The following is a 115,343-nucleotide window of genomic DNA, read 5'->3' on the forward strand; positions in this document are numbered from 1 at the left end:
CCTGAAGGTTCATCTTGAGCATTTCGGGCGAATCTGATTTTGCAAGACCTTCCTCAACAGTAATCTTTTTCGATTTTATCAAATCAAACAGCGACTGGTTGAAAGTCTGCATACCGTCATCGCGCCCTATCTCAATGGCATCCGGTATCTTATTAAGTTTATTCTGGATTACGAGTTTCTGAACCGTCTTATTATTCAATAATATCTCTACGGCGGGGATAACGCCTGTCCCGTCCGGAGTCTTTATCAACCTCTGGCAGACAACCGCCTTTAAATTAAAAGCAAGCTGCTGCCTTACCTGATCCCTTTCATTTGAAGGGAAAAGATCCATTATCCTGCCGAATGCCTGTGAGGCGTTCGCGGTGTGCAGTGTGCTAAGGACAAGGTGGCCCGTATCGGAAGCGCCCACCGCCGCGGTAAAGCTGTCGGCATCACGCATTTCCCCGATAAGTATCACATCCGGGTCCTGGCGAAGAACATTTTTCAACGCAGTGGAAAAGTTTTTGGTATCCAGTCCGACTTCCCTCTGGTTGATAACACTTTCCCTGTCGGCATGAAGATATTCTATAGGGTCTTCCAGCGTAACTATATGGCGGCGCTCATTGGAATTAATATAATTGACCACTGCCGCCAGAGTAGTTGACTTTCCGCTTGAACTTGCCCCGCAAACTAAAATGATGCCCCTCTGGAAAAGCGAAATCTGCTCAAGAACTTTCGGCAGCCCAAGCTGTTCAAAAGAAAGAATATCCGTCCGGACATGCCTCATTACAATACCTATACTTCCGCGCTGATAAAATATGTTTGTCCTGAACCTCCCGACCGCATTCTCACTGTAGGCAAAGTCAACTTCATGCTCCTCCATAAGTTTGTTCCATTGACCCTCTGTGGTAATAGACCTGGCGATATTCATGGTATCTTCAGGTTTCAAAACATCATAACCTGTTATCACTATCTGCCTGTTGATTCTCATTATGGGGGGCCTCTTGACCTTTATATGGACATCCGAAGCTCCCTTTGTTACAGCTTCTTTGAGAAGTTCTTTCACATCTATCATCAGCAATCTCCTTTTTACCGCAAAACCGCGACGCACCAATATTTTAAATCAATAGTCCGATTCTAACAACAAAAAAAGGGGCGGATCCAAAATAGACCCGCCCCTTGTATATATAAAAAGCCTTATTGCTTTGTAAAATCGGAAATCTTCTTTTTCGCGGCATCATCTATATCAAGAAAATACAAAGCCGTGACAAACCTTTTGCGGCCCCTGTCGGATTTGCGGCGCGCGGGCGTAGAACGGACCACCACACCCGAACAGCTGATAGAAGACTCATCCTCTCTCTCAGGAAGCAAAAACTCAATCTTCATTTCGCTAAGTTCGGGTAATTGTTTATTCAAAAGACAGCTCAAACCCGAAGTGGTAATATCTATCGCTTCAGCGACGACATCGGAGTCGCTCAACTGCAGCGAAAAATCTTTATCACTTCTTGGTTCGCGCCTTCTTTCACACTCATTTATATTAAAGTTCTCGTCCATAATAACTCGCTTATTAGATAACATACTACCACAACAATGTCAAGTTACCAAGAGAAAAAACTTGTAAAAAAAACCCTATAATTGTTTTTTTAACAATGATTGTTTCAACCTGTATGCAGGCAGTATATTTTTATTTCTGCGCGGCGGGCGCGCATGAATCACGTTCTATAAGCTCTGTCTGCAATATCTTTGAAACAGGCGCCGTTAATTTACCTTCCACGACGTATATCAGCATCTGGGCCGCGATTTTCCCTATCTCGTAAATAGGCTGCCTTACGGTCGTAAGCGGCGGGTTAACATATCTGGAAAGCCTTATATCGTCAAAACCGACAATGGAAATATCTTCAGGACAGCTCAGCCCTTTATCTTTCACCGCCTGAAGCGCGCCTACCGCCATTTCATCATCCGCGCAAAAAATAGCGGTAATACCATTGTGGTCCGAAAGAAGGTCATGAGCCGCAAGATATCCTTCTTTCTCGGTAAAATTCCCGGTTTTAATCAACAGTTTATCGGGTTTAATCCCGTTCTTCTTCAGCGCTTTTGTATATCCGGCAAACCTGTCATTCGCATTCCTTGAATCTTCTGGACCTTTGATAAACGCTATTTTCCTGTGCCCTTTTCCCAAAAGGTAATTTACCACGTTATAAGCGCCTTTTTCGTTATCACAATCGACAAAATTCGTTTTTGCTTTGTTTCCGGAATAATTATTTACAAGTATCCACGGAATATCACTATTCTCAAAAACAGCTATTAATTCATCGTGTATCCTTGTTCCCACAAGCAAGGCTCCGTCAATCGCGCTCGGCTTGCTTACTTCCGAAACATCAAGCCCTTTTGTCGTTTCGCTCAAAAGCACTATTTTAAGTTCATACCCGAGTTTGCGCGCGGATTCTATGGCCCCGATAATGATTCCGGTAAAATAATCACTGCTGAAAGCCGACGCTCTGGAAGGCATACACAAACCCAATACCTTGGTTCTTCTCGTACTGAGGCTTCTCGCGGTCTGATCAGGAGAGTAATTGCATTTCTTGATAATCTCGAATATCTTTCTTCTTGTCTCTTCCCTGACCTGATTACGCGTGGCGGAATTAATAGCCCTTGATATAGTAGCTACCGAAACCCCCGCCTGTTTTGCGATATCCCTTATTGTAACAGCCATAATCTGTCACTTAACCGCCAGTTTCTTCTCAAACTGGATTCTGTTAAGTCCCTCCCTGATATATTTGTTTTTCATAAAGCTTTCCCATATCAGCCGGCTTCTGTAATTCTCTATAGCAAGTATAAGCGGCCCCTGGTCTATCCCGATAACTTCCTGCGCGACATAACCGTTGTCAAGATTAAAACTGTCCCAGAAACCATATCCCCCTTCATATTCATCTTTCCAGGCCAGCCTTTCGCCATCCCCGCTTTTCAGCCCATAATAATACCTCAGGGCTTCCATAACCTCACCGGGCAGGAAAGGAAGAGAAGAACCGGCTCCATACGGCGGCATCGTGCCGTCGCCGGGATCATCCCATCCGTCTCCTTTGGGCATAGCGCCTACGACAAGGTAACCGCTTTTGCTGGCACAGGCAGAAAGGCCCCAGCTGTTTTCCCCGAATGATTTGAACTTATCTTTCTTGTCGATGCAGTAAAGACGGGCTGCTTTCGTCGCCTCAACCGTATTCTTATGCCAGTCAATAGCCGAATTCTGCAAGCCGAACTTAGCGGGATTGTCTTTTCCAAGCAGCGCAAAATCTATCCAGCAATGGGCAAACTGATAAGTGAACGTGCATCCGCTCCAGCTGTAAACGAAAAATCCCGTAGGCTCATAACCTTCTGTCTTGGGCTGATATCTTCCCATATATCTTTTCCATGAATAGAAAGCCGCGGGGTCTATCCTGTGCTCCTCCAGCGGAGCCGAAATTCCGAGGACAGTGCATATTATGCTTTCATCTGTATAGAAATCCCATGCCGAATGAAATGTCCCGCTTCCGCTGATATTGTTCGGATCCGACGGTTTCCACGCCATAAATATCATATTCCTGTTTTTGTCGAGAGCGGCCTTCCAGTTCGCCTCTTCTATCATCTTATCCGCTTCTTCCTTTATTTCTCCCCCGAAATATTCACCGGCTGTAATCACTCCCATTAAAAGCAGGCCCGAATCAATTGTGGACATTACTTTTTCGTAACCCTCTTTTGAAGGGCCTCCGTCAAAATCAAGATAATGGAAATAAAGGCCGAACTTTTTCGGGCCGCTGTTAAGTGTCCTGAGTATAGTCAATACCCTTTTCTCGATAACATCTCTCGGCAGGTATTCTCTCTCAGCCGCGACAACCATTGCCGAAAGCCCGAAACCGACTGAGGCCACACTGACAAAATTCGCGCCTGTCTTATCCTTTATCAGGCCCGTAACCTGGTCGGCCTCATCCCAGAAAAACCTGAAACCCGCGCGCTGGACCATATCCAGGAATTCGTCATCTGAAAATTTTTCAACTTTTACGGCAGCCGCGCCGGACTTTTCGCTCTCATTCAATGAAGCGTCAAGGACCGAAACATAATACGAGTAATTGTCTCCCGTTTTAACATCCCTGTCTTTGAAAAGCTCCACACCTACCGGTTTCTCATTCAATTTTTTCAGGGTTTTTCCGCTATCGGATGAGCGATAAACGTTATAACCTATCACATCATTCTCAGGCGCGGCGTCCCAGATTATAAAGACCCTGTCCTCCCTGTCATCCGCCTTCGATATATTAACTTCTTCAGGCGGGATGCCGTCGGTTTCAAAAGGTTCGATTTTCAGGAAAGAAATGACCGGCAGGCCGTATTTGACGCCCGATTTAATATTAAGCTGCCCGTCTTCAACCCTGGTAATAAATTCATCCGTAAACAATTTATATCTGCCCGCGCGGGCAAATATATCCAGATCGTTCAAAACCCTTCTGTTTTCGACATATACGCTGAAATTTCTCTTAAAAATCCTCTCGCAATCCGGTTCCACAAACCCAAAAGTCAGCTTGTAGATACCATTAGGAACATCATATATATATTCATCAAACCCTTCCCTGATCGTAAGGGCGGGCCCGGCCGGGCCGGTTTTGATTTCTCTCGGGACGCCTCCCGCATAACCTCTGCCGGAAGCTATATTATAACTTTCATCTTTCAGATATTTTTCACCGTTTTCATCCTCAACTTCCTCTCCTCCGCAATTAACCAGTATGATAAGATCCCCCGCTGTATATTCACGGGGAGAACCTTCAACAGGTTCGGAAGTTTCGCTCTCATTGCCAAAAACATCAACCGCTTTTAAGGAATAAAAATAAGTTTTCCCGTTTTCAACATTTTTATCGACATACGCGCCGGCGGAAATCAAATCTTCGCTTATTTTTTCAAACGGACCTTCCTGAACATCGGCCCTGAATATGCAGTACCCGTCAATATCAATCTCCTTATTAGGCGGCCACAGGAGTCCGACCGCCGAATCCCTGTTGAAAACCGCAGGCTGTTCAGGATGAACGGGCGGAACGGCATCCGGCGGGATGCTTTCAACATATAAAGCGGAAATCTTCGCGTTATCAACGGATGCCCTCGATGATATATTCAGCTGTCCGTCCATTACTTTAACGGCAAACTGAACCGTCACTGCTTTGTCTTTCCCGTAACCCGAAACAATATCCAGATCTTTTATCGCGTCCTTACCTTCCACTTCTATATCAAAAACCCTCTTTCCGGGTTCTTCGAAATAAAACTCGGTAAAATAAAAAGTTATAAGATAAACTCCTTTGGGAACATCAAACCTGTATTCGCTAAAACCCCATCTTTCGGATTGGAACAGGGGAAGGTCTTTGGTGCCTTCGATGAAATTCTGTGAAACCGCGTGATTTCCGCCGGAATACCCGAAGCCGAAATTCTCCTGGTAGGGTAAATCCATCTCGAATTTTCTACCGTCAACGGCTGTATAATCTTTTCCGCCGCAATTAATGCCTTTACGGTAAACATCATCAGAAAAAACAGATGAAGATAATATCATTACGGATAACAAACACATCAGTGCGATTCTGTAAACTCTGGTCATCTTTATCCTCCGCGCGTTATTTTTATATTAAACGATTCCACAGGTTCCGTTATTATTACTCTTGCCGTCCCCTCTCTTACGGATATTTCTGATTTAACGGAACAGGCCGCTTCATAATTCCCGGGTAAAGCCAATTCCACAACCGGATTTGTGTTGCCTTCACACGAAAAACACACCCGGACATCTGAGTTTTCTTTCTTAACTTCTGTCACCTCAGATGTGGAAAATCTTATCTTTATGCCGTTTTTTATATCTTTTTCCACCGGGCACATAATTCCCGAGTGGGCTTTAATATTAACCACGCCCATATCGTATTCTTCCGTATCTGATATCACTTTTAAATCCGATGATACATCCAGAGGCGAATAATTCAGTAAAAACAGGATCTTTTCCTTCCCGTTTTCCCGTAACACCGTTATAAGCTCGGGGTTGGAAGAAGAAACTTTCAGCAAATCCCGCTCATCTTCGCAAAACCTTTTCACAACATCAAGATGTTCCGAAGTCTGGTATCCGAAGAAAGCGCCTAACACCGACGCTTTTCCCGAACCGCATTTGACTTCAAGCCCGCAGCATCTGTCCGTTCCCGTAAGAACAGCTATTTTCTTATGTTCTTTTTCGGAATCAAGTTCAACAACGGCTCCTTCAACATTAATATCCGGGATACCAAGCACATCCATTCTCGGTATCTTATAATCTTTCGCCACTTTCTGTGTTATGCCCAGCCCATCCTGCAGAACAGTGCACTTCTCAAGATTTTCCCCAAGATAAGGCGCCATCGGGAAAATTACCGCGTTTCCGCCTTCATTAATATATTCCAGGATCTTTTTCTGCGCCTGTTCAGACATAAAATCAAGAGAAAATACCCATAGCTTTTTATATTTCAGGATATCCGCAGTTTCAGACCTGTCCGGCATGATTATCTCAAAGGGAATATTAAGTAATCTCAATATTTTTAAAAGTGTCTCAAAGTAGAATTTTTCCCTTACATATTTTAAGTCGTAAAGCAATCCGGCATCGGAAGGGTGAAACCGTTTTTCCCCTCCGAAAAGCGGATAGAAAAACTCAGTAGAGTAATACTGCGGATAAAAGACAATGCCTATTTTCGCGTCAATAGAGCTTTCAACCAGTGTTTTTCCGTTTTCCCCGAGCCAATTGCCCAGATATTTGCAATCCTGATACAGGGGGTTCTCTGCCGCGTTTATGTCCAGACAGTTCTCCCAGTAAAATAAACGGCTGTAAGCCCCTCTTCCGGGAGGGTTCTCACCCTGGCAGAACATATAATAGTTCATACCTTTCAGCCCGTTCGCAAAACACGCTTTATAGAAAAGTTTTAACTCATTATGGAATGTCCTGACGTTATGTTCCCTTGTTCCCGCCTGCAATTCGGCCCCGAACAACGGATATTGCCTTTTCTGCAGGGCTTCCACCATCTGATTGATAATATAATCGTCATGGAAATTAGTGAATGTAACACGCTCCGGTATGTGGTCAACGCCGAGTATTATATCTTCGGGCAGGCCGGTATAGGTCGATATACATACGGGAAACTCTATGGCCCTGCCGAAGACCCATCCGGGAACATTATGATATAAAGTCAAATCTATATCGTAATTCCTGATTTCATTATAAAGATGCGAGAGATACCTGTTATAGTAGGCTCTATGATATGAATGATAGTCAGTCCATCTGACAAAATCCAAACGGGATTTAACTTTTCCGGCCGGAGGCTCGACTTCATCGAAGCTTTTATAAGAGGAAGCATAATCCTCATTAAGTTTTCTGATATTCTTATACCTGTCTTTCAGGAAATCCCTGAAATACCTGATACTGACATCCGAATAATCCCCCTGCCCCGACAGCCATTGATGGATTCCCACCTCATTGCAGACCTGCAGCAGCCCGACAGGGCCTCCTCTGCCGACCTGGGCATTTTTTATAAGAGGCATAATTTTATCATACCATTTTTTCACATATTCAAGATAAACGGGATGCATAAGTGTTATATATCTGTTATTTATAACGTTTCCGGCTTCATTTCTGGCCAGCACTTCCTCATGGGAGTCTATAAACCAGTCAGGGATCCCCTGGTCAAGAAATTCCGCCATAATCACAGGGCCGGGTTTTAATGTCATATACAGGCCCGCGGCCTTGACTTCATCTATAAAACCCGCGATATCCCTTTCCGGAACAGTATTGCCGGTAAAATCGAATTTCCCTTCCTCATACTCATGCCACGACCAGGGTAAATAGGTCGATACGGCGTTTAATCCCGCGTCTTTCATCTTTTTCAAAAAGACCGGCCACCGGCTCCTCTTAAGCCGGAAATAATGCATTTCTCCGGAATTGAGGAACCCGCGCTTTCCGTCTATGACAAACTGGTCTTTTTTTATTTCTATTCCCATTAAACCTACCTCTTGAATATAACCAGAGATTCGATGCCGAGATACACAAAGAAAATACCGATAACAAATATCAGGAACCTGTTCAGGGGAAACTGGAAACTCCCGACCTTAAGGAAACTGCTTAATGCAATCACGATTCCAAGACCTGCAAGCAGTATCCCTTTCATAATTTTTAATTTCGGGTTTTTCCAATTCATATTTTTACTTCCTCTTTGATTTAATCCTTATTAACGCCATTATTATCACAACCGCTATCAGCAGTATAATCACCGCGTTTTTTATGCTGTCCGCGTCGGACAGGCATTTTGATTTCAGCGATGAAAACATCGAAGATATTTTTTTGCCGAGGGATAAAACTGTTTTACCCTCAGCGGGAACTCCAGTTTTTGTAATCTTATAAGAAATTTCTTCGACCGGCCGGGCTGAAACCCTGTTTTTGAAGCCTGCCCGCGCCAGACCGTTGACGATATAGGGGCTCCTCATAAAATATTTCCATATAAGGCCCGAACGGTAATTCTCTATAGCCAGCAGGGTAATGCCTTCACCTAAACCGTAATAGCGGTGCGACCACCATTCTTCGTCCAGATTAAAGGAATCCCCGAGGCCGTATACTCCCCATAACCTCGGATATTTTCTCTGGAAAAACCTTAAAGCCTGCAGGGAAAGTTTAGGCGTAAACGGGATTGAACCCGCGGGGCCTGAAGGGGAAATAGTCCCGTCATAAATAGGCAATCCGGAACCGCACGGAGGCGTTCCGTGTTCCATAGTATAATTTCCCCCGTTTTTAATCGAAAAAGACGTTACACCCCAGCTGTCAGGCCCGTAAGTGGAGAATTCGGACATGTGATCTACACAGAATTGCCTGTTGGTGATAGTGGCGTCAACGGAGTTTTGAAACCAATCTGTATCCTCTCTGTCGACAATACCCTTGAAATCAAACCATGCATGGGCATACTGATATGAGAAGAGCCCGCCATGCCATGAATATATGAATTCATTGCCGTCTTTATATCTTCCTTTCCTTCTTGTCCAGGAATAAAAACTTTCCGGAGGAACGCTGTGTTCTTTTGAACCCAACGCAAGGATATTCACAAGCATTATTTCATCTGAATAAAAATCCCAGTAATAATCGGTCAGCCGCCCGCCTTTGCCGCCTTCAGGCCGCCATCCGTGATAAAAATTAAGGTAATGCCCGTAGGCGTCTTCCTCATCGAGATTTATAAACCTGTCCCATTCGACTTTATCTACAATCAAATTTCCTTTTTCCATTACTTCCCCGCCGAAATACTCGCCGGCGGTGATGATACCGCACAAAAATATCGCCGTGTCTATCGTCGAAACTTCGCTTCTGCCGTCCCTTTTGCCGCTCCCGAGCTTAATAAAGTGATAATAAAAACCATATTCTCCTTCGACATCATTTAAGAATGTATCCAGTATTCTCAGACACCTTTTCTCCGCTTCTTCCCTTTCCACCCAGTCTCTCTCAACGCCGATGCAATAAGCGCTTAAACAGAAGCCCACATTCGCTATATTACAATAATCATGACCTGTCGCGTCTTTTACCAAACCGGAACTTTCATCTACCTCGTTCCAGAAATAATCAAACGATGCTTTGCTCACCGCATCCAGAAATTCGTCATCGGTAAGCTCCCTGACCCTGCAGTCAGGAACAGCCTGGGGCATATAAGTAAATTTACCCTCTATGCTTTCCGCAGCGGCCCTGAAAGAATACAGGTTACTGCCGCTCAATGTGATAGTATCTATTTTTACGCCATAGGCTTTATCTTCGGTATTATAATCGGTTCCGAAAACCTGCCACACTTTGCCGTCATCAGAAAATTCAAACTTTATGTTTTCAAGTATGGCATCCTTTAAGCTTGATTCCGCCGCAACCGTTATTATATCGCCGTTTTTTATGATATCGCCTTTTCTCATAAGCTGTCCGTTAACTCTCAGCGAACCGGCAAACGGAGCGCCGGGTTCCGATTTGGAATCATAGCTTTTGGCGCCTGAATTCACTTTACCGAATACAATATTATCAACGAATAATATTCCATTAGGATTTCCATTTTTACTTTCTATAACAAATACTATCTCGTTAATCCTGCTGAAATCCCTTATGTTGCCGAAATTACTCAATGGGATTATAACCTTTTTCCATTCCGTGGAAATTCCGCCCGGAACATAACCATGGATGTACACAGCGGACGTATAATCTTTATTCCATATAAATTTGCCGTCGCTGTCAGTATCCTCGTGAAGCTCAAGTTTGATCTTATCAAACCCGTAACGGCTCTTAATCCAGAAAGAGAGGTAATCATAACCTGTCAGGTCTGCGGAGAGAAAACATGTATTATCGTTAGGATAAGGCCTGCCCAGTTTCATCCAGAAATAACTATATGTATCGTAAGCGCTTACGTCATAGTCCAACTGCAAAGACGCCCCCCTGTTGCCGAAAACATCGGTTCCCTTAATATCAAGTTCCTTTTCTGCGGCCGAAAGTTCGTCCGGCAGATTGTATTTCAGAGTTACCCTGCAAGTGCCCGGCTCTTCAAGGTCTCCGCCATAGATCCCGCCCAGATTATTGACCATTATTCCCCTGTTAAAATCATCTACCAGGAGAACTTTATTCGCGGAATCAGCATCCGCAAAGCACAAGACGCCGCAGGCAACCAGGTTAAAAAGAAAACTAACAGAGAAAATTTTTATATATTTCAAAACCAATCTCACTTTCCCCCCCTTTTATTTGGAAAATCCAATCCTATTTAAGGCCGTTTTCTATATCGTTCAACAAGGTAACAGCGCCCTTTGATATATCATCTTCGGCAAACCTTTTTTGTATAACGCCGCCATTCAAATAATTATTTATCGCAAGCAATATCAAAGACTGCTCTTCCGCGGAATATATATAAGCTACCTTTTTGCCCGATACATCAACGGAGGAATAAAAGCCATATTCCCCGTACACCTCAAAATCCTTTGCGATTTTCCTGACATTCTTTACGGCCTTTTCAGGAATATACATAAGAGCCGAAACAGCCGCCAAAGGCGACAGGAGATCAGCATCATAATTATGAACCGCGAGTTTCCCAATCCCCTGTATTACCCTGCTGCCCGCGCAATCGTAACACCCGGAGACGCCCCAGTATCCGCCGTCAAAAGGAGATTTTTCCTGGCACAGCGCATACGCATAAGCGTTTTTCCAGAGTTTCCCTTCCAATATATTTTTCTCATTTATAAAAACAGCGGGCGTGGAAGCCTCACACATAGCTCCGCTCCATCCGGGCATAACATTTTCACATTTGTCCGATTTCCGGGGAAAACTTCTGAGTGTCGACAGCCAGCATTCTTTTCCGACATCATATTTTCCTGTGGCTATAAAATCAAGAAGCCTCGATTCGGTAAATAGGATCTCATATTCCTGCTCCGTGTATTTCTCTGTGTCAGAATAAAAACCGCCATAAAAACGGCCGGTATCTTCATTCAGGAAAAAAGAAAAATCCATTTTCAATATCATCTCCTGGCAATTGTCGTACAATTCGCGGGGGAATGTGTTTCTTATGACAATCAGCGCCGCGGCAAAAAAAGCGTTGTCAAGGCTGGATATGAGATCATCCGCTTTCTCGCCGCTTGTGTGGTCGTAATATTTGTACAGGAAACCGTAATAATGCTCGAAATATCCAACGCTTTTAAGTGTTGATTTAAGCCTCAGGACGGCATTCTCTTTTTTGATAAAACCAAGGTCATAGGCGCTGACAACCGAAACCAGATACAACGCTATATCTCTCGCTGAAGTATACCCGGCTATAAAACACCCTTCTCCTTTATTCCGCCCGGCGCCGAGCTTAATGAAACTGACCGGGCACTGGGTCCCTTTATTCACCAGATTATCAAAATAAAGCCATGTATCCCCGGCGAGAGACTTCAGAAACTGCTTGTCATCGTCAGGAAAAGTTTTTTTAACGACTTTACGGGAAGGAAACCCTCTCAGGTCTTTTATCCTGTCGAGGATTTCCTTCTCCGGTGGCAATTTGCCGAAACGCGGATCGCTTTTAAGACAGCCGGTTTCCGAGAATTCCAGCTTTTTTACAGCCGTCACATCCAGGACGTCGGCGCTCAATCGCTCATCCGCGCCGGAAATACCCGGATATAACAGAGCAAAGAGGGCAATCAACAAAGGAGTAGTTTTGGCTTTTCTGTAAACACATTTCATCCGGAAACCGTCCTTTTTTATATCCCCATTCTATGGTTACGATTAAAAAGACCGGTTATTCCGCGTTTACATCATCTAAGTAAATTATTCCCGATTTCGTATCCGCTATCCTGTCTTCAAACACAATCACTAACTCCTGACAATTTTCAAGGCTCGGCAGGTTAAATGCTTCCAGCGGAATTGTAAACATCTGCCATTTGTCGTTTATGCCGGTTAAGTAGTACGCTCCGACACCGTCCGGTGTTTTAAGCTCCACTTTAAACCTCGTTGTATAACCGGCGGCAGAATCGCCTTTAACCCATAGATTTAACGTTTTATAAGGCGACAGGTTAAGGCCGTTCAACTTCATCCAGAAACCGTTAAACGCGGGATTCGGCGAATCAACATCATATTTCAGTTTCATCGAAAAACCTTTTTCCCCGTGTTTAACAACATCGTCAAATGACTCTACGCATGTCTGTGTGTTGTCTACGGGGTCTTTATCCCACGCGCCAAAATCACCGCCTACATTGTTCGGTTTTGTTCCGCTGTTAAAATCCGCAAGGACTTTCTGCGCGGCATAGGCAGGAAGGCTTAGCGTCACCAACGCTATCACAACAGCAAATAATACTTTCTTCATCTCTTACTCCTTTCCTCTTTTTACCCCCACAATTTATTCTACAGAAATATCATCTATATATATAGTCCCGTCTTTATCGGTAGCAACCTGGTCTTCAAAAACAACTACGAACTCCGTGCAGCTGTCAAGGCTGGCAAGCCCGAAACTCGAAAGAGGTATGGAAATTTTCTGCCAGTCCGAATTAATTCCGGTTACATAGTATTTACCTACGCCATCCGGCGTTTTAAGTTCAATTTTAAATCTTTCAGTATACCCTCTGGAAGGATCGCCTTTCACCCAAAGGTTCAGCGTCTGATACTGTGAAAGGTTCATATTATTAAGCTTCATCCAGAAACCGTTAAACGCCGCATTGGGCGAATCAACATCATAATCGAGTTTTAAAGAGCATCCGCTGTTCCCGTTTTTCACCATATTGTCAAACGATTCCCGGCAGGTCTGTGTGCTGTCTTGAGGATCTTTGTCCCACGCGCCGAGGCCGCCGCCCACATTATTAGGCGAAGAACCGCTATTAAAATCGGCAAGTACAGTTTCCGCGGAAGCGCTTAAAGGCAGGATTACAACGGCAAGTAAAGCAATTACATAAACAATAAGATTTCTCATTTCCCCTCCTTTTCCCCCTCATTTTCCAAAAACCAACGCTACATCCAGTTTCACTATTGACAAATGTAACAATGTGTGTAAACGGTTACATTTTTGCGCAAAAAAAAACCAAACCTACTATAAATATAATACTATTTCAGGATTTGTCAAGGCGATTATTTCCTTTATTCTAATATCACCTCTATAAAAACTTTTTTATCTTTCAGAGGTTTTATGAAGCGCTCTCTATGCTCTTTGCCGTTTACCATAACCTTCTTAACTTTCCTAACAGCTTTCCCCGTAGGATTTTGCACATTTATTACATAGTCCGAGCCTTTAAATTCAGTATAAAATTTTACATCTTTCCAGCTCTCTCCCGCCGGAATTTTCGGATCTATGGTAATACCGTCAACATAAGCCCTGAAACCTATCACATACCTTTCAAAAATAATACGCGCCCATACGGCTGAACCGGTCAGGAGAGGATATTCGCCACGCCCGCTTATGCGCCCATTGTCCTCCGAAACCCAGTATTCCGGCAGAAAAGGCGGTATTTTAGCCTCGGTCTGCTCGTGGTTCAACGGGTTAATGCCGTCCCAGGTCCTGAATGCTTCTCCGGGTTTCCCCATCAGCATCATAGCGTATATCCAGAACAGGTTCGCGTGATTGAAAACAGCATTGTTTTCCTTTGTTCCGGGAGCAAAACCTGTCAAGCGCCCTATCATGGGGTCAAATTCCCTGTAAGGAGGATAATTTAACTTAAGGCCGCCGACGCTCCTGTCACTAAGGTATTTATTAACCGATTTAATTACTTTTTCGGCCCTTTGCCTGTCGGCTACACCGGAAATAATCGAAAAAGACTGGGGCATAAGGTTGATTTCGAATTTATTCCCGCCGAATTTTGTATCAACCGGCTTCCCGTCCCTGTAAAAATAACCTGTGTAATATTCTCCGTTCCATGCCTTTTTATTTATAATATTTTTTAATATCGTTTCTTTTTTCCCGAGATCTTCGATAAGCGTATCTACGGGAATCCTGATTTTTTTTCCTGTTACCCCGGAATCGACTTTTCCGACAAAATCATCAAGGATTTTTTTTCTCTCACCGGAGCTGGAAGTGTTTTTCCCTAAAAGAATCTTTATTTCCTCCATTAATTCCACTTCGGAAACTGATTTTTTATCTTTCAGCTTCTGAAGGTAACCTGCTATATCTTTGAGGTTCTGGACATTGCCCATGGTAAAAGTAACGCTTTCTCCCCAAAGCTGGTCCATGCCGTCATTCCAATCGGCGCGTTTAATGGACAGAAGCCCGTTTTTACCGCAATCATAAAACATAGTGAGGTTCTGGACCAGAATATGCTCGAGAACCGTGCCTAAAACTTTTCTCCGTTTTTTATCTTTCGCGAAACCCGCAACATTTTCGGCCCAATTCTTATCAACAGAACCGCCTCTGTTCAGATATAAATCTTTGAAATACGGAACCCTTTTTCTCAGGCAATAATCTATCTGCCCTATATAATCCACGAAAAGCAGCACTGTCTGGGCAGTCCAGTAGGGATGGTCGCACCAGAGCCCGTTAACCTTATCGGAGCCGAATTTCCCGGTCCTCGCGAAAAATCTTGTGGCATTTGTGCCGTCAAGCCTTATGCCGGAAAGAGTATCCAGCAGCTGGGTTTCAGCGCTTTCGGCATCCACCAGGATAGCTCCTATCATATCCTGCCAGATTTCTCTCCACCCGCTGAAGTCGGTGCCGTAATCGAACTCAGGGTGCCCTGTGTTTCCAAACCAGCGCCGCATAGAAAGCTGGTAATACCACCACTTATTCCAGGAAATATTGAAATCGCGGCTGCGCGTTTCAATCTTCTTCCGGTTTATATTCTCATCCCAGAATTTTTTTACCTTATTTAATTCTTCAACCGCGTTTTTATAAGTATTTTTCCTGATTGACACATCTGATTCTTTTTCCGTAATCCCGATACCGTTCTGCACGACAAAATATTTTTTCTCGCCGGGTTTCAGGGTTACGCGTGAAAACTGGACAGCGCCCACAGCCTCTTCGCCGATCATCTCATATTTCGGAGGAAGATCCGCCAGGATACTAAGAGGCTCGGCCCATCTTTGATGGGGGCCCAGAAAAGACTCCCTGTCCGTATAATAACGGTCGGGCCTTTTGCCCGTATCCGAGACAGCGCTCATAAAATATGTTATATCGCTTTTCTTCGAACGCCCTTCCACCCATTCTATGCCCGGCTTTATTTTAATCGAGCCTTTTTTGCCGTCGCACACCGCCTTATTATACAGGCGGACAACATCCCTGTGATATTCAACATAATGCCTGCTGCCTCCGAACACAGGAACGGCGCAGATAAGATCTATCTCTTTCTTTTTTCCGCCTGTGTTTTCAATCTCGACTATCCAGTATTCGGCCTTATCTTTCAACGGGATAAAAACTTCTATTTTTCCCTTCAATCCCAGTCTTTTCGATTCGTTCCCGATAGAAGCAAACCCCATTCCGAAAGTTGATGTGAAGGCATCGGGTTCTATCGTCCTCTGCGGGGCATAATTCACGCACCAGCAGGATTTATCATCTCTTGAGCGCACCCATACGAACCGGCCCTGGTCTTTAGGAAAATAATGCCCGTCAAATTCGCCGAACATGCGCGTGTAATCAATGCCGAAATAACCTCTCAGGAAATGGTCACAGATGCTGTAACACTGCGTTCCTGTGGCAAGCATATGCACAAAAGGCAAAGGCAGGTTATGCGACTGCTCCATAACACAATTACCCTGAGCGTCAAAAAACCAGAATTTTTTCCCTTTTCGTGTTTCCCCCAGCAAATTATCGGAAACATACCTTTCGGTGACCAGGTTGCCTGAACTGTCTATCCACGCTTTTTTAACCGAAGGGCCAAGAGGGATTTTATCCGTTATTTTCAAATCCGATGAGGACGGTTTTTTGCCGTCTGAATAAGACAATTTCCTGTTTTTCATTCTGCCCGGCATCTCCGATCAGGAATCTTTCATAAGAATACTTAAAATGCCCTTCTGGACGTGAAGCCTGTTTTCCGCCTGATCGAAAACTATCGAATTAGGACTGTCTATGACTTCGTCGGTTACTTCCTCGCCCCTGTGGGCAGGCAGGCAATGCATAAAAAAAGCCGTTTTTTTAGCGCGGGAAAAAAGTTTTTTATTCACCTGGAACGGCTTAAAAATTTTCATCCTTTTGGATTGTTCGCTTTCTTTTCCCATGCTTACCCATACATCCGTATAAACGACATCGGCATTTTTAACCGCCTCATAAGGGTTTGTCCCTATTTCTATTTTGGCGCCGCTTGTTTTTGCCAGAATTTCGGCCGATGTAAGAATTTTTTTACTGCAGAAATACCCATCCGGAGAGGCAATGCTTAAATCAAAGCCCAGTAACCCGGAAGCCTGAACAAGCGAATTCACAACATTATTGCCGTCGCCTACATATGCCACTTTTATACCTTTAAAATCCGGGGCGGCTGGATTAAGAGAAAATTTTTCAATAATCGTAAAAACATCCGTCAAAATCTGGCAGGGATGAAGCAAATCCGTAAGGCCGTTTATAACGGGCACTTCGGAATATTCGGCAAGCTCCTCGACTTTTTTGTGCGAGAAAGTCCTGACCATAATTCCGTTAACCCACCGCGAAAAATTTTTCGCGGCGTCGTAAATGCTTTCCCTTACTCCCAATTTAACCGTAGACGGGTCAAGGTTAATCGCAATTCCGCCCAACTGAAACATCCCCACCTCAAAAGTAACCCTTGTCCTGAGGGAAGGCTTCTCAAAAAGCATAATAAGCGTTTTACCTTTGAGAATGTCAACCGGGTTCTTTTCCTTGAGCTTCTTTTTCAGTTTTGCGGAAGCGGAAAATATCTCCAGGACATCATCCTTTGATAAATCCGCTAAATCAATTAAATCCTTTTTTGTCATATCCATCCCCTACTTAATGAAACAGTTATTATCCGTAAAAAAGTTTTTAATGTCAAGATTTGACTTATTCTTTTATTTGCAACTTGACAAATACAAGATTTGCGGTTATATTATGGAATAAGTTTATTTCATAAAGAAACTAAGTGTTTATAAGCTTTTATTTTTAGCCTTATATTGTTTCATAATGAAACTAAGTTAACCGTATGAAAGGAGGAAGGATGAAAAGAAGTTTATTTGTAATGGCGGTATTTACTGCGTCTGTATTGCTCTCATCGAACGCTCCCGCTCTGCTTGAGAATTTCGACGATGGAGTAGCCGACGGATGGACGCCTGAAAGCGGAACAACATGGATTGCTGAAGACGGAATCTACAAAAACAACGCGGGCGAAGGTTACTGGCAAAAATCAACCGTCGGATGGGACTTCCAGGGCGGAAATATTTCGGCTGATTTCAGTAAAGGCTATTATGCCGCCGAATCAGGCATAGGGATACTTTTCGGAGGAGATTATACAAGTTCGATGTTTGCCGCAGGATTATGGAAAGACGCCAGCGGCTGGATTATAGGCGTTAACGAGTATTCATGGGACGGAAGCCGTTGGCAAAACGTCGACGGATGGAACAACCAGGGGATAGCCGCTCTTAGCGCGGGAACACAATATACACTGTCTCTGGATGTCAGTGGCAGCGCCGCGACTCTTACACTCGGTTCTGATTCTGTCTCCAAGACTCTCTCAGGAATACCTTCCGGAAATATCGGGCTTTATAACAGCGTAAGCTGGGGCGAGTTCGATAATTTCAGCGCTGATGTAGTTCCGGAACCTTCAAGCATAGTCCTTTTGGGTATAGGACTGGCTGGAATAATAGGTTTTGCCTTTAAAAACAGGAAATAAAAAAAACCCATGGGAGGGCATGCAACACCGCCCTCCCCCCTATTTTTTCAATACCTCAAACATTATACGAAGTCATGAATTCAGACGCTTTTACCACAGGAATAGCAAAATTTTTCACCGAGTGAAAATGTTTATCCGAAGACACTATCCAGTCGGCTTTGCCGCTGAGCGCGCACGCGAAATATTTGTTATCGGAATAATCATCTTTCACGACTTCGATTTTTTCCGCAGGCCTGACTTTCCTGCTTAAGGCAAGTATATTTTTAACCCTCCCGAGGAATTCCCGGCGGGCTTTCATCTGTTTTAATACAAAGAATAACTCTTTTTCTATGCCTTTTGAATATAAGAGCCTTATTTCCCTCTTCTCTATTTTTTCCAATATGGCCGCCGACGCGCTGTTCTCATTCCAGTAAGCGCCGACAAATATATTCGTATCGACAACTATTTTAACGGGGAAAAACCATCTTTTAAGTTTTTGGATTAATTTGAGCATTGTTTAATGATAAGGGACTCAAAGATAAATTGCAAGGGGGTTGGAACCGTCAAAATTGAGCGGCGAGTTTCACAAGTCCTCTCTAATGTTTTGTTGGGAGTTTATTATTCCATATTTTCGATATCAGCTAAATCCTGGAGTCTTCCGCTGGCTTTCTTATTCTTCTTCAAATCTTGTAACGATATAAAATTTATTTCTACATCATTAATAGTCACTTTTTTTCTGTTTTTAAAGCATTCGTTAAATTCAACGCCATCTATAGAAGTTAATATTTCTATGCGCAGAGGTTCATTCCCCATTCTTATGTTTTTGCCTTTCTCTAAGAATATTTCATCTTTCAGGTTGGGGGTGTCAAACCCAAATTCTTTAAGGGCTTCGACAATTTTATGGGCGTTATCTTTTGACAGCGCTACCCATATATCAAGGTCACCCGTAGCGCGGGGGTGGCCATAAAACGCCACAGCATATCCGCCAATTACTAAATATTCAATTTTTTTTGAGTTCAGTAATTGTAAGAGTTCTTTGAAATCTTGTGGTAGCTGGATCATACCCGAATATAATTTGCCTTAATTGTTCCAGGGCTTCTAACCGTTCAACATAACTTTTTTTTCGCCAGTATGTTAACGAATCATTATCGCCATGGGAAGTTATTTTAAACACCCTCTTATCCATCTTTTAATTATATCATAAGTTGGGTTTTTGATTGTATCTATACTTTATAGAAAGGATGCTAACGCTCCGGTTCAGCGGCGGCGCGTCGCGGCGTCCGCTGGAACCGATTGTTATGCGCAATTGAATTACTGTGCAGTGTACCCGCCGTCTATAGAATGGACGCTCCCGGTCATGAAGGCCGCGCGCTCACTTAATAAATACGCGACCAGATCCGCAACTTCTTCCCGGGTGGCGAGACGCTTCATGGGATGTACGCTCGCCATCCAGTCCGTGACCTCTTTGCCGGATTCCATTATCCGTTGGGTTGCGACATAGCCCGGAGCTACTGCACATACGCGGATATTCGACTCTGCCAACTCTAGGGCGGCTGAGCGAGTCAACCCGATTACTCCGTGTTTCGCCGCAGTGTATGCTGACATGCCTGCCAAGCCGACTAAGCCATTAGCCGACGACATATTCACAATCGCACCAGAACCGTTGGCAAGCATTGCAGGTATCTCATATTTCATGGAGAAGAAGATACCGGTCAGGTCCGTGTCGATGACCTCACGCCATATCTCTGCTTCTACGTCCTGAACCGGTACACCGGCTGGACCAGTTACACCAGCGTTATTCACAGCCAAATCGAGTTTCTCAAATCGCTCAATGGTTCGCTTCACTGCATTTTCCATAGCTAAAGGATCACGTACATCTGCCTCAAGTGCTAAAGTACGCACACCCTTTGGGTCAATTCTCCTACAAACCAATTCCACCGGCTCAAGGCGACGACTAATCAGCACAACCGACGCACCACCAGCAAATAGGCGCTCTGATATTGCCTCTCCGTTTCCGGTGCCGGCACCCGTTACAAGAGCCACTTTTTCACTAAATTCCATACTTACCCTCCGAGGTTGAATGTTCTAAGCATAACATATAATATACGAATTCGTAATTTGTGGGTTTTTCTACCTATGGGAAGAAGTTAGGTAAGTATTTTGACTGGATTCGGGAGCTGAGCCATTATCTTAGCGACAGCCTCGGAGTTCCGCCAGAGGCGGGACGAGAATGAGTGAAAATACTTACTTAACTTCTCTGCTATGGATATTGCTCTGCCATTTTTGCGTAGCAAAAATCTTCAATGATCCATTAATCCGGATAGCATCTTGCAAATTTCATCCAGATTTTCTTTCAGGCATTTGCAAGTATTATCTTTGATCAACTTCTTGCGCCGACACAATTCTAATATCGGAACGCATTCAAATGCGGAGCCGCGGGATATTCTGAAAAAGTTAATCCTATCTGCCTTGTGATACCTGCCATTACCTTCGGCTATGTTCGTAGAGATAGACAAAGCTGCGCGGTTTATCTGATCTGTGAGGTAATAATTTCCTTTTGGAAAGGACTCTGTTAATTTACTAATTTCATCCGCAAAATCAACCGCTTTATTATACACATTGAGGTTTTCAAACATAAAAGGCATCTGGCGTCATTCCTCGAACAATAGAACAATCGAAAATAGACCACAATTGAGTTTTTGTTCGTCTATTGTTCTAATGATCTATTGCTCAATTGCTCTGCCATTTTTGCGTAGCAAAAATGGCGGGAGTGACGGGGCTCGAACCCGCGACCTCCTGCGTGACAGGCAGGCGCTCTAAACCAAACTGAGCTACACCCCCGGAAAGGGTAAGATGGTGGGCGGTACAAGGATCGAACTTGTGACCCCCTGCTTGTAAGGCAGGTGCTCTCCCAGCTGAGCTAACCGCCCATCATTTGACTACATCTAAAAACATAAAGAACCATAAAAACTGATTGTTACGCAAGACTGTGACTTATGAAGTATAACGAACATAAGTTACGTAGTCGAGCGTAATCCCGTGTCCTGCTTGCCCCGCCAAGGCGGGATCCACTTCGACTTTGCAATTTACGTTCACTTTCGTTCCGTAAACTGCAGTCTCACGGGATAAGGCAGGTGCTCTCCCAGCTGAGCTAACCGCCCATCATTTGACTACATCTAAAAACATAAAGAACTATAAAAACTGATTGTTGCGCAAGACTGTGACTTATGGAGTATAACGAACATAAGTTACGTAGTCGAGCGAAGCAAGTCTCGACGGGGCTTACAAACGTCCCCGGAAATCACTTCCCGAACTATTCCTGAATCAAACCACTTATAAAGATCGTCAACCGTCTTTCGGAAAAGCCGAATATTACAATATAACATATGCCGAGTCAATAAAAAAACGGGGGTTTGTAACTGTTTCAACCCCCGTTTGTTATATATTTATGCGACCTTAAAGCACGGCATCAGGCTTGATAACTTTCACATATTCGATAAAAAATTCAACTTCCGCATTCTGGTTGGGACTGCTTACAACCCTGATTTCCTTTATTTCCGACCAGTCGAGTTTCGCCGGATTCATCTGCGCGCCGTCCCAATATCCGCCGTCAACAGGAAATTCGGTGAGTCTTATCTTCAAAATCTCCCAATCGGCTTTCAGGGGGGAGAGCAGCTTGCTTACTTCCACCTTTTTGCCGTCTGAATCTTCCGCGTCAAGAACGGAAACCCTTACTTTTTCTCCGCCTTTACCGCCTTTTATCTTAATTTCAAGCATTGCGCTCCGGACATCTTTCGACACGTTAAGCAGAGGATACTTGCCTAAACTCAAACCGGACCATGTATTCGGGTCAAGGATAACTTTTAAAACATTTTTCCCGTCTTTTTCCATAACATCAAAACTCGCGCTGTTTTCGGGAAAAACGTAAACATACATACCCATTGCCGCATCTATATCGCCTTCAAAAAACACCGCAACATCTTTCGCCTGGCAGAAACCCGCGAAAACAAACATCAACACAAAAAACAGGATTTTTTTCATCTTTCCCCCTTATAAGTCTGCCCAGATGCAAACTCGCCTTTAAAATACTCCACACCCGTAAGTTCCCTGTATAATTTTATCTCAGCTTCAGAACTATATTTTATATCATGTTTTGTGTTTTCATCAACCGAATTATTGCCGACCCTGTAGTCGCACCACCCGTTGTTGAACCACTTGATTTTTTTCGGGCCATAACCAACCGCATCCGAAAATTCTCCTTCCATAAACTTGTTTATTTCGACGGGGACATCTTCCCTTTTAGCCTGGTTGAACCATATTATGGCCTTAAGCTTGGGAAATGCCGCATCTATATTGTAGTTGTGCTTACTGGTTTTTAACTGCGATGTGCCGTATACGCCCATAATCCAGCCGTATTCCCCGGGGTTCCACTTTCCGCCTTTCCATTCGTGGCTCAGTTCCCTTCTCTGTTCACCGGTCAAATCATCACGATAAGTCAGTGTTGCGCCTGTTTCGCATATCATCAGCGGTTTTTGCTTCTCTTCGCAATACACTTTATAAAAATTCACGCTTTCGTTTTCAGGCGTGGACATATCATCAAGAGAATCATGCGTAAGACCGTAAGCGAACAATCCTCCCCATATCTTCGATTCCATGCCGGGAAAAGACCATCCTCTCTCATAAAAATCAAGTCCGACCCAGTCAACATACTCGTCTCCCGGATAAAATCCTGTATAATTATCCTTCCTCTCACTGCCGAGCCAGCCGTGATTCGGGCACCAGATGACGGCGGCGTTCGACGCATACTTTTTAAACAGCCCGGAAACATTTTTAAAAGCCGTCCTGTAGTTCTCAGGAGTATGGCCGGTCTCTTCGCCCTTATCATAGACGGTATTTTTATTCTTATCCATCCACACGCACCACGGGTACCAGCTTCCGTTCATTTCGTGGGCAAACCTTATAAAAACAGGGCGACCCATTTTACCGCAGGAAACGGCAAACTCCTTTGTGCTGTCGTAAGCCGGGTTCCCGTCCTTCCAATCTTCATAAAAATTTCCGAAAACATAAGGTTCCAAAGTCAAAACAGGGACTCCCCCGCAATCAATTACGGCAGAGCAAAAATCTTTCGCTGTCGCCCAGCCGGCAGGGTCGTAATCCCATTTGGGATATTTGCCTTTCAACTCTTTTTCCTGCCAGTCAGCCCCGTGCGGAAAAAATATGAACTGCTCAAACAGTATATGCTTTCGGCCGTAAACAGATTTAAATGATTCTATTCCCCTCCTGAAAGCATCAACGGAGTCACCGGCATTTTTATCCTGCGAAATCTCAGCCCAATCAAGCACCGCCCCGACATAGCAACCCGATTCAGGCTCATATTTGGAAAGCGTGTTATTCAAAGGTATGTCTCCTGATTTTCTTTCGTCTTCCTCATCCTTGACAGGCCCCGTAAAACCCCTGAGATATTCCGCGGGATCACTTTTATAATACGGTTTTCCCGATATTTCCCTGAAAGCCAACAGGGCATCTTCCGAGGAATTGATTCTCCAGTCCCTTTCCTTCCTGACATTAAACCATATAAAACCTTTAACAGCGGGAAATTCGTTTTGCAGCGCGCTGTCCATATTCCTTATCCAATCGGCTTTGCTGCCTCCCGTTTCCGACGACGCGACTTCCAGTATGAGAATATCTTTCCCTGAAAAATTTGCGGTTAACTCTTTATAAGCGCCGGAAAATATTTCATTAAATTCAATCCATTCGCCGGCTTTTGCCTGATCTTCGCCCCCGTTGTAGCCGGTCATCCCGAGAAAATCCACATAATCGTCGCCGGGATAAGCAGCTTTAATATCATTCCAGCCATCTTTCCCGTGTTCAATCTTGTAACTTATCGTCCAGATCCATTTAACATTACCTGCTTTTTTCTCCCTGAAAATATCGATTATATGCCTGTAAGCCGCGGCGAATTTTTTCGCGTCTTTTTCATTTTCGGCAATGGACCACGGGTACCAGTAACCGTTAAATTCGTGTCCCCAGCAGATCCACACAGGGATATTAACTTCCCGGACATCTTCCGCAAACTTTTCAATATAAAGGTCATGTTTTCCGGAAATAATATCGTCGAGTTTTATGGCGTTCCTGTCATCCTGATACCAGCTTTCCCATATGATAAGAGGGATCATATTATTCTTAAAAACATTAAGCGCTTTATCTTTATTGAACGGGAGCGAATAATCGGAATACCATGATATGATCGCGGGTTTCCTTCCGGCAAATGACATATATTCGTTTATGCCGTCAAGCGAATCGGGAAGGCCTTCAATGAACACCCCATACAGGCATTGCGCCTGGGGGTCATCCTCATCAATAATTTTCCCGTTTATAAACGCAAACCGTTTTCCTCTCTTTACAAATTTAATGTTCCTGACAAATAACCTTACTTCCTGTTCATCCTTCCGGGGAGCTATGGAGAATTTAACTTCTTTTATCCCGTCCCAGCCAAAAGGCAGGTTCTCCATATAACTGCCGTTCCAGAACTTTCCTGTAAATGGAAAATCGGAAACAGGAACAGAAAAAGTATTCCAATCCTTACTTATAAGCCCGTAAACCGGCGCGGCAATAACCGTCGTCTCGGCTTTTTTCCCTTCCCGCTCTTCCGAAACCAGCGAAACAAAAAGGGCGCCGAGGCTCCCCGCATGTTTCGCCTCGAATTCCAGGTAATAATCATCCCTGTCGGGAACAAGGCAGAAATAATCCGACACTCCTACCGCGGCTCCCGAATAGCAACCCGGATCAAGGACGATTTCAGCTGCGTATCCGTTTTCATCCTCATCAACAATATTTATGGCCGATGTGATATCGGGATATGAATACTTATAATCCACAAGCCCTTCACCGTCACTCTTAAAAAAGAACATCTCTTCGGCAGAAACCATATTCAGGAACAAAAAAAGACTTACAAAGACAAAAACCGGTTTTCTCATAATACCATCTCCTATATACCGGTAATATACCTGTTTATTATTAATATGTCAAGGCCGGCTCATCACAATATATATAATACTGCCGTAACTAGTTGACTATATGCCGCTTAAAAAATATAATCAAATCATGAGCAAAACCCACATGTCGCCATATGAAATAATCCTGAAAAAGAGAAACGGCGGAAACCTGTCAGGACCTGAAATCGATTTTATGGTCCGGGGTTTTAATAAAGGCTCGATACCTTCTTATCAGTTTTCCGCGCTTCTGATGGCTATATTTTTCATGGGCATGTCCGAAAACGAAATCTTTTCCCTTACAAAATCCATGATGAACAGCGGCGATGTCCTGTCCCTTTCAAAAATAAGCAAATGTACAGTGGATAAACATTCAACCGGAGGCGTCGGGGACAAAGTGTCCATAATCCTCGCCCCGTTAGCCGCTGCGGGCGGAGTGACTGTTCCCATGATGTGCGGAAGGTCCCTCGGCCACACCGGCGGGACCCTCGACAAGCTGGAATCCATACCGGGATTCCGGACCAACCTTTCCAAAAATGATTTTTTCAGGTTCTTAAAAAAATCAAAGGTCGCAATGATAGGACAAACGGAAAAAATCGCGCCGGCAGACAAGAAAATATATGCCCTCAGGGATATAACGGCAACCGTCGACAGCATACCTCTTATTGCGGCCAGTATAATGAGCAAAAAACTTGCTGAAGGCGCAAATGCCCTGCTTTTAGACGTTAAAACCGGAAACGGCGCATTCATCAAAGATATCGAAGACTCGGAAAAACTGGCGCTGCTGCTGGTAAAAATAGCAAAAAACATGAAAAGAAAATGCGCGGCTATTATAACCGACATGAACCAGCCCCTCGGATACGCGATAGGCAATTCGCTTGAGATAAAAGAATGCATAGAAACACTGCATGACAGGGGCCCTGAAGACCTGAAATCATTATGCGTGGAATTCGCGGCGCATATGTTCCTTTTTGGGAAAAAAACAAAAAGCATCCAGGCGGGGAAAATCCTTGCGTTGCGGCTTATCGAAGACGGATCGGCCTTCAGGAAATTGTGTGAAATGGCGAAAAATCAGGGAGGCGACGTAAAATCGCTGGAAAATCCTTCTCTTCTTCCTTCTTCAAAATATGCCTGTCGCTTAAAATCACCCCGGAAAGGATATATCAAGGATATAAACACCCATGAGATAGGATTGACAGCCGTAATGACAGGCGCAGGCAGAAAAGACCTGTCTTCAAAAATCGACCCGGGAGCAGGCATTATTCTTCACAAAAAAATCGGCGATTTTACCGATAAGGGCGAGACCCTGGCAACCATATACACTTCAAGGCAAAATATTATGGTATATGCAAAAGAAAGGCTTCTCGATTCATTTTCTGTTTCAAAAACCAGGCCCGCAAAACAAAAATTAATCTATAAGATAATCCGTTAATCTGTTTTCTTATTTTCGGTGTTGTGTTCTGCGGCGAATATGTTAAATATAACCGGTTTATCAAATTTCATCCGAACCCACACGAGCGCCTTATTCCCGATGACCGCAGACCTGAAATCAACCCCTTCTTCCAGGAGTTTGCCGCCGGCTTTCACAGATATGCTATTCCCGCTCCAGCCATTAACGATAAAAACAGGGTTAACGACAACCGAATTCCTGCTTTCCGGATCAAGCCTAAAATCGCATTTCCGGTCTTTCTTTACATTGTTAAATATCAGCGCCCTTTGATAATAATCGTTTTCCACAAAAACGCTGCTATCGCTTTTCATCTCTATTTCCCCGGGGTAAAGCCACGATCTGGTCTTATCCAGCAAATCCTTATCGTCACCCTCTCCGCTCAAGCCTATAAGCATCGCCCATGTCGTGACTCCGGTGGCTCCCGGATGTCCCGCGACAGGAAGCAGGGACGTATGTGACGGCTCCCTCAAAAATTTACCGTTGGTCTTTACATCCTCATCATAAGGTATCTTGCTTATAGGCCAATGTGAAAAAGTCCAGAAATCATCTTTAAATTCATATCCGCCTCTCATCTCAAATGACCAGTCCTGCCCGTAGTGCCCCCACCAGTCTTTATACTGCATGGGAAAAGTTTTGGCGTGGGTTTCATCGCTCTGGGCAAAGACTTCGAACGCAGCCGGCCTGCCGGCAAGATTTACCCTGCAGATTGCCTCATTCCATGTGCGTGTATCCGGATCCATTTTAGCGGGAGGTTTTTCCTCGGATAAATCCCACAGAAAATCGATTTTCTTTCCCTCAAGGTTCAACATCGTCACCGCAGTCTGGCTGAGAAACTCCGACGGCCTGACGCCTGAACGGTTTATCGTCATAAGCTCCGAGATCTCATTCCAGCTCTTTTCATATTTGGTATTTAAAGAAGGCGTGTAAACCAATTTGCGCACCCCTGTCCCGTCAGGATAGAAATAGTACCATTCGTCGGCATGCGGTTTCTCGTCGGGGCTCATTCCCCACCATTTATATTCTGTATTAGCAAGCACATAACGCCAGTGGACAACGACACGCGCGTCATTCGATTCAACGATATCCGCTTTGGACCATCTTCTCATCCTATCGCTCATGGGTTCGCAGCAGCCGGAGACTCCCCCGTTCCAGATTTCGCAAAACTCATATGAAACCCCGCATTTGTCATCTATGTGCCACCACGGCTGATAATTCGCTTCCGACCAGAATACAAACTTCGAATCCTTATAGAAAGGGAAAACCTCATCAAAGGAAACAACAATCCCCCTGCCGGTAAAACCCGAGAAAGTATAGTCCCTCCATTTAGCCCCGAAACCCGTATCCTTATCGGATAAATCATCCGGCAAAGTCTGTTCTACAACTACATCCTTAAATAAACTCTTTGAATGTGTAACGCCGGTCGATGTGACATAGAGGTACAGGTTAAAATTCTCATCCGATATATCAGGCAGCGTCGAAAATTCCATCCATCCCTCTCGCCTTTTACCGTCAATAACCCTGTCATATCGGTAATAAAAATGCATGCATCCGGCTTTCTCATCCCTCGCGATGCGCAGAGCCGCGGCTTTTTTGCCGAAAACTTCACCGCCCAGTTCATATTCGAATTTAGCCCGCCATCTCTTATTAAGCCTCAAAAAGTCATTACCGTCTTTCCTGGAAACAACTCTCGCTTTTGTTTTTCCGCCGTCATCCCGGAATATTTCAACGCCGAAAAAGTTTGCTGTGTCGGGCGCGCCGTCCTTATTCTTGAAAAGTATAATACCGCAGGACTGCCCATACCCGTAATCAAGCCGGACCCTGACATCAAAATTCCCGTTGAATTCCCTTCCGTTATACAACCCGAACGCGCCGTTATTACACATCTCGATTTCAACACCCGGATTCTTAAGGTAATATTTACCGCCGGCAGGATTGCAATCCATATAAGATTCCCGCCACAGATCCGACACCCGCGTAAAGCGGTCGTGAAGCGCCGTATAAGGGGCGTCCTGCAGCCTTACATCATATGTCTCACAATTCCGCAGGTCAGCCAATATCATTTTTACGGCATTGCCTTCCGTTTCGGAAAGAGCGTTTAATATCGCTTTTTTAAGCGCCGGATCCTCACTTTGCCTGTAGAGGAAAATCAATTCATTTATCACTTCTTCGTCAGACCCGGCCAGAACCCCTGCGCTAACGGCGGCTTCGGCCCTGAGATTGGCGTCTGCATCTTTATCCACAAGAACATTCATCAGCGGCTTCACCGCTTTCTCATCCTGTTTATATTTAAGCAAATGCGCTGCCCTGGCTCTATCCGATACACTTTTGCCGGAATCATCAAGTTCACCTATCAATTTATCGGTTTTGTAAAATTTGCTCAGCGTATAATCGCCTACATCGCACGAAGAGCACAAAAAAGCCGATATAAACACAAGTATCAATTTGACCTTCATTATGATAATCCTTTCTGTCGTTGGAATAAGAGCTGCGCCAATAAACGGAATATTACCACGATACGCACCCTATTTGAACCCTTTAATTTTTTTCTTGATACGGGTTTAAGTCTGCTCTAATATTCATTTTATAAAAAAAGGAGTGCCGTATGCCACATAATAACCCGGAAGAATATAAAAAAATATCATTTTTGATAATCCTTTCATCGATAATTATCGGCATAGGGATTTCATTCTACGGGCTTGCTTCATTAAAAACAGAACAGATGCGCCGCAAAGATGAAAACACGCCGCGGTTCCCTTTAACCATAAAACCCGCCGAAAATGTCCCCCTGAACCGCATAACAGATTCCGCAGGGACAAAAAAAGAGGTATGTCAGGAATCGCCTTTTTCAGGTTTCGATATCAATAATGCGGATGAAAACGAGCTCGAACAGTTACCCGGCATAGGGCCCGTGACCGCATTAAAAATAATCAGGTACCGCGAGCAGAACGGACCTTTTTCATCTATTGAAGATATCCAAAAAGTCTCAGGCATAGGGCCCTGCACATTCAATGATATTCAAAATCTTATCTATGTCGAACAAAACGGGGAAATCGGCGCGGATACCGGCGGCTCCAAAATTAATATCAATACAGCGGGCGTAAAAGAACTTTCGGCGCTGCCCGGAATCGGAGAAAAAACAGCTTTGAATATCATATCCTACCGGGATAAAAACGGGCCTTTTCAATCCGATAAAGATATCCTGAATGTTACGGGAATCGGCGCAAAAAAACTCGGCAAGATCGCGCACATGATAACATTCAACGGGAATAAGCCGTCCTCCCCTGTTTTAACAGGACCGGAATCATCAAAAATAAACATCAACAGGGCAACCGCGGAAGAAATAGCCATGCTTCCCGGTTTCAGCAATAACCTTGCTGAAAGAATCATAAGATACAGAAAGCTTAACGGGCCGTTTCCCTCCGCGGAAAAAATAGCCGATGTTCCCGGCATAAGCTATATGACATTTTTCAAAATACAGGATTTCATCACTATTGAATGAAAAAAGATATTAAAATATTCCTGCTTTTTTGCTTTTCCTGTCTTCTGATATTTCTCTTCTCTTTATTAATTTCCCACACCCTGGGAAATATTATCCGCCCACGAACGGCTTTCAAGCCTTCGGGCATGCTGGAAATACATTTCCTGGACGTAAAACAGGGAAACGCGACTTTAATAATCCTGCCTAACGGAAACGCAATAGTTTATGACGGGGGGAAAAGCGGCAACCCTTTCTCCCCTTTTGCCGCCGGAGAAAAAAAAGTCGTCCCCTTCCTGAGACAAACAGGGATAAAAGAGATTTTTGCAGTCATATGCTCAAGCCCTGACGACGACCATTGCGGAGGGCTTGCGGACATATATAAGAATTTTACAGTTTTAAACACTTATGATATCGGCCTGCCGCACACAACCGAAAGCTACGCCTCTTTTCTTAAAGCCGTTGAAAGAAACCGCAGTAAATATAATCTTATAAGAGAAGGGATGCTGATTGAAGCCGATGAAAGTGTCCTGATCCAATGTTTATGGCCGCCGGATCCTCTCATTAAAGGCGGCAACGCGTCAAACAATAATTCGGCTGTCCTGAAAATTACATATGGCGACATTTCCATTCTTCTCCCGGGGGACATCGAAAAACCCGCGGAAAGAAGGCTTTTAAAATATGCCGGCAGCCTGAAATGCAATGTTTTCCTGGCGGCCCATCACGGGTCGAAAACATCAAATTCCGAAGCCTTCCTGAAATTCTGTTCCCCCGATATAGTAGTTATATCATGCGGCAAGAACAACCCGTTCGGGCATCCCGACGCCGGAGTATTAAAAAGGCTGGAATCAAACTCGAAAAAACTGTTCAGGACAGACATCAACGGCGACATATCAGTTTTCTCAAATGGAACTGAGGTTGAAATTTTTACCGAAAAATAGGACAATCTTATTGAATAATACCGTTCACTATTCCGGAGGCTGTATATGGAAAACACTGAATACATAAAAAAGGCGAAGGAAATCTCGAAAAATGCCTATGCCCCGTATTCCGGGGTAAAAGTCGGAGCAATTTTAATATCCGAAGACGGCAAGGCCTTCGAAGGACGCAATATAGAAAATGCGTCTTTCGGCCTTACCGTTTGCGCCGAAAGAGTCGCTCTTTTCAAAGCTGTGTCGGAAGGCAAAAGGAAATTTTCAAAAATAATAATCGCTTCCGAAGGGCAGGATGCATCCCCTTGCGGCGCCTGCCGCCAGGTATTGTCCGAATTTTCACCCGAAATGGAAGTGATATGGGAAGCAAAAGGCAGGATTATATCAAAGAAACTAAGCGAACTCCTGCCGGAGAGATTTAAAATAGGAAATAATTAGGTTGAGGTTGAGGTTAAATATAAGGTGAGGGCTGAGGATAAGTAAATATGTCTCACTCATTCTCGTCCCGCCAAAGGCGGGACTCCGAGGCAGTCGTTGATATAAAGATTCAACTCCCGAATCCGTTTGACACACTTACTTATCCTCCTTTAGCCGTACCCAAAAAATTTACTCCTTGACCAATATGTAAAAAAGTTCAAGGATAAGGATAAAGTAAAGGTTGAGCGTGAACACAGATAAAAAAAGAATAATTATCATTGTGCTGGACAGCGTCGGAATAGGCGCGCTTCCCGATGCCAAATCATACGGTGACGAAGGAGCCGACACACTGGGGCATATAGCAGAAAGAAACCCCGGGATTAAACTGCCTAACCTCGCCGCACTCGGCCTGGGCAACATAACACCGATAAAGAATATCCCGCCCGCATCACATCCTTCGGCATGTTTCGGAAAAATGGCGGAAAAATCTTCAGGAAAAGATACCATTATCGGCCACTGGGAAATCGCGGGTGTCGTCACGAAGAAAGGATTTCCGGTTTTCTGCAACGGTTTTCCGGAAGAACTCATAAAAAAATTTGAGCAGTCCACGGGTAAAAAAGTGTTAGGAAACAAACCCGCTTCAGGCACCGAAATAATCAAGGAACTCGGGAAAGAACACATGAAAACAGGCGCTCTCATAGTATATACTTCCGCCGACAGCGTTTTCCAGATAGCGGCTCATGAAGACATTGTCGCGCCCGAAGAACTCTATTCAATCTGTGAAAAAACAAGAAAAATCCTGTCAGGCAAGTATTCCGTGGCCAGAGTAATAGCAAGGCCTTTTACAGGAAAAGAAGGCGGTTTTTTACGGACAGACGGAAGAAAAGATTTCAGCCTGCCCTGCCCTGAGGAAACTCTTCTGGACAATGCTTCCCGAAACGGGCTTAAAGTCCTTTCAATCGGTAAAATATCGGATATTTTCAGTTCAAGAGGCATTACCGAAAGCATCAAAATACACGATAATAACGATTGCTGCAGACATATCATCAATTCGATTGCCGGGAAACATGATTTTTCCATAATATTCGCTAACTTAATTGATTTTGATATGAAATACGGGCACAGAAACGATGTTGAGGGATATAAGAACGCGCTCGAACAATTTGACATGAAAGTCCCCGAAATAACCGGTTCGCTTAAAGACAATGATCTGCTTATTTTTACCGCGGACCACGGGAACGATCCTACCGCTCCGGGAACCGACCACACAAGAGAGTATGTTCCTCTGTTGTGTTGCGGCAGAACACTGCGCAAAGGCATAAACATAGGAATTCGCGGCTGTTTCTGTGACATTGCCCGGACTTCCTCAGAATTTCTCGAATTGCCGGAAATGGAAAACGGCAAAAGCTTTTTAAAACAGATAAGGAGTTGATATGGAAGAACAAAAGGTACTGCGCGCCGCCGATAACATAAAACGACTGTTTAAACGCGTCCCCGAAACAGCGATAGTAACGGGAACAGGAATCAAGCTTGATTGCAGAGAGTTCAGAATCATGGCGGAAATACCTTTCAGAAAAATCCCTTTCGCAAAAACCCCGGCTGTCTCAGGGCATTCGGGCACGTTAAAATTATGCGCTTACGGCAAAAGAAAATTTCTTATTCAGGAAGGAAGAATCCACTTCTATGAATCCGGCAATATTTCCGATGCGGTGTATTTAACAGCTTTACTGTCAAAAGCCGGCGTTAAAAAATTCATTTTTATAAATTCCGCGGGGTCGCTTCAAAAAACGATGCGGCCGGGAAGCATCATGCTCATTTCGGACCATATAAACCTGATGGGGACAAATCCCCTGCTCGCGGAACCGAAGCTAAACCGCGATAAATCGATACAATTTGTGAATCCGGCAAACCTGTATTCAAAAAAAATATCGGGAAACCTGTTTTCCGCGGCGAAAAAAAACCAAATAAATTTACGCAAAGGCGTTTACCTTGCCGTAAGCGGTCCAGTTTATGAAACACCGGCCGAAGCAAAAGCTTTTAAAACAATAGGCGCCGACGCAGTCGGCATGTCCACTGTGCCCGAAGCGATAAAAGCTTTTTCCGGCGGATGTGAAGTCGCCGCATTATCATGCATAACCAATTATATTTTTGATAAAGAATCATCAAAGCACGCAGAAATAGTAAAAACCGCGGCGCTTATTTCGCCCCGGCTGGTAAAAATATTCAAAACCTATTTAAAGGAGATAAAATGAAATTTACCGCAATAATAGACCGGATTGAAGGCAATAACTGCGCAGTCCTGGAAATCGCCAAAAAGGGCAGCATTGTCCTGCCTCTCGGCATCCTTCCCAAAGGAAGCGCGCCGGGCACAGCTATTGATATCACAATAAACAAGAATGAGCGCTACGAAAATAAAAGAAAAAGCGCGATAATAAATCTCCAGCAAAAGCTTCTCCGCAATAACAGATAAAATAAACACATATGGAGATACGGAGTGTTTAGATACCTGATAAAATATTTTCTGATATCGGTCCTGCTTATATTTCTTCTGCTCTCGCTCTTGAGTATTTACATCAATCACCTGTACCTTTCCAAAGACGGGAAAATCCTGGCGCAAAAACAGCTCGAAGATATTACGGGAACCAGGGTTTTCTTCAAAAACATCTCATATGATTTATTTAACGGCATAGTCTTCAAGAACCTCATCATCACCGACCCTCTTGACGACAAAAAAATCATCTTCTTTGCCGAAAGGGCGGAAATGAGGATTATCCTGACTGATATCATAAAAGGAAAATATATTATACAAAGGTTAACCCTGTCTTCATGCGAACTTTTTATAAGAAGAGATGCAAAAGGCTCTGTCAATTTATCCGGCTTTAAAACAAACAGCGTACCGGGCATAATACCCAATATCCGTATCAAAGGCGGAAAAATTCACTATGAAGATATGTTTTACGGCACAAAAAGGAATTTCTCGCTTTATAACGTAAAAGGCGCTATAGCGCCCTCAATAAAAGGGTCTGTAAATTTTGAACTGTCGGGTTCCATCCAAAAAGGCAAATACAGAAACATTATGCTTGTCGGCAGCCATAATGTTTTTTCGGATAAGCTGCGGCTCAAAATACTCGGGAAAAAAATAGATGCCGCCGTTTTCAAGGATTATATAAGAGATTTCCTGGACATAGACCTTAAAAAAGGGACCGCAAAAATCAATTTCCGTGTGGAAACAGCCTCTTTCTCAAAAACACATATATTCGGGAAGTATGACCTTGAAGGGCTGGAATCGGAAAATGATAATTTTTCGTTATCCGGAAATTGCCATGGCATGTTGAAAACATCCGATAAAAGCAGCAGCGCCGGGAATTTTATCGGCAGGATATCTTTTGAGGATTGTACGGCAATCAACAGGAAAAATAACCTGAACATCAAAAATATCCGCGGAGATTTCTTCTTTAACGCAGGCGGTTTTTTGTCAAAAAACCTTTCTTTCGATTTTTTGCAACACCCTTTTAACGCTGAAATAACGGCAACCGGTTTTAAAAAGCCTTTCTATAACATAAACCTCAAAACGGCCCTTGAAGACGACTGGAATTCTACCTCTATATTCAAAAATTATGTTAAATACAATAACCTGAAAGTTTCCGGTCCGGCCGAATTATCGGCGGATTATAAAGGGTTCATCGAGGATATTTCCCCGGAAAACTTATCGGCCGCAATAGAATTAAACGGTATTAATATTAAATGCCCGTACATTACAGGGGAAATCCGGGATGTCAGGGGAAAAATATCTTATGATAAAAATATCTTTTTGAGCAATTCATTGACCGGAAACCTTACCTATAAATTTAATTTCAAAGGTTCTTTTAACACAAAAAACGAAAAGAAACTTACTTTCGAAGCCGGTTATTCCGACACAAAACTCGCGGGAAATATCGTATTAACAGAGGACGCTATTTCAATATCGCCGCTCGAGATACGGCGGATGAACTCGGATCTGACCCTGAAAGGAATTTTCACAGACCTGAAATCACCGTCATACAACCTGTCTCTTGAGGGGAACATCGATTTAAAGGATCTTTTTTCTCTGGATAAACTGAAAGAATACCCTTTGCCGGTATACAGCGGCAATAAGATATTTATTAAAGGCAGCGCCAAAGGAAAGAAATTAAAATCAGAAAACCTGACGCTCGAAGTTGATTTTTCATCGGACGCGATAACTTACAGGAAAATGGAATTGGAAGGAATTTCGGGCAGGCTTAAATACACGCCGGAAAATGCGGCGATTGAATTCGCGGCAAAAAATGTCTGTTCCGGCAGCCTGACAGGCAGCGTCAGCCTGTTATTTAAAAACGGGTCTCCGGGTTCCTTTTCCCTGGAAACCCGGATAAAAGATATGGACTTAGAGCGGTTTTCCGGCGCAATCCTCGATAAAAAACAAAATATCAGGGGGAAAACCGATTTCCATATTAAACTCGGAGGCATAACCGGTAAAACCGAAACGTTCAGCGGCAAAGGCGTATTGAAAATTTCGGACGGAAGATTGTGGAATATGCAGCTTTTTGACGGTATCTGGCAGATCCTGGTCATTAATAACCCAAACCTGAAAAAAGCGGTCTTCACGGAAGCCGAAACGGATTTCGAAATCAAAAATAAAAAAATATTCATTCCGAACGCGGTATTCTCCAGCGAACATTTTCTGTTAATGCCCAAAGGATATATAGGATTTGATAAAAAGATAGATTTCTGGATAGAAAGCGGTTTTTTTGAAGACTCCCGGGATTCGGGGCCGGAAGTCCTGGCAAAAAGAATAGGAAACTTTAAATGCAGGCTGACAACTATTCACGCGACAGGCAACATAGAAAAACCGGTTTTAAAAACAGAAATAAAACCTTTAGGTGAAATATTCCGTTAACTTCAGGATTCCCTGTTAATAAGCCTTTCGAGCATCAACCTTGATTTTTCGATTGCGTTTGCCCTGTGGCTTATGCGGTTTTTAACTTCCAAATCAAGTTCCGCAAAACTTTTACCGTATTCCAACTTCGCAAAAATGGGATCATATCCGAAACCTCCGCCGCCCCTGGGCTCATTTAACACAATGCCCTCACAGCTGCCGGTTACCGTCCCTATTAAGTCTTCTTTATCGGCAAGCGCTATTACACAGACAAACCTGGCTCCCCTTCTTTCCGGCGGAAACCCTTTCATCCTGTCCAGCAGTTTCATCATATTTTCCATATCGGTGGCATTCTCTCCCGCATATCTTGAAGATCTCACTCCGGGTTCATTGTCAAGGACATATACTTCTATACCCGAATCATCCGCAAGCGTAAGTTTCCCCGTATGTTTCGCGATTTCTTTCGCTTTCTTGACGGCGTTTTCCTCAAATGTATTGCCGTCTTCAATTACATTTTCAATGTTTTCGAAATCTTCAAGAGTGTAAAACTTTATCTGGAGCCCTTTCAGTATCTGCTTTATCTCTTTTATCTTATTCTTGTTGTTCGTCGCCAACACAAGCTCAAGCATATATCCTCCGATAATTTAAAAGCCGTTAATTTTCCAAAGCTTTTTTCTGCCTGTTTATGATTTTGCTGACTGAATTTGAAGCAAGCAAAAGCATTTCATCCAGCTGTTCCCTGGAAAAAACCGATTCTTCCCCGCTGCCCTGCACTTCAACGAATTTTCCTTTTCCCGTCATCACAACATTCATATCGACTTCAGCGGAAAAATCTTCCTGATAAGAAAGGTCAACCAGTATTTCGGATCCTACGACACCGACACTGACCGCGGCGATATAATCCCTGACAGGATTTGTTTTCAATGTTTTTTCCTCAAGCATCTTGCCGACGGCAAGGCTCAGCGCAATAAAAGCTCCGGTTATGGAAACTGTCCGCGTGCCTCCGTCGGCTTCGATAACATCGCAGTCAATCCATATGGTTTTTCTGCCGAGTTTTTCAAGGTCTGTCACAGACCTTAACGCCCTGCCTATAAGACGCTGTATCTCATGTGTCCTTCCTCCGATTTTTCCTCTCGAAGCCTCCCGCTGTGTTCTCGAAGGGGTGGACGCCGGAAGCATGGAATACTCCGCGGTTACCCATCCACAGTCGGGGGATTGTTCTTTGAGCCATCTCGGGATATCATTTTCCACCGTCGCGGAGCAGATTACCCTTGTATTCCCGAACTCAATAAGGACAGACGCGGGATTATGCCTTATGAATCCTTTGGTTATTTTTATTTCCCTGAGTTCATCTGTTTTTCTTCCATCGCTTCTCATTTAATAAAACTCCTTTAATATATCGTATTTTCAAAACAAACATCAGTCAAGAATAAATGGCGCGCCCGGCGCGATTCGAACGCACGGCCTGTCCGATCCATCGGACTGCTCTATCCGCACAACCCCCAGGTTGTGTTATAGAGCTGTTCGAGCTTAAATCTTAAATCCTGAACTGGTGCGCCCGGCGCGATTCGAACGCACGGCCTTCTGCTCCGGAGGCAGATGCTCTATCCGGACTGAGCTACGGGCGCAAAACGATTATCGCAACAAAAAGAGCTTAAAATAACTTTTCACCCTCATACTCAAGTACTCGCCCGCCGACGCTTTGTGGCGGGTCCGGACTGAGCTACGGGCGCAATCCAAAACATTAGTTATTGAGTTATTCAGTTAATAGTTATTAAGTCAGTAAGTTATTATGTTTTGATTTTCAGTTTTTTACTATTCAACAACCACAATAAACTCCAAAATTCAACCGGTGATTGTATAATAAAACGGAGTTAAATTGCAAGGCGATTAGATTTCTTCAAACACCGAATCCTAAAAGTTTGCCGGTTTGGAAGACGGCAAAAGCTACAACCCACGCTATAGATGTAGTATATAAAGCCGTAAACACCGGCCAAAACCATGAATGTGTCTCACGTTTTATCACAGCTATAGATGCTATACAAGGGACATAAAGAAGGATAAATATCATCAGAGAATACACATTTAAAGGGGAATATATCCTGCGTCCGTCAGACGATCGGGCCTGTTTTAAAGATTCCTGTAAAGATATATGTGATGAATCCCCGATAGAATATAATGTTGCCAATGTCCCTATTATTACCTCCTTTGCAACAACTCCCCCAATCAATGAAACCGAGACCTTCCAGTCATATATCCCCAAAGGACGCAATAAAGGGCTTATCTTCCTGCCAATAACCCCGGCATAGCTTTTTTCAAGGGATTCTTTCACTTTTTCCGCCCGCAGCTCTTCAGCTTTTGACTGATAACCTGTTTCCCGCGCCTCTTTTATCAGGCTGTTATAGTCTTTTGAATAATTTACATTTACCGGATAGTTACTTAAGAACCATATAAACATACAACCTATAAAAATAATGGTGCCCGCCTTATTTAAATACGAGTACACCTTTTCCCACATATGCATTAAAACAAGTTTAAGCGTGGGAATACGATAAGGAGGCAGTTCCATAACAAAAGATTCGGTTTTCCCTTTAAAAATATGCGCTCTGAACATTTTAGCCATAATAACCGCAACAATTATGCCAATCAAATAAATGGAAAATAAAACATTACCCGCCATCTTTTCCGGGAAAAAAGCTCCTATAAATAAAGCGTACACCGGCAATCTCGCGCCGCAGCTCATAAAAGGATTCACCAACATGGTAACCATTCTGTCATTATAATCTTCAATAGACCTTGCAGCCATGATAGCCGGGACATTACATCCAAAACCCAGCAGCATAGGAATAAAGGACCTTCCATGTAATCCAATCTTATGCATTAACCTGTCCATAATAAACGCAACCCTTGCCATATAACCTGAATATTCGAGAACAGCAATAGCAAAAAACAACAACAGTATGATAGGCACAAGCGATAAAACCCCGCCCACACCGCCAATTATTCCATCAACTATAAATGATCTTATCAAACTTTCTTCAGGCATAAGCCCGTTTACAAAAGAACCCAGGATATTCAGGCCGGAATATATAAGATTTACAAGGGGCTGACTGAGAAAAAAAGTAAGCCTGAAAATACACCACATTGACAACAGAAAAATCGGCATCCCGAACAATCTATGTATAAGAACCTTATCTATGACATCAGAAACCGTGTGCCTGTCTTCTTTTGTGATTTTTACCGCTTCGGAACATGCTCCGCTTATAAAACCGTAACGCCTGTCAGACATCAGAACAAAAACATCATCGGCATATATGCTTTTTAATTTTTTTATACTTTCTGACTGCTGTTTTTTCAGTTCTTCATATACGGGGCTGTCCTGGATTTTTTTTAAAACCTGGATGTCCTGTTCAATGATTTTAATCGCCAGCCATTTGACCGGATACCTCCCCGACAGAGATTTATCCCTGTCTATAATACTTTCCAGCTGTCTCAGTTCTTTCTCTATATCTTCACCGTAATTGACCGTAATATCCTTATTTTTTATTTTACCTTCATACAATAAAACACTTTTTTCCAGCAGTTCATTGATCCCGGATTTTTTGGTGGCCACTGTAAAAACAGACGGTATGCCCAGAAGTTCGCTGATAAGTTCCCTGTTTATGATTACTCCCGATTTCAACGCGGCATCGTACATATTGAACGCAAGCACAAGAGGGACTTTAAGCTGCATCAATTGCATTGTCAGATAAAGACTTCTTTCAAGATTTGAAGAATCAATGACATTTATCACCACATCGGGTTTTTCTTCTATAAGAAAATCACGCGCAATTATTTCGTCAATCGAATTCGCGGTAAGACTGTAGGTGCCGGGCAAGTCTACAAGAGAAACCGTATAATTCCGAAAATCGAAAATTCCTTCTTTTTTTTCGACCGTAACACCGGGATAATTCGCTACTTTCTGATTTGAGCCCGTCAACTCGTTAAATATAGTTGTTTTGCCCGAATTAGGATTTCCGGCAAGGGCGACTGTTATCTTCTTCCCCATCTTTATTCTTCCTCTGTTACATATATCTGTTGTGCCATACCCCGTCCGATAGCAAGCCTCGCGCTGTCCTTGGAAACTATAACAGGCCCTCCGGCATTATTGAGAACTTTTATCCTATCCCCTGTATAGATACCCATGGAATTCAGCCTTCCCAACAGTCCTGTACCCGCGCCAATTTTTACAACTTTCACGTTCTTCCCTTTATCAACAGTGCTAAGAGTTTTCATCTAATTTAAATCGCCTCCCTGTATCTTAAATCAATTTTTTACTTATTCTCAAAGGACTTGAAATAACTGTTAAAATCCCTGAACAGAACCGTGTCTTTATTTCTGCTCTGTTTTTCCTCTATAAACGACATAAAGCCCATCACCCGTTCAAGGGTTTCTTTGCTTAAATGATGTTCAATCCTGCAGGCATCGCTTTCCGCCGTTTTCTCATCCAGGCAAAGAACACAGGAAAGAAATTTTTTTAAGTTTCTGTGCCTCTGATAAATTTTTTGCGCCACTTTAACCCCTTCTTCCGTAAGTTCTATATATCCATATGGCTCGTGAACGACAAAGCTCTTCCTTTCAAGGGATTTTAAAGCCTCTATTACAGAAGGGGGTTTCACATCCATCCGCCTTGCCATATCTTTTACTCTTACATGCTTTTTTCTCTCGTTTAAGATATAAATGCTTTCAAGATAATCCTCCATTGACGCAGTCATCTCAGGCCTCACCATGCACCTCCTTTTTAGACGCCTCTAAATATATTAGGCTTGCCTAATTTTGTCAAGTGTTTTTCACTTTCCCGCGCGGCTGATTATATTTTCCTTTATATGGCAGGCAATTCTGGTATAATTTCTTCCCTATTATAAAACGAATACTCCGGGACGGCGTAAATAAATGAAATACGAACCTAAAAAAATAGAGAAAAAATGGCAGGATAACTGGGAAAAATCCGGTTTATACAAAACCGGAGAACAAAGCATAAAACCCAAATATTACTGCCTTGATATGTTCCCCTATCCTTCCGGCACAGGCCTTCATGTCGGGCACTGGAGAGGCTATGTGCTTTCCGACGTATGGTCCAGATACAAAACGCTGAAGGGGTTCAGGCTTCTTCACCCTATGGGCTGGGATTCTTTCGGGCTCCCGGCAGAAAATGACGCTATCAAAAAAGGCCTGCATCCAAAAGCAAACACCGAAAAAAATATAAATAATATACGCAGGCAACTTAAGGAAATCGGGGCAATGTACGATTGGTCGAGAGAAATAAACACAAGCGACCCCGGATATTACAAATGGACCCAATGGATATTCCTGCAAATGTTTAAAAGAGGCCTCGCCTACAGGAAAAAAATGCCGATTAACTGGTGCCCGGAATGCAAAACGGGACTCGCGAATGAAGAAGTTATAGGCAATAAATGCGAAAGATGCGGTTCGGAAATCGAGAAAAAAGATATGATGCAATGGATGCTCAAAATCACCGAATACGCGGAGCGCCTGCTGAGAGACCTTGAAAAACTCGACTGGCCTGAAAAAGTAAAAATAATGCAGGCAAACTGGATAGGAAGAAGCGAAGGCGCGGAAATATTATTTGCCGTCAAATCTCCCGATGGCAAAGATTATCACTTAAAAGTATTTACCACCAGGCCGGATACGCTTTTCGGCGCTACATATGTCGTCCTTGCGCCTGAACATGAACTCATACCGAAGATAACAGATAAAAAACATAAAAAAGACGTAACGGAATACATTGAAGCGGCAAAAAAAGAATCAGATATAGAAAGGACCTCGGAAAAAAAAGATAAAACCGGAGTTTTCACCGGCGCTTACGCCGTAAACCCGGTAAACAATAAAGAAATACCTGTATGGACCGGCGACTATGTGCTTGCCTCTTACGGAACCGGGGCGATAATGTGCGTGCCCGCGCATGACGACAGAGATTTTGCCTTCGCCAAGAAATTCGGCCTTCCTGTAACAGAAGTCATTACATCGGAAAAATCCGAAAAAGACTCCTCGGGAAATCTTTTAAAAGCCTATACGGAAGAAGGAACAATGGTTAATTCCGGCAAATTCGACCGGATGGATTCCGCCAAAGGCAGAAATGAAATCGTAAAATGGCTGGAAGAAAAATCTCTGGCAGAAAAAACCGTGAAATATAAATTAAGAGACTGGATATTTTCAAGACAGAGATACTGGGGAGAACCGATTCCGATTGTCTTCTGTGAAAAATGCGGCGAAGTTCCCGTCCCGGAGGCACAGCTTCCCGTGCTTCTTCCCGAAGTCGAAAAATACCAGCCAAGCGGGACCGGGGATTCCCCTCTCGCGAACATCACGGAATTTGTAAAAACAGATTGTCCAAAATGCGGAGGAAAAGCCCGCCGCGAGACAAATACAATGCCGCAATGGGCGGGTTCATCCTGGTATTTCCTGCGGTATCCCAGTCCGGAACTGAAAACAGCCCCGTTCGATAAAGAAAAGTTGTCCGGATGGATGCCTGTCGACTGCTATGTGGGAGGCATAGAACATGCCATATTGCATCTTTTATACGCCAGGTTTTTTACAAAGGTCCTGTTTGATTGCGGGTATCTTTCCTTCGATGAGCCGTTTACAAGGCTTTTTAACCAGGGTATGGTATGCAAATTCAGCGAAAAAACAAATAAACTTGAAAAAATGTCCAAATCAAAAGGCAATGTTGTCAGCCCCGACGACCTTGTAAACAGGTACGGCACGGATTCAGTAAGACTTTACGAACTTTTCATAGGGCCTCCTGAAGTCGATTCCGAATGGAACGATAACGGGATAGAGGGTGTTTATAAGTTTCTGAGGCGTTTGTGGGAATGGACGCTTAACGCATGGGATACATCTTCGGACGGACCGGAAGACGAATCATTCACGCGGCAGCTCCACATACTGATAAAAAATCTTACTGAGCGGCTTGAATCATTCAGGTTCAATACCGCGATAAGCGCTTTTATGGAATTTATAAATTTCGCGCTCGGCAAAGAAGCAAAGGATACACCTGTCAAAAAAGACTCTATAGAAAAAATAATTGTTTTGATATCGCCTTTTGCCCCTCATCTGGCCGAAGAACTCTGGAAAATAACATCCCACAATGATAGTGTTTTCACATCAAACTGGCCTTCATATGACGACAAACTTACAATATTCGATGAAATAGAGATACCTGTACAGATAAACGGGAAAGTCAGGTGTGTTTTAAAGGTTCCCGAATCCATATCGGAAGAAGAGATACTTGAGAAAGCTTTAAAAAATGAAAACATCAGGAAGTTCACGGAAGGGAAAGCACTGATCAAAAAAATCTACGTGCCTAAAAAAGTAGTAAACCTTGTAGCAAAATAACACTCAAAACCTGTCTTTATGTAATATTTGCTTTATCGCCCTTTTGGGAATTTTCAGTTCCCCGTCTTTCCCCTTATAATATCTGCAGTTTTCCCCCCATTTTACGGCATCAGGCTTTTCATCCTTAACACCAAGCGCTATAACCGTATCCACAAAATAAGCCGGCGGTATTTTGAGGATTTCAGAGATTTTTTTCCTGTCTATCGCGCCAAGCCAGCAGGAACCGATGTTCTTTTCCCATGCCGAAAGGATTATATTCTCCGCGGCGGCGCCGCTGTCCCTCTCGAAATGGCCCTGAGCGGCAATCTCCAGATTATTAATTATCACTATATAGGCTACGGGTTTCTGTCCTTCTGACGGATTCCAGTCAGGGGATATATACCCGGCCCATCTCAGGCACTTGAATATCTTCTCCCTTACTTTCGCGTTTGTAACTACAATAAACTTAAGAGGCTGAAGGTTGGCGGCGCTGGGAGCAAGCCTTCCGGCGTTTACCAACTCTTTCAAAACCCGAAAAGGAATATTCTTTTGCTTAAACTTTCTTATAGTCCTTCTTGAAACAACCGCATCATAAACTTTCATAGTATCCCCCGCAGCAAATTTATATCCTATAAAAAGCGGAACTGCCTTCCGTTTCCCAAACTTTTACTTCCCTCAAAATATTTTCCCTTTTTAATTTCAACCTGTCAATCATCCTGTCATATATGAATTTCGCTATATTTTCCGCAGTGGGAGCATTCTCCATAAAGAATTCAACTTCGTCCAGGTTTTTATGGTCAAGTATTTTAAGCGCCGAATCCAGGGCCTTTTTCAAATCCTTGAAATCGCACACCATCCCTGTTTTTCCGGGCAATTCACTTTCGACTGTAACAATAACTTTCCAATTATGCCCGTGAACAGCCTCTCTTCTCCCGTCCGCCAGCGTTATACTATGGGCAGAACTGAATTCATCTTCCACGCTTACTCCATACATAGGAAACTTCCTCCCTGACAACTTTTATTTCATCAAGACCGCGACCTAAAAACTTCCTGCCCAGATACCGGAAAGATTCGGGCGAATCGCTTACATAAAACCGGATTTTGCCCCTTTTCCCGGGAGCCTTTATCTTTTTACCGGCAAGAATATCCGCTAACCTGCGCGCCGAAGCCCGGGCAGAATCGATAACGTGGACTTTTTCTCCCATAAAACGCTTGATTCTCTTTTTAATAAGCGGATAGTGAGTACATCCAAGTATAAGAGCGTCTATCTTCTGCCGCTTAAAAGCGTCCAGGTACATCATTATCACACTATCCAATATTCTCCCCGTCAAAATATGCTCTTCAACAAAAGGAACAAACAAGGGGCATGCCTTTGATAAGATTTTCGCCGGCGGACATAATTCTTTTATGCGTTTTTCGTATGCGCCGCTCGAAATAGTGGCTTTCGTGCCTATGACACCGATTCTTTTAGTCTTTGATAAGGCCAACGCCGTTTCGACCGCCGGCTTCACGACGTCAATGACAGGAACATTTACCCTGCTTTCAATGTAAGGCAACGCAACTGATGAAACAGTGTTGCAGGCCGCTATTATAGCTTTAACATGGTTCTGCAGCAGAAAATCACAGTTTTCCACAGCAAACCGCCTTATCGCATCGGGAGATTTTGTGCCGTAAGGGACCCTTGCGGTATCTCCGAAGTAAATGATATCTTCTCCGGGCAGGATTTTTATTATTTCTTTAAGGACGGTCAACCCTCCGACCCCTGAGTCAAAAATTCCTACCGGTAAAACCTTTTTTTTCTTCATCGTCATTCCTGAAAATAATTTAATACACCCGAAGCGATTCCCCCGGCAATTTTATCCCTGTAATCTTCGTGTAAAAGAAGTACGCTTTCATCGGCATTGGATATAAAACCGACCTCCACAAGAACCGCGGGCATATCCGTATTCCTGAGGACATAAAACCTCGCTTCTTTAACGCCCCTGTTTTTAACCTGAGCGCTTTTGACAACTTCTTCATTTATAAAACATGCAAGACGCTTGCTTAAACGTTTTCTCCTGGCTGAATCTATGGGGCCCGATTGGCCGTTAGTGTATACAGAATCGCCCAAAGCAAGATCGCCGTCCTCTATCTCTTCTATAGATTTTATCACTTCCGATGCCGGAGTACCCAAAACAAATGTCTCAATTCCCGTAACACCTTTGGCGGGAGCGGAATTTGCGTGTATGCTTATAAACAGATCGGCTTGCTCGGACTGCGCGATATCACATCTCTTTGACAGCTTTAGAAACACATCTTTATCCCTTGTCATGACAACCTGCAAACCTTTTTTTTCAAGAACAGCCGCAACCTTCTTCGCTATATCAAGAACAATCGTTTTTTCATCTGCGCCGTTTTTATTCCTCGCCCCGATATTTTTCCCCCCGTGGCCGGGATCAATAACGACTTTAAACCCCCGAAGGCTGGTTATTTTTCTCCCGGCTGCCGGATCCCCGGGTTTGATGTATAAATCAAGCACATCTTCTTTAATATCCAGCGGAACATATAGAATGCCTTTATGGAATATCATCGGTCCGGGCATATCAAACGTCCTGCCGTTTACAGAAACATACCTGTTGTTTAAACTCATAAGAAGGGAAAACCCGGGAGACTCAAGTTTGACCTCTTTTAAAACCGGGTTCCAATACAGATCCATACCAAAGGATTTCACTACAGAGTTAAGCTCTATATATGCTATATCGTAAGATTTATATATAGTCGTCTCGATACTGCATACCGGCCCTTTCAGGGAAAAACCGTAAGCCGCCGATACTGAAAGAAACACCACAAGCAGTAAAAACACTTTTTTCATACTCAATTAATTTACTATATAAAGGCTTATTACTGAAATAAATATTTATTACACCGGCCGGCAGGGTTTTTTATTTGACATAAATTCACAATATTCGGATAATAGGCAACTGTATTATATTGCGGACATGGCGGAATTGGCAGACGCGCTAGATTCAGGTTCTAGTGGCCGAAAGGCTATGGAGGTTCAAGTCCTCTTGTCCGCACCAGTGAACCACGCAGGGTTCACTGTAAACTTAGAACTACATAGCGTTCTCTGCAAGATTAGAAACACACGGGGTTCACTGCCCTGCACCCAGTGTGGTACAGGGCATCAAAATAAAAGATAGAGGAAAAGATAATTAAGCCTGTCCTTACAATTTTGCTGTTGTTGACAATCCTACTTCCGGGGTGCGCTCCACAGACCGGCGTACTGAAGTTAAAAAAACCCGAGATTGAAACACCCGATGTCAGTTTTAACGGAACCTATCTTGTCGCAACAGGAAAAGGCAAAGCCCCTGATGATGTCGAACAATCCGGCAGAAAAAAACTTATGGCAAATCGAGCGGCAAAAATAAATGCCCTTTCCAATTTATCTAACAGTGTTTTTGCAATATTAAACAGAAAAGGCGCGATAAAAGGCAAAATCAATATTACTTCCTATGTCAAAAACGCCGAATTTGTTGATGAAGAGTTTTCAGAAGATCTGAATTCAGCTACTGTAAAAGCCCGCTTACCGCTTAACGGGAATAACAGTATTGCTGAATTAATCCAGGTTGAAAAAATTATTATTATCGAATGAAAAATAAAGGGATGTCAATAAATGGATAATGGAAATATACCATGCCTTTTTGTCAGGGGAAAATGCCTTCCCGAAGCATGGGAGAAAGCAATACTTGAAGTATGGGAGAACGGTGTCGATGTCAGGACAGAATATGACCGCAAAAACGCTTCCGGCGAATTTATCGACCCGCCCAGCAAAGACGCAACTGTAATAATTGAGGTCATAGAACCGTTTTCAGAACCAAGAATCCACAAAAACTTTCCGGGAGGGCCATCCGAGCTGGAGATATACAGGCAGGAAGTCGTGAAGGGCATTCACGACCACTGGGTAAACCCGCTGGACAAAGAGAAATGGACATATACATACCACGGCAGGTTGTTTGATTACACCGCAACGGAAGACCTCGAAAACCCCTCATCGAGGAAGCTTCAGCCTGTAAACCAGATGGAATACATAATAGACAAACTATGTGAAACACATTACAGCAGAAGAGCGCAGGCAATCACGTGGATGCCAAACGCAGATGTTAAATTGGAAGATCCCCCCTGTCTACAAAGGTTATGGTTCCGCCTGGTAAAAGACGGCGGCGGGACGCTTACGCTTAATCTTAATACACACTGGAGAAGCAGGGACGCGTATAAAGCGTGGTTTATGAATGCTTTTGCCATGACAGACCTCCAGAAAAAAATCGCGGAACAGATTTCCGAAAAAATCAACAAACCGGTAAAAACCGGCCGCTATGTGGATATATCGGATTCCCTTCACATTTACGGCTCTTATTTTAAAGAATTCAGGCCCGAATTTGAAAAAATAAAGTCAGACCCAGATTTTTCAAAAAGAGCTTTTAGTTCCGACCATCCGGCAATGAGAATGCTCTTCGAAGAAACAAGAGAAAAACTTAAAAACGACCCTGATTTCATGCTGAGCAAATAAAAGAAGAGATAGAATTAATTAAGTAGTTCAACAGATCGGCAGTTCAATAGTAAAAGATAAACAGATAAAAAACAATAGCAACCACAGAACACACACCTGCCTGCCGGCAGGCAGGGATTTACACAGATAAAGAGCAAAAGATTATAAGTATTTTAAAATTAGAATTTGTTTGTAATTTCGGTTATTTGAATTTAAATATTATTTTGGATTTTAATATTAGGATTTAGAATTTCAGCTTTAAAAATCTGTGATTATCTGAGCTATCTGTGGTTAATAGAATTTTGAAAAAATAAATCTATGACAATAATCATTACAAACAGAAAAGCCCGCAGAGATTATACTATACTGGACACGATAGAAGCCGGCATAGAATTAAAAGGCACCGAAGTAAAATCTCTCAGGAATAAAAAAGGCAATTTATCCGATTCCTTTGCCAAAATCGAAAACGGACAGGTTCTCATCTTCAACCTCCATATCAGCCCTTATGAGTTCGGAAACAGGAATAACCATGACCCCTTAAGGACAAGGAAACTGCTTCTTCATAAATCAGAAATAAGAAAATTGTTCGGGCAAACTTCCATAAAAGGCCATTCTCTGATACCGCTGAAACTCTATTTAAAAAAAGGCAGAGTAAAAGTCGAGCTTGCAATCGCGGAAGGCAAAACGAAATTTGACAAAAGAGAAGCTATCAGGAAAAAAGAAGACCTCCTTAAAATACAGCGCGCAAAAAAACGCGCCTATCAAACTAAAAACTGACCGCCCCCTCTTGACACATGCGCATAAAAGGGTTATATTAACTTGTTAGTCAACCATACATATATGAAAAACTCATACACATACGTAATTTTACTTATATTATATTTCTATTTTCCTGTCATCTCCTGCCAGGGTATCGGATCATCCGATAAAGTCCCTGTTATCACTGCGGTATCACTTTCAAAAGATACTATAGGATGGCGAGAAAAACTGGAAATAGACATCTCACTTGATTCAGAAATAGAAAACCCGTTTGATTATGATGAAATCACTGTTTTTGCCGAACTGATTTCACCCGAAAACAAAAAAATAAGGGCCGAAGGATTTTTATACGACATCCAAAAACCGGATACGGAAGAAAAGCTCATATGGAAAGTGAGATTTTCTCCGGATAAAAAAGGCCTCTGGAAAGGAATCATAAAAATCAAAACCAGATGGGGCGAAACAGCCGGCGACTTATTCTCCTTCCAATGCGCAGAATCAACGAATAAAGGCAATATAATCGTAAGCCCCGAAGACAATTCTTATTTTGAATTCGAAAACAGGGAATTTTTCTTTCCTGTCGGGCATAATTTAGGATGGGCTTCCGCTTCCGGCTATAAAAAATATTTCAGAAAAATGTCGGAAAACGGCGAAAACTGGGCCCGAATCTGGATGTGCCCCTGGAACTTAGCCCTGGAATGGACAGGCAAAGATTTCAAGGGGTTGAAAAAATATCATCTGAGAAGAGCTTCTTACCTGGATAAAATTATTGATTATGCACAAGAAAAAGGTATTTACATACAGCTGGTTTTAAATAACCACGGACAGTTCAGCAAAACCACAGACCCGGAATGGGATAAGAACCCTTATAATGCGGCAAACGGCGGGCCATGTCCGGAACCGAATGATTTTTTCTCAAATGAAACGGCAAAAAATATCTTTAAAAACCGCCTGCGGTACATAATCGCCCGGTGGGGATACTCAAAAAACCTGATGGCATGGGAACTTTTCAATGAAACATCCTATATCACCGGATTCGATGTTAAAACAGATACAAAATGGCATAAGGAAATATCAGCCTTTATAAAACAAAACGATATCCACAACCATCTTATTACAACAAGTTACGGGGCAAGAGTAAATTTCGACACATTTAAACTCGATGATATAGATTTTTCGCAGGTGCATACTTATACAAATAATATAACCACTATTATAGATACCGAATATGAACGGTTCTCCAAGCTTGACAAACCTTTTTTCTTCGGCGAATTCGGAAGTAAACTTATGAACAGGGAAAACGACCCCGAGGGCAGCATTCTTCACTCTGCATTATGGACAGGGCTGACTACACCTTCATCGGGAACCGTAATGGCATGGTGGTGGGATTCATATATCCAGCCGCTCGATTTGTATAAATACTTCAAATGCATATCGAATTTCATCAACGACACTGATTTCAGGGTGGAAAAATTTGAATCCAGAAAAGCCTTTATTAAAGATTCTTCCGGCAAAAACCTTAAAGTCAGGGCGCTGGCCAATGACAGGAAGTTCTATTGCTGGGTATATAATCCCGGCATAGAGATATTCGGCTCGGAGAATAGAATCGACACAAATGAATATAAGAATGTATCATTCGCCATAAAAGGCTTATGCAAAGGCTCATATAAGATCGAATACCGGAATACCTTTACCGGAGAGATAGTCGGGCAAAACGAAATGGACGCAGAAGAAGGCATGTTAACCGTCAATCCTCCCGATTTTAAGGGCGATATAGCAATAAAGATCTCCGCTTTCAAAATACTTTCCAAAAGTTTCGCATCACCTGAGATTATTTCCACAAGAGAACCCGATATAAAAGAAATTCCCAAGAAAAAATTTGTGTGCGAAGGAGTGAAGGGGCCCATAATCATAGACGGAAACATCATGGACTGGACAAAGGAAGGGTACAGAGAAGAATTGCTCGGAATCGTATCAAAGGAATCAGGCTGTTATCAGGCAGAGGGAACGATAAAGGACTCCATAGACTGCAGCGCCCGGTTTTTTGTTAAACACGATAAAGACAACCTGTATTTTCTGGTCGTTGTCACAGATAATGAAATCTATGGACGGTCTTCCAGGGCAAGCATATGGAAAAATGACTGTGTCGAAATATGGATTGACGCAAAAAACAACGCCTCACTAATCAACAATATGCCGAATAATCCGAACTGCTTCCAGATCAACATATCCCCTATATCAGACGGAAAAGAATACCCTTCGATATGGGTTTACAGAAATGACGATGCAAACGAGCTGAAAAAACAGATACAATTTTTCTCCAAAATCATAGCCTCCGACAGCGGCAGCGGTTACTTCGCGGAGGTAAAAATACCGGTTGCCGCCCTTGGTATCGGCCCCCTGGAAAAAAACCAGATCCTTGGTTTTAACATTTCCGTTTCGGATGTCGACACTTCAAAGAACTGGAGCCACATGCTATGGAACGGCACAAAAGAAGATGACGCGACCGAATGGGGACAGATTATAATCAAATAAAAAATATAAAAACTTGAAATACAAATTCAATCATAGACAACACAGATAATCACAGATTTTTAAAGCCGAAATTCTAAATCCTAATATCAAAATCCAAAATAATATTTAAATTCAAATAACCGAAATTACAAACAAATTCTAATTTTAAAGCACTTATAATCCTTTGCTCTTTATCTGTGTAAATCCCTGCCTGCCGGCAGGCAGGTGTGTGCATCTGTGGTAGTAAGTTTTTTGGTTTTTTTCTTGCGTCTTTTATCTGTCGTTTGGTCTCCTGCTTGACATATACGGAGTTCTGATATATATTCAATTGCCTTTGTTCTTTCTCGGGGGTGATTCGGTTTCGACTGGGATACTGAAACGGAAGCTGCATGTGGAGGTTGCAGGGAGGCCTCCTAAAACACCTTGCAAAATATAACTGCAGACGAACAGTTAGCTTTGGCTGCTTAGACAGCCACGTTCCTAAAGTTCAGCCTGCGGGGCTTTAGGAGCGACTACAGCAGGCTCGCCTCTTTTTAACCTGTCCTGTTAAAGAGCGGTTAAATTCGCCGGGGCTGGCATTTATGGTTTTTAGTCCGGTTTAAGCCATAAATGCAAGACCAATGAACCGGAAGAAACATGTGGTATGCTGCCGTGAATTTATTTCAGGACGCGGGTTCGACTCCCGCCACCTCCACCAGTCCCGCCAAAGGCGGGACAGAGTTCCGCAGCAGGCGGAACGGTCTAATGCTCAATTGTTCTATTGTTCAAAGAACAATCCACACCTAAAATATATGCGTTATAATAAAAAACAAGGATAGAGCTACTTTCGCCATTGACTTCAATAAATGGGACAGGTGTTCATGCTCACTAATTAGGTAACTCTTTTGGTAACATATTATAGCCGAAGGAGGCCTGAAAATGAAGTATCAAGATATAGTGGTAGTAAAACGATGGATACCGATATTAAAAGAATATGAAATAACAAAGTCAAAAGTAACTCCCCGCCGGTTTAAATTTGTCAAAGATCTCTGTGAAGCCCATCATATATCAAAGAAAGAGATAACCCGATATTACCACAAATGGATAGAGGGCGGCAAAACGGATGAAGCTCTGCTGCCTGAAAAGCGAGGGCCCAAACCCGGGACAAGACGCACACCGAAGGACATAGAACGTAATATTGTAAAAGCATACAGAAGGTTCGGTTCCAACAGATACGAGCTTGTATTGCTGTTTAAACCCTACTATCTGGATAAGACACCGTCTCCGGCTACAATGGACAGAATCAAAGCCAGATATCCTTTAAATGAGAGCCAAAAGAAAATAATTAAGCGGTACGAGAAGAAGGCGCCCGGAGAGTTGGCTCATATAGACCTGTCCAAGATACCGAAAGATATGCGCTGTTCATTTAAGATCAAGGAAATTTATATAGCGGCTCTATGTGATGACTGTACCAGGCTTACTTATGCTGAGATACTAAAAGACAAGAAAGCCTCAACCCTGACATATTTCATGGCTCGTTCTTTATCCTGGTTTAAACAAATATATAATTTTGAATATGAAGCTGTGATGTCTGATAACGGGCCGGAGTTTAAAGGATCAATCCAAAGAGAACATCCGTTTGAAACAATGTGCGGTGAACTGGGTATAAAACATATATATACACAGCCTTATAGGCCGCAGACTAACGGTAAAATAGAAGCCTTCTGGAGAATAATCAAAAAAGAGTTCTTTGCTCCTAACTCTTTTACTTCAAAAGAAGACCTTATCCTTAATCTGGGTAATTTCCTGTTTGAGTTTAACCATCTAAGAAGACATGGAGGATTGAATTATATCTCTCCTTTTGATAAACTTCAAAAGGTTACCGAATTACTGAGCTAGTACAACAGGACTCATTTCTTCTTGATATAAGATTCAATCTCAGTTATTTTGGCCAGAATTTTCTTGATATCGCCGCAAATCAGGTTCACGCCGCCGGTTATAAACACACCGGCAACACCAAGGCATATCATAAGCAGGAACAAAGGAATTATATAGGCTAAAAATTGAGGGGGTATAAGCATTTTGACATTTTCCGCGCTTGAAGTAATGGTTTCTATGCTCATGTCCATCTTTTCGCGGAAAAGTCCTATTTTTGAAGGGTTATTGAACAAAACAAAGGTATTTACAAATACCCATAAGCCGATTAGAATACCCAAGGATATAAGAGTAAATCCAATATAGCCCCTGACTCCTGTTTCCTGCTTAACAGCCGGGCCCTTCGGTTGTCCGGTAAGATCCGAAGGATAAAAATTCTCTTTCATAATCGCTTCCTCCTGAATTCCGGCAATTCTATACCCGATTTGCCCTTAATAACAATATTTTTTAAAAAAATTATACCGAAAAATACAGTAAAATAGTCTTAACTTACTGCAAGTAAAAGAATTACAACAATTTTTGTACATCTTAATCTTTACTTGACAATTTCCCAGATTTTAATAGAATTCTCTTTTTACAGTATGGAGGAATCAAGCGGTAAAATGGTGCTTCACACTTGGCATAAGAAAGACAAAAACCACGCTATAAAAGTTCCCCAGTATAGGCAGCGGACTAATTATGATTGCGGACCCACTTCCTTAAAAATGGTTCTTGCCCATTACGGAAAAGTAATTTCCGTAAAAAAGCTGAGAAATTTATGCAAAACATCTCCCGAAAACGGAACCGGTCCCACAGGTTTAAAAAGAGCGGCCAGAAGACTCGGTTTTTCAGTGTGGGATAAAAATAACGCTTCAATAAAAGACCTTAAAAAATATACTCTTCTTCATCCTGTGATAGTTCATTATGTGGCCTGGGGGGGTGGACATTATTCAGTTGTCATAGGCGTCAGTAAAGACCGGGTGCTTATAGCTGACCCATCCAAACACGGGATAATACGCACTGTCAATAAGTCGCGATTTCTGAAGTACTGGGTCGATGAAAATATAAATGACAAGCCGCCGCACAGAAGATGGCTGCTTGTGGTAAAGCCGAAGAAAAAGATTGCCGCCTAAGGCCGTTTTGAATTCTCAATACCGTTTATCAGATTCTCAGAAAATTTTGAAAGCGCGATGCCCGAGAAAAACCCGGCGAAAGACAAACCGAATACTGTAAGGAAGGAAATAAAATAACCGTCAACAGTCCCCTTGTAAATGAACAGGAACCCTACTATAAACCCCAGTATAGACCCGGCAAAAACAAACGGCATCTTCAGTTTTCCGGTAAAATCCCTCGGCACATAAATTTTCTGATGGCAGGCATTGCACATTATAAGCCGCCCGCCCGAACCCGGGGGCAGATGAAGAGTCCTTTTGCATCTTGAACATATTATGGTATCTTGACTGTCTGGCATATGTTTTATTATATTTTAAAACTGATTTAAGATAAAGCACTAACAGCTCAATCTTACATTATGATAATTTTTAATGCAAACTTTACTTATTCAAGTGGTAAAATAATAATATGAAAAAACATAAAAAATCCATTGAGCAAATCATCGCGTCGGCGCCGTCTGCACAACAAGCCGGACACAAAACGGAATCTATAATCGTGAAAAAAGATAAAGAACTCATAGATTTCAGCAGGCTGATAAAAAATTTAAACACAAAAAGCATATCTTATGCCGGAATAAAACCTATCCCGATAAATAAGATCATAGGCAGTGTGGGCAGATATACGGATTTCAACAGCAAATTTTTTGTCGCGAAAGAAGTCAAAAGCGCAAAATACCTGAGCGTCTTTTCCGCTTTCAAAAACGGAAAATCACTTCCTCCCATAAAAGTTTATCAGGTTCTTGATAATTACTTCGTAATTGACGGGCACCACCGCGTTACAATCGCAAAAAATGAACTGCAGGCCGAATTCATAGACGCGGAAGTGACAAAGGTCAATTTTGACGTGGAATTAAACCCAAAAAAGAAGTATTCATATAATACCGAAACGGCAAAAAAATTCCTTATCCTACTGGAAGAAAAAACTTTCGAGGAAAAAACACGTCTTAAAAACTCTATTTTAAAATATCCCATAAAAGTGACCGACCTCACCAGTTTTGCAAAACTTTATGAGGAAATACTGTCCTTCAGGGAATACCACAACAGCGCGCAGTTCCAGGATAAAGATATGATATATGCTTCCTATGAATGGTACGAAAAGATATTTGTTCCGGCGATTCAGGTGATTTTCAAGGACAAACTCCTCAAGGATTTCCCCAACAGGACATACACTGATTTGTATGTCTGGTTTATGCTCCATAAATATTACCTGTCTCAGCAGGCGGGGCACGATGTCGGGTTCGACTTTTCAAAACAGGACTTTCTCAAAAAATTCAAGCCGGAAAAAATTACGGATATAATACCGACGATATTCAGGGATTTCTTTAAATCATTGGCCAAAACGGTAAAAAAATGAGCATGAAAAATATCAATATTCTCGCTGTTTCAGATATAGAAAGCTCAACATTGCAGGCGCTTTTGCCGAAAATGTCCGCAATCCGCGGCAAAATCGATCTATTAATATCGTGCGGGGACCTGCGGCATGACTACCTGAGTTTTATCGCTGACGCTCTAAATATCGAACTTCTTTATGTATTCGGGAACCATGACTTATACCAGAAAAAATCTGCGGCGCAATATAAAGTCGATTCATACGGCATACCTGTTTTTTTCCCGAAAAAGGGATTCCCCGGAACGAACCTCAACGGTAAGCTGATCCAGTGCGGCAAATGCATAATAACGGGATTTGAAGGCTCAAGATGGTACAACGGACAAGGCATACAATATCATGAAAAAGAAATGCTCTCATCCGTCAGAAAAACCATAAAAAAGATACGCCTCCGGAAAATCATAGGGAAAATAGCGCGCCAGAAAAAAATGCCTTTTTTTGTTGTTTCGCACGCTCCGGTCCAGGGAATTCATGATCTCGATGACCAATGCCACAGGGGATTTTCCTGTTTCAAAAAATTCATCGATAAAATACAGCCCGTCCTGTGGCTGCACGGGCATATACATCAACCAAGCCTGATAAAAAACCAGATTTCCGTATATAAACAGACCACAGTCATCAATGTGTGCGAATACAGGTTTATCAGCGTAAGCGAGACAGGAAAAATCAGGGTTTCACATCAATTTCAGAAAATATAAGTCTTATTCCATAAATACCGTGGTCATATCCCCCGCGCGTTTCCTGAAACTGCCTTTTGAAAAATCTGTTCCTGCGGCAAGGTTTATCCAGCCTTTCTGGTCCGGCGTATTTATCTCTATGGTCACAACGCCTTTTTTATCGGTTTTTCTGGTCCATATCCTTTCCATCCAGTTTACGGGATAAAATAAAGAGATATTCACGTCTTTATCGGCAACCGGGTTATTCAGTGCATCAGTAACCATGACGGTAAGAACAATTTTATCCCCGGGATGAACAGTTTTTTTATCGGTATGAACATTGACTTTCAACGGGATCTCGGGCAACCCGGATTTTTTTATCCACACCGTCGCCTGCCGTTTATATTCTTTATCCCCGTATGCGGTAATATTAACCGCAACAATTTCGTCTTTTATCCCCGAAGTTTTGAAATCCCCCGAAAACCAGCGCTTGCCGGTTTTTACCAATTCCAATGTTTCCCCGCAACATTCCGCAGTAACTTTACCGATATTTTCCGTAACGAAAACATCCACCGGTATAATTTTTGCGGCAATGTCCATATCACGGGGAGAAATCAACAAAACCTGGTTATATTCCTTCAAAGCATAATACGCCGGCCGCGGTTGAGCATGAGACCCTTCCGATTCAGGGCTTAAAACCGCTATTCCCAGCCATTCTTCCGGATGTTCATCCTGTATTTCCGGGTTTCCGGTAACCCACCACTGGTCGAGGAAATGGAGAACGCTGACCCCATGCGCGCCTGAGGATATCAAATCGTCATAAAGCTCTATAACCCCTTCCGCCTGCGCCTGTTCATCATTTCCCCCGTAGGTATATTTAAGATATTTGGCGCCGCCGTAAATCTTTGGCCCCAGTATAATACCGAATTCGGTATTGATAAAAGGTCTTCCCTCAGCTACAACTTTCGCAAGATATTCATTATAACAGCGATATCCCATGCTGAAATTATTTGTTACGGGAGAATGATAATACGTGTTGACACACAGCACATCCCAAAGCGAATTATCAAGGAATATTATAGGATTCCAGTAAGTTAAAGCCAGGGGTTTCGACGGATCAACAGACCTTACGGCATCTCTTATTCTCGCATAAGATTCGAGTAACCGCCGCCTGTCTTTATCCCGGACAAGAGTTATTTTAGGTTCATTGGCGATTACAAGATACATCAAAATATTAGAACAATTTTTAACTTGTTCGGTTTCTTCCTTAATCCGGCTTATTATCTCTTCAAGTTCTTCTTCCCCGCCGAGCAATTTATCCTGGTCAAACCAGAAACCGAACATAACCATAAGCCCGTATTTTGCGTATAAATCCAGTTCCTCCTTTGACCTGGCATCCCATGTCCTTATCGTGTTAAAACCCGCTTCTTTGATGAGTTTTACATCTTCTTCAAGAAGATCCGTGTTCTGCCCGTGAGCATAAGGCGCGGGAACCTCCCCCTGCCTGTAGCCGGCATAACCTATGGCTTTAACAAAATATTTCTCCCCGTCTACATATATCCAGTTTCCCCTGATATCCACATCCGAAGAAAAAACATTCAAAGCAGGCAGAAAAACTAACAAAAATATCAGTTTTTTCATATTCAGACCCGTACTATTTTAAGAGTGTTAGCCGAAAAATCGTCGGTGGTTTCCCCTGTTATTATGACAAGCACCTGCCCTTTTCTTATTATTCTCTTTGCAAGAAGGATCTTCTTCCCCTCTTTTATTATCTCGCGGTAACTTTTGCAATCTCTGATTTTAAAAGGAAATATTCCTTTCAACAGGCACATCCTGTTCACCGTTTTTTGGGAAGAAGAAAAGGCAATCACATTTGTCGGCGGTTTTCTCTTGGATACGTTCAGCGCCGTTTTTCCGGTCTGAGTATATACTATTATCCAGTCCGCCGCAGCCTCATTTGCGGCTTCACACGCCGCATGCACCACAGAAAACGAAAAATCATCTATATTATGGTCGATTTCATTTACTATACCGGGTTCGTAAACGCTGTTTTCCGCTTTTCTTACGATTCTGTTCATCAACCCTACCGCTTTGATAGGATATTTGCCGACCGAAGTCTCGCCTGAAAGCATTACCGCATCCGTGCCGTCGAATACCGCGTTCTCTATATCGCTTACTTCCGCTCTGGTGGGAACAGGCCTTTCAATCATGGATTCCATCATCTGTGTCGCCGTTATAACCGGGATCCGCCCCATATTGGCAAGGCTTATTATCTTTTTCTGGACAGGAGGCACATCTTCAATCGGAATCTCGACTCCCAAATCACCTCTCGCTACCATAATCCCGTCTGACAGCCTTATAATTTCTTCAATGTTAGAAAGCGCTTCCGGTTTTTCTATCTTGGCAATAACCGGCATGGAAACTTTATGGGCCGCCATAAATCTTTTTATTTTTGTGACATCGTCAGGCGACCTGACAAATGAATATCCTATATAATCTATTCCAAGCTTTGACGCCGTCAGTAAATCCTTTTTATCCTTAGAAGTAAGCGAAGGCGAGCTTATTTTCGCTCCGGGCAGGTTAATGCCTTTATGGTTTTTTATTTCACCGCCGTTTAACACCCTGCATTTTACTTCTTTGCCGGTTTTGCCGATTGCCTTTAGTTTAATAAGGCCGTCATTTATCAGAATGCTGCTGTTTACGGCTACATCTTTTGCAAATAAAGGATATATGGTAGGTATAATGCCTTTCCTGCCTTTAACTTTTTTTGCGGTGATAGTGACTATATCCCCTTTTTTCACGCTTATTGAACCGGCCTCGAAAATACCCACCCTTATCTTGGGGCCCTGGAGGTCGGCAAGTATCCCGACGGGTTCTCCGAGAGCATCGGAGGCTTTTCTTATATTATAAACAAGATCCCCCGCAAATCCGGCATCCGCATGGGAAAAATTTATCCTGAAAAGGTCAACACCCGCTTTTATCATCTTTTTTATTGTCGTTATTGAAGAACAGGCAGGCCCTAAAGTCGCTATTATTTTCGTTTTGACAGGTCTCACAACAAACTCCTAAGTATGCATTCAGAAGGAATGTATTTTTATTTAAATAAGGCTATAACTTTAAGATTACAATCTTGGCGAAGAAAAATCAAAGGAAAGATTACACAGGTTTTTATGTCATTGACTCAAGGGACCACACAAAAGCCTTAATCCCCTCTTCGCTGTGTTTTTTTCTTAAGCCTTCCACACAGCCTATGATGCTCTCCGCAGCCTCCCGGGGGCATGCGACATATATTATATTATTTTTTCCGGGCCAGATATCATTCCCGTGCTTTGGACCGGATAATTCGCCTTTGCCGAACGCGCCTTCTATCTTTGTATAATACAGCATCCGGCATTCCTTAAGAATTTCCATTATCTCCATATCCATCGCTTCATAATAAACTATCATAACCATCTGCAAATTATTCTCAGGCATTTTTGACCTCAACATTGTTTTTCTTCTTCCTCATTTCGAACAAACCATAAATGGTGGGGACAAACAGTAATGTCACGAAGGAAGAAACGCTTAATCCGCCTATCATAGTTATACCCAGGGGCCGCCACATTTCCGCTCCCTCCCCTTTGAAAAACGCCATCGGCACCATCGCTATCATCGTAGTGAATGTTGTCATTAACACGGGGCGCAGCCTGTCACTGCAGCCGTTGACAATCGCATCCCTCACGGAGTTGCCCCTGGACCTTAATATATTTATATAACTTATAAGCACAATCGCATTATTTACAACTATACCCATAAGCATTACAACTCCCAGGAATGAAATAATACTCAAAGTTGTGCCTGTCAAAACAAACGCAATAATTACACCCGTAAAAGTAAACGGTATCGCGAACATCACTATAAACGGGTCAAAGAATGACTCGAATTGAGCGGCCATCACCATATATACAAGAACAATCCCTAATATAAGCAATACAAAGAGGTCCTGAAAAGCTTCTTTCTGCTCTTCCGCCTCTCCCCCGAAATTTATTGAAACACCTTCCGGTATAGCGACCTTGCTTATTTCATTCTTGATATCGTCAACCACTTCACCCATAGAGCGCTTGTATGTATTGCACTCCACGGTTAAAACCCTCTCCCTGTTTTTCCTCTCGATTTCAAGGGGCCCGTATGTTTCCCTGGCCTGCGCGACATTATTAAGCCTTATTTTTTGCCCTGTATACTGGGATACAATCACAAGGTTATTGATATCCTCTATGCTTTGCCTGTACGGTTCCTCAAGCCTTACCCTTATATCATAAGTGTCGCCTTCTTCCCTGTATTTGGAAACAATACTTCCCTCGATATATGTTTTCAGTGTTTCTCCTATCGCAGCGGCATTCAGTCCCAGGACTGCGGCTTTTTCCCTGTCTATCTCAATATCTATTTCAGGCCGGTTAAGTTCCCTCGAAATGCTTATATCAACAGCGCCGTCTACCTCTCTCATAACATTAGCTATTTGTTCCGCTACCATTCCTGTCTTTTCAAAAGAATCACCGAGAACTTCCACCTGTACACTTTTCCCCCCTCCTCCTGTAACCATTTTAGTCATCGGGTTGCCCAGTTCGAGGTTAAGTTTTATAATACCACCTATTTTTTCCACCTGTTCTCTCACAACCTGACCCATTTCCCAGATACTTCTTTTCCTTTCAATAACCTTTACTGTCTTTACGCCGGCTTCACATATATGTGTCCCTGTAGTTCTGCCAAAAGCCGCCGCAATACCCGGAAGAGTACCTGATCTGGCAAACATAAATTCTTTCTCGGGAATAAATTTATCCATTATATTTTCTACCCGGGATGCTACTTTGTCTGTTTCACCAACCTTCGTGCCCACAGGAAGTTCTACAGTCACTCTCAAATCTCCCGAATCCTCCTCCGGAATAAACTCCGAACCTATATAACCGCTTAATGTCAGAGTTGAAACAAATACCAGGAAAAAAACAAACAGCACCAGTATCCGGTGGTTTAACGAAAAACTCAGGGCTTTTCCATAAATTGTTTCCGCGGAATCAAACAATTTTCCGGAAAGATAATAGATCGGCGACAGGATATTTTTTTTAGCGGGTTCACTCTCTTTTGCCGCAAATGTCCGCCTGAACCATTTTGAACAGAGCATAGGAGTAAAAGTCGAACATGTAAATAAAGACCCGATAAGAGTTATTATGACTATAGCCGCAAGTTCCCCGAACATAATGCCTACTACACCGCTTGCAAAGAGGAGAGGGCCGAAGACCACAACTGTCGTAAGGGTCGATGCCGCAATCGAAGTAAATATTTCCATTGTCCCGTATACAGAAGCTTCCTTTGGCCTCTCCCCTCTGTCAATATGGCGGGTAATATTATCCACAACAACTATTGCCCCGTCTACAACCATACCAAGCGCGATAACAAGCGACGATAAGCTTATGACATTTAATGTCTTGCCGCTGATAAAAAGATAAATAAACGCCATTAAAAGAGAGAAAGGTATAGTCAGGGCAATAATAAAACTTGATTTAAAGCTCCTTAAAAAAAACCAGACTACAAGTATAACCAGCAGGATTCCATAACCCAGATTAGACTTTAATGTATTAATTGAAGATATAATATCTTCTGAAGTGTCAAATATAATCTTAAAATCCACGTCGGGCGGAAAATCATCGACCAGTTCCCTAAGTTTGCTCTTGACCCTCTCAGCAACCTGAACAGTGTTCGTGCCGACCTGTTTCTGGACCATAAGTATCAGGCCCTGGCTCCTATTGATTCTGACAATCATATCCATATCCATATAACCGTCTTCTATACGGGCGATATCCCGCAGGTAAACAAACCTCCCATTTTTTTCTCCCAATATAATACGGTCTATTTCATTGGGGTTCTTAAACTCGCCCGGCACTCTCACCAGATAATCAGTCAAACCTGTTTCGAGATTCCCCACGGGCTGGGTAATGTTTTCCGCTTTTAGAATGTTACCTATATCGGAAATTGAAAAATCATAAGCTTCGAGCTTCTTTTTATCTACCCATATATTGATCTGTCTCTGGTAGCCGCCGTAAATCTGCACCGTTCCCACGCCGGGAAGCTGCTTAAGCTGGTCGACTATCCTATTGTCAACCATGTCGTAAAGGTCGAGGTAAGTTTCTTTTGCCTGAATCCCGATTTGAAGAATCGGCATATTAGCCGTGTTAAACTTAAATATAAAAGGGTTCTCCATTTCATCCGGAATATCAGGAAGGTATTGTTTCGCCAGTTCTATCCTGTCGCGGATATCGTTGCTTGCTTCGTTAAGATCCGTTCCCCAATTAAATTTTAACTGTAAGACTCCTACCCCTTCCATACATGTAGCCGTTATTTTATCGAGCTCAGGGGTTGTGCCAAGCTGATTCTCAAGCGGTTCTATAACATTTGTTTCAACATCCTGCGGGCTGGCTCCCGGATAAGTGGCAATAACAGAGATAACAGGCGATTCTATTTCGGGAAAGAGGTCTACACCTATTTTCGATACACTGTAAAGAGCGATTATAATTATCGCAAAAAATATCATTATATTGGTAATAGGCCTTTTAACGCCGAATTCCGGTAAATTCATCCCGTTAAACCTTCCTTAATCCTGTTTTTGAGTACCGTTCTCTGCAATATGCGCCGTCCTTATTTAAACAGGCTTCGAAACAGACAAGCGGAAAAGAACGCTTATGTTCAGCCGACGCAATTAAAACCCGATTGTGTTCCCTGAACCTTTGTTTAAGGTTAGTAGCCGCACCCGTATAGAATCGGCCATTTTTCCTGTTTTGTAAAACACAGGTATAAAACCAGGGTTTAACGGGATTCACTATTCTTCCCCTTCCGCGGAAACCCCTTCATCTATTGTCACTGTCCTGCCTTCTTTCAGTAACTGCTGTCCCATAACAACAACTTCATCCCCTTCGGAAAGCCCTTCCTTAACCCAGAAATACGGTCCGTTCCTGAAACCCAGTTTCACATTCTGCCTGTGAGCTTTGTCCTCCCTGATAACATACACATACGGATTTTCCCCGCCCCTCAGCGCTTCCTTCAAGATAACCGGCACGCCGGACTTACGGTCTATTATCAGATTAATCCGGACAAACATACCCGGCCTGAGTAAATTATCTTTGTTATCTATCTTAATTTTCAGCGATGCTGTTCTTGTCTTTCGGTCTATGACAGGGCTTATCTCCTTAACCTTTCCCCTGAATACCTTATCAGGGTACGAGTCTGTCGTAATCAAAGCTTCCTGTTCCAGGACAAGATCCGGATAATAGATTTCCGGGATATTAAGTTTGGTTTCAACGCTGTCAATATCAACTATAACGGCAACTTCCGTCGAGGTATGCACCTGGTCACCCAGATCGACAAGAATTTCCCCGACTTTGCCGTCTATGGGGCTCTCAACCGGCGCCATTTCGTACTCAAACCCGATCTCATCCCTGTCAATCATGAATATGACTTCCCCTTTTTTGACAGATTCCCCTTCTTTCTTAAGTTGTTCGGCTATTTTCCCATCAACTTTCGGAAATACCTCGGCTTTATTGGCCGCCTCAATATCACCGACATAATCAAGCGTTCTCTCTATATCAGCCGGTTCCACTTTCATAATCCTGACAGGCACAGGGGGCTCCTGTTTTTCAAGCTTTTCTTCCTTATACACGGCTTTTGTAATCAGGCCTCCCGTTTTCTGTATCAATCCTGTTTTATTTTCCGCCAGCAGACCGAGCGCAAAACAGCATACGGCAATAATAATTTTAGATTTCATAAATAAACCCCTTATTCTTCCAGACGAACAGCATTTTTTATCAATGTCAGCCCCGTCGACTTATCAAGATTAATCAAGGCAATATGATACTCAATCAGGGCATTCATATAGTTTAACTTGGCTTCCGAAAGTTTGTCCTGATAATCAAGCATGTCATGGGTGCTTACCTGTCCCGCATCAAATCTTTTTTTCTGGGCATCATAGTTTTTTGTCTCGGTATCCCTGAAAAGTTTCGCGGCATATACCTGCCGCTCCTGCACGCTGACTTCCCTTACTTTATCTCTGACATCCAGTATTATATTGTGTTCAAGATTTTTAAGCTGGAGCAGGGCAACCGCCTTTTCCAGCTCCTTTTTACGGAGATCCGCCCTTTCCCCGCCCCCCCAAGGTATCTTGAGAGTCACTCCCGCATACCAGTCCTTGTGCCTGTAATCTATATCTTCAAGCGCCTTCTGGACATCCTTGCCCAGGCCGTTAAGGCCGAAACTGCCTGTAAGGTCAAGTGTCGGGAGAGTAGCATTTTTAGCGACCTTTATCCTTACATCGTTGTTCTTCAATGATATTGTCATCGATTTATAATCCGGCCTGTATTCAAAAGCATCTTTAAGAGAATCCTTTATCGAAACATCGACAACAGAGAAATCAGGCTTATCGAGAAGTTCTATATCCGAATTCCAGGATTCCGGATCGGATATAATATTTGTAACCAGTTTCAGATTGTCTTCCGAACGCTTAACGGCCGCCTCGCTTTGTATAACGTATCTTTTTCTCTCCGCAACAGCGCTTTCGGACTCAAGAAGGTCAACCGAACTGATAAGCCCCTTTTCATATCTTTTCCTGTTTACTTCATATAATTCCCCGGCAAGCTTAAGATAGTCTTCCGCGATAAGATACGCCTCTTTCGCAAAAACACATTTATAATACATTTCCTTGGCTTTTGAAATAACGTCTATGACGTTATTCCTGAAATCCTCGGCAGACATATCATAACTGTTCCTGGCAATTACGATATCGGCCATATTTATATCTATCCCGAAACCCCTGAGGAGCGGTTGTGTAACGGATATTCCCGCTTCGGAAGAATAGGAAGGGTTATAGAGAACACCGCTGGAATTCGTCTTATACCTGTTGTTCTCAAAAAACAGTTCGTATCTGGCGCCGGTAGGTATCATCCCTCCCACGGAAAAATCCAGATTCCCGTCTCTGAACGCACTTACATCAGGTGTAACAAACCTTTCCAGCCCGGGCAGGTTAAGCCCCTCTAACTGGAACGGTTCCGTGTTGGACGGATAGGATCTGTCATGAAAATTGAAATCCGCAAGAAAATACGGTTCAAATACGGATTTTGCGTAATTGATGTCTTCCGTCTTCAATTCAGGGTATATACGGCTTATCTTTATATCAAGATTGTTTTCCAGCGAAAGGCTGATGCAATCCTGGATTCTCATACCATATTTTTCACCGCTGTCCGCATTGGCGATAAAAATCTCTTTATCAAAATCATCGGATGTCTTGATGTCCTCAGCCGCGGCAAAAGAACATACAAGAATAAAAATCATTAAAAGTAAACGCTTCACTTTGTTTTCCCGGTTTTGTTATGCTTTTTATGCTCATCTATATCTTTCGATATTTCATACAGGATTTCATAAGCCCTGCGGAATCTTTCCCTGTTCGAAGGAGTAATTATCTTAAAAATATTCCTGAAATGTTCCTTCACTTTCCTGTGAAAGTCTTCAATGAACTTTTTGCCTTTCTGCCCCACGCTGATGATAACCTGTCTTCTGTTTTTTTCATTCAACTCCCTTTTTAAGTATCCTTCATTCACCATCTTATCAACTATCTCCGAGGCAGTGCTCGCGGCCATACCCAGCGCCGAGCTTAATTTTACCAAAGTGCAGCTCCCCATATAATCGACATTTATAAGAACCCTCATATGGTTAAGAGGTATATCCATGCTTCTGGAAAACGCAGAGCTCACGGAGTGATACGACCTCATCATATGAGGGAATATTTCCGTAACCCTTTTCAAGCTTTCATCCATATATCATACCTTCTGATTCCGAATTATACTATTATCGAATTATTCGATTTTAGAAATATTTATCACATAAGATAACTTAAGTCAAGCTTTTTTACGATTGGACAGTTCAGGGGCAATGTAAAAATTATCTCTTTTTCCGCGGGTTGATAAGCGACTTGCCGCCGAAGCCGATGAGGTCTTTTCTTTTACATGTGACAAGCGCTTTTTCCACCAGATTTCTGTTCGATGCCCTGTTAAAATGCGCAAGCGCCCTTTGCAGCGCCTTTTCATGATTATTGGACGGCACATGTAATTTCTGTCCGGTAAAAGGATCCAATCCCGTATAATACATGCAGGTTGAAATACTGCCCGGGGTAGGAGTGAACTCCTGGATCGAATCAGGAATAAAATGTGTTTTTTTGAAATAAAGGGCAAGTTCGAGCATGTCTTCCACGGCGCATCCGGGATGGGCGGATATATAGTAAGGGATAAGGAACTGTTTCCTGCCTATTTTTCTGTTAATTGATTTAAACTTTTCCGCAAAATCAAGATACAGCTTAAAATGCGGTTTTTTCATTATTTTAAGCACCCGCTCGGAAATGTGTTCGGGCGCAACCCTTAACTGCCCGCTTATATGGCCGTTACATATGAATTCAAGATACCCGCTTTTTTCATCGCGGAGTATCAGGTCATATCTCAAACCTGAAGTTATAAAAACATTTTTCACGCCGGGAATTTTTTTTATCTTATCAAGCAGGCGTATTTGCGGCATATGATCAAAATCGAGGTTTCCGCAGATTTCAGGGAATAGGCATCCCCTCTCCGCGCAATGAGCATCCTTCCTGATCTTACAGCCCATCTTATACATATTGGATGTAGGCCCGGAAAGGACATGCACTGTCCCTCGAAAATCATGCCTTTTAGACAATTTAACTATCTCATTTAAAATAGAATCTTCACTTCTGTTCTGAATAACTTTTCCCTGCATTACGGGAATGGAACAATAAGAACATTCTCCGAAACAGCCCCTGTGGCTCGTAACGGACCATTTTACGGATTCAAGCGCGGGTATGGGGCTTTTATAAACGGGATGGGGATCCCGCGTGTAAGGAAGAGAATAGATATAATCCATCTCGATCTCAGTCAGGGGCTGAGCCGGTTCATTTTGCACGACATATCTTGCATCGTATTTTTGCGCAACCGGCCTGGTTTTTTCCCCGCAGCAGGAATTGGCGCTGATGATCCTAAAGGCTTCCGCAAATTTTCTTTTATCGGAAACAACTTCATTGAATTCCGGAGTAAGAATGATGTTCCCGGGAAGATTTTTAGAGATATAAGCAATCCCGTCAATATCATATAAAGAGGTTTTATCTTTTCCTGAATCCAGCCTCTGGGCCATTTCAAGTATCTGGCTTTCCCCCATCCCATATACTATAAAATCCGCTTTTGAATCCACCAATATTGATTTACGGACCTTGTTTTCCCAGTAATCATAATGAGCAAAACGTCTCAGGCTGGCTTCGACCCCTCCCAGAACAATGGGAACATCCTTATAAGCCCGGCGGCAAAGATTACTGTAAACTATACATGCCCTGTCAGGCCGTTTTCCGTACTCGCCTCCGCAGGAAAAGACATCGGAATTTCTTCTTTTCCCGGGTCTCGAATAATTATTAAGCATTGAATCTATATTCCCCGAACTGATACCGACAAAAAGCCGCGGCTTCCCGAATACTTCAACTGAACTGTTATCTCTCCAGTCAGGCTGCGGTATAATTCCGACTTTAAAACCGGAATCTGCTAATATCCGGCCTATAACAGCGACACCGAATGACGGATGATCGACATAAGCATCCCCGCTGATAAGTAAAACATCCAGTTCGTTCCATCCGGCTTCAAGAGCTTCTTTTCCGGTTACAGGCAGTATATATGGATGTTTCACAGTATTTCCCCGTTTCTGAAATATTTTTTCATGGATTCCCAGGTTTTATCATTGATATCACCTGTTACCTGCAAACTGTTTTTCTTCTGGAACTTCCTGACGGCTTTTGCCGTTAAACTGCCTTTGATGCCATCAACAGGGCCCGGGTCGCAACCGGCTCTTTTAAGGAATATCTGCGCATTTCGTATATTCCTCCTGACATTTGAATTTTTATCTAATTCTATGGTTTCTATCCCGAAAGAGCAGTCAAGCAGCTGTATAAGGTCACTCCATACGGGACGATCACACTTAAGTAAAACAACTATGATTTTTTTTCCGCCATATTCCGCAAATCCCGCATAGCAATGGCCGGCTTCCCTGGTAAAACCCGTTTTCCCTATTGCAAAACCGGGATACTGCCAGGCAAAACGACTGTGATTATTAATGCTTATTTGCCTTGCTTTTTTTAAACTATCCATGTCTTCGGGATTTTCGGTGTATACGGCAATTTTATCGTTCTTCTTTCCCATCACTTCAATAAAATAGGGTGTTTTAACGCATTCCCGGACAATTAAGGCAAGATCTTTCGCTGTCGTGTATTGTCCCTCTCCCGGAAGCCCGTTAGGGTTTACGAAATAAGAATCAACAGCGCCGATACGGCGGCAAAAAACATTCATATCCTTTACAAAATCGCTTTCCGAACCCGATGCCTTTTCCGCAATAACGACAGCGGCATTATTCGCGGATTCAAGCAACAAAGCCTTCAGCAGAGCATCCACCGTGAGAATATCCCCTTCTCTGATGTCAATTCCTGAAGGGGGAACCGCCGCAGCCAGCGAAGAAACCCGGGCGTAATCATAAAGTTTTAATCTTTCCAAAGCCAGAAGGAATGTCACAAGTTTTACAGTGGAAGCAGGATAAAGCTTACGTCCGCTGTTTTTTTCGAATAACAGCACCCCTGTATCGGCCTCAACAATAATGGCGGATTTCGCCGTTACAGAAGGCCATGCGACACAGGCAGTGCATAAAGATATGAGCAATATCAATAAAAGATATTTCATATCCGAATATTATTAGCAGATATGAATATATTAATAAACCAAAAAATCGAGGCTTGACATTTAAAACATTATATGTTAACGTTAACAACAAATAGGGTATTCTGCTAACTTTCAACTATCCAACCCTCCCCCCAGAAGGTTGTTGAGAAAGGGGTACCCTATCTAATTCTTTTTATCAGATTAGCCGCTTTTATTACCGGCCAACAAGATGATTTTTCCAAAGACATATCCAACAAAAATAATTATTCAAAAATAACTTGAAATCTTGTTAAAAATGTGTTATCGTTAACATAGATAATAACATTCGCAGGGAATTATTATGGCTACAATTTCCGATATCTCAAAAAAGACGGGGTATTCAATAATGACGGTATCCCGCGTGATAAATAATTCCAAAAATGTTTCGGAAAAAGCAAGAAAAGCCATTGCAACAGCCGTCAAAGACTTCAATTATACTCCTAATTCAGCCGCGAGAAGGCTTGTAAAACAGAAATCACAGACTATAGGCCTTATAATCACATATGAACAGATTTTTTCCTCATATTATTTTCTCACAATAATGAAAGGGATCGAAGAAAAACTCGAAAAGACGGATTACAACCTGATTATGTACGCGTCCAACTCTCCCAACGTATCTTCCGAAACAAAACTTCTGAACCTTATCAACCAGAAATTTATCGACGGGTTTCTTGTTATCGCCCCCTCAAAAGATGAATTTTTCATGAAAACCCTGCACACAAATAAAATACCGACGGTAATCATCGGCGCAAGTTATCCTTTCTTCAACTGTGTCGATGTGGATAACAACAAAGCAACTTTTCTCGGGATCGAATACTTAATAAAAAAGGGCCACAAATCCATAGGCATGATACGCGGCACAAAAAACAGATACGACGCTATAGAGAGAGAAAAAGCTTTTATTGAATGCCTCGGAAAAAACGGGCTTGAAATAAATAAAAAATGGTTTATAGACGGGCATTTTGAATACCGTCATGCGCATCTCAACACCTTAAAGCTTCTGGATGAAGGGACTTTACCTACGGCGCTGTTTGCCGCTAACGATCTTATGGCGATAGGCTCCATAGACGCATTACATTCACGCAACATCAAGATCCCCGGAGACATTTCAATAATAGGATTTGATGATATCGACCTCGCAAAATTAATACAACCGCCTTTGACAACCGTCAGGCAACCGCTTTATAATATGGGAGAGGCCGCAGCTTCAAGAATAGTCGAACTTGTTGAGAAAGGCGCCAAAAAAACCGCTTCCCAGACAATAAGAATGGACACCGAGATAGTGGAAAGAGAAAGCGTGAGAAAATTATGATTAAAAAGAAAAAAATCTTTTCGTTCTCTTGCTCAAATTTTCATCTTAAGGGGTTCACCCCGTTAGAAAACTATCATATGGGAGAAAGAAGTTGCGCCGGCAGAAACAAAGATAAACGCTTTTACAAAACAGGCTCTGATTTAAAAACCACCGTAAAAAAGAATTCTCTAATGGGGTTCACTCTTATAGAACTGCTCGTGGTAATAGCGATAATAGCGATTCTCGCGGGACTTCTTCTCCCTGTCTTAAAAAGAGCAAGGGAACATTCATATGTCGCGTTGTGCCACTCCAACTTAAAACAAATCGGCAATGCAATTTATATGTATTCTCTCGATTATAGAGACCTTTTTCCTATTGCTATAACATTCTCATGGGAACCTGAAGATTCAGGAGGTTCATGGATACCCAATCCAAACCCGGGAGGAGGAAATGAAAGGTGGATTCAAGATGTGTTAATCCCCTATCTGCACGGGGCTGTGGGAGATATGGGAGACATATGGAAATGCAGAGGACAGAGTGAGGCGGCTAAAACCATGTTTAATGAAACCGGGTACAGGTATAATTACTGGTTCGCTATGGGCGGCGGAACAGCATCAAACCAGACAGGCAGAGGCGGCCGCAAAATCGATTCGGTTCCCAAACCGACCGACGCTGTATTGGTTTATGATGTAGCCTTCGGAGATTGGGATAACCCGGGACAGCCGGCGCTACCCCATTATGGTATAAACGTTCTATATGTCGACGGTCATATAGATTTTGTACCGGATAAGATATATTTTCAACAGGAAATAGATAATGACGCGGAGCCTTTTAACAGCCCTTTCAGGAGCAATGGCTGGCATTAAAATTTGACGCGCATACAGGATTAAAATACAGCGTCAGAAAAGGGATAATTACAGTATGAGAAAAAAGCTAAATTTGAGAAGAGACAGGAAACAGAATTCTCTAACGGGGTTTACCCTGATGGAACTTCTGATAGTACTGGGTGTAATCGCAATACTGAGCGGAATTCTTCTTCCCACACTGCAAAAAGCAAGGGAGCGGGGATACAGGTCTCTGTGCCAGTCCAATCTTAAACAATTAGGTGAGGCTATATATATATATACAATCGATAATAACAGGCTTTTCCCTTTTGCCACTTCTTTCGGCTGGGAACCGGTCGGGACATGGAATCCCAATCCATGGCAAAGGTGGCTTCAGGACAGATTGGTTCCCTATGTCGGAGGAGACCCGGCTTCATCAATCGACCCGGATGTATGGCTCTGCAAAGCCAGGGACAGCAGCCTCGAATCGTGGTGCGGCAAAAACAGCTACCGGTATAATTACTGGTTTGCCTGCGGAGGCGGCTCCACGCTGGCTGACACAGGGCAGGGACGGCGCATCGAAAATGTAAGACGCCCGCCTGAAGCTGTATTAATGTACGATATATCTTTCGGCGACTGGGACAACCCCGGACAGCCAAGGCTGGCACATAACGGCATAAATGTACTATACGCAGACGGTCATGTAAGCTTTGTTCCTGAGAGGACATATTTCCAGCAGGAACTTGATAGCGATGACTTACCTTACAACAGCACCTTCAGAAAGAACGGATGGCTCTAATCTTATGAAAAAAATCAAATTTATTTTACTGGTTACCGGTATCTTTTTTTCTTTTGTTGACCTGCAGGCCGCCGAAAAAACAGCATCCCCTACTTTCGATATCTCAGTCATAGACGGCTATCCCGTCCCCATCCAGAACAATATAGTTTACCCGTCTTTCGAAAAACAGGACAGGGACTATTTTTCCCTAGACGGCACATGGCTGATAAAAAAAGTCAACGGCAACCATGAGCTGACGATGAACGAAAGGTCTGAAAACATAATCGGACTTCTTGAAGGGGAAAGCGGCGGGGCGACTTCCCTTTATTTTGATTCCGCCGGATGGAAAGAATACAATGTCCCCCAGCCTGTTAATATCCCTCCCGACAGGTACCAGGGGGTTGTCTGGTACAGAAAAGATTTTGAACTCCCCGCGGATTTTCTGGAAAAACGGGTAAAGCTTTTCTTTCTCGGAGCAAATTACTTTACCGATGTCTGGATTAACGGCCTGCATATAGGATATCATGAAGGCGGATACACCCCGTTCACTTTCGATATAACAAAGATCCTGAAAGAAGGCAAAAATTTCATAATTGTAAGGGTTGATAATATCCCGTGGAAGCCTTCAAGCTATACTCCCGACACTTATTTTAACAAGGGCAACATCGTGCCCTACAAAACATGCGACTGGTGGAATTTTACGGGGATTCTGAGAAGCGTCTACATGGAAGCAAGTCCCCTTGTTTCCATATCAAGGATAGACGTAAAAACCGCCGTGACGGGCGAGAATTCGGCCAATATGAAAGTTTTCACCGTAATAGAAAATACGTCATCCGAAACTTTTTCCGGAAAACTCACCTACAGGTTATGGGAAGCGGAAATCAACGAAGAAAATATACTTTCAGAAAAGCCTGAAGATATCGCGTGCAGGTCGAAAACCGCGCGTTTAGGAAAGAATTACTCTTCAAAATTCTCTATCCCGCCCCATTCAAAAGCTGTGATAACCGATTCTTTCAACCTGAAAAATATTAAACTTTGGTCTGACCTATCACCTCAACTTTATGTTTTTAAAGCCAACCTTATCAACGCTTCGTCAAGAACCCGGGCCAGAACAAGGATTACGCGGAATCAGGATAGTTTCTGCGTCCAGCTCGGATTCCGCGACATATCCGTAATGCCGTCAAAACAGAAAATACTGATTAACGGGCAGGGAGCATTTTTTGCCGGCGTCGGCAGGCACGAAGTATTCAGCGGGATCGACGGATATACAAACGGCGAATTAACTAAACTGAAATCCGACGACATGAAGCTGATTAAAGAAATAAACGGCAACTTTTTAAGGGAAGGCCATTATCCAAACCATTTTATGACAGATGAGCTTGCCGACAGGCACGGCATATACATATGGGAAGAAATACCTGCATACTGGATAGACGGTTCCTCTTTCGACCTGCAGCGCACAGACAGGAAAATAGCTCTGCAGATGTTCCGTGAAATGGTCTACAAGGGAATAAACAACCCGTCTGTAATATTCTGGGGGGTATGCAACGAATGCGGCTCCGAAAAGGAACGAACCGAATATATCAAATGGCTTATGAAAGACACGCTGCAATATGACCAGCAAAGAATTATAGCCCAATCAGCAGCCGGAGGGGATACGGACGACGGCACACAGCAGCCCTGTCCCGTAGCCGGATTCACATTGTACGGAGGTGTTTTTTACGGCGGCAGCAGTTATTACTCCGAGACCGTAAAGCTGATTAAAGAAATAAATAAAGCATTCCCCAAAAAACCGATAATAGCTACCGAATTCGGCAAATGGAGCGGCTCATCCGGCAGTGAAGAGGGAGAATTCGATCAGGTAAGGGTTGCAAAAGGCACGTTTTCCGCATTTGATGAGAACCCTTCGGTGGCAGGATGCGCATGGTGGTGTCTCGCCGACTGGCACACAATGATAAGCGAACCTCAGACGATGGGGCTCATAAGCTCCGACAGGAGATATTTCAAGCCTGTGTTTTTCACATTACAGGAACTCTACGGGGGGAGAAAAGACCAATTCGATTTCAGCATCGGCAACTACGCAATTGAGGATAACACGCTGAATGTGGATTTTAAATCAGACACGGATATCACGCTCTCTTATTCTCTCAACAACATAGATTTCACAGGTATAGAGAGCGCAGAGGACTTAAGGGAAGACAAACAGGAAGAGCAAAAACCCGCAGATAAAAAATTGCAGATTGATATTTCCGGGTTACCTGAGGGAGTTCATACTGTTTATATAAAGGCAAAAAGCCCCAAGGGGATATTCAAGACAGTGCCTGTTACAATCAACATCGACCGGATTGACGATCCTCCCATCATCAATATTTTGCGGTATCCCGAAGAGATCATAGATTCGGGAATAATATTATTCGAGGTAACGGATGACAGGTCTGAACCTGAAATAGAATGCCTGCTAAACGGTGAAACCGCTATATCCCCCGTTAAAGACAAGTTTTATTACATAGTGAGGATAGGGCCGGAACAGTCCGGCGGCGCAGACACAGTAAACCTGTCGCTGAAGGCATCGGACGGAATAAATTCCGTAACCAGGGAAATAGTAATGAGCAAATCCTCAGGAGCCGGGAAACCAGTTGAACTGCCTTACAATAACGACTGGATATCGAATTCGGATAATCTTCAGGACGGGTCCGGATGGAATTTCCCGGGACAGGAAATGCCCGATTTCGAAAACGGCTTTATAATGAAAGATAAAAGCGGGCGAAATCTAATATTTAAACTAAAAGGGACGGCGGACGGCGAACTGAACAATATCGAATGTTCCTCCCAGGCAATTAAATTCAACGGGCAAAAAGTGAAAGAAATTTTCATTCTGGGCGCCCGGCATAACGGAAGCGGATACTCGCCTTTTGAAATAACGTTTTCGGACGGAAAAACAGAAAAAGCCTTTCTTGGTTTTTCAGACTGGGACAGGGGGATGCCGAATCTCGGGGAGGAACCTCTCGTTTTCACCGTGCATCACCAGATGGGAGTCCAGATGAAGCCCCGGTGCGCGTTATATCTTCAAAGCATTAATTTTGACAAACCGAGGGAAATTTCATATATGGTTCTTCCTAATGACGAGAAACTTCATATATTCGCAATTTCGGTATTAGAGGAATAGGGATGAAAATTTATATTTATATTTTTATTCTACCAATCGTAATGTGCACCGCTGCTAATTCACAGATTATACTTGAATTGACTTATCAGAATTTCAACTCAGAAAAAGTAACAGGTGTCTTTTATGATCCATGGAACAGTAATCCGGTTCTCGAAAAAGACATCCAGCCTATTAAAGAGCTGGGTAAAATGTGCCTTAAAATAAACGCCGCCGGCAACAATGGCGGAACCGTCGGCATTTACCCCCAGGATTCTTTCTTTGAAAACATAGAGAATTACGTTTTTACCGATAACACCGTTTTTTCAATGATGGTCCTTGACAGGATCGGACAGCATACGTTTGAATGCAAAATATTCGATACCTCGGGCAACAGATATACCCTCTACTCCAATGAAAAAAGCAAAAAGGACAAATGGCAAAGGGTTTTCTGGAGGATGAGAGATTTCATCAAACTCGGCCTTGACCCGGCAAAAATAGCTAAAATTGAAATCTTTGTATATGATAACGGCGAATACTACTACGATAATTTTAAGTTTTTCGAATTAAGTAATGAAGGGAATAGAGACATCGGAGAAATCGCAATTTAACAAAAAAACAAAAAGGAGGGTTTTATGACAAGGTTATGTATGTTGTTCATTGCGCTTATCTTCACTGTTTGTCTTGCTTCTCCCTGTTTTTCTGAAAGTATCTCATTTCAGAATTTCGAGGAAGATCAGGCAGTAGACGATAACAACAGCAATGAAGTCCAGGATAGCGGCGATTATTTTCACGACCAGTGGTACGCTAACCCGAGCTTTGAGGACACCAATCCTCATACCGGGAAAAGAGCCGTTATAATGAGGGCTAAAAATCCCGGCGATCACGGCGGAACAATAGGGTTATATCCTTCAAAAGAGTTTAAGGAAAACCTGCAGGGCAAAAAGCTGTCAAAGCTTTCTGTCTGGGTCTATGACAAACACGGCGATAACACCATAGAGCTGAAGATACTCGACGCAAAAGGAAGTTATAAACTCTGGTCAAGTGAAAAGTCCCAGAGAAACCGCTGGACAAAAATCACATGGGACATAACCGGGCTTATCAAAGAAGGTCTCGATCCGAACACTATAGAAAAGATAGAGTTGTATGAATGGGCGGACGGAGAATATATATTTGACGATATTACCCTGGAATAATAAGGTGCTTTGCGAAGAAAGGCTCCGAAAGGGGCCTTTCTTTTTTTTATTATTTATTGACAACAGGCATTGATCTATAATATAGATTTATCATTTTAACGATTAAAAGGCGGGCATTAAAATGATAGCAGTCCTCGATTTCGGTTCACAATATAACCAGCTTATCGCAAGAAGGATAAGAGAACTCAATGTATACAGCAGGATTCTCCCCCACAATATATCCGCCGATTCCCTCGGAAAGATGGGATGTTCAGGCATAATACTATCAGGAGGGCCGTCCAGTGTTTATTCCCCCAAAGCTCCTTTTCCGGATAAGAAAATCTTTGAACTGGGCCTGCCGGTACTGGGAATATGCTACGGGATGCAGGTTATGTCATATATGCTGAAGGGACATGTGGGGAAAAGCAAGAAACGCGAATACGGCTACTCCGAGTTTTTCCCGGAAAAGGACAACCGCCTTTTTGCTAATATAAAAACCCAAACGGACGTATGGATGAGCCATCAGGATAAAATCACAAAATTACCGAAAGGCTTCGTATCCATCGGCAAGACGGATAACTCCCCTATCGCCGCTATGTTCGACAAAAAAAGGAAATTCTACGGTCTCCAGTTTCATCCGGAAGTGGAGCATACTACCGAAGGGAAAAAAATCCTGTCTAATTTTGTAAAAATAATCTGCGGGTGTAAATCCGACTGGACAATGTCTTCTTTTATCAAAAGCGAAATAAAGGATATAAGAAAACGTGTCGGAGAGAAAAAAGTCGTTCTCGGCCTTTCGGGAGGAGTCGACTCCTCAGTTGCGGCCGTTTTAATGCATAAAGCGATAAAACAACGGCTGTACTGCATATTTGTCGACCACGGACTCTTAAGGAAAAATGAAGCGAAAAAAGTAAGAAAAGTGTTTAAAGAACACTATAAAATAAACCTGCGCACAGTTGATGCTTCCGGGCTTTTCCTTAGCAGGCTCCGGGGAGTCACGGATCCGGAAAAAAAGAGGAAAATCATAGGAAAAACCTTTATTGAGGTGTTTGAAAAAGCATCCCGTAAGATAGGCAAAGTGGACTTTCTCGTACAGGGCACGCTATACCCCGACGTTATTGAAAGTGTTTCGGCAAAAGGAGGCCCTTCGGCAACAATCAAAAGCCACCACAACGTCGGAGGTCTTCCCAAAAAACTCAAATTCAAACTGATAGAACCACTGAGGGAATTATTCAAAGATGAGGTAAGAAAACTCGGATTAGAACTTGGCCTCCCCGAAGAAATGATCTGGAGGCATCCATTCCCCGGGCCGGGACTTGCAGTCAGAATCATAGGGGATGTATCCGGGGAAAGAATCCGCCTCCTCCAGGAAGCTGACAGCCGCTTAATGGAAGAAATCAAAAAAGCCGGCCTCTACAGAAAAATATGGCAGGTCTTCTGCGTCCTTCTCCCTATAAAAAGTGTGGGAGTGATGGGAGATGAGAGAACTTATGAAAATGTAGTAGCTGTCCGCGCAGTTACAAGTTCCGACGGCATGACCGCCGATTGGGCAAAAATACCTCCGGAGATCCTGAGTAAAATATCCAACCGGCTCATAAATGAAGTCAAAGGGATAAACCGCGTAGTTTATGACATCTCATCCAAACCGCCAAGCACTATCGAATGGGAATAACGTTAAAACATCCTCTCAGATGGATTCATTCGAAATGCAAAAAATTATATAATTGGCGAACAAAATAATACTGGCAAAAATTCCAAATTCCAAGCACAAAATCCAAAACAAATTCCAAATTCTAATACCAAATGTTTTAAATTTAGAAAATTGTAATTTTGATATTGTTTAGAATTTCGAAATTCGAATTTCGAATTTGATACTAATGTGGTGCCGGAGACCGGACTTGAACCGGTACAGCCTTGTGGGCCGAGGGATTTTAAGTCCCTTGTGTCTGCCATTCCACCACTCCGGCAAATCAACATTAAGGTTAAGGCTTAGGCTGAGGTTAAGATTACCAAAAATATCCCTGTTTCGCTAAACTTAATGCTGAATATATATTACTGATACCTGAATTTTTCCGCTGAGAAAACTGGAGGCGGCGAGCGGATTCGAACCGCTGAATAAAGGTTTTGCAGACCTCTCCCTTGCCACTTGGGTACGCCGCCTTAACAACCCGCAAAATTTAACACAACAGATTTATCTAGTCAATATTCTTTTCCGTCCTTCCCCCGAGTATTTTATCCCTGAACTCTTCAACTACGGGATTATCCTTTCCCAAACTGCAGGCCTCATTAATATACTTCACCGCTTTTTCCCTGTCGCCTGTTGAATCATAAAAAACAGCAAGGTTTGCAAGGATTACAGCTTCTTTGTAATCAAGTTCCCTGACTTCAATAAGCACGGATTGCTCCATTTTATCTAAGTTTTCGGCTATCAGATCACATTTGCGGGCCCTGATAAGTTCCAGAGAACCTTTCAGCATTGTTTCCGCCTCTTTTTTCCTGCCGAGTTCAAATAAAACAACTCCCGCATTATAAGCAGCATCCACGTTTGTATTATCATAATCAAGAATTGATAAATTCATTCTCAACGCCTGGGCCCTGTCGCCTTTCATGTTATACATCATACCCAGGTTTATTCGCGCTTCGGAATCATATGGATTATGCTTAAGATGTTTAATCAGCAATTGTCCGGCCTTATCATACTCCCCGAGATTAAAGAAAGCATCCGCTTTATTAAACATCGTACTGCCAAAATAAGGGCTGTAATCCAGAATTCCATCATATAAAATCAGCGCTTTTTCATAATTGCCGAGTTTTCCTTCAACATAAGCTGACATGGTCAATGCATCGACATTGAACGGATTCTCAGATAAGCCCTTACGAAAATATTCCGAAGATTGCCGATAATCGCCGCCTGTCCTTGATTCAATACCCTTATTAAAATAATATTCCGATATTAAAGATGTTTTAAGATGCCAGAAAATAACAATTAAAAACACAAAAACAAACGTAAAATTGACGGCGTTTTTATTAAGATACCCGGATACGGGAAAATCCTTTTCACAGGCAAAAGACGCCCCGAGAGCAAGCCATATCCAGAAGTAAGGGGCAAAATACTCAACATTCATATTGATATTGAACGTGTTGAATAAAAAACTTGCGATTATCGCTGAAAACACGCCTGAAGTAATAAACTCCCCTTCTCTGATATCGAGCTTGACCCTGTTGTACAGGCGCCGCAGGATGTTGCAGAAAAAAACCATTAGAAACAAAAAACCGATAGCCCCCGCCTCTATAAAACTCTCAAGAAAATAATTATGGGCGTGGTATGTAGCCTCCGCGGACAGGGGAAGGCTGAAGTACTCCGTAACAACATAAGGAGGGTATGAAAGGAAAAAGGTATAAGCTCCCGTGCCTAAAAGCAGCGTATCCTTCAACATCTTTGCCGCGCCCGAATAAATATAAAACCTGATTGAGGCCGTGCCGAAAGAAACATCGTAGAAGATAAGCTTTTTTGTGTACGGCAAAACAAATAATATGACCGCGGCGCTGACCGCCAGGAATACAAAGCTAACCGCCATTCTTTTAGGTTTACTGACACCGGCAACCAGAGGTATGGCAAGCGCTATAAAACATACGCCGGCGGCAGTTTTTGACCTCGTAAAGTATAAAGCCCCTATATTAAGCATAAAAGCCGCAATAATAACGGCTGTTTCTATATGTCTTTTATCTTTCTTTCTTAACCGTTCCATCAGCATTGCAAGAAGGACGGGAAGGGTAATTAAAAATATATTCGATAAGAATAAAGTGTTTCCGAAAAATATTTTAACTCTCCAGGGGTGCTCAAAAATCACAACTCCCAGACTGCAAACGGCAAGAAGCGTCGCGGAAATAACCAGGGCTTTTATAAATGACAGCCTGCTTTCCGGAAAAGACACAAAAATATACCTGAAATAAAAATAAAACAGCATCAGGATAAAGGAAATGACACAACCCCTGACGGCATAACCTCCATACACTGAAAATAAGCTGCTAAGTCCGAGAAAAAAGACATAAACCATAATAGGGATATCATTTTTAATAAATAAGGCTGGACTTTTCCCATGGTTAATCTGTAACAAAATACAGACTGAAAACAATACAAGGATTATCTCACCCGAATAAAGTTTTCCCATAAAGGGATTGAGCAGGCCCGGTATGACAAGAAACGGGAATAATAACAGATATAACAACGCTGATTTCCGGGATAGTTCATATCTATGAGGAAGCGTTAACGGTTTCATACGATAAGTATAATAAACATAAATACTATTACACAATATTAAATAAAAAAACCCGGGAAAAGACATGCCGGGTTCTTTCAGATTTTATATTAATAAATATATTATTTTAAAGTATCGCCCCGCGGGCACCATCTTGCGTCATTTCCCACATAAAGGCAGTTTACACCGTCATACTGATGGTTGCTGGGCTGAGAATCCCAGATTAACGCGATGTTCGCATCCCCCGTTTCCTTCATACCCCTGATATACCTGTAACTCATGGCATTTGTGTCATTGGTCGGATAAGTTCTTGTAAGTCCGGTGGAATCCAATACCGTATGTCTTGTGCTCGGACATTCAAAAATGTCAAAGCTTTCCATATATCCGTAATCATACAACGGGTTCAGATTATCGGTATTTTCACCGGTTCCCGCGTTGACAAACCATTCGCCGTATTCCTGCGCGTAAATATGCAGGGAAACACCTATCTGCTTAAGATTTGACAGGCAAACTGTTCTTTTCCCCTTTTCTCTGGCTTTTGAAAGGGCGGGAAGAAGAATACTTGCCATAATCGACATTATGGCTATTACCACAAGAAGTTCTATCAGCGTGAAAGCTTTACACCTTTTCACCTTATCCCCCTTTATAAAAGGATAAACATAAACTTTCTTATATAATCTCTATATTAAATAAACCATATTTTAACGTTTTTTTCAACAAATTACAGCGTTATTATAACGCAAAAAAATCGCAGAAAACACATGTTCCATAACTTATTTAAATATAAGCACTTATGCATCACAACATATCAACCTTCAGTTTCCTATCCGAAAAAACTTTAATAATATCCTGTTTTACAACCCCCTCTGTATCAAGAAAATAGGCATCCCTGAAATATCTCTCGCTTTTAGATTTCATACCCAAATTTTCAGCGGCTAAAGCGGCGTTAAAATAAGCTTCCGGATTATAAGGATTAATAAATATTTCATCTTCAAAAAACCTTAAGGCGGAAACATAATCCTCTGTTCTCAGATAACATATGCCAAGCCCGAAATTGATATTGGCAAAATAAGGCGCGCGTCCCTTTATCTTCAAATAAGCATTAATGGCTTCTTTATAATTTCCCAGATGAAAATATCCATAAGCCTGATAAAAAAGGGCCAGATTATCTTCCGGAGCAAATCTGAGAGCTTTCTCATAATAGGTTGCCGAAGCGCTATAACGCCCCGATTCATCGCTGTTAACAGCCTTTCTCATGAAATAATTATAGCAGGTTTTTGAATAAATATGTTTCAACGGGCAGAACAGCAAAAACAACACTGCCGCATACGAGAATGTTTTTCTCAGCGTATTATTCAAATGTAAAACCCTGTCGGTTCTTGCGGTTACACCCGCAAAAAACCAGAAAAACGCGCCCAAAAACGTGATGTTATACACATTGGAAAAAAGCATCATCATAAAAATACCAAAACAGGCGGAGGAACAGCAGACATAAAAATATTTGGAACGCAGCCCGGCATAATTTCCGGAAGATAAGTCGGCACAGATAAAAACGCCGAAGATCAATATCGAAAATGCGGCAAAACCTAAAACCCCCGTCTCAGCTAAAACATGCAGAAACTCATTATGCGCATGGTCTGAAAGTTTCTGCATCTTTGTCTGTTCCACAATACTCTTATCTTTATATTCCGGGAAAAATATAAAAAAGGAACCCGGGCCTTTTCCGACCAGCGGGTCCGAAATGAACATACCCAGCGCCCCGGACCAAAGATAATAACGGTTTGAGATATCCGTAATATTATTTAAATAATCACGTTCTTTAAACAAATTGCCTGTTCCTTCATCGGTTATAAGATATATAACCCCCAGTAAAACAATAATGCATATTAACACCGGCAGGAATTTTCTTGTTTTCTCCCATCCGAAATATGCCGAAAGGAAATACAAAGCGATAAACAGCAACGCGATCTGGCTGCCCCTGCTCATAGCCATTGAAAACATAAAAACCGACAATAGGACCAGCGCCAGCATCAAAACCCCGATCAGCAGCCTGTTCTTCTGTTTTTCTGACTTCGATACATACAGGATGGCGCATAAACTAAAAGGAAAAGAAACAAGAATATATGAAGCAAAAAAAATCGGATTTCCCGGCAGGGAAGGGATCCTGATAAAAAACCCGGGCGTGTCGGGAAAAACTTCGGGGATTATAAAAAACATCTGGTAAAACCCGTATATAACAGATATTAACAAACCGGAAATAAACGCGAAGAATACAAAAAATTCTGTTTTTTCCATTTTCCTTATATGAACCGCGAACCTGAAACACAGATAATACAACAATACCTTATATAAAAAATCAGCGGCAGGATACCTGTATCTCGAAAAAAACATGCTTACAAGAGATACGGAAACAAAAAGGACAAACAAGAGATCAAGATATCCATAACGCACAAGCCCGTCATTCCTGATTTTAAATAATAAATAAACGCAGAATAAAAAAACGGAGCTCCATAATACAATATCTTTGATAAAAGTATGGTCCAGAAAACCATAAAAGATCACGGACGGGGAGATAAAAAAAATAAAAATAAGTAGTATAATAAATCTTCTGCCCATAAAACCAATTATACTTCAATACAGAAATTTATATATAAAAAAGCGCCCGTTCATACCTGAACAGGCGCTTTCGATCCTCAAACAAGCCCAAAGAAAATGTTATTTAACAGTATTTCCTCTTGGGCACCATCTTGCATCGCTCCCGATATAGACGCAGTTTCCGCCGTCTTCGGAGTGGTTCTCTACTCTTTCCCAAACAATCCCGGAATCAGCAGGGTCAGATTCTTTCTTGCCCCTTCTATATACATAGCTCATCGCATTGGTATCACCACCGCTGACCGTATTGGTTGTATATGTCCTCGTCAATCCTGTTGTCGAGTCACTGACCGAATCAGATGTGCTCGGACATACAAAAATACTTAAGCTTGTGGTATAACCGTCATACAACGGAGCCAGACTGTCAGTTGTAGTGGCGGTTCCGGTGTATACAAACCAGTCATCCCAATCCTGAGCATAGATATGAAGAGCTGTCCCGATCTGTTTGACATTCGAGAGGCAGTTTATTCTCCTTGCCTGTTCCCTTGCTCTCCCCAGCGCAGGCAACAGCATACCGGCAAGAATGGCTATAATTGCGATAACAACGAGGAGTTCAATTAATGTGAAACCTTTCGCCTTTCTCATATCAGTTCAACCTCCTTTCCCATTTTTATCTTTGACCTCACTCTAATTAAACCACATTAACAACCTTATTTCAATAAATTCGTTGTGTGAAAATCACGCAACCTTAATCCTGCTTTTTTTGGCCTCCGAGCAGGCCCAGCTTCTGCATCTGATATCTGAGGGCATGCCTGCTTAATTTCAGTAATTGCGCGGTTTTGCTTATGCTGCCTCCGGACTTTCTCATAGCCAGTTCAATAAGCTCTTTTTCATAGTTTGATACCTGCGTCTGGTAGTTAATCCCCTTGCCCGAAAGAATCTCTTTTCCCTCCTCCTCCTTGTCTTTTACTTTGAAGGCAGGAGTTTTAATCTGGCGCACCACACTGGGAACCGCCACGACATCCCGGTTTTCCACTGAAACGATTTTTTCAATGACTTTTTCCAGTTCCAGAACATTTCCTCTCCATTCATGCTGTACAAGCAGGCTTTTAACGTCATCATCAAAACCTTTTATGGCCTTTCCGGTCAAAGCGCTGTACTTATCAAGAAAATATTCAGCCAGCGGAATAATATCTTCCTTTCTCTCTCTTAAAGGCGGAATTTTGATATTGATTATATTCACCCTGTAAAAAAGATCCTCCCTGAAAGCGCCTTTTTTAACTTCACGCTGCGCATTTTTTGTTGTTGATGAAATAATTCTTACATCCATCATTCCTTCTGTCCCGGATTTTTTATTGTAATATCTGCTGTTTTTAAATATGCGAAGCAGCTGCTCCTGCAGGTTTAAGGGCATATCGCATACTTCATTTATATAAAGGGTTCCGCCTCCGGCAACTTTAAAACAGCTGTCTTTTTCTTCCTGATTCGGGGCTTTCCCGCAGCCTGACAACTCTTTCCCGAGCAAATCGGAGGAGACGCCGGCGCAATTCAGGTAGTAAAAGGGCTTGTCTCTCCTGGCGCTGTGAAAATGCAATGCCCTCGCTATCAATTCCTTGCCCGCCCCTTTCTCCCCTTCTATCATTACCGGGGAGACCGTCGGAGCAACAGTGTAAACCAATTTACATATTTCCTGTATCTGCGGCGATTTCCCCACCACACCCCTCAATCCCTCTTCATTAGCCAATGTTCCCATCAATTTCTTATTTTCAAGCACCAACCTGTTATGCTCTAACGCCCTTTTAACGGTAAAAAGGAATTCATCAGGTTCAAAAGGTTTGGCTATATAGTCAAAAGCCCCTTCTTTTATCGCCTTTACGGCCAGCTTAGGGGTAGCATACGCCGTTATCATAATAAACTCGGTATGGGGAAAATCTTTTTTTATAGACTCCATAAATTTAAATCCGTCTATTTTTTTCATTTTCGCGTCGGTCACTATGAGATTGAACTTCTCGCTATCGCATATGGATACAGCCTGTTCGGCGCTCAGCGCCGTGACAACACTGTATCCCTTTCTCCTCAATATGGTACAGAGCGACTCAGCCATGTTTTTTTCATCATCTACAATCAGTATTCTTGTTTTTTCGGCCTTATTGATTTCCATTTTTTAAAATAGTCCTGATAGGAAGATTAACTTTCACTTCTGTTCCCGCGCCGGAACTTTTGATGTTTACGGATCCCCCGTATGTATCAACAATAGATTTTACTACAGATAATCCCAATCCTGTCCCTTTTTTCTTTGTCGTGACAAAAGGGTCAAAAACTCTGCCGATCAGCCCGGGATCTATGCCGCTCCCGGTATCCTTAACGACAACCAATATATAGCCCTCTGAAGAATAAGCCGTCTCTATGACCATTTCCCCTTTTTCTTCCATCGCCTGTCTTGCATTTGTCACTATATTGTATATGATTTGCTTTATATGAAGGCTGTCAAAATATATCCTGGGAAGATCCGGACTGTATTTCCTTTCTATTTTTATGTTTTTGAAAAACTCCGGACCCATATCTTTAATGACCGCATCAATCGATTGATTAATATCTATTTTTTCTACTTTCCCCTCCACCAGGCGCGAATAATTCAGAAGATCGGTTATGATACGGTCAGACCGCAATATTTCTTTTCTGACTACATCAAGATGTTTCCTGTTTTCGGGAGAAGTATTGCCAATTGAATTTTCCAATATATAAACAGAGTTGATTATTATGCCGAACGGATTTTTCAGTTCATGCGCGATACTGGCGGCAAGTTTTCCCGCAAGAGATATTTTTTCCGCCCTTAAAGTCATTTCCTGCAGTTCCTCTTTTACCCTGGTCTTCCTCGATAAAAGAGTATAGATACCCCAGCAGCAAATACCCACAAGGACCAGAACGGCAACCTTAAGCCAGAAAACCTGGTTATGAAGGAAAACAGATGACTGGTCATGAAGGTAAATAGCTATTATATAGAACATTATAAAGCTTAAATTCAAGGCTGACTGGCTCCTGATCTTCGGGAAGTTGACCGCGTTCCTTATCATAAGCCCGCAGTACAGCCAGTAGAATTCACTGTCAAGACCGTTTGAAAAGTATATAAGAAAACTCAGAAACAGGTTGTCTATAACGGAAAGGAAAAACGCGGATAACTTCACTATTTTAAAATTTACTTTTCTCTGCCCGAGTTTTATAAGCGTAAATATAAAAATCAGATTGCCGAGCAGATACATCCAGAACTGATATCTGTAAAAAACAAATTTGAATTCCGTTTCGCCTTTCACCTGCCAGAGAAAAATCGCCGAGGCAATCACCACTATCAGCTTGGCGGGGAGCATTATGAATTTTTCGAGTATTACAATCCTTTTGAAATGTCTGATTTTCTCATCAGCGGGAATAATTGAATGGGCCATAAAAAATCAGTTTCCTTCAACCAGGCTCTTTATATACTCCTCAGTTGAATCTTTAGCCGAAACGGAAGCGGCTTCAAGGGCGCCGCCGATAAATTGCTGGACATAAGGGTTAGCGGAATTTTTTATCTCATCGGGCGCGCCGCAGGCTATAACACGGCCCTTAAACAGGACAGCCATTTTATCAGCTATTCGAAAAGCGCTTTTCATTTCATGTGTTACCACAATGGATGTCATGCCCAGCTTTTTGCTCAAATCCATTATCAAACGGTCTATTACGGCGGCTACTATCGGGTCAAGCCCGGCGCCGGGTTCATCATAGAATACAATTGACGGATCCAGCGCTATCGCTCTCGCCAGCGCGGCCCTTTTTTTCATGCCGCCGCTTAATTCCGACGGCATTTTCTTTTCAAAACCCGCCAGGCCGACCTGGGCTAATTTCATTTTAACCATTATATCGATAATCTTCTTATCAAGATGCGTGTGTTCTGTTAAAGGAAGCGCTACATTCTGCGCCAGAGTAAGGGAATTAAGCAACGCGCCGCCCTGATAAAGCATCCCGAACTTCAAGCGGACTCTATCCATTTCAGAATCATTCAAATGGACTATTTCTTCTCCGTCGATAAAAACTTCTCCGCTGCCCGGCTTCAGCTGTCCTATCATAATTTTAAGCAATGTGCTCTTTCCGCAGCCGCTGCCGCCCATTATCACCATAGTTTCGCCTTTTTCCACGGAGAGATTGACGCCGTCAAGGACTTTACGGTCATCAAATACTTTTTGAACATCTTTTACTTCCAGTATCGGCATAATTTCACCTAAATAAAATAGAACCAGGCATTAAATAAACAGTCAATCATTATTATAAAAATTATAGACTGGACAACGGACTGCGTAGTTGAAATACCTACGCCGGACGCCCCTCCCCTGACGGTCAATCCCTGATAACAACCTATCAGGGCAATCATCACGGCAAAAGCGACGCTTTTTAGAAGACCCGTCCATATATCTTTAAAAACCAGATAATCAAAAGTAAGTTTTATATAGAAAGAAGAATCGATATGAAGATTAAACCTTCCGATAACATATCCGCCCGCCATCCCTACGACATTAGCAACTACAGTTAAACACGGAAGCATTATCAAGAGAGCAATCAAACGCGGAGCAACAAGAAACCTGATCGGCTTAAGAGCCATTGTTTCCAGAGCGTCTATCTCCTCGGAAACCGTCATAGTGCCGATTTCGGCTGTGATTGCGGCTCCAACACGCGAGGCAACAACAATGGCCGCAAGGAAAGGCCCCAATTCTCTTGTAAATGATACTCCCACAAGACCGGCCATCAACTCCTGGCTGCCCACCTGTTTCAACTGATAAGATGTAAGCATTGCCAGCGTAATACCGAAAAAGAAATTTACCAGCGCAACTATGGGAACGGAACCTATGCCTATAAGGTTCATCTGGTCCGCAACATATTTCATCTTACACGGCTGGCCTTTAAAAGGGGCAATGAATATCCAGTATAAGACTTCTCTGAAGATTTTCCAGACACTGCCTATGTGCTTGGTAAAATTAATCGCGGACCGTCCGATCTTACCTGCGAATTCTCTCATCAACCTGCTCCTTAGGAAGAGAATGAACTTACTGCTTCATCCCTTGTTTCATAAATAGCGAATATGGAATCCAGTTTTGCTATTTCAAAGATTCCTCTTGTCGTATCGTTCATCCCGCACAACTTAAGAAATCCGCCGTACCTGTGCATTTTCTGGAAGACTTCTATCAAGGTCGCAAGCCCCGCGCTGCTTATATATTTTACATCCGTAAGGTCAACAACAAGCTTTTTATTCTCCTCTTTAAGAACACCCGCGAAAAAATCTCTGGCTTTCGGAGAAGTATGCGAATCCATATCCCCTTTAAGCAGCACAACTTCGATATCGCCTTCGGACTTTCTTTCAAATTCCATAGCAACCTCACAATGTTATAAAAACTATTTATTAATGTTTCTTCTCTCTGCCGCCGCCGTTTCTTACATGCTTAACCATTATCAGCTCGGTTCCGTCAGCATCATCATGGATGATATATTGTACACTATCCATTATTTTTTTCATAAAGTAAATTCCGAGGCCGCCCGGCCTTATTTCATCCAGCTCTCTGCCTTTCATCTTTTCGGGATGGACTTTCCGCCCGTAATCCTTTAAAATCACTTCTATCCCGTTACTGAGCAATGACAGCTTAATAAAAATATCTTTTGTGCTGTCTCCGCTATAGGCGTGTTTAATAATATTAGCACAGGCTTCGTCTACCGCAAGAACAATATCGGCGATGTCATGTGAGGCAAAACCCGCGAGGGAAGATATCTCTTCCACCATCGTCCTCACAAGACGCAGATATTTATCATCGCTCTTTATTTGCAGGAGAACCTGATTTTGTCCGATATTGACTTCCATAGTTAATATAGATATATTAAATCTTTATTTAATTGTTGCCGCAATCAAAGTTAAATCATCGTGTTGCGGGACATCCCTGGAAAATGTTTTAACCTCATCAAGTATATATTGAATTATCTCGCCGGCGTCAAGTTTTTTATGTTCAATGAGAACTTTCAGCTTTTCCTCTCCGAACTCCTCTCCCTTTGCGTTTCTCGCTTCCGTTATCCCGTCGGTATAACCTATGATTGTCTCTCCCCCATTGATTTTTGCGACGGATTGCTCATATTTTACTCCCGGCATTATTCCCGCCGGCAGTCCGGTCCGGCATAATAGTTCCCTGATTTCACCATCCGCTCCGCGAATGACAAAAGGGTGATGCCCCGCATTGGCGAAAGTAATCACCTTTTCCTTATAATCCAGTATTCCTATCAAAAGAGTTATAAACATCCCAAGCATGCTCTGGTCGACAAGGGCATTATTTATTTCTTCCATAAGTTTTCCGACGCCTTTGAAAAGCGAAGCGTGGAACCTTATTTCACTCATTGCCCTTACCATAAAAAGCGCGGCGGGAACTCCTTTGCCGGAAACATCGCCTATAACCAGCCCGACTTTACCCCCGCCAAAATCCAGAAAATCGTAAAAGTCCCCTCCCAGTTCAAGAGCGGGAATATTCCTTGCGCTTAAAATAAGGTTTTCATATGAGGGGAATTCCGAAGGAAGAAAATTCTGCTGTATCTGATGGCCTATTTCAAGTTCATGTTCAACCCTCTGCCTTTCAAGAAGCCTCTTATGCATTCTGGCGTTTTCAACCGCTATCGCAACCATGCTTGAGAATGATTCGAGCAACTCCCTGTCTTCATCACCAAATCCTTCTTTCTCTATGGGATTCAATACCTGCAAAACCCCTATGGTTTTATTTTTGGCGGTTAAAGGGACACACAGTATAGCCCTGGTTTTAAATCCGGAATGCTCATCGGCGCCTTTAAAGTGCCTTGAATCATTTTCAACATCATTAATTATAAGGGGTTTCTGTTCCCTGGCGACCCAGCCTCCGATACCCTGCCCTTTCCGAAGCCTTATTTCCTTGATTTTTTCACCGGCATCTCCGTGCGCTATTTTAAAGACCAGTTCATCTGTTTTTTCATCGAGCAGCATCAATGCGCTTGCTTCGACATTCATTATGTTTTCCGCAACTTTCATGGCGCGGTCAAGAAGTTCGTTGATATCAAGCGTTGAGTTAATTATGCCGCCGACAGTGATAAGCTTTTTCAGGTCGGATACTTTGCGCCGGAGTTTCTCTGATGAAGTGGATCCTTTGTCCTTGTCTTTCAACTTTTTATACCTTTTACACAGAAAATTTTTACCTTTTTGTCTTTTCCTTTAACCGTAACTTCATCCAAAAAGTCTACTTCAAATTCACCCTTAATACAATCATAAGTTGTCTCTGTGATAATTATCCCGAAAGGGTATTTGCGCGTTAATCCCTCAACTCTGGACGCCAGGTTAACATTATCCCCTATAACGGTATAATCATATATCTGGCTTGAGCCCATATTCCCTACCATCACGGGCCCGGTATTTATCCCGATGCCCATATCAATGGTTTCCAATCCTTTCTCGGAAAAATCGCTGTGCAGAAGTTTCAGCTCTTTCATCATATCCAATGCCGTCAGGACCGCAAGCCTGGCGTGGTCTTTCTGCTCCACGGGAGCATTCCAAAAGGCCATAAGCGCGTCACCTATGTATTTATCTAAAGTCCCGTTACGGGAAATTATCACCCTTGTCATGCGGTCAAGATACTCATTAAGCACCGGGACAACCTCATCCGGAGATCGTTTTTCACAGTAAGAGGTAAAGCCTCTTATGTCGGAAAAAAGGACCGTCATGTTTTTTCTTTCTCCGTGAAGCTTCAGTTTTGAAGGATCCTTCAGAAGCATATCCATGATATTTTTTGATATATACCTTCCAAGAACCTTTTTTATATATCTTTTATCTTTTGTTTCAATCACATGTTTATAGACAACGGCACCGCCAAAACATATGCTCATTGCGGTATAAGGGATAACTGTATTAACATAAATATTGAAACCGCTGAACAGGTAAAAAGAAAGCGCGACAAAAAAACACGCGCTCAGGACGCTAAGAGGAACATATATCCAGAACCGGTGCGGGATATTGACAACTCCGATTACAACAGCAAGCAGAAATGTTATCAAAACACCGTATAATAACGGAGTCTTTAATATAAAATCCCGCTCTAATACGGTATTCAAAGCATTGGCATGGACAAGAAGAAGAGGAACCTTATTTGAAGAAATGGGTATAAGGCCCAAATCATCGCCGCCTGTTATACCGGCGCCGTATATAATAATTTTTTTAGAGTAATCATCGGGGTAAACAACCGGCGGTATATTTCCGCTTAACTGGCTGTCCGCCTTAATGATCTGAATAGCCGGGTCACCTTTAAAATCTTTCACGGAACCCCTGAAATTAACCGGCATACAATATTTGTCATCCACCGGGATCCTGACCGAAGTGCCTTTTATGGAAATAATATTGCCGGCAAGTTCAATGTCTTTGGAATTCCTGTTAAAATGCCTCAAGAGAATGGCGAGCATAAAGGAAGGATATACTTTGCCCGAGTAACTTATAAGCATGGGCAGCTTTCTTACAATACCATCCGAATCTTCAGGCGCGTTTACAAATCCCAGAAAACCCGAACCGGCAATTTCAGCCACTGGAAGCTGCACGGCATCAGATTTAATGATACCCCGAACCGTTTCCCGCGCGGCGTCAACAGCAAAGCCGCCGATTAACAAATCATCCCCTTCCTCCATATAATCTCTGTAGAGAGATATATCCACATCCTTTCCAATCTTAAAATAATACGGCCAGATAACCCTGTTGTTTAAAAGTTTGGTAAAATAGATGATATTATCAAGTCCGTATTTCTTTTTCTCATAGTATTCGAATCTTATATCAAAACCGACTGCCGACGGGTTTGTCCTGGACAGGAACTGGAGGACCTGGGCATGGTTGGTCCACGGCCACGGCCACTTGCTGTCACCCAGCCGGATAGACTGGTCGTCTACAACTATCAGTTTTATCTTATCCGATATTTTTGTCCCCGCATTAATCCTCATTTTATAATCGTATATCCTGTTTTCCATGCCTTTAACGGGTTCAAGCATACAGAAAAAATAAGCGAAAATGCATGAAACAAGGGGGATAAAAAGACATAGGACAAGATATTTTTTTACGTTCATATTTCAAAAGAATATCACAGAAAAAGTCGATTATACAGTTTTAATTAAATGCTTGTGAGAAATATATATTAAAGATATCATATATATAATCAATTTAACGCCGGGATTTTAAATATTTTTCAGTTTATGAAAAAAATCGCGTATACAGCAATATTTATAATACTTTGCATGCCTGCATATGCCGGCATAAATGTAACCGATGTTACAGGAACTGTCAGGTCGCGCTTTCCTTCCTCCGGATCATGGGATACGCTGGAAACGGGAAAAAGCGTAACAAAGGGCGACATAATCAAAACAGAATCTTTATCATTCGCAGACTTGCTTTTCGAACAGGATAACCGTTTCAGGATAATGGAAAACACGGAAGTCGAAGTTTCATCAATAAACGACCCCCAAACCCTGGAAAACGGAAAGGTGATAAAACTTCTCAGCCTGAACTTATATAACGGCGCCATCGGCGCGAAGCTCAATAAACTTCCCGAAAAAACCAGAGTCGATATAGAAACGCCGTCAGCGGTGGCGGGGGCCCTGGGCACCGGCTTCACGGTCAAAACGGAGAGAGAGACTTCCAGCACCACTGTTTCGGTCATAGAAAACCGGGTCTTAATCTCAAGCAGCGATTCTCCCGATAAGACAGTAACAGCGGACGCTTTCAGGCAGGTAAATGTATCCCCATGGAAATATACTAACCTGTCTGCCACAGGCACGGGGATATTATCAGAATCCATTCTGGGAAAACAAAACGTGGAAAATATGAAAGGCGCTATTGTAATTAAATCATCCGGGACAGGAGTTGACGAAGCCGAAGCAAAAAGCATGGCTCTTCTCGCTCTCTGCGAAAAAATATACTCAATAAAATTATCCGGGGAAAAAACAATATCTGATATTGTTTATCACGACCGGAATGCCGCGCGAAAACTCCTTGAAGCCGTTTCCAACGCCGAAATCAAAGGATCTTCGTCTAACGGCAAAAACAGTTTTACGCTCTTTGCTGAAATACAGCTGGGCACAATAGAGAATATTATCGGCCGGAAAATCCTGTCTGTCCAGATGCCTGTTTATAAGATAACCTTAAAGGAATACGGCGACAAGTTCGGGGCGCTGGCAAGGGTTACTACAAGAAGATCCGCCCTGGTTGACAGTTACAGGCGCCTGGCGGAAAAAATATACGGCACAGTAATAGATTCCAAAACAACCCTGAATGATTACGCAATATCGAATGACTCAATTAAACAGAAGGTGGAAGGCGTGGTAAAAGGATCGGTTATAAACAAAGAAAATTATTTTTCCGACGGCTCGGTAAGTATCACATGCGGTATAACGGGATTAAAGGTAGTCTCCGAAGTTAATTCCGCGAGCCCTGACGTGAACTTCGGGGAAAATTATGTCTCTTCTCCCGAAAATATATCATATGAATCTTTTTCCGTTATATATGACTATTAAAACGAGGGATATATGTTTATTTTTTTAAGATTGATTCTGGCCCATCTGCTGGCTGACTTTCCCTTTCAGACCTCGGAAATTTACAGGCTCAAAATAAGGAATTTTCAGGGCCAGGTCCTGCACGGTATGATAGTAGCTGTCGTTTCGCTTTTCATCCTGCTTCCTTTTGCAAACAATATATGGGTCTGGGCAATATGCTTTTTTATAGGCATTACTCACGCAATAACAGACTGGGCAAAAGTTCTCTGGACTAACAAGCAAAAGAACGGCAACTATTTCACGGGATTTATACTGGATCAGATAATACATATTTCAGTTAACTTTGTCGTTTTTATCACGCCCCTTAAAACAATCACTTCCGCAAACACCCAAAGCATACTGTTCAATACAATCTACAACAACAATAACCATATTATTTATGCCATATCGTATGTAATAGTCACTTTCGGGTTAACTTATTTTATCGATACATTCAAAATGACATATTTCAAGGATACATATAAATCAATAAGCACAAAGGAAGAAATCATAGGACTGTTTTCGAGGGGCATAATTCTGACATCCATTATTGTCCCCGGCAACTTTTATCTTTTTATACCGCTGATTATTGCCGCTGAAATGTATTTAGTGAATCCGATGGCGCTAAAAAACAGGATTGCCGACCTTCTCCTTGGCACAGCGCCGACAATTTTTATCGGCATAATATTGCGCCGCTGCCTGGAAGAAATCTCCACATGCGGGGTTTGCGGCATATTCAATGTCCTTTGAAGTCATTCCTGCTTAATAAGAGATCCCCTGTCGAAATCGCCTCCGCTGATAATTTTAGCTTTTGAAAATTTATCCTCTACGGCAAAAACCTGAACTTTCCCCGTTTTTTGTGTTTCGCTTCCCAGCGTAATCCCCGTGTCAGGATCAATTAATTCTTCTCCCACGGAAAATACAGAAAATTCATCGCCCGCCATTACCCCCGATTCCTGCCCGCAGTTCAAATACACAACATCATCCTTGACAGTAACCACTTTGCCCTGCCAGGGAACATCTCTCAGTTCGGCGCAGATCCAGGCTATAGCTTCGTCAATCGCAGCCTGGGTAGCTTTGCCCAGGGGGGCTTTTTGAAAGTTTGATGTGCCGATTCCCCAGTCGGAGCGGCTGTAACCGATACTCATTCCGGAAGATTTCGCTTTTGCCTCACATCTCTTGGACGCAATCACCTGTCCCGTAGTTACGTCATATAACCTGATGTTAACGGCAACATGCGCATATGAGCCTGAACCACCCAGAGAAAAACCTTTAACATTAAATCCCATGCCTCCGCCGGATGTCCTTTCGGCGAATTCAGTAACGGCCCCGCTGACAAGTATCTGGGCATTCAACAGCCTTCCTGTCTGGGGAGCTCCGGCGGAAGTCGTCCGGCCGCTTTGCGCAAAATCCTGCTCTTCAAGAACACCTCTTATATTCTGGCGTTCAACAACAATAAACTTACCTGAATTAGTTAAAGAAGTGGTAAGCATTTCGGCCATCCCGTGCCCTAAATTCCACTCAGAGTTAAAGCCAGCTTTATTTTCAAAATCTGAAACCGCTATGGTCTTTTTAATTTCAGCATGAGACAATCCGCATAAAAAAACAAAGCCAATACAGAAAAACACCGACATCCTTTTCATAATCTCTTCTTCCCTCCAATAATTTAACTGGCCTGCTCCGCTTCGACAGGCTGTACAGGAACCTCTATGTATTTAATTATATCTCCCCTTGAAAAATTTCCTCCGGATACGGTTTCCGCAAGCGAAAATTTATCCTGAACTTCAACAACCCTGACCCTCCCGGATTTTTTTTTCTCAAAACCGAGGGGTATTCCCGAATCAGGATCGACCAATTCATCCCCTTTGCGGAAAATTTCGAATTCATCTCCGATCTTTACGTTTGAATCGATACCGCAATTCAGATAAACTTTGTCTTTCTTTACGGTAACAATACTTCCCTGCCACCGGACTTTCTGCATCTCCATGCATATAAAATATACCGCTTCATTTATTGCTTCCTGAGTGACTTTTCCCAGAGGGGAAGCTTTGAAATTATCAAAGTCCACAGCCCAGTCGCTTTCTGAATATCCCACGCTCAGGCCGGAAACATTGCCTTTGCCTTCAACCCTTTTCGAAGCGATAACCTGGCCTGTCGTAGTATCATACATCCTCAGATTAATGGCAACATAGGCAGTTGCCCCTCTGAGCCCGAGGGAAAAACCCTTATACTCAAACATGCTGCCCGAATCATATATGCGCTGGGAAAATTCGGTGACGGCCCCGCTGACAAGTATCTGGGCATTTAAAAGTTTTCCTATTTCAGGGGCTCCGGCATTAACGGTTCTTCCGCTTAATGAAAAATCCTGCTCTTCGAGAATCTGGCCTATATTACGGCGTTCAACAATGATAAACCTGTCTGTTTCCAGAAGGGCAGTCGTAAGCATTTCCGCCATGCCGTTGCCCAAACTCCACTGGGCATGGGCGCCTGCTTTGTTTTCAAAATCCGCGACTGCCACGGTTTTTTTAGGGCCTGTAACCGGCGGGAGCCGGAATTCCCGGACTTTTTCCTGTTTTTTCTTTACGGGTTTTTCTCTCACGGGCCTGTTTTCCTGTATCCGCCTGCGGACAGCGAAAACAAAGTCACCCGATAAAAAGAAAAAAACCGTTAAAAATATTATTAAGGGAAAAACCGCCTTTCTAACAATGCCCATTCCTAATTCCCCATAAATTCTATATCAATCCTGTTTTGCGTCCTGCCTTTCACTTCAATGCCGGTATCCGGAAGAGTGGTTATAATCTCCTCAAATCCTTTATATAATGAGCCGTCTATAGTAACATCTATAACGACAACTCCTTTCGAAAAACTGCGTTCGTTAACGCTTTTAACTCCCCTGATTTCTTCAAGAGCTTTTTCAAAAGCAATCCTTTCGGATGAATCCGCATTAAACCCTACTATCTGAATATCCATCGTGTTATACACTTTGGATCTCCAGTTCTCAACGATCTGGTCCATCATCTTCGACGCGAGTTCTGCTCCGGATTTTTTCATGGATGCTCTCGCGGCCGGCACTCTGCCGCCGCCCCTGGACTGGGCCGATGCGCCGTCGCTGGCAATTACCTGGGCCGTATCCACATCTATCGCTTTTGCTGTCACCTGGGCTTCGTAAGCAAAAACAGAAACACCGTACGGCTGACTCGAATCAATCAAATCGGCCGTTGCCTGCCCCACTATAACAACTTCCGCCCCGAATCTTCTTCCCAGAGAAGCGGCTTCAGCAGGATTTTCATAATATAAAGTCGCGTCCCTCATTTTTACGGCTTCCATCTGGGATTTATCCGTCAGTTTAAAACCGCCGGTCAGGAAACTTTTTTCCATACCCGTCTGAACCGTCTCGCCCGGCTGGGCCATCCCGTCAATCATTTCGCTGAAGACAATCATAACGCGGGGTTTGTTAAGTTTCTCTTTAACTATGTTCAAAGCCTGAAGGTTTTTGCGTAAACGCCCCATGCTGACAACTGCCTTTACGGCAATTTGATATATATCCCCGTCTCCGCCGTTGTCACTGATAATTTCATAGCTCTTTACGTACCCCTTCACTTCAGAATAAACCTGATCGTCAAGCAACTGGAAATTCTGCACCATAGTCTCTGAATCGATCACGCTTCCCACCGTCTGTTCCACCGCATTTCTTAATGCCCTGTTGAGAGCTTCATCCCTGGCCCGCAAAACACCGTCGGCCCCCGAACCTCTTACCGCAGACATACCTTTTGCGACAACTGTTTTTTCATCCTGGGCGGCACTCCAGGCCGATACCAGTATAAGAATAGATAAAATCAGTATTCGCTTCATTCGAAAACTCCCCGTGTTACTCAACCACTTCTCTTGTTTCCACGATTACCTGTTCTTTTACAACGTATTTCTCAGTGCATCCCGACAAGACCGGAACAGCCAAACATAAAATAACAAGTATTGAAAAATTTGTTTTTTTCATATTATCTCCCTATCCAAATATTCAGTCATAATCATATAACTATCTGTAATTTCTCAAGGAATCCCATAAAGATTCCATCGGGAGAGACGCTACTACCTCAACACTTCCATCTTCAAGATATACGGGCTCACTCACCTCAGCCCCGGCAAGAAAGGTGCTTACCGAAGCGTTAACCTCATCGTTCTGGACCGCAAAATCCCTCACGGTTGTGTTTGCTCTTATTTTAACACCGTATACAAGTTCCGCAAGATTCCTTTTTGCATCAACTTCAGCCGCCCTTACAGCATTAAGTTTTGCCACTGTCCCCGTTTCGCTTTCCCGCGGAACGCCATAACCTCTGGCCGAATAAGTTTCATAAGACCAGGACGGCCTCGACTGGGACCCGGACGGCAGTTGAGAAACAGGTTCTTTCTCCGTATATCTTTCCGGCGGCACACCAAAACCCGTAGCTTTGATGACTCTCACATTCTGCTGTGTTATAACCTCTTCCCATCTGACCTTTTCCCACCTGACTCTTTTGAACTTATATCCTCTGCGGACATATTTATTCCAAATCTCATGGACTTCTTTAATAATATCCACAATAGTGACTTCTACATCGCATTCGACAATCCCGTCGGGCTTATATCTGTAAGGACCTGCAAGCCTGATGCCTTTTATATAAGTATCCAAGTCTGTGTTTATCATGTCGTTTTCGGCAACAAAATCCCTGACATATGTATTCGAAGTGATTCTCAGCCCTTTCACCTCTTCGGCAAGGTTTCTGTACGCATCAAGTTTTGCGGCCCGTTCCGCCATTAACCTTCCCCTCGCGGTAACGCCTTCCCACCCGGGAATACCATCTGTTATCCTGCCCGGTTTAATATTCGAAGAATAGTCCGCGGTTTCAGCGGAACCCTTAATTGTCCCCGAACCTTCCACCTCAATGACCTTTATATCTTTATTGTATGTCACTATCTGCTGTATTGTTGTGTTGGTCCAGAAAAGGAATCGGGTTTTTTTGTAATGGGTTTCAATAAATTTAACGATTTGCTCAATCGTAAGGCTCATCCGCAACGTATAAACTTCCCCATCCCATCTTTCACTGCCGGAATCTATTTTCGCGCCTTTTAAAAAATGATCGAACTGCGTTTGAATCTGATCGCTTTCGGCAACAAAGTCCCTGACATATGTATTCGAAGTGATTCTCAGCCCTTTCACTCTCTCGGCCAAATTTCTGTAACCGTCAACTATCGCCGCCCGCCTCGCCATAAGCTTCTCCTGTCCTTCTTTTGTCGCGTAAGACAAATTAGCCAGGATAAAAATAAAGACTAAAGACAATGACACACAAACTATCCTTTTAAACATTTATTTCCCCCTTTCAGAATAATTTTTTCTCTCAATCAATAACTCCCATTTTTCTTCACTAATGGGGATTGATCTTTTTTCCCGGAAAACAGGCTCATTATTATACACATTAATACCCTTACCTTTGCAAACTCTTTTTTTGCAGTTTAAAGGCGCCGCCAGAAGCACCTGAACCGTTCCGTCCCTGAAATACGTTGTACTGACACATTCAACACCCCGGATAAAGCCGTTATCCGCAATAGAAAATCCGCATGCATTTAATGCCTCATCCGTATAATCCGCATAAATAATTTCCGCAAGGTTCCTGTAACCATCAACTATTGCGGCCCTCCTGGCCATAAGCCTGTCTCTTGAACTGCTTGCAGAATACGGGCTTTTAAGCCTGCCGATACCGGTTACGAAAATCTTTCCGCTATCTATTAAATAGTTATTCCGGCCGTTTTCACCGCCAGAACATTTACTGCCGCCATCAAATAAGCAGGTGCCGCAGAACACGGCACCCGTTAACGCTAATATAGCCGTCAGTCTCATCGTTACCACCAATAGCTGTCTTCTTCAACAATGACAACCGGCTCGGAAAACGTTGAAGAATAAGTCCTTGTCGTATAACTGCCGGGCACATAGTAAGATGAATAATGTGACCTTGGAGCGTAGTAAGATGAGTAATACGACCTTGGCTCATAGTAATGCCTCCTCGGAGCTGTATAGTACCTTCTTGGCTCATAGTAATGTACCCGCTGCGGCACATAATATACATTCTGCTGAGGAAACATGTTCCCGCTCAAAAACTGGTATGCGGTGACTCCTGCAAGAATTTTTCCTGCTGTAGCCCATTCTTTATCACCGGCTCCCGCCACCGTGGCATATCCAAACACAAGGGCTGCTACCGTTGTTATCAGGATTATTCTTTTCATTTGGCACCTCCTTCTTTCAACTGTTATATGAGCAAAAGACATGCCAATACTTGCTTAAACTATATCACAAAGAGGTTTCTCGACGGTAAAAAACCCGATTTATTTTAATATGTTATAAAAAAGAACGGTCCATTAATAAAATAATTGTTTTTATTTGTTGCATTATAGAGCACATAGATATATACTTTAGTATGTAATGTTTTATGTTTCAAAGAGTTACATATTTTTGCTTCAAATCGGAACATGTCACATAATGTCACATAAAATTATGGTGGAACCATGAAAAAAACGCCGGATATAAGCTGTATTCAGAAAAGCGACCTTTTGAAATTAATAGAAACGGGAAAGATCATTAATTCATCCCTGGATCTTTCCGAAGTGCTGGAAAAAGTTCTGCAAACAGCCTGTTCGGTTTTAGATTCCGAAGCCAGCTCGGTAATACTCCTGGAACAAACTTCAAACTACCTGATCTTTAAAACCGCCACCGGAGAAAAAGCCGAAGAAATCAAAAATGTCAGGATGAAAACCGGACAGGGAATCGCCGGATGGGTGATAAACACCGAAAAACCGGCTATTTCAAATAAAGTCGAAGAGGACAAAAGATGGTTCAGGGAAATAAGCAGGATTATAAATTATCCTACCCGGTCCATAATCTGCGCTCCCATACAGGTGCGGAAAAAAATAATCGGAGCCATAGAAGTAATAAACAAAAAGAGCGGTGATTTCAATACAAAAGACCTATCGCTTTTAATGTTGTTTTCAAACCAGGCGGCAATCGCTATCGAGAATGCAAAACTCCACAAGGAAGCGGGCCTGGAAATAAAAAACCTTAAATCGCAGATTACAAAACCTTTTAAAATCATAGGGAGCGGGCCTCAAGTACAGAAATTATTCGATTTAATAGAAACTGTTTCAAAAACAGAATCGACCGTGTTAATGAGGGGGGAAAGCGGCACGGGCAAAGAGCTTGCTTCAAGGCTGATACATTCGAAAAGCGAAAGAAACGGGTATCCGTTCACATGTATTAACTGTTCGGCGCTGCCGGAAACACTTCTGGAAAGCGAACTTTTCGGACATGAAAAAGGAGCATTTACAGGAGCGATAGCGCGGAAACCCGGCAGATTTGAAATATCCAACAAGGGGACCGTTTTCCTGGATGAAATAGGAACTCTTTCCCAGCAGATACAGGTCAAACTCTTAAGAGTCCTTCAGGAAGGGGAATTCGAAAGAGTAGGAGGCACTGAAACCATAAAAGCCGATGTCAGAATAATCGCCGCAACAAATGAAAATCTGGAAAAAGCCATATCCGAAGGAAGATTCAGGGAAGATTTATACTACAGGTTAAAAGTCATTGAAATATTCATCCCGCCTTTAAGGGACAGAAAAGAAGACATACCCGAATTGGTAAAATTTTTCATTGACGAACAGAAAAAATCAATGGGAAAAGCCATAAATTCGATTGAGCCGAAAGCAATCGAACTCTTAGTTTCCTATGAATGGCCCGGGAACGTCAGAGAATTGAAAAATACAATAGAAAGAGCGATGGTGCTGGGAAAATCGGATGTACTGAGGGTTGAAGACCTTCCCTCCGAGATAAAGAGCAGGAACATCCCCCTTATCAATGAGTTCTCGTTAAAATCGGCCGAAAAAAATCATATTGAAAAAGTCATGAAATATTCCCATCACAATAAAAGCAATGCCGCCAGGCTTCTCGGGATATCCCGGAACCGGCTTGACCGAAAAATCAAAGAATACAAAATGGCAACCTGATTCCGGTAAAAAAATTACTTTACAAGCAGTTATTAATGTGGCAATAATCTCTCTTTGTCCAGACAATAAAAAGGTTTGTTATGTGCGGAATCATCGGATACATAGGAAAAGGCAACGTTAAGGATATTCTGGTCGAGGGGTTAAAGCGCCTTGAATACCGGGGATATGATTCATCCGGTATAGCCGTCATCAACAGGGGCCGGATCATCTGCGTAAAAGCGGTCGGCAACATATCCAGACTTGAGGAAAAAATCAGAGGAAAAAAAATACCGGGAAATATCGGGATTGCCCACACCCGATGGGCCACCCACGGTTCTCCTGTTCTAAAAAATGCCCACCCTCATATGGATAGCCGGAACAGAATTGCCGTCGTACACAACGGCATAATAGAAAACTTTCAATACTTAAGAAGTAAACTCATAAAAAAAGGAATAAAGTTCAGAAGTGATACGGACAGTGAGATTCTGGCGCACTTAATATCTCAGAATTTTAAAGGCAACCTGTCCGAAGCGGTAAGGAATTCTCTCAAGCAGGTTGAGGGAACATACGGTATCGCGGTTATATGTTCTGAAAATCCCGGCGAAATAGTGGCCGCAAAAAAAGGCAGCCCCCTTATAGTGGCTGTCGGCAAAGATGAAATGTTTGTAACTTCAGACCTTTCGGCCACACTCAGGCATACAAAAAAAATAATTTCCCTTGAAGACAATGAAATGGCAATCATAAGGCCTGATAATTATGAAATAAAAGACATAGAAAATGTGCCCGTTCTAAAAAAGATAGAAGAGGTTTCCTGGAACATAGATATGATAGAAAAAGGCGGTTATAAGCATTTTATGCTTAAGGAGATACATGAACAGCCCGAATCCATCACTAACTCCATGAGAGGCCGTATAGACGAAGCCCTGTCAAGTTCCAGGCTGGGAGGCCTTCTTGTTTTCGGAAACAAACTGAAAAAAGTGGAAAAAATTATTATTTCCGCGTGCGGCACATCGTGGCACGCCGGATTAATAGGCGAATATATGATAGAAGACCTCGCCAGAATACCCGTCGAAGTCGAATATGCGTCCGAATTCAGGTACAGAAACCCCATACTTAACGAAAAAACACTTATTATCGCAGTAAGCCAATCGGGAGAAACCGCCGATACCCTGGCAGCCATGCGGGAAGCAAAAATGAAAAATTCCATTATTATGGGTATTTGTAATGTGGTGGGTTCATCAATCGCGCGCGAATCAGACGGCGGTATATATCTGCATGCAGGTCCTGAAATCGGCGTCGCTTCCACAAAAGCATTTACATCGCAGGTCACGGTCCTTCTTCTGCTCGCTCTTCATTTCGGAAGGATGAAGGACCTTTCAAAATCAAAATCAAAAGAAATAATAGACGAACTCAAAACCATCCCTTCAAAGGTGGAAACAATTCTCAAAGAAGAAAACAAGATAAAAAAACTGGCGGAATTATACTTTAATAAAAACAATTTTCTTTACCTGGGGAGAGGATACAATTTCCCGACCGCGCTTGAAGGGGCTCTGAAACTTAAAGAGATATCCTATATCCATGCCGAGGGTTATCCCGCGGCGGAAATGAAGCACGGCCCCATCGCGCTGATAGACAAGGATATGCCCGTTGTTGTAATAGCGACATCCGATACCGTTTATGACAAAATAATCTCCAACATCCAGGAGATAAAAGCAAGGGATGGAAAAGTAATAGCCATAGTCAATAAAGGAGATACAAAAATAAAGAAACTGGCTGACTATGTAATATCCATACCCAAGACCATGGAAATTCTCAGCCCCCTGCTCACAATAATCCCCATGCAGTTGCTCGCTTATCATATTGCGGCAAAACGGGGATGCAATGTGGATCAGCCCAGGAACCTGGCTAAAAGCGTAACCGTCGAATAGCTTTCAAACAGCTGAGGACCTGAAAACAATCCTGCCTTCGACCATAGTCATCAAAACATCAAAGGTTCTGTCCTTAAGAATGAGAATATCCGCGTCTCTTTCAGGCAACAAACTGCCTTTCCTGTCAGCCACCCCGATTATTTTGGCAGGATTAAGAGATGCCATTTTAAGGGCATCATCTATTGTAACTCTTCCGGTATCGACTATATTCCTGACTGCCTTGTTCATAGTCAGGATGCTGCCGGCAAATGTCCCGTCCGAAAGATGAGCGGCTCCGTCTTTAATGTAAATTGTCCTGCCATCCGCCTTGAATTTTTTGCCGGCAAGCCCGGCAAAACGGAGAGAATCTGTTATCAAAGCGAGTTTGTCGGGATGTTTTGATATTAAAAGCAAGGTAACAACCACGGGATGGACATGATGAAAATCCGCTATAAGCTCCGCGGTAACCTCATTATTTATCAGGACAGTCCCCATTACCCCCGGGTCCCTGTGATGGATTCTTCTCATAGCATTGAAAATATGTGTTACATGGTTTATTCCCGCATTAATTCCATTAATAGTTTCTTCATAATTTGCGTCCGAATGGCCGACCGCCGCCCTGATATGGAATTTCCTGCAGGTCTTAATGATATCTATGGCTCCGGGAAGTTCGGGCGCGATGGTAATCATCTTCAGCGTGCCGCCTGAATCCTTTATAAACTGCAAAAACTCCCCGATAGCGGGTTTTCTGAAAAATTTCTTTTTCAGCGCGCCGCTTCTCTTCGGGTTCAGATAAGGCCCTTCCAAATGCGACCCCAGTATTTTAGCTCCTTTACCGTAGTTTTCGTCCATCACTTTTCTAACTGTTTTTAACCGTTCCGCAATTACCTTTTTGGTATGCGGGTATATAGTTACAAGCATTGATGTCGTCCCGAACCGGGCATGGGCTTTTGATATTTTTTTCAGGGAATCTATATTGCCGTCCGAGGTGTCTCCGCCGCCCCCGCCGTGACAATGGATATCGATAAAGCCGGGAACAACTAAATTGAATTTCGCATCTATGATTCTTGCTTTCCCGGGAATAAGCTTCAAATGGTCTTTATCAAGGACATCAAGGATTTTACCGTCTTTAACAACTACGGCGCCGCCGTTGATAAACATCCTGGATGTAAATATTCTTCCGTTTTTTATTACACAATAAGAATTTTTATCCATAATCATTCACCCATGCTTAAGTCGCCTTCTATTCTTGTTAACAGTCTCTCTTTTCCCGTCAATTTATAAAGATACCTGAACAGCTCTTTCTGCGCTCTTGTCAACTCCATCTTTCTCCGGGCCATAACCTTTTCCGCCACTTTCAATGCCTTGTCGGCCTGGTAAACCACAAAAGCTCCGCTCGCTCCCCAGGTAAAAGACGGCACAAATTTCGGCGGCAACTGGGCTCCGAAGATATTAACATTGATACCCACCACAGTCCCCGTATTAAACATGGAATTTATCCCGGTCTTTGAATGGTCGCCCATCGTCAGGCCTACAAACATTTCCCCTGTATCAATAAATTTCCCGTTCACATAAACCCGCACATTGCCGTAATTATTTTTTAAATCACTATCATTGGTATCAGCCGCGATATTGCACCACTGCCCGATATAAGCATGCCCGAGAAATCCTTCATGCTGCTTATTTGAATAAGAGTGAATTATTGATTCCTCAATCTCCCCGCCGGCTTTACATACTTCACCGATACTTGTCCCCTCATAAATTTTCGCGCCGATTTTGACGGTGCTGTTATCCCCTATATATGACGGCCCTTCTATAACGGCATTGGGAAGGACTTTCACTCCTTTTCCTATATATATGGGACCTTTCTCGGCGTCCAGGACAACCCCGGGCTTAACAATAGAGCCGGAGCCGATAAAAATATCTTTTTTGTTGATCAGGTGTACTCCTTCGAAAACTTTGCCCAGTATCCTGCCCTTGCCGGCTATGTCCTTAAAATCGATTTTAATCTGCGCCGCATTAGCCTTAACGAATTCCCAGCTGTAATCGAGCAGGTTGTTATCTTCCGCTTCACGGCACGGGACCCTGAGTTTTAACGTCCGTAACGCCTCTCCGCTGATAATATTTTCCGAAGTCATTATGGCGGAATTATCCCCTCTGAGCCTTGCATATAAAATCGAAGAATCACTGAAAACGACTTCTTCTTTTCCGTCAAAAGCGACCGCTTTATTTAACAGCAGCCTGCCGTTCAAAAAAAGGGTTGTGCCCTGATTGTATTTTAGGGGGTTAACTTTGTATTTATGTTTTTCTCTCACTGTATTCGCCAGATAATCGCGGCATAAAAGAATGACTTCGCGCTCCGGATATTTCCTGATTATTTTATCCATCAACAAATCAATACCGCACCTTAACTCATAAACCGGCCTCATATAAACAAGCGGCAAAAGGTTCAGATAATTCCTGTCTTCAAATATACAAACATCGGTCTTGCTCATACTTTCCCCACCCCTGTCTTATTTTCTTTCCTTCAGTAAAGAAGCCGCATCCCTGTCTAAAACTACAATGGCATCCGGATGTTTCTGAATTATTGACGCCGGATATTTTTTCGAAACCGGAGTTTCAAGGCATTTTTTCACTATCAAATTTTTTTGACGGCCGCTTACAAGCAGCAGAAGCTTTCTGGCTTCCATTATAGTTCCGATTCCCATGGTAATGGCAAACTTCGGAACCTCATCTCTGGAATTAAAAAACCTGGAATTATCTTCTGTGGTTTGAGAATCCAACTCCTGAACCCTTGTTCTTGAATCAAAATCAGACCCGGGTTCATTAAAAGCTATATGCCCGTCCCCGCCGAGTCCCAGCACCTGTATGTCTATTCCGCCCGCTTTTCGGATTTTCTGTTCATACCATTCGCAATGAGCATCCATGTCAGGCGCTAAGCCATCGGGCACAAATGTATTGGATTTATCAATATCAATGTGGTTAAAAAAAATTTTTTCCATAAAATAACGGTAGCTCCCCGCATCTCCGGAAGAAAGGCCCACATATTCATCAAGATTGAAACTTACGCACTTTTTAAAGGAAATCCTGCCTTCTTTATTCCTATTTATAAGCTCTTTGTAAAGGCCCAGGGGAGTTGCCCCCGTCGCAAGCCCTAAAACGCTTTCGGGTTTTTCCCTGATAGATTTTTCTATTATATCAGCCGCTTTAACACTTAACTCACCGTAATCTCTGCAGATCATCACTTTCACAGGCGATTTCCCTTTTTAATCATATAATTTCTTCTATTCTATCTGCAATCTCATTTTGAAGATTTACAGCTTCTTCACGGCTTTGCGCTTCAGAATATATCCTTATTATCGGTTCCGTATTTGAAGCCCTTACCTGAACCCATGATTTTTTTCTAATAACTTTCAATCCGTCCGTTTCATCCATATTTTCATTTTTGAGCAGGCTTTTCAGCTTAGACAGAACAACGGCCGGTTTAAATCCGGAAATAGCCTTCTTTCCCTTCACCATAAAATACACAGGCATTTTTTTCATGTTTTCGGAAAGGCTTTTACCTGATTCAACCAAATATTGAAGCACCAGAGCCGAAGCAACCGGCGCATCCCTGCCAAGATGGACATCCGGAAGAATAACGCCGCCGTTACCTTCCCCGCCGATAACAGAAGCGTTCTTTTTCATCTCGCCGGCAACATTGATCTCGCCGACTTTTGTCCTTATTACCTTACATCCATAAGAGTTTGCAATATCATCTATAGCCATAGACGTGGAAACATTTACTGTAACCTTCCCCTTTTTCCTGGACAATATCAATTTAACAGCGATGGCAAGTGTGTTTTCCTCCCCTATAGGGCTGCCTTTTTCATCGACAACAGCGCATCTGTCGGCATCAGGATCAACCGCAATCCCGATATCAGCCCTGTTTTTTATAACTTCGCCGGACAGAGCCCTGAGATTCTCAGGCAGAGGCTCGGGGTCATGGGAAAAGTGTCCGTCAGGTTTGCCGTTAATAAGAATAACCTCACAGCCAAATCGCTGTAAAAGTTCCGGCATAATCACCGCGCCGGCGCCATTGACAGGATCAACAACAACCTTGAATTTTCTTTTTTTTATCTTCTCCACATTAATATAAGGGATTCCGAGCACTTTGCTTATATGGGCATCAACAGCAGTGCTATCCTCTTTTAAAGACCCTATATTTTTGTATCCCGAATAATCGAATTTCCCGCAGCCTACAAGTTGTTTTAATTTTTCTATAACATCGCCTTTGATAAATAAACCTTCGGGAGACATAAATTTCAACCCGTTCCACATCGCGGGATTATGGCTGGCGGTGATTTCCATCCCGCCGGCAGCTTTCAGTTGTTCTGTCATTATCTGTACCGTAGGAGTCGGTGTTATCCCCAAATCGATTACATCACAGCCTGTCGACATCAGTCCGGAAATAACCGCATATTTCAGCGCCTGTCCGCTTACCCTGGGATCCCTGCCTACGACAACCGCGCCCCCTTGTAACATATATCCGAAAGCCGCACTGTATGTAAGAGCAACTTCGGGGTTCAGAGATTCTCCGAATATACCTCTGAGTCCCGAAACACTTACAATGAGGTCCTTCATAATATTCCTTTCTATATATTAATGAGAGCCTTTAAACCCATAAAAGACGCGGCCTGTATTCCGCTGTCATCCCCCGTAAATGAAGATATCTCAATCTTCAAATTTACGCGATGCATTTCAAAAACATATTTTATCACTTCCCTGTTGATCAGCTCAATGAAGGATTTACCGCAGTGCGCGAGGTCTCCTCCTATTACAATCATTTCCGGATTAAGCAGATTGACTAAAAAGCCTATTCCCGGCGCCATTGATTTCGCCAGCGCGCCTATGATATCAAGCGCCAGGGTATCGCCCTTCAGTCCTGCTTTAATAACACCGTCAAAACTTAAATCCCTGTAAAATTCAGTTTCTTCATCCTGTTTCCGGGCCGACAATATCTCTTTTGCCAGAACTTCCACGGAAGGTATCGCTTCATAGGATGAAAACGGATCGCAGGCCGGATGTTCAACTTTAATATCCGATTTTAAAGAAGCAACCCCGACCTCTCCCGCGCAGTAACCAAAACCCCTGTAGACCCTCCCGCCAAAAAGGAAGCCGACGCCCAGCCCCATATCTTTAGCCACATAATTTCTGGTAAGAAGGAATATTATATTCTTGATATCATAGCCTTTCCCCATCCATGATTCATATATCAGGCCGACATTCGCGTCATTATCAATGACAATATTAAATTTGAAATGTTCCCTCAGTTTCTTAAGGAGAGGATAATGTTTCTCCTTAAAAAGATATGATTTCAACACCGTGCCGTTATTATAATCTACAATACCCGATACGGAAATACCCGCCCCGACCATTTTTTTAAGCGGAATATTTTTTTCGGCTGATATCTCCCTGATCGTCTGAATAATATTATCCGCGACTTTATCTCCCGATACTACATCACCGTAATCAAATGATTTCATCGCTATTAACTTACGTGTGATGTCAAAAATCCCTATCCTCATGGAATAAGCACCTATGTCCACTCCGATTAAAAACCTTGAGTAAGGCACAACTTTCAGGAATACAGGAGGCCTGCCTCCGGTTGAGACATCCACACCGCTTTCTTCAATGATACCTTCGGAAAGAAGTTCATTAACGATACGCGTAACCGTTACTTTGCTTATTCCCGATTTTTTCGCGACATCAACCCTTGCTATGGGAGAATTTTTATAAATCAGTCCTAAAATAGTTTTTTTGTTTTTCTCTTTAATCATTTTTATGGAAGAAGAGCTCATTTTCCGCCTCCCATCAATACTGTTACTTTATGGGTTTTCCCGTCCCTGTGAGGATATATCAACGTGCCGTTTATCGATTTCCCGTCAACTGTGATTTCCCTTACTCCTTTTTCAACCCCGTCCGGATTCAAAATCTCAATATCATAAACAGCCGACCTGAAAGGCCTTCTTATGCCGCATTTTTTCCAGTAAGACGGAATACACGGGTCTATTCTAAGGCCCTTGAAATCCCTTCTTGCTCCCAGTATCCATTCGGTGGCCGCTATGTGCATCCACGGCGCTGTTCCCGTATTCCAGGTAAAAGAACCTTCTCCGAAATTCGCCTTGTTCCCGGGGCCCACAACATACTCAGCCCACACATAAGGCTCAACCTTATATTTATCGTGGTCCGCTTTTGCCTTACTCATCGGACAAAGTTTCGTATAAGTTTCAAAAGCTTTATTCCCCCTTCCAATTTCGCAATCCGCAACTATCTTAAATGCGCAGGCGTGTGAAAAGACCGCGGCATTTTCTTTTGTGCCGGGAGCAAATGCGGTAACCCTTCCTATCCCTTCGTTAAAATGGCTGTAAGACGGAAGGAATAAAGCCGGGCCGTACCGGGTATCAAGATAACCGTCTATTTTATCGAGTATGCTTTTTATCCTGTGTTTTTCCACAACCCCGGACAGTATCGCCCAGGTCTGGCTGTTCAGAGGGACCTTGCCTTCGGTATTTTTTGCGGAACCTATCTTATATCCGTCATCATTTATTGCCGCGATATACCATTTGCCGTCCCATCCTTTTCCGTTAATTACCTTTTTCAACTCACAAAATTTCTTCGACATCTCTCTTTCAATTTTTTTATCCCCCAAAAACCCGCCAAGTTCCTTCACCTGCAAACAGGCTCTTGCCAGGGCCATCGCAAGCCAGACACTCTCTCCCCTGCCCTGATATCCGACATGATCATAAGCATCATTCCAATCAGCTTTATAGATAAGGGGAAATCCGTTCCTGCCGCGCCGGTTATATATGTGCCTTACAGCCCGGATAATATGCTCATAGACAGATGCCTTGTTTCCATCGTGAAATTTGTATTCCTTTTCAAGGAAGGAAATATCTCCGGTTTCCTTTATATAAGAGATGACCGTAAAAGGCAGCCATACGGCGACATCGGATTTACCTGTCATGAAACCCCCTGTTTTATCCCACGAACCTTCCACATCCGAAAAACCGGATACCGCATGCCCGCATTTATACTGCCAGAACAATATTTTATCGAGCTTCTCACGCGCAAGAGCCATATCAAGAGACAGCAGCCCTTCGATATCCTGCGCGGTGTCCCTGTAGCCCAGACCTCCTTCCCCCCCGTGGTACTGGGAAGTTCCGCGCCAGCATGTTATCGCGCTTAACTGGTATTTACCCCAGATATTTACCATTGTATCGAAATCTTTATCAGGGGTTTCGACTTTAGTATCTTCGATGATTCCATCCCATTTTGACCTGATTTTAGCGTATTCTTCCGTAAAGGACTTTAAAGAAGAATATTTCTTAATCAGACCCGCTATCTTTCTTTTGTCCTCCGTATAACCCAATACAACCGCCATTTTTTTTGTTTCATTGGGCTTCAGTTCCAGGGTTTTCTGAAAAACACCGACTGTGTCTTCTCCCCTGGCGTATCCGTTCCGAAGCTTTCCCGAGATTAAACCTGAAGGATTTCCTGAATCATTATACCTGCCGAAAAACTTTTCCTTGTTCACTTCATACCCATCCGGTTTAACGGAAAGATTGAAAAAAGAAAACCCGCTTTTCTTGTTTTTCACAAATTGATGCTTGAAAGATATGATTGTATTCGTTTTTCTGTCATAACGGGCTTCGTTATACAGGCATAAAATATTCCTGTAAACCGTTTCCATTTCAACATTGCCGGAAACAAATTCCACAAAAGGGAAAACCGTTGCTTTTTTAGTTTTACCCGTTTCATTCGCTAATTTGATTTCCCAGATTTCCAGGGGAGCTTCCCCGGGCACTATGTATGTAATATCGCATTTCAAGCCGTTTTTACGCGCGCTGATACTGGTATACCCAAGCCCATGAACACATTTCCAGTCATCAAGACGTTTCATCAAGGGCTGCCAGTTGCATGACCATAGTTCATTTTTATCCTCATCTCTTATATATACATACCGGCCGGGCCTGTCCGTATGTATATGGTCATACCTCAATATCCTGTGGCACTTCGGGTCCTTATAATAACTGAAACCGCCGCCGGTCTGGGATACAAGAGCATGGTAATGTTTGTTAAAAAGGTAATTGAACCATGGCCTCGGCGTATCCGGTTTTGTAATAACAAATTCTTTTCTGTCTTTCGAAAAATTACCGTATTCCAATTTAAGCCTCCGTAATCAATGCAGGTTTTCCTCTATAATGGCGTTTAATCTATCCTGTATATTCTGTAATGTCTCTTCAGCGTTTGTTTCTCCCAAAGTGAACCTATCAAAATTCTCCATAAGGACTTTGCTGAAAAGGTTCCATGGTATAAAAGGCGAAGTGTATTTTTTTGGAGGATAAGCATATTTTATCGAATCAATGAAGACTTCATTGTTTTCATCCGGATATTTTTTATCTTTTAAAAAATCCCCGCTTAACGCTTCTTTTTTATAGACAGGGACACTGTCTCCCTCATCAACAACATATTTATTGCCTTTCGGGCCTGATAGATAGCTCAAAAAAGCCCAATCCGCCATCTTATCTTTAGATGAACTTGTTATAGCCCAGCCGTGACTATCCAGAAATGTGGCCCTTTTTTTTCCTTTGGGAAGAGGCGCTATGCCGAAAGACAGGTTTTCTTTTTCCCTGAAATTCAACACATACCATCTTCCGCCGATAAACATTGCCGCGCGGCCGCTGACGAATATCTGAAAACTGTCTGCCCCCTGGATATCAGACTGGTCCGGAACTATATGATATTTTTTAATCAGGTCTTTAAAATATTCTATTGCATGGACCGCCTCCGGATTTTTGATAACACATTTTTTACCTGTTTCATCAAAAACCTTCCCGCCGTTCTGCAATATATAAAGTATCCACATATCCGCCGCATCGCTGTATAACGCGGCGCCGAATTGAGTGGTTATGCCGGAAGGATTACGCTTTGTCAATTTTTGCGCGACTTCCCTGAATTTATCCCAATCCCAGCTTGCGTCCGGATAAGGTAATTCCATTTCATCGAATAAATCCCTGTTATAGTATAAAACCCTCGTCGTAAAGCTGCCGGGAAGGGCATATAATCTGCCGTTGAAAGTATAAGCATCTATTAACTCGGGAAAATATTCGCTTACATTAAAACCTGTTTCCTTTACAATCTCATCAAGGCTGTAAACAGCGCCTTTTCCCGCCAGAGCAGGCAGGTCAAAATCCCTTATAAAAAATATATCGGGAGCGTCATTTCCGGCAAACTGGGTTAGCAGTTTATCGATATATCCGACACCGGCAACCGGCTGATAATCCGTCCTTATCTCCGGATTCATACTCATAAAATCTTTTCCCTGCTGTCTTCTTATCACATCGTATTTGGGGAAACCGGGAGCTGTATAACGGATAATTTTTTTATCGGTTTTCTCCAGGCTGCATGAACATAAAAATGCAACTGCAAGCAGTATTGTAAGTAACATCGGCAATAATCGTTTCATAGACGCTCTCCCTGTTTGTTTATCCCGGAAACAAAGATATTTAAAAAAATAACAGTGAAACAAAGTAATTATATAATAATTTCAATATGGAACTAAGTAAATATCCCATATATTCCGGGCCTTGTCAAGCGGATTTTGGAGGTCAGGATAGCAGAACAATTCTTGCCCGCCGCAGAAGAAAAGCAAAAACTGGCACGCCCGACAGGACTCGAACCTGTGACCCTCTGCTTAGAAGGCAGATGCTCTATCCAACTGAGCTACGGGCGCATCTTCCTTAGTTACTAAGTTATTTAGTTCAATAGTTCAACAGTTCAATAGATAAAAACCAAAACTCCTTAACTACTGAACTGCTCAACTGCTTAACTATTTTATATTATACACAATTTAAAATGCTCTTTTGAACAATAGAACAATCGAAATTAGACCGCAATTGAATTTTAGAGTTGTCTATTGTTCTATTTTCCATTGTTCAATTGCTCTGTCCTGCCTTAGGCTGGACTGGTCGGGGCGCCCAGATTCGAACTGGGGACCTCCTGCTCCCAAGGCAGGCGCGCTAGCCAAACTGCGCTACGCCCCGACAAATCATTTCATTCAGCTTTATCTAAAACAAAGAACCAAACCCGATATCGCGCTAGTCCCGTGAGGCTGTAACTTACGGAATGCAATGAACGTAAGTTATTTAGCCGAACGCGATCACGTAACATTATCCCTGCCCACAGCCAACGGGATCCGTTCAACTTTGCAGTTTATGTTCACTGCCGCTCCATAAACTACAGTTTCACGTGACCAAACTGCGCTACGCCCCGACAAATCATTTCATTCAGCTTTATCTAAAACAAAGAACCAAACCCGATATCGCGCTAGTCCCGTGAGGCTGTAACTTACGGAATGCAATAAACGTATCAGCCATCACGTGATTCAGCTAAAGCTGAAAACGTGACTGCGTTTCTTTGAAACTTGAACTGCGCTTGCCCGCCAACGCCTTGTGGCGGTGTTTACCCGCCAACGCCTTGTGGCGGGCTACGCCCCGACAAAAATCAGAAACGCCATTTTTATAATAAACAGGTGTTTTAGTCAAGATGAAATTGCTTTAAAAAACCTGTCATCCTCACTCGAAATCCGCTGTTTCCTGAAGAATTCTGTAGAACTCTTCTTTTTCTCTTTCACAAGCAGGATCAAACCCTAATCTATATAAAAGCAATTCCTTCCTTGTTAACGCAGCATTGAAATTGCCGTTTTCAATGCAGGAATAGCTAAAATCCTCTGAGTTCGCCGATTCAGATTTAAAATCGTCAAACCGGAAATCATCCCTGAAATCCGCGATTTTCCACGTGTCATCTGATTTGAATATTATCCATCTTGGATTGGGTTCATCATTCCCATCCCATTTATAGAAAACCTTATAAACGGGGAAAACATCCAATGTGCCGGCATTCATCGAAATATCTTTTATATAATACAAACTTTTCCGCGGCGCCGAAATACAAGCCCGGTAAACAACCGCTATGCAAATAAGCGCAAAGACCGCTTCAAAGACCGTTACTTTAATTTTCATTCTCCTGTCTATCACTTAAAATTTATAACCTCTTTTGTGGATGGATCCTTTTTCCCCGGCGGTAATTTCGGAGTATCCGCAGAAATCACGGTCTTCCTATCAAATTTTACTTTGTCTATAAATACGTCGTACGGAGCGCATTCAAAGTTTGCATCAAGCTGAACCGCTACTGCAAGATGGTCGGCTTCCTCAAACATAGGATCCGGCCGGACAGATATACCGAGCAAATGTCTTTTTCTGTCAACCGTAA

94 protein-coding genes, 8 tRNA genes, 1 other RNA gene and 1 pseudogene (2 of these 104 running past the window's edge) are annotated in these 115,343 nt (G+C 42.8%); 31 read left to right on the plus strand and 73 right to left on the minus strand.

Annotation, left to right across the window (positions count from 1 at the left end):
* The 12 genes from M0R36_01640 to argF form a co-directional block, all read right to left on the minus strand.
* Positions 1-1,054, minus strand: partial view of a PilT/PilU family type 4a pilus ATPase gene (locus tag M0R36_01640; protein MCK9554514.1) — the 5' portion only. The gene continues 44 nt to the left of window position 1, outside the view; the window shows 1,054 of its 1,098 coding nt (coding positions 1-1,054); it begins with the start codon at positions 1,052-1,054; the stop codon falls past the left edge of the window.
* Between the two features lie 122 nt (positions 1,055-1,176).
* Complete coding sequence (locus M0R36_01645) at positions 1,177-1,533, minus strand: PilZ domain-containing protein (protein ID MCK9554515.1); 357 nt, start codon at positions 1,531-1,533, stop codon at positions 1,177-1,179.
* Positions 1,534-1,663: 130 nt separating this feature from the next.
* Positions 1,664-2,692, minus strand: coding sequence for a LacI family transcriptional regulator (locus M0R36_01650; protein ID MCK9554516.1), 1,029 nt, complete (start codon positions 2,690-2,692; stop codon positions 1,664-1,666).
* Between the two features lie 6 nt (positions 2,693-2,698).
* The gene (locus tag M0R36_01655) at positions 2,699-5,587 is read right to left on the minus strand and encodes a malectin domain-containing carbohydrate-binding protein (protein MCK9554517.1); all 2,889 of its coding nucleotides are present in this window, start codon (positions 5,585-5,587) and stop codon (positions 2,699-2,701) included.
* Between the two features lie 2 nt (positions 5,588-5,589).
* Positions 5,590-7,989, minus strand: coding sequence for a beta-galactosidase (locus M0R36_01660; GenBank protein ID MCK9554518.1), 2,400 nt, complete (start codon positions 7,987-7,989; stop codon positions 5,590-5,592).
* Positions 7,990-7,994: 5 nt separating this feature from the next.
* Positions 7,995-8,186: a hypothetical protein gene (locus M0R36_01665; protein ID MCK9554519.1), complete on the minus strand. Its 192-nt coding sequence runs from the start codon at positions 8,184-8,186 to the stop codon at positions 7,995-7,997.
* 4 nt (positions 8,187-8,190) lie between these two features.
* On the minus strand, positions 8,191-10,719 hold the full coding sequence (locus M0R36_01670; GenBank protein MCK9554520.1) for a hypothetical protein: 2,529 nt from the start codon (positions 10,717-10,719) through the stop codon (positions 8,191-8,193).
* Between the two features lie 31 nt (positions 10,720-10,750).
* Positions 10,751-12,202: a hypothetical protein gene (locus M0R36_01675; GenBank protein ID MCK9554521.1), complete on the minus strand. Its 1,452-nt coding sequence runs from the start codon at positions 12,200-12,202 to the stop codon at positions 10,751-10,753.
* A 55-nt stretch (positions 12,203-12,257) separates the two neighbouring features.
* A complete protein-coding gene (locus M0R36_01680; GenBank protein ID MCK9554522.1) occupies positions 12,258-12,821 on the minus strand; it encodes a hypothetical protein in 564 nt (187 codons plus the stop codon).
* A 33-nt stretch (positions 12,822-12,854) separates the two neighbouring features.
* Positions 12,855-13,421: a hypothetical protein gene (locus M0R36_01685; GenBank protein MCK9554523.1), complete on the minus strand. Its 567-nt coding sequence runs from the start codon at positions 13,419-13,421 to the stop codon at positions 12,855-12,857.
* Positions 13,422-13,585: 164 nt separating this feature from the next.
* Complete coding sequence (locus M0R36_01690) at positions 13,586-16,390, minus strand: hypothetical protein (GenBank protein ID MCK9554524.1); 2,805 nt, start codon at positions 16,388-16,390, stop codon at positions 13,586-13,588.
* Between the two features lie 18 nt (positions 16,391-16,408).
* Positions 16,409-17,362, minus strand: a complete 954-nt coding sequence (argF, locus tag M0R36_01695) for an ornithine carbamoyltransferase (protein ID MCK9554525.1) — start codon at positions 17,360-17,362, stop codon at positions 16,409-16,411.
* Between the two features lie 212 nt (positions 17,363-17,574).
* Here argF and M0R36_01700 point away from each other — a divergent pair, with 212 nt between their 5' ends.
* Positions 17,575-18,246 (plus strand): PEP-CTERM sorting domain-containing protein, encoded by a 672-nt coding sequence (locus M0R36_01700; GenBank protein ID MCK9554526.1) that lies wholly within the window; start codon positions 17,575-17,577, stop codon positions 18,244-18,246.
* A gap of 55 nt (positions 18,247-18,301) precedes the next feature.
* On the opposite strand, the gene M0R36_01705 is transcribed toward M0R36_01700, so the two are convergent.
* From M0R36_01705 to M0R36_01740, 8 genes are all read right to left on the minus strand, one after another.
* Positions 18,302-18,739, minus strand: coding sequence for a putative toxin-antitoxin system toxin component, PIN family (locus tag M0R36_01705; protein ID MCK9554527.1), 438 nt, complete (start codon positions 18,737-18,739; stop codon positions 18,302-18,304).
* Between the two features lie 104 nt (positions 18,740-18,843).
* Positions 18,844-19,287, minus strand: coding sequence for a nucleotidyltransferase (locus M0R36_01710; protein MCK9554528.1), 444 nt, complete (start codon positions 19,285-19,287; stop codon positions 18,844-18,846).
* A gap of 249 nt (positions 19,288-19,536) precedes the next feature.
* Positions 19,537-20,286, minus strand: coding sequence for an SDR family oxidoreductase (locus tag M0R36_01715; GenBank protein ID MCK9554529.1), 750 nt, complete (start codon positions 20,284-20,286; stop codon positions 19,537-19,539).
* A 239-nt stretch (positions 20,287-20,525) separates the two neighbouring features.
* The gene (locus tag M0R36_01720; protein MCK9554530.1) at positions 20,526-20,861 is read right to left on the minus strand and encodes a four helix bundle protein; all 336 of its coding nucleotides are present in this window, start codon (positions 20,859-20,861) and stop codon (positions 20,526-20,528) included.
* A 126-nt stretch (positions 20,862-20,987) separates the two neighbouring features.
* Positions 20,988-21,066 (minus strand) — tRNA-Asp (locus M0R36_01725).
* A 13-nt stretch (positions 21,067-21,079) separates the two neighbouring features.
* Positions 21,080-21,155: transfer RNA gene (locus M0R36_01730), tRNA-Val, on the minus strand.
* A 526-nt stretch (positions 21,156-21,681) separates the two neighbouring features.
* Positions 21,682-22,266 (minus strand): hypothetical protein, encoded by a 585-nt coding sequence (locus M0R36_01735; protein MCK9554531.1) that lies wholly within the window; start codon positions 22,264-22,266, stop codon positions 21,682-21,684.
* Positions 22,263-25,202 (minus strand): hypothetical protein, encoded by a 2,940-nt coding sequence (locus tag M0R36_01740; protein MCK9554532.1) that lies wholly within the window; start codon positions 25,200-25,202, stop codon positions 22,263-22,265. Before M0R36_01740 ends, M0R36_01735 begins: the two co-directional genes overlap by 4 nt.
* A 127-nt stretch (positions 25,203-25,329) precedes the next feature.
* On the opposite strand from M0R36_01740, the gene M0R36_01745 reads away from it, so the two are divergent.
* A complete protein-coding gene (locus M0R36_01745; GenBank protein ID MCK9554533.1) occupies positions 25,330-26,649 on the plus strand; it encodes a thymidine phosphorylase in 1,320 nt (439 codons plus the stop codon).
* Here the strand turns inward: M0R36_01745 and M0R36_01750 are convergent.
* Positions 26,646-29,120: a HEAT repeat domain-containing protein gene (locus tag M0R36_01750; protein MCK9554534.1), complete on the minus strand. Its 2,475-nt coding sequence runs from the start codon at positions 29,118-29,120 to the stop codon at positions 26,646-26,648. The two genes, M0R36_01745 and M0R36_01750, sit on opposite strands and share 4 nt — an antisense overlap.
* Positions 29,121-29,269: 149 nt before the next feature.
* On the opposite strand from M0R36_01750, the gene M0R36_01755 reads away from it, so the two are divergent.
* From M0R36_01755 to M0R36_01785, 7 genes are all read left to right on the plus strand, one after another.
* Entirely contained in the window at positions 29,270-30,166 is an 897-nt protein-coding gene (locus tag M0R36_01755) for a ComEA family DNA-binding protein (GenBank protein ID MCK9554535.1), read from the plus strand.
* A complete protein-coding gene (locus tag M0R36_01760; protein ID MCK9554536.1) occupies positions 30,163-31,083 on the plus strand; it encodes an MBL fold metallo-hydrolase in 921 nt (306 codons plus the stop codon). The genes M0R36_01755 and M0R36_01760 overlap by 4 nt, the downstream gene beginning before the upstream one ends.
* Before the next feature lie 45 nt (positions 31,084-31,128).
* Positions 31,129-31,512, plus strand: coding sequence for a cytidine deaminase (gene cdd / locus M0R36_01765; protein ID MCK9554537.1), 384 nt, complete (start codon positions 31,129-31,131; stop codon positions 31,510-31,512).
* Positions 31,513-31,738: 226 nt separating this feature from the next.
* Positions 31,739-32,923 carry a phosphopentomutase gene (locus M0R36_01770; GenBank protein MCK9554538.1) on the plus strand — a complete coding sequence of 395 codons (1,185 nt, stop codon included), beginning with the start codon at positions 31,739-31,741 and terminating at the stop codon, positions 32,921-32,923.
* A gap of 1 nt (position 32,924) precedes the next feature.
* Positions 32,925-33,743 carry a purine-nucleoside phosphorylase gene (locus M0R36_01775; GenBank protein ID MCK9554539.1) on the plus strand — a complete coding sequence of 273 codons (819 nt, stop codon included), beginning with the start codon at positions 32,925-32,927 and terminating at the stop codon, positions 33,741-33,743.
* Complete coding sequence (locus M0R36_01780; protein ID MCK9554540.1) at positions 33,740-33,961, plus strand: DUF3006 domain-containing protein; 222 nt, start codon at positions 33,740-33,742, stop codon at positions 33,959-33,961. Before M0R36_01775 ends, M0R36_01780 begins: the two co-directional genes overlap by 4 nt.
* A 24-nt stretch (positions 33,962-33,985) precedes the next feature.
* On the plus strand, positions 33,986-36,406 hold the full coding sequence (locus tag M0R36_01785; protein ID MCK9554541.1) for a DUF748 domain-containing protein: 2,421 nt from the start codon (positions 33,986-33,988) through the stop codon (positions 36,404-36,406).
* 2 nt (positions 36,407-36,408) lie between these two features.
* Here M0R36_01785 and M0R36_01790 read toward each other — a convergent pair whose 3' ends face one another.
* From M0R36_01790 to M0R36_01815, 6 genes are all read right to left on the minus strand, one after another.
* A complete protein-coding gene (locus M0R36_01790) occupies positions 36,409-37,014 on the minus strand; it encodes an XTP/dITP diphosphatase (GenBank protein MCK9554542.1) in 606 nt (201 codons plus the stop codon).
* 25 nt (positions 37,015-37,039) lie between these two features.
* Entirely contained in the window at positions 37,040-37,762 is a 723-nt protein-coding gene (gene rph, locus M0R36_01795; protein MCK9554543.1) for a ribonuclease PH, read from the minus strand.
* Positions 37,763-37,935: 173 nt separating this feature from the next.
* A tRNA-Arg gene (locus M0R36_01800) sits at positions 37,936-38,013 on the minus strand.
* Between the two features lie 272 nt (positions 38,014-38,285).
* Positions 38,286-40,433, minus strand: a complete 2,148-nt coding sequence (gene feoB / locus M0R36_01805) for a ferrous iron transport protein B (GenBank protein ID MCK9554544.1) — start codon at positions 40,431-40,433, stop codon at positions 38,286-38,288.
* Between the two features lie 2 nt (positions 40,434-40,435).
* Complete coding sequence (locus M0R36_01810) at positions 40,436-40,660, minus strand: ferrous iron transport protein A (GenBank protein ID MCK9554545.1); 225 nt, start codon at positions 40,658-40,660, stop codon at positions 40,436-40,438.
* A gap of 38 nt (positions 40,661-40,698) precedes the next feature.
* A complete protein-coding gene (locus M0R36_01815; GenBank protein ID MCK9554546.1) occupies positions 40,699-41,154 on the minus strand; it encodes a metal-dependent transcriptional regulator in 456 nt (151 codons plus the stop codon).
* A gap of 163 nt (positions 41,155-41,317) precedes the next feature.
* Between M0R36_01815 and leuS the strand changes: the two genes are divergently transcribed.
* The gene (gene leuS / locus M0R36_01820) at positions 41,318-43,780 is read left to right on the plus strand and encodes a leucine--tRNA ligase (GenBank protein MCK9554547.1); all 2,463 of its coding nucleotides are present in this window, start codon (positions 41,318-41,320) and stop codon (positions 43,778-43,780) included.
* A gap of 3 nt (positions 43,781-43,783) precedes the next feature.
* Here leuS and M0R36_01825 read toward each other — a convergent pair whose 3' ends face one another.
* The 4 genes from M0R36_01825 to M0R36_01840 are packed head-to-tail and all read right to left on the minus strand — an operon-like array spanning position 43,784 to position 46,610.
* A complete protein-coding gene (locus M0R36_01825) occupies positions 43,784-44,362 on the minus strand; it encodes a nitroreductase family protein (GenBank protein MCK9554548.1) in 579 nt (192 codons plus the stop codon).
* 19 nt (positions 44,363-44,381) lie between these two features.
* Positions 44,382-44,753 (minus strand): 6-carboxytetrahydropterin synthase, encoded by a 372-nt coding sequence (locus tag M0R36_01830; GenBank protein MCK9554549.1) that lies wholly within the window; start codon positions 44,751-44,753, stop codon positions 44,382-44,384.
* Positions 44,728-45,564, minus strand: coding sequence for a glutamate racemase (gene murI, locus M0R36_01835; protein ID MCK9554550.1), 837 nt, complete (start codon positions 45,562-45,564; stop codon positions 44,728-44,730). The genes M0R36_01830 and murI overlap by 26 nt, the downstream gene beginning before the upstream one ends.
* A gap of 2 nt (positions 45,565-45,566) precedes the next feature.
* A complete protein-coding gene (locus tag M0R36_01840; protein ID MCK9554551.1) occupies positions 45,567-46,610 on the minus strand; it encodes an N-acetylmuramoyl-L-alanine amidase in 1,044 nt (347 codons plus the stop codon).
* A 121-nt stretch (positions 46,611-46,731) separates the two neighbouring features.
* Here M0R36_01840 and M0R36_01845 point away from each other — a divergent pair.
* The 7 genes from M0R36_01845 to M0R36_01875 all read left to right on the plus strand — a co-directional run bounded on the left by M0R36_01845 (position 46,732) and on the right by M0R36_01875 (position 53,435).
* Positions 46,732-46,818 (plus strand) — tRNA-Leu (locus M0R36_01845).
* Positions 46,819-46,976: 158 nt separating this feature from the next.
* A complete protein-coding gene (locus M0R36_01850; protein MCK9554552.1) occupies positions 46,977-47,390 on the plus strand; it encodes a hypothetical protein in 414 nt (137 codons plus the stop codon).
* A 21-nt stretch (positions 47,391-47,411) separates the two neighbouring features.
* Positions 47,412-48,305, plus strand: a complete 894-nt coding sequence (locus M0R36_01855; protein MCK9554553.1) for a thymidylate synthase — start codon at positions 47,412-47,414, stop codon at positions 48,303-48,305.
* Between the two features lie 297 nt (positions 48,306-48,602).
* Positions 48,603-49,061 carry an SsrA-binding protein SmpB gene (gene smpB / locus M0R36_01860; protein MCK9554554.1) on the plus strand — a complete coding sequence of 153 codons (459 nt, stop codon included), beginning with the start codon at positions 48,603-48,605 and terminating at the stop codon, positions 49,059-49,061.
* A gap of 63 nt (positions 49,062-49,124) precedes the next feature.
* Positions 49,125-51,578 carry a cellulase family glycosylhydrolase gene (locus M0R36_01865; protein ID MCK9554555.1) on the plus strand — a complete coding sequence of 818 codons (2,454 nt, stop codon included), beginning with the start codon at positions 49,125-49,127 and terminating at the stop codon, positions 51,576-51,578.
* Positions 51,579-51,903: 325 nt separating this feature from the next.
* Positions 51,904-52,254, plus strand: a transfer-messenger RNA (tmRNA) gene (ssrA, locus tag M0R36_01870).
* A gap of 221 nt (positions 52,255-52,475) precedes the next feature.
* Positions 52,476-53,435: a DDE-type integrase/transposase/recombinase gene (locus M0R36_01875; protein ID MCK9554556.1), complete on the plus strand. Its 960-nt coding sequence runs from the start codon at positions 52,476-52,478 to the stop codon at positions 53,433-53,435.
* 11 nt (positions 53,436-53,446) lie between these two features.
* Here M0R36_01875 and M0R36_01880 read toward each other — a convergent pair whose 3' ends face one another.
* A complete protein-coding gene (locus tag M0R36_01880; GenBank protein MCK9554557.1) occupies positions 53,447-53,857 on the minus strand; it encodes a hypothetical protein in 411 nt (136 codons plus the stop codon).
* 195 nt (positions 53,858-54,052) lie between these two features.
* Between M0R36_01880 and M0R36_01885 the strand changes: the two genes are divergently transcribed.
* A complete protein-coding gene (locus tag M0R36_01885) occupies positions 54,053-54,583 on the plus strand; it encodes a cysteine peptidase family C39 domain-containing protein (GenBank protein ID MCK9554558.1) in 531 nt (176 codons plus the stop codon).
* Here M0R36_01885 and M0R36_01890 read toward each other — a convergent pair.
* Positions 54,580-54,921, minus strand: coding sequence for a hypothetical protein (locus M0R36_01890; GenBank protein ID MCK9554559.1), 342 nt, complete (start codon positions 54,919-54,921; stop codon positions 54,580-54,582). The two genes, M0R36_01885 and M0R36_01890, sit on opposite strands and share 4 nt — an antisense overlap.
* 110 nt (positions 54,922-55,031) lie before the next feature.
* Here M0R36_01890 and M0R36_01895 point away from each other — a divergent pair, with 110 nt between their 5' ends.
* Together M0R36_01895 and M0R36_01900 are read left to right on the plus strand one after the other, a co-directional pair.
* Positions 55,032-55,976 carry a DUF4032 domain-containing protein gene (locus M0R36_01895; GenBank protein ID MCK9554560.1) on the plus strand — a complete coding sequence of 315 codons (945 nt, stop codon included), beginning with the start codon at positions 55,032-55,034 and terminating at the stop codon, positions 55,974-55,976.
* Positions 55,977-55,978: 2 nt separating this feature from the next.
* A complete protein-coding gene (locus M0R36_01900; GenBank protein MCK9554561.1) occupies positions 55,979-56,707 on the plus strand; it encodes a metallophosphoesterase in 729 nt (242 codons plus the stop codon).
* A gap of 3 nt (positions 56,708-56,710) precedes the next feature.
* On the opposite strand, the gene M0R36_01905 is transcribed toward M0R36_01900, so the two are convergent.
* The 9 genes from M0R36_01905 to M0R36_01945 form a co-directional block, all read right to left on the minus strand.
* Positions 56,711-58,306: a hypothetical protein gene (locus M0R36_01905; protein ID MCK9554562.1), complete on the minus strand. Its 1,596-nt coding sequence runs from the start codon at positions 58,304-58,306 to the stop codon at positions 56,711-56,713.
* Between the two features lie 2 nt (positions 58,307-58,308).
* Complete coding sequence (gene pyk / locus M0R36_01910) at positions 58,309-59,721, minus strand: pyruvate kinase (protein MCK9554563.1); 1,413 nt, start codon at positions 59,719-59,721, stop codon at positions 58,309-58,311.
* Between the two features lie 112 nt (positions 59,722-59,833).
* Complete coding sequence (locus tag M0R36_01915; protein ID MCK9554564.1) at positions 59,834-60,139, minus strand: hypothetical protein; 306 nt, start codon at positions 60,137-60,139, stop codon at positions 59,834-59,836.
* The gene (locus tag M0R36_01920; GenBank protein ID MCK9554565.1) at positions 60,132-63,272 is read right to left on the minus strand and encodes an efflux RND transporter permease subunit; all 3,141 of its coding nucleotides are present in this window, start codon (positions 63,270-63,272) and stop codon (positions 60,132-60,134) included. The genes M0R36_01915 and M0R36_01920 overlap by 8 nt, the downstream gene beginning before the upstream one ends.
* A gap of 240 nt (positions 63,273-63,512) precedes the next feature.
* Positions 63,513-64,454 carry an efflux RND transporter periplasmic adaptor subunit gene (locus M0R36_01925; protein MCK9554566.1) on the minus strand — a complete coding sequence of 314 codons (942 nt, stop codon included), beginning with the start codon at positions 64,452-64,454 and terminating at the stop codon, positions 63,513-63,515.
* An 11-nt stretch (positions 64,455-64,465) separates the two neighbouring features.
* The gene (locus tag M0R36_01930) at positions 64,466-66,031 is read right to left on the minus strand and encodes a TolC family protein (GenBank protein ID MCK9554567.1); all 1,566 of its coding nucleotides are present in this window, start codon (positions 66,029-66,031) and stop codon (positions 64,466-64,468) included.
* On the minus strand, positions 66,028-66,495 hold the full coding sequence (locus M0R36_01935) for a MarR family winged helix-turn-helix transcriptional regulator (GenBank protein MCK9554568.1): 468 nt from the start codon (positions 66,493-66,495) through the stop codon (positions 66,028-66,030). The genes M0R36_01930 and M0R36_01935 overlap by 4 nt, the downstream gene beginning before the upstream one ends.
* A gap of 124 nt (positions 66,496-66,619) precedes the next feature.
* Positions 66,620-68,413 carry a YgiQ family radical SAM protein gene (locus M0R36_01940; GenBank protein MCK9554569.1) on the minus strand — a complete coding sequence of 598 codons (1,794 nt, stop codon included), beginning with the start codon at positions 68,411-68,413 and terminating at the stop codon, positions 66,620-66,622.
* Positions 68,410-69,453 carry a peptidoglycan-binding protein gene (locus M0R36_01945; GenBank protein MCK9554570.1) on the minus strand — a complete coding sequence of 348 codons (1,044 nt, stop codon included), beginning with the start codon at positions 69,451-69,453 and terminating at the stop codon, positions 68,410-68,412. Before M0R36_01945 ends, M0R36_01940 begins: the two co-directional genes overlap by 4 nt.
* A 319-nt stretch (positions 69,454-69,772) precedes the next feature.
* On the opposite strand from M0R36_01945, the gene M0R36_01950 reads away from it, so the two are divergent.
* The 7 genes from M0R36_01950 to guaA all read left to right on the plus strand — a co-directional run bounded on the left by M0R36_01950 (position 69,773) and on the right by guaA (position 78,353).
* Positions 69,773-70,783: a LacI family transcriptional regulator gene (locus M0R36_01950; GenBank protein MCK9554571.1), complete on the plus strand. Its 1,011-nt coding sequence runs from the start codon at positions 69,773-69,775 to the stop codon at positions 70,781-70,783.
* 170 nt (positions 70,784-70,953) lie between these two features.
* A complete protein-coding gene (locus M0R36_01955) occupies positions 70,954-71,628 on the plus strand; it encodes a type II secretion system GspH family protein (GenBank protein ID MCK9554572.1) in 675 nt (224 codons plus the stop codon).
* 55 nt (positions 71,629-71,683) lie between these two features.
* A complete protein-coding gene (locus M0R36_01960; GenBank protein MCK9554573.1) occupies positions 71,684-72,385 on the plus strand; it encodes a type II secretion system GspH family protein in 702 nt (233 codons plus the stop codon).
* Between the two features lie 4 nt (positions 72,386-72,389).
* On the plus strand, positions 72,390-75,530 hold the full coding sequence (locus tag M0R36_01965) for a hypothetical protein (protein ID MCK9554574.1): 3,141 nt from the start codon (positions 72,390-72,392) through the stop codon (positions 75,528-75,530).
* 2 nt (positions 75,531-75,532) lie between these two features.
* Positions 75,533-76,117, plus strand: coding sequence for a hypothetical protein (locus M0R36_01970; GenBank protein ID MCK9554575.1), 585 nt, complete (start codon positions 75,533-75,535; stop codon positions 76,115-76,117).
* 24 nt (positions 76,118-76,141) lie between these two features.
* Positions 76,142-76,702 carry a hypothetical protein gene (locus M0R36_01975; GenBank protein MCK9554576.1) on the plus strand — a complete coding sequence of 187 codons (561 nt, stop codon included), beginning with the start codon at positions 76,142-76,144 and terminating at the stop codon, positions 76,700-76,702.
* Positions 76,703-76,823: 121 nt separating this feature from the next.
* Positions 76,824-78,353: a glutamine-hydrolyzing GMP synthase gene (guaA, locus tag M0R36_01980; protein MCK9554577.1), complete on the plus strand. Its 1,530-nt coding sequence runs from the start codon at positions 76,824-76,826 to the stop codon at positions 78,351-78,353.
* A 208-nt stretch (positions 78,354-78,561) separates the two neighbouring features.
* Here the strand turns inward: guaA and M0R36_01985 are convergent.
* The 14 genes and pseudogenes from M0R36_01985 to M0R36_02050 all read right to left on the minus strand — a co-directional run bounded on the left by M0R36_01985 (position 78,562) and on the right by M0R36_02050 (position 92,583).
* Positions 78,562-78,648: transfer RNA gene (locus M0R36_01985), tRNA-Leu, on the minus strand.
* Positions 78,649-78,766: 118 nt separating this feature from the next.
* Positions 78,767-78,841, minus strand: a tRNA-Cys gene (locus tag M0R36_01990).
* A gap of 35 nt (positions 78,842-78,876) precedes the next feature.
* The gene (locus tag M0R36_01995) at positions 78,877-80,961 is read right to left on the minus strand and encodes an O-antigen ligase family protein (GenBank protein ID MCK9554578.1); all 2,085 of its coding nucleotides are present in this window, start codon (positions 80,959-80,961) and stop codon (positions 78,877-78,879) included.
* Between the two features lie 101 nt (positions 80,962-81,062).
* A complete protein-coding gene (locus tag M0R36_02000) occupies positions 81,063-81,572 on the minus strand; it encodes a type II secretion system GspH family protein (GenBank protein MCK9554579.1) in 510 nt (169 codons plus the stop codon).
* Between the two features lie 166 nt (positions 81,573-81,738).
* Positions 81,739-83,391 carry an O-antigen ligase family protein gene (locus tag M0R36_02005; protein ID MCK9554580.1) on the minus strand — a complete coding sequence of 551 codons (1,653 nt, stop codon included), beginning with the start codon at positions 83,389-83,391 and terminating at the stop codon, positions 81,739-81,741.
* Positions 83,392-84,090: 699 nt separating this feature from the next.
* Positions 84,091-84,177: pseudogene (locus M0R36_02010) on the minus strand (prepilin-type N-terminal cleavage/methylation domain-containing protein).
* A gap of 103 nt (positions 84,178-84,280) precedes the next feature.
* Complete coding sequence (locus M0R36_02015) at positions 84,281-85,693, minus strand: sigma-54 dependent transcriptional regulator (protein ID MCK9554581.1); 1,413 nt, start codon at positions 85,691-85,693, stop codon at positions 84,281-84,283.
* Positions 85,680-86,972, minus strand: a complete 1,293-nt coding sequence (locus M0R36_02020; protein ID MCK9554582.1) for an ATP-binding protein — start codon at positions 86,970-86,972, stop codon at positions 85,680-85,682. Before M0R36_02020 ends, M0R36_02015 begins: the two co-directional genes overlap by 14 nt.
* A 6-nt stretch (positions 86,973-86,978) precedes the next feature.
* Positions 86,979-87,770 carry an ABC transporter ATP-binding protein gene (locus M0R36_02025; GenBank protein ID MCK9554583.1) on the minus strand — a complete coding sequence of 264 codons (792 nt, stop codon included), beginning with the start codon at positions 87,768-87,770 and terminating at the stop codon, positions 86,979-86,981.
* 14 nt (positions 87,771-87,784) lie between these two features.
* Positions 87,785-88,576: an ABC transporter permease gene (locus tag M0R36_02030; protein MCK9554584.1), complete on the minus strand. Its 792-nt coding sequence runs from the start codon at positions 88,574-88,576 to the stop codon at positions 87,785-87,787.
* Positions 88,577-88,587: 11 nt separating this feature from the next.
* Positions 88,588-88,926 carry an STAS domain-containing protein gene (locus tag M0R36_02035; protein MCK9554585.1) on the minus strand — a complete coding sequence of 113 codons (339 nt, stop codon included), beginning with the start codon at positions 88,924-88,926 and terminating at the stop codon, positions 88,588-88,590.
* 31 nt (positions 88,927-88,957) lie between these two features.
* On the minus strand, positions 88,958-89,410 hold the full coding sequence (locus M0R36_02040; GenBank protein MCK9554586.1) for an ATP-binding protein: 453 nt from the start codon (positions 89,408-89,410) through the stop codon (positions 88,958-88,960).
* Between the two features lie 24 nt (positions 89,411-89,434).
* Positions 89,435-90,724 carry a SpoIIE family protein phosphatase gene (locus M0R36_02045; GenBank protein MCK9554587.1) on the minus strand — a complete coding sequence of 430 codons (1,290 nt, stop codon included), beginning with the start codon at positions 90,722-90,724 and terminating at the stop codon, positions 89,435-89,437.
* Positions 90,721-92,583, minus strand: coding sequence for an adenylate/guanylate cyclase domain-containing protein (locus M0R36_02050; protein ID MCK9554588.1), 1,863 nt, complete (start codon positions 92,581-92,583; stop codon positions 90,721-90,723). The genes M0R36_02045 and M0R36_02050 overlap by 4 nt, the downstream gene beginning before the upstream one ends.
* 201 nt (positions 92,584-92,784) lie before the next feature.
* Between M0R36_02050 and M0R36_02055 the strand changes: the two genes are divergently transcribed.
* Entirely contained in the window at positions 92,785-94,101 is a 1,317-nt protein-coding gene (locus M0R36_02055) for a FecR domain-containing protein (protein MCK9554589.1), read from the plus strand.
* 12 nt (positions 94,102-94,113) lie between these two features.
* Positions 94,114-94,869: a DUF3307 domain-containing protein gene (locus M0R36_02060; protein ID MCK9554590.1), complete on the plus strand. Its 756-nt coding sequence runs from the start codon at positions 94,114-94,116 to the stop codon at positions 94,867-94,869.
* 2 nt (positions 94,870-94,871) lie between these two features.
* Here the strand turns inward: M0R36_02060 and M0R36_02065 are convergent, their stop codons facing one another.
* The 6 genes from M0R36_02065 to M0R36_02090 form a co-directional block, all read right to left on the minus strand.
* Complete coding sequence (locus M0R36_02065) at positions 94,872-95,762, minus strand: hypothetical protein (protein ID MCK9554591.1); 891 nt, start codon at positions 95,760-95,762, stop codon at positions 94,872-94,874.
* A 23-nt stretch (positions 95,763-95,785) separates the two neighbouring features.
* On the minus strand, positions 95,786-96,832 hold the full coding sequence (locus M0R36_02070; protein ID MCK9554592.1) for a hypothetical protein: 1,047 nt from the start codon (positions 96,830-96,832) through the stop codon (positions 95,786-95,788).
* A 2-nt stretch (positions 96,833-96,834) separates the two neighbouring features.
* A complete protein-coding gene (locus M0R36_02075; GenBank protein ID MCK9554593.1) occupies positions 96,835-97,971 on the minus strand; it encodes a hypothetical protein in 1,137 nt (378 codons plus the stop codon).
* A gap of 181 nt (positions 97,972-98,152) precedes the next feature.
* Positions 98,153-99,460, minus strand: a complete 1,308-nt coding sequence (locus M0R36_02080; GenBank protein MCK9554594.1) for a hypothetical protein — start codon at positions 99,458-99,460, stop codon at positions 98,153-98,155.
* Entirely contained in the window at positions 99,461-99,991 is a 531-nt protein-coding gene (locus tag M0R36_02085; GenBank protein MCK9554595.1) for a hypothetical protein, read from the minus strand.
* A gap of 2 nt (positions 99,992-99,993) precedes the next feature.
* Positions 99,994-100,374 carry a hypothetical protein gene (locus M0R36_02090; protein MCK9554596.1) on the minus strand — a complete coding sequence of 127 codons (381 nt, stop codon included), beginning with the start codon at positions 100,372-100,374 and terminating at the stop codon, positions 99,994-99,996.
* Positions 100,375-100,653: 279 nt separating this feature from the next.
* Here M0R36_02090 and M0R36_02095 point away from each other — a divergent pair, with 279 nt between their 5' ends.
* Both M0R36_02095 and glmS read left to right on the plus strand, forming a co-directional pair.
* A complete protein-coding gene (locus M0R36_02095; protein ID MCK9554597.1) occupies positions 100,654-102,144 on the plus strand; it encodes a sigma 54-interacting transcriptional regulator in 1,491 nt (496 codons plus the stop codon).
* A gap of 80 nt (positions 102,145-102,224) precedes the next feature.
* Positions 102,225-104,051, plus strand: a complete 1,827-nt coding sequence (glmS, locus tag M0R36_02100) for a glutamine--fructose-6-phosphate transaminase (isomerizing) (GenBank protein ID MCK9554598.1) — start codon at positions 102,225-102,227, stop codon at positions 104,049-104,051.
* 3 nt (positions 104,052-104,054) lie between these two features.
* Here glmS and nagA read toward each other — a convergent pair whose 3' ends face one another.
* The 11 genes from nagA to M0R36_02155 all read right to left on the minus strand — a co-directional run.
* Positions 104,055-105,245: an N-acetylglucosamine-6-phosphate deacetylase gene (gene nagA, locus M0R36_02105; protein MCK9554599.1), complete on the minus strand. Its 1,191-nt coding sequence runs from the start codon at positions 105,243-105,245 to the stop codon at positions 104,055-104,057.
* A 2-nt stretch (positions 105,246-105,247) separates the two neighbouring features.
* Positions 105,248-106,525 carry a glucose-1-phosphate thymidylyltransferase gene (locus M0R36_02110; protein ID MCK9554600.1) on the minus strand — a complete coding sequence of 426 codons (1,278 nt, stop codon included), beginning with the start codon at positions 106,523-106,525 and terminating at the stop codon, positions 105,248-105,250.
* An 18-nt stretch (positions 106,526-106,543) separates the two neighbouring features.
* On the minus strand, positions 106,544-107,281 hold the full coding sequence (nagB, locus tag M0R36_02115) for a glucosamine-6-phosphate deaminase (GenBank protein ID MCK9554601.1): 738 nt from the start codon (positions 107,279-107,281) through the stop codon (positions 106,544-106,546).
* Between the two features lie 19 nt (positions 107,282-107,300).
* A complete protein-coding gene (gene glmM / locus M0R36_02120) occupies positions 107,301-108,653 on the minus strand; it encodes a phosphoglucosamine mutase (protein MCK9554602.1) in 1,353 nt (450 codons plus the stop codon).
* 11 nt (positions 108,654-108,664) lie between these two features.
* Entirely contained in the window at positions 108,665-109,870 is a 1,206-nt protein-coding gene (locus M0R36_02125; GenBank protein MCK9554603.1) for an ROK family transcriptional regulator, read from the minus strand.
* Positions 109,867-112,236 carry a hypothetical protein gene (locus M0R36_02130; GenBank protein ID MCK9554604.1) on the minus strand — a complete coding sequence of 790 codons (2,370 nt, stop codon included), beginning with the start codon at positions 112,234-112,236 and terminating at the stop codon, positions 109,867-109,869. Before M0R36_02130 ends, M0R36_02125 begins: the two co-directional genes overlap by 4 nt.
* Before the next feature lie 15 nt (positions 112,237-112,251).
* Positions 112,252-113,538 (minus strand): sugar ABC transporter substrate-binding protein, encoded by a 1,287-nt coding sequence (locus M0R36_02135; protein MCK9554605.1) that lies wholly within the window; start codon positions 113,536-113,538, stop codon positions 112,252-112,254.
* A gap of 190 nt (positions 113,539-113,728) precedes the next feature.
* Positions 113,729-113,805, minus strand: a tRNA-Arg gene (locus M0R36_02140).
* A gap of 232 nt (positions 113,806-114,037) precedes the next feature.
* A tRNA-Pro gene (locus tag M0R36_02145) sits at positions 114,038-114,115 on the minus strand.
* Positions 114,116-114,646: 531 nt separating this feature from the next.
* A complete protein-coding gene (locus tag M0R36_02150) occupies positions 114,647-115,093 on the minus strand; it encodes a hypothetical protein (GenBank protein ID MCK9554606.1) in 447 nt (148 codons plus the stop codon).
* 11 nt (positions 115,094-115,104) lie between these two features.
* A protein-coding gene (locus M0R36_02155; protein ID MCK9554607.1) for a hypothetical protein crosses the window boundary here: on the minus strand, positions 115,105-115,343 show its 3' end. 595 nt of this gene lie beyond the right edge of the window; the window shows 239 of its 834 coding nt (coding positions 596-834); its start codon lies beyond the right edge, outside the window; its stop codon occupies positions 115,105-115,107.

The sequence above is a fragment of the bacterium genome (assembly GCA_023228325.1).
In the GTDB taxonomy this organism is placed as follows: domain Bacteria; phylum Auribacterota; class UBA6266; order UBA6266; family UBA6266; genus UBA6266.

Coding starts and splice junctions, on each gene's coding strand:
- M0R36_01690 (MCK9554524.1), bottom strand. CDS start 16,390: ATGAAAAACAGGAAATTGTCTTATTCAGACGGCAAAAAACCGTCCTCA.
- M0R36_01650 (MCK9554516.1), bottom strand. CDS start 2,692: ATGGCTGTTACAATAAGGGATATCGCAAAACAGGCGGGGGTTTCGGTA.
- M0R36_01900 (MCK9554561.1), top strand. CDS start 55,979: ATGAAAAATATCAATATTCTCGCTGTTTCAGATATAGAAAGCTCAACA.
- guaA (MCK9554577.1), top strand. CDS start 76,824: ATGATAGCAGTCCTCGATTTCGGTTCACAATATAACCAGCTTATCGCA.
- M0R36_01965 (MCK9554574.1), top strand. CDS start 72,390: ATGAAAAAAATCAAATTTATTTTACTGGTTACCGGTATCTTTTTTTCT.
- M0R36_02085 (MCK9554595.1), bottom strand. CDS start 99,991: ATGAGACTGACGGCTATATTAGCGTTAACGGGTGCCGTGTTCTGCGGC.
- M0R36_01735 (MCK9554531.1), bottom strand. CDS start 22,266: ATGAAAAAAATCCTGTTTTTTGTGTTGATGTTTGTTTTCGCGGGTTTC.
- M0R36_01685 (MCK9554523.1), bottom strand. CDS start 13,421: ATGAGAAATCTTATTGTTTATGTAATTGCTTTACTTGCCGTTGTAATC.
- M0R36_02090 (MCK9554596.1), bottom strand. CDS start 100,374: ATGAAAAGAATAATCCTGATAACAACGGTAGCAGCCCTTGTGTTTGGA.
- M0R36_01780 (MCK9554540.1), top strand. CDS start 33,740: ATGAAATTTACCGCAATAATAGACCGGATTGAAGGCAATAACTGCGCA.
- M0R36_01945 (MCK9554570.1), bottom strand. CDS start 69,453: ATGAAATATCTTTTATTGATATTGCTCATATCTTTATGCACTGCCTGT.
- M0R36_01645 (MCK9554515.1), bottom strand. CDS start 1,533: ATGGACGAGAACTTTAATATAAATGAGTGTGAAAGAAGGCGCGAACCA.
- M0R36_02015 (MCK9554581.1), bottom strand. CDS start 85,693: ATGGAAATCAATAAGGCCGAAAAAACAAGAATACTGATTGTAGATGAT.
- M0R36_01895 (MCK9554560.1), top strand. CDS start 55,032: ATGAAAAAACATAAAAAATCCATTGAGCAAATCATCGCGTCGGCGCCG.
- M0R36_02150 (MCK9554606.1), bottom strand. CDS start 115,093: ATGAAAATTAAAGTAACGGTCTTTGAAGCGGTCTTTGCGCTTATTTGC.
- M0R36_02060 (MCK9554590.1), top strand. CDS start 94,114: ATGTTTATTTTTTTAAGATTGATTCTGGCCCATCTGCTGGCTGACTTT.
- M0R36_02125 (MCK9554603.1), bottom strand. CDS start 109,870: ATGAGCTCTTCTTCCATAAAAATGATTAAAGAGAAAAACAAAAAAACT.
- M0R36_01905 (MCK9554562.1), bottom strand. CDS start 58,306: ATGAAAAAACTGATATTTTTGTTAGTTTTTCTGCCTGCTTTGAATGTT.
- M0R36_01840 (MCK9554551.1), bottom strand. CDS start 46,610: ATGAAAAAAGTGTTTTTACTGCTTGTGGTGTTTCTTTCAGTATCGGCG.
- M0R36_01675 (MCK9554521.1), bottom strand. CDS start 12,202: ATGAAATGTGTTTACAGAAAAGCCAAAACTACTCCTTTGTTGATTGCC.
- M0R36_01755 (MCK9554535.1), top strand. CDS start 29,270: ATGCCACATAATAACCCGGAAGAATATAAAAAAATATCATTTTTGATA.
- M0R36_01660 (MCK9554518.1), bottom strand. CDS start 7,989: ATGGGAATAGAAATAAAAAAAGACCAGTTTGTCATAGACGGAAAGCGC.
- M0R36_01920 (MCK9554565.1), bottom strand. CDS start 63,272: ATGAATTTACCGGAATTCGGCGTTAAAAGGCCTATTACCAATATAATG.
- argF (MCK9554525.1), bottom strand. CDS start 17,362: ATGGATATGACAAAAAAGGATTTAATTGATTTAGCGGATTTATCAAAG.
- M0R36_01865 (MCK9554555.1), top strand. CDS start 49,125: ATGAAAAACTCATACACATACGTAATTTTACTTATATTATATTTCTAT.
- M0R36_01715 (MCK9554529.1), bottom strand. CDS start 20,286: ATGGAATTTAGTGAAAAAGTGGCTCTTGTAACGGGTGCCGGCACCGGA.
- M0R36_01680 (MCK9554522.1), bottom strand. CDS start 12,821: ATGAAGAAAGTATTATTTGCTGTTGTGATAGCGTTGGTGACGCTAAGC.
- M0R36_01700 (MCK9554526.1), top strand. CDS start 17,575: ATGAAAAGAAGTTTATTTGTAATGGCGGTATTTACTGCGTCTGTATTG.
- M0R36_02065 (MCK9554591.1), bottom strand. CDS start 95,762: ATGAAAAGGATGTCGGTGTTTTTCTGTATTGGCTTTGTTTTTTTATGC.
- M0R36_01885 (MCK9554558.1), top strand. CDS start 54,053: ATGGAGGAATCAAGCGGTAAAATGGTGCTTCACACTTGGCATAAGAAA.
- M0R36_01855 (MCK9554553.1), top strand. CDS start 47,412: ATGGATAATGGAAATATACCATGCCTTTTTGTCAGGGGAAAATGCCTT.
- M0R36_02080 (MCK9554594.1), bottom strand. CDS start 99,460: ATGTTTAAAAGGATAGTTTGTGTGTCATTGTCTTTAGTCTTTATTTTT.
- M0R36_01775 (MCK9554539.1), top strand. CDS start 32,925: ATGGAAGAACAAAAGGTACTGCGCGCCGCCGATAACATAAAACGACTG.
- M0R36_02050 (MCK9554588.1), bottom strand. CDS start 92,583: ATGCTTGAACCCGTTAAAGGCATGGAAAACAGGATATACGATTATAAA.
- M0R36_01745 (MCK9554533.1), top strand. CDS start 25,330: ATGAGCAAAACCCACATGTCGCCATATGAAATAATCCTGAAAAAGAGA.
- leuS (MCK9554547.1), top strand. CDS start 41,318: ATGAAATACGAACCTAAAAAAATAGAGAAAAAATGGCAGGATAACTGG.
- M0R36_01815 (MCK9554546.1), bottom strand. CDS start 41,154: ATGGTGAGGCCTGAGATGACTGCGTCAATGGAGGATTATCTTGAAAGC.
- M0R36_01975 (MCK9554576.1), top strand. CDS start 76,142: ATGACAAGGTTATGTATGTTGTTCATTGCGCTTATCTTCACTGTTTGT.
- M0R36_02070 (MCK9554592.1), bottom strand. CDS start 96,832: ATGGGCATTGTTAGAAAGGCGGTTTTTCCCTTAATAATATTTTTAACG.
- M0R36_02055 (MCK9554589.1), top strand. CDS start 92,785: ATGAAAAAAATCGCGTATACAGCAATATTTATAATACTTTGCATGCCT.
- glmS (MCK9554598.1), top strand. CDS start 102,225: ATGTGCGGAATCATCGGATACATAGGAAAAGGCAACGTTAAGGATATT.
- M0R36_02020 (MCK9554582.1), bottom strand. CDS start 86,972: ATGGCCCATTCAATTATTCCCGCTGATGAGAAAATCAGACATTTCAAA.
- M0R36_02040 (MCK9554586.1), bottom strand. CDS start 89,410: ATGGAAGTCAATATCGGACAAAATCAGGTTCTCCTGCAAATAAAGAGC.
- M0R36_01995 (MCK9554578.1), bottom strand. CDS start 80,961: ATGAAACCGTTAACGCTTCCTCATAGATATGAACTATCCCGGAAATCA.
- M0R36_01955 (MCK9554572.1), top strand. CDS start 70,954: ATGGGGTTCACTCTTATAGAACTGCTCGTGGTAATAGCGATAATAGCG.
- M0R36_01710 (MCK9554528.1), bottom strand. CDS start 19,287: ATGATCCAGCTACCACAAGATTTCAAAGAACTCTTACAATTACTGAAC.
- M0R36_01720 (MCK9554530.1), bottom strand. CDS start 20,861: ATGTTTGAAAACCTCAATGTGTATAATAAAGCGGTTGATTTTGCGGAT.
- M0R36_02035 (MCK9554585.1), bottom strand. CDS start 88,926: ATGGAATTTGAAAGAAAGTCCGAAGGCGATATCGAAGTTGTGCTGCTT.
- nagA (MCK9554599.1), bottom strand. CDS start 105,245: ATGGATAAAAATTCTTATTGTGTAATAAAAAACGGAAGAATATTTACA.
- M0R36_01890 (MCK9554559.1), bottom strand. CDS start 54,921: ATGCCAGACAGTCAAGATACCATAATATGTTCAAGATGCAAAAGGACT.
- M0R36_02030 (MCK9554584.1), bottom strand. CDS start 88,576: ATGAGAGAATTCGCAGGTAAGATCGGACGGTCCGCGATTAATTTTACC.
- murI (MCK9554550.1), bottom strand. CDS start 45,564: ATGAAGAAAAAAAAGGTTTTACCGGTAGGAATTTTTGACTCAGGGGTC.
- M0R36_01750 (MCK9554534.1), bottom strand. CDS start 29,120: ATGAAGGTCAAATTGATACTTGTGTTTATATCGGCTTTTTTGTGCTCT.
- M0R36_01950 (MCK9554571.1), top strand. CDS start 69,773: ATGGCTACAATTTCCGATATCTCAAAAAAGACGGGGTATTCAATAATG.
- M0R36_02095 (MCK9554597.1), top strand. CDS start 100,654: ATGAAAAAAACGCCGGATATAAGCTGTATTCAGAAAAGCGACCTTTTG.
- M0R36_02135 (MCK9554605.1), bottom strand. CDS start 113,538: ATGAAACGATTATTGCCGATGTTACTTACAATACTGCTTGCAGTTGCA.
- M0R36_01925 (MCK9554566.1), bottom strand. CDS start 64,454: ATGAAATCTAAAATTATTATTGCCGTATGCTGTTTTGCGCTCGGTCTG.
- M0R36_01960 (MCK9554573.1), top strand. CDS start 71,684: ATGAGAAAAAAGCTAAATTTGAGAAGAGACAGGAAACAGAATTCTCTA.
- cdd (MCK9554537.1), top strand. CDS start 31,129: ATGGAAAACACTGAATACATAAAAAAGGCGAAGGAAATCTCGAAAAAT.
- M0R36_02075 (MCK9554593.1), bottom strand. CDS start 97,971: ATGAAGCGAATACTGATTTTATCTATTCTTATACTGGTATCGGCCTGG.
- M0R36_02110 (MCK9554600.1), bottom strand. CDS start 106,525: ATGAGCAAGACCGATGTTTGTATATTTGAAGACAGGAATTATCTGAAC.
- M0R36_01830 (MCK9554549.1), bottom strand. CDS start 44,753: ATGTATGGAGTAAGCGTGGAAGATGAATTCAGTTCTGCCCATAGTATA.
- glmM (MCK9554602.1), bottom strand. CDS start 108,653: ATGAAGGACCTCATTGTAAGTGTTTCGGGACTCAGAGGTATATTCGGA.
- rph (MCK9554543.1), bottom strand. CDS start 37,762: ATGAGAAGCGATGGAAGAAAAACAGATGAACTCAGGGAAATAAAAATA.
- M0R36_01935 (MCK9554568.1), bottom strand. CDS start 66,495: ATGGATGAAAGCTTGAAAAGGGTTACGGAAATATTCCCTCATATGATG.
- M0R36_01970 (MCK9554575.1), top strand. CDS start 75,533: ATGAAAATTTATATTTATATTTTTATTCTACCAATCGTAATGTGCACC.
- M0R36_01740 (MCK9554532.1), bottom strand. CDS start 25,202: ATGAGAAAACCGGTTTTTGTCTTTGTAAGTCTTTTTTTGTTCCTGAAT.
- M0R36_01665 (MCK9554519.1), bottom strand. CDS start 8,186: ATGAATTGGAAAAACCCGAAATTAAAAATTATGAAAGGGATACTGCTT.
- M0R36_01915 (MCK9554564.1), bottom strand. CDS start 60,139: ATGCCTGAGAATAATTTGCAGATGGTTATGATAGTTTATTATGAAGCG.
- M0R36_01655 (MCK9554517.1), bottom strand. CDS start 5,587: ATGACCAGAGTTTACAGAATCGCACTGATGTGTTTGTTATCCGTAATG.
- M0R36_01875 (MCK9554556.1), top strand. CDS start 52,476: ATGAAGTATCAAGATATAGTGGTAGTAAAACGATGGATACCGATATTA.
- M0R36_01790 (MCK9554542.1), bottom strand. CDS start 37,014: ATGCTTGAGCTTGTGTTGGCGACGAACAACAAGAATAAGATAAAAGAG.
- M0R36_01825 (MCK9554548.1), bottom strand. CDS start 44,362: ATGAAAGTTTATGATGCGGTTGTTTCAAGAAGGACTATAAGAAAGTTT.
- M0R36_01810 (MCK9554545.1), bottom strand. CDS start 40,660: ATGAAAACTCTTAGCACTGTTGATAAAGGGAAGAACGTGAAAGTTGTA.
- M0R36_01705 (MCK9554527.1), bottom strand. CDS start 18,739: ATGCTCAAATTAATCCAAAAACTTAAAAGATGGTTTTTCCCCGTTAAA.
- M0R36_01760 (MCK9554536.1), top strand. CDS start 30,163: ATGAAAAAAGATATTAAAATATTCCTGCTTTTTTGCTTTTCCTGTCTT.
- M0R36_01880 (MCK9554557.1), bottom strand. CDS start 53,857: ATGAAAGAGAATTTTTATCCTTCGGATCTTACCGGACAACCGAAGGGC.
- feoB (MCK9554544.1), bottom strand. CDS start 40,433: ATGGGGAAGAAGATAACAGTCGCCCTTGCCGGAAATCCTAATTCGGGC.
- smpB (MCK9554554.1), top strand. CDS start 48,603: ATGACAATAATCATTACAAACAGAAAAGCCCGCAGAGATTATACTATA.